This is a genomic window from Agrobacterium sp. CNPSo 3708, from assembly GCF_028674915.1.
Lineage (GTDB): Bacteria > Pseudomonadota > Alphaproteobacteria > Rhizobiales > Rhizobiaceae > Agrobacterium > Agrobacterium cavarae.
This window is the reverse complement of sequence record NZ_JAQZSF010000007.1, coordinates 287654-376163: the sequence shown is the minus strand read 5'-3', so window position 1 is coordinate 376163 and position 88510 is coordinate 287654. Positions and strand designations below refer to the sequence as shown.

Genomic DNA, 88510 nt, shown 5'->3' with positions numbered 1-88510 from the left:
GCGGACTTATAAGAGACACACCCCAAACAAGTCAACAGAGGTTTTTCATAAATCTGTCGTTTTCTCGTAAGTGACAGTAATTATTGGGTTTTTTTGAGGTCACACTTCTGGCAGCATCTCAGACCCTGACATCAAGCGTGTTTTACAGCTCTGCAAATCGCCCATCTCTTCAATGATGCGCTCACCATGCTAAGCTCGACGCATAAGAGAAGAAGGGAAAAGTCGATGCTGGTTCTGAATGAAGACGAAACGCGCAACGCACTGGCGTGGCCACAGCTTATCGAAGCGATCGAAACGATGTTTCGCACCGGTTGCGAGATGCCCGTTCGGCATCATCATGATGTCGCTGTGCCAGGTGAGAGGAATGCCACGCTTCTGATGATGCCCGCCTGGGTGCCTGGCTCCTATATGGGCGTGAAGATCCTTTCCGTCTTCCCGGATAACAGTACACGTGCCCTGCCTGCGATCTTTGGAACCTATCTTCTCTCTTCCGGCAAGACTGGGGAAATGCTGGCGGCAGTCGAAGGCGGCGAGTTAACGGCGCGCCGGACTGCGGCAACCTCCGCTGTCGCAGCAAAATACCTCGCGCGGCCTGATGCGTCGTCCATGCTGATGGTTGGCACCGGGCGCCTGTCGCTCAACCTGATGCAGGCCCATTCTACGGTGCGAAACATTTCCACCTTCCATATATGGGGGCGGAATATGGCTTCCGCGGAGAAGGCAGCCGCTGAAGCCCGGCAGATGGGGCTCAATGCTTTTGCCTGCGCCGATCTGGAAGTCGGCGCACGGGACGCCGATATCATTTCATGCGCCACGCTCTCCAACGAGCCATTGATCCGAGGCGCTTGGCTCAAGCCGGGCGCGCATCTCGATCTCGTTGGCGCCTTCAAGCCTTCCATGCGCGAGAGCGACGATGCGGCCGTGCAGTTGGCAAGCGTTTATGTCGACACCTTCGATGGCGCTCTTAAAGAAGGGGGCGATATCGTGCAGCCGCTTGAGGCCGGTCTGCTTCAGCGAGAGGATATCAAGGCAGAGCTTGCCGATCTCGTTTCAGGGCGTCAAAAGGGCCGAGACAACGATAACGAGATCACGCTGTTCAAATCGGTCGGTGCGGCGCTGGAAGATCTGGCTGGCGCAATCCTTGCCTATGAAAGCGTGACACGACGGACCAACTGACGTCATGACGAGTACGATCAAAACGGCAATCCAGGATTCAAGCAATCTCCCGGTCACGAATGTGCTGGCTGCGTTGGGCCAAGACCTTGCCCGCGCGAAGAAAGCCGTCCTCTGCGCCCCGCCAGGGGCTGGCAAGACGACCCTGGTGCCGCTTTATCTGCTCGACCAGGAGTGGCTGGGGGACGGCAAGATCATTCTTCTGGAGCCTCGACGACTGGCGGCGCGAGCGGCGGCAAGCCGCATGGCGTCACTCCTGAAAGAGGATGTCGGTGGCACCGTGGGTTATCGCATGCGTCTCGACAATCGCGTTTCTGCCAGAACGCGAATCGAAGTTGTGACCGAAGGCGTGTTCGCGCGGATGGTTCTGGATGATCCTGAGCTTCGCGGCGCGTCCGTCGTCATCTTCGACGAGTTTCACGAGCGCTCGCTTGATGGCGACTTTGGCCTCGCATTGGCGCTGGATGTGCAGGCAGGCCTTCGCGATGATCTGCATTTGCTGGTGATGTCCGCCACGCTGGATTCCGAACGGATCAGTGCACTGCTCGATCAGGCGCCTGTCATCACCAGTCTCGGCCGGAGCTTTCCGGTCGATATACGCTACGAAGACAGGGCCGGACAGGAGCGGGTCGAAGACAAGGTGGCGCGGGCGATCATCGAGGCGCATGCCGCAGAGGCCGGATCGATCCTTGCCTTTCTTCCGGGGCAAGCGGAGATCAAGCGCACCGCTGAGAGATTGGAGGGCCGATTCGATCCGAATACGCAGGTGATCCCGCTTTATGGAAACCTCTCGCAGAAAGAACAGGACGCAGCGATCAAGCCACCGGAAAGCGGTCGGCGCAAGATCGTGCTGGCAACCTCGATTGCGGAGACCTCGATCACCATCGACGGTGTGCGGATTGTCATCGATAGCGGGCTCCAACGCCTGCCCGTCTTCGAGCCCTCGACCGGCATCAGCCGGCTTGAGACAGTAAAGGTCTCTCGCGCGTCTGCTGACCAGCGTGCTGGCCGCGCGGGGCGAACGGAGCCGGGTATTGCCATCCGTCTGTGGCACGCGGGACAGACAGCGGCGCTGCCAGCGTTTACGCCGCCGCAGATTCTTTCCAGCGACCTTTCCGGTTTCGCGCTCGATCTCGCCCATTGGGGTGTCAGCGATCCGGCGTCCCTCAAATTTCTCGATCAGCCGCCGGCGTCTACGTTGAAAGAGGCTAATGCGCTGCTGCAAGGGCTTGGCGCTCTCGACCGGTCTGGCGCGATGACCGCACGCGGAAAGCTGATGCGCGAGATGGCCCTGCCGCCGCGCCTCGCAGCCATGGTCCTGGCGGCAGAAGAGCTTGGCTGTGGCCATGAGGCTTCGCTGCTTGCCGTGCTTCTGACAGAACAGGGGCTTGGCGGTAACGATATCGATCTTGAAGAGCGGCTTCGCCGGTTCAAGGGCGAGAAGACGGAGCGCGCAGCCGCTGCCAAAGGACTGGCAAAACGGCTCCTTTCCTCCCTTCCAGGCAAAAGGGACGGATCGGAAGCAGCTCTGACGGCCGGGCAGCTTCTGTTGCATGCCTTTCCGGATCGCATCGCATTCCAGCGTGGTGGGCGCGGTCGATATGTGATGGCGAATGGACGTGGTGGCGAGGTGGAAGAGACGCAGCGACTGGCGGCCGAAAAGATGCTGGTGGTCGCCGACATCGTCGGCCGCGCCGCACGACCGAGGATTCTGGCGGCCGCTTCGATCGCCATGCGGGATGTGGACGCATTTCTGCCAGAGGCGGTCGTCAAGGAAGACCAGCTTTTCTTCGACAAGCAAAGCGGACAGGTCCGGGCAAGACGCGTCTCGCGTATCGGCGCCATTATTCTCGATGAAACGCCACTTGCACGCCCGACGGGAGAGAAGGCGGCGCAAGCGCTTGCCAGCGGCATCCGCGAATATGGGCTTGGCATTGTGCCCTTTTCTAAAGAGGCACAGCAGTTGCGCCATCGCCTCGGCTTTCTTAACCGCAGTGTCGGTGCGCCATGGCCGGATATGAATGACGCGGCGCTGATTGACCGGCTGGACGAGTGGTTTGTGCCCTTTCAGCATGACGCCAAGACGATCCATGAGATCAATAGCGGCAACATCATCGATGGGCTGCGCTCGCTGGTTCCGCACGAGGAACTTCGCCAGCTTGGCAAATTGCTTCCCACCCATTTCGAAGCGCCGACCGGACAAAAGCACTCGATCCACTATGAGGGCGAGGAGCCGACGCTGACCATCCGCGTGCAGGAGCTCTTCGGCTTGAAGGATCACCCGAGTGTGGCAGGCGGCAAATTGCCACTATTGCTGGAATTGACCTCGCCTGCCCACAGGCCGATACAGACCACGCGGGATTTGCCAGGGTTCTGGGCGGGCTCCTGGAAGGACGTGCGCGCGGATATGCGCGGGCGTTATCCACGCCATCCCTGGCCGGAAGATCCGGCATCCGCGCAAGCCACACATCGCGCCAAGCCGCGCGGCACATGAGATGATAACGAGGCACCAATGGCAAAGCCGCCTGTAGAAACGACACGGTTCGGCCGCGCCAGCCGCCAGATCAGGCTGCAGACCATTGTCTGGCTGCGCTGGCTTGCCGTGGCCGGGCAGAGCGCCACGCTTCTGATCGTTGCGTTTGGCCTTGGCTTTCCCCTGCCACTGCTCACCTGCGCGCTTCTTATCGCGGCCCTTGCAACTGCCAACCTCTTTCTATCGGCTCGGTTTCCGGCGACCTATCGTCTGGAGCCGTGGGAGGCGACGCTGCTGCTTGCTTTCGACCTGCTGCAATTGACGGCGCTGATCTATATTACCGGCGGCCTGTCCAATCCGTTCGCGCCCCTAATCTGCGTTCAGGTCATCATTGCCTTTGCCTCGCAGCCGTTGAAACATTCTCTCGTCTTGTTGTTCTTCGCGCTGGCTTGCGCAACAGCGATTGCTTTTTCGCCGTTTCCTGTTCCCTGGTATCCAGGCGAAGAATTGCCGATCCAGCTCATCATCCATATCGGCATCTGGTGCTCGATCGTTGCGATGATGTTGTTTGCCGCCTTCTATGCCTATCGCGTCTCGCATGAAGCCAATCAGCTTGCCGATGCGCTTGCTGCGACCGAACTGGTGCTGGAGCGGGAAAAGCACCTGTCGCAACTGGATGGTCTCGCTGCAGCCGCAGCCCATGAATTGGGCACGCCGCTTGCGACAATCAGCGTGGTCGCCAAGGAGATGCAGCGCGAGCTTGGAAAGGACGAGCGCTTCAGCGAGGATGTCGCGCTTCTACGCAGCCAAAGCGAGCGATGCCGCGATATTCTGCGCCGGCTGACATCGCTTTCTGCCGAAGGCGAAGAACATATTCGCCGGCTTCCGCTCTCCTCTTTGATCGAGGAAGTGATGGCACCGCACCGGGAATTCGGCGTGAAACTCAAGCTGGTGGAAAAGTCCGGACGGGCAGACGAACCGGTCGGGGCGCGCAATGCCGGAATTCTCTACGGGCTTGGGAATCTACTGGAAAACGCCGTCGACTACGCCAAGGATATGGTGACCGTCACCGTGGCGCATGATCAGCAGCAGGTGATGGTGACGATCGAGGATGATGGCGACGGCTATTCGCCGGATATTCTCTCACGCATCGGCGATCCTTATGTGACCAAAAGGCATAATGATGCGACGGCTGGAGGACTCGGACTTGGTCTCTTCATTGCCAAGACGTTGCTGGAACGATCCGGGGCTTCACTGACATTCGAAAATCGTGGACCAAATGCCGCAGGTGCGAGGGTGACCGTCATCTGGCCGCGATCGGTCATGGAAGATAATAAGAGCCGGTGATCTGAAGTCTCTTAGGAAAGCCTCACGCTTGTGGCGCTTGTGGCGCATGAGGGATATGATCGCCGAAAGATAACAGAATGACCGAAGGAAACGACCATGGCTGATGACGGACAGAAGCACGAAGAAGAGGCGATGACGGCTTCGGATGCGATCGGTCCGGACAAGTCACTGCTGGTCGTCGATGATGACGGTCCCTTCCTGCGCCGTCTGGCGCGTGCCATGGAGGCGCGTGGCTTTGTGGTGGACACCGCCGAATCGGTGAGTGAAGGCATCGAGAAATCGAAGAGCGCGCCGCCAAAATATGCGGTGGTGGACCTGCGGCTCGGCGACGGCAATGGATTGGAAGTGATCGAGGCCATTCGCCAGCATCGCGATGACACGCAAATCGTCGTGCTGACCGGCTACGGAAATATTGCGACCGCCGTCACTGCCGTAAAGCTTGGTGCGCTCGACTATCTGGCAAAACCAGCGGATGCCGACGATGTCTTCAACGCACTGACACAGCGTGAAGGCGACCGGATGGAGGTGCCGGAAAACCCGATGTCCGCCGACCGGGTGCGTTGGGAGCACATTCAGCGCGTCTATGAAATGTGCGAGCGAAACGTCTCGGAGACGGCACGGCGGCTGAACATGCACCGCCGCACGCTGCAGCGCATTCTGGCCAAGCGCGCGCCCAAATAAGCAACGGGCTACGGATCAGTCCGAGTAGCTGGTGCCGGTGGACCATTCCGCCATCATCAGGCGGCGCGCCGCCGTCCTGGAGAAATCCAGCATCAGAGATTTGCGTGTGGCCGGCGCCAGCTTATGTTCCGGCGCCTCGCGCACCATATGGGCGCCATATCCATCTGAGAGAAAAAGGCCGCACTCTTCGGGAAAGATCTCGAGCGGGACGCCAGCGTGGGTGGCGAAGAACAGCCGGTCGCAGTGCAGCCTGTAGTCAGGCCATTTGCGGTCCACCCTGAAATCCTCGATCGAGGATTTGATCTCGATGATCCAGATTTCCCCTTTGACCGACAGGCTGATGAGATCCGCACGCCGGCCGCTGGATAGCGCCAGCTCTGGCAGAACGGAGTGCCGCATCTCGTTCAGCAATACCTGCACGCCCCGGCGCACAAGCATGGCTTTCTCAGATTGGCGACCGTCGATTAACGGGTTGTTATTGGTAAAGGAAAGAATAGTCATGGACGGATTCTGGAAAAGGCCCCCGAAATTGTTGCAAAAAGACCATGAAGCAGCATATTCGCACAAGCGGTAATCTTGCTGCGGTGCGATGGCTTGCAAAGCATGGATTAATCGAAAATAACCCGATGATCCAATATCGCTTCATGCACCGCTTATATAAGCGAATTTTCCGCGAGAACACCATGCGCATTCGCACTTCATTGACTGCACTCGGCCTGTCGTCCATCCTTGCGCTGACCGGCTGCGCGTCCACAACGACTGAAACCTCTTCCGCCCGCCCGCTCGCTGCTCCGGTTGTCGTCGAGACCGCCCAGATCTTCGGCGATGAAGTTTACGGCGCGACAACGGACGCTGGTTACGCCCTGCCCGCCATTCCGATCAACCGCGTTGACAAGAAGTTTCATCGCCAGATCGTGAACTATGAAACCGCTGAAAAGCCGGGCACGGTGATCGTCAACACCCGCGAGCGCTTCCTTTATTACATCCTGCCCGGCGGCAAGGCCGTGCGTTACGGCATCGGCGTCGGCAAGCAGGGTTTTGCCTGGGCTGGTGAAGCCTATGTGGCCTGGAAGCAGGAATGGCCAACCTGGCATCCGCCGAAAGAAATGGCGGCACGCAAGCCTGAAGTAGCCAGATATGTCGAAAACGGCATGGGTCCCGGCATCAGCAATCCGCTCGGTGCGCGCGCCATGTATCTCTTTAACGAACAGGGCCAGGATACGCTGTTCCGTATCCACGGTTCGCCTGAATGGGCCTCGATCGGAACCGCCGCCTCTTCCGGCTGCATTCGCATGATCAACCAGGACGTGATCGATCTCTACAGCCGCATCCGTCCAGGCCGCAGCTCTAAGGTTATCGTGATCCAGTAATTTCCGGATCCAGAGTATTCAAAAAGCCGCCGTGGATTCCCGGCGGCTTTTTTTGTTTCCGGTCTGAGATGCTTGCCGATCAGCGTGCATCCCAAACGCGGAGAGGATACTCTCAGGCGCGTTGTTTCGCCTTCAATTCAAGACGGCGACGGTGAAGGACTGGCTCGGTATAGCCGTTCGGCTGCGCCCTGCCCTTCAACACCAGTTCCACCGCCGCCTGGAACGCAACCGAATCGTCGAAGTTGCCAGCCATGGGCGTATAGGCCGCATCGCCGGCATTCTGCTGATCGACGATAGCGGCCATGCGCTTCATGGTCTCGACGATCTGCTCCTCCGAGACCACGCCATGGCGCAGCCAGTTTGCCATGTGCTGGGCGGAGATGCGCAGCGTGGCGCGGTCTTCCATCAGGCCGATATTGTTGATGTCCGGCACCTTGGAGCAACCGACACCCTGATCGACCCAGCGCACGACATAGCCCAGAATACCCTGAGCGTTGTTATCCAGCTCGCGCTGGATTTCCTCAGGCGTCCAGTTGGGGCGAACCGCGACGGGGACAGATAGAATATCGCCGAGCTTGGCACGACCGCGGCTCTTCAACCCTTCCTGCACCTGGGCGACATCGACCTTGTGGTAATGCGTCGCATGCAGCGTTGCGGCCGTTGGCGAGGGCACCCAGGCCGTGTTGGCACCCGCCATGGGGTGGGCGATCTTTTGCTCCAGCATGGCAGCCATCAGGTCGGGCATGGCCCACATGCCCTTGCCGATCTGCGCATGACCGGACAGGCCGCATTCAAGACCGATATCGACATTCCAGTTTTCATACGCCGCAATCCAGGCGGCCTGCTTCATGTCTCCCTTGCGGATCATCGGCCCCGCTTCCATCGAGGTATGGATTTCGTCGCCGGTGCGATCGAGGAAGCCGGTATTGATGAAGACGACGCGGTCCTTCGCAGCGCGAATGCATTCCTTGAGGTTGACGGTCGTGCGGCGCTCCTCATCCATGATGCCCATTTTCATGGTGTTGGGGCGCATGCCGACAAGCTGTTCGACGCGGGTGAAGATCTCAGCTGCGAAGGCGACTTCTTCCGGGCCGTGCATCTTGGGCTTCACGACATACATCGATCCGGCGCGCGAGTTCTGGTGGCGACCGATCGGGCCGACATCGTAAAGTGCAATCAGACCGGTGATGACCGCATCCATGATCCCTTCCGGAACTTCCTGGCCATTGCGGTCGAGGATAGCGGGGTTCGTCATCAGGTGACCGACATTGCGCACCAGCATCAGCGAGCGGCCGGGAAGCGTCAGAGCCGTTCCATTGCGCGCGGTATAATTTCGGTCGGGGTTCAAACGACGGGTAAAGGTTTCCCCGCCCTTGGAGACCTCCTCGGTCAAATCACCGCGCATCAGGCCAAGCCAGTTACGATAGACGACCAGCTTGTCCTCCGCATCCACGGCCGCGACGGAATCCTCGCAGTCCATGATTGTCGTCAGCGCCGATTCGAGGATTACATCGGAGATGCCGGCGCGATCAGCCTTGCCGATGGCAGTGGTGGGATCGACGACGATTTCGATATGGATGCCGTTGGTTTTCAGCAAAACAGCAGATGGTTTCGATGCATCGCCATCGAAGCCGGCGAAATGCGCCTGATCGGCAGGGGTTGTCGAACTGCCGTCCAGGTCAATGACCAAGGCACCGTCAACCACGCGCAAACCGCTGACATCCGCCCATTTGCCGCTGGCAAGCGGTACGGAGCCGTCGAGGAATGATCTTGCCCATGCGATGACTTTTTCGCCCCGACGGGGATTGTAGCCCCGGCCCTTTTCGGCGCCGTCGTCTTCAGCAATCGCATCCGTGCCGTAAAGCGCATCGTAAAGCGAGCCCCAGCGGGCATTGGCGGCGTTCAGCGCGTAGCGCGCATTCATCACCGGTACGACGAGCTGCGGCCCGGCAAGTTCGGCAATCTCCGGATCGACGTTCTGGGTGTTGACCTTGAAGGCCGCGCCTTCCGGAACGATGTAGCCGATCTCGCGCAGATAGGCCTCGTAGGCTGCGAGGTCGGATGGCGCGCCGTTCTGGCGATACCAATCATCGAGCTTTTCCTGGAAGGCGTCGCGCTTGGCGAGAAGCTCTTTGTTCTTCGGCGCAAGATCGTGAACGATCGCGGAGAAACCGTCGAAGAAGGTGTCGGCGTTCAGCCCCGTCTCGGGCAGAACCTCATCCTTCAAAAACTGGTAAAGCGTCTCGTCGAATGACAGTCCGTTATGCTCGATGCGGCTCACAACATATCTCCCTATGATCATTGTCCATAGAGTGGAGGCTGTACCCAGCCTCCGTCAACCGTCGCTGCGCATCAAAGATTTTTTCCGTTCAGGAAATAATCTCAAAAACCTGTTCCAGTTAGAGAAGCTTCTGCAACTCTGGCAGCTTCTCATTGACCAGCCAGCCGTAATAATTCTCTTCCGGCCAGACCCTACCGCCGCTTTGGCGGTTCTTCTGCGCCAGTGCGGCAGCCCGCTGCTGTGAGCCGCCGAGATTGTAGAGCGTTGATGTCAGGCCAGGATTTTTGGAAATATCCATGTCGGCGATCGACTTGTAGTCATCGATGGATTTGCGGATCGCAGCGGCCATATAGGCGAGCGAGTGGTCGGGATCCATGATGGCCGTGTAGACGGCAGAGGCATCGTTCTCGTCCAGCTTCTCATAGCCAGAGGTGCGCTCCACCGTATCCGACAGCATGAGCGCCGTCAGCGGATTGATCTGTCCCAATCCGAATGTCTGGCCGGCATAGAAGGGCTGAAAGAACACGGCGCTGAAGCGGTTATCGGGATAGCTGACGCCATCGACCGTCTTGCCGCGGAAGCTCGCCTCCCAGACATCTTCGCGACAATTCCACAGGCTGTAGGAATCGTTTTTCGACTGGCATTTGGCAAATTGCGAATGCGTCAAAAACTGCGCAATCGTCTCATCCTTATAGCCGAAGCGGAAGCTGTTCCCCGCGTAGGACGCTGCCTTCACATAGTATGACTGGAGGCGATCATAGGCATCGACATTGTAGGTATGTTCGCCAACGATCGCGCCGATCATGTGGATCGGATCGATGCCATAGCGGCTTGCCGTCGATTTGATCTTGGAGATTAGCTGCTTGTCGCTGGAAAGAAGCTCGTAGACCTTCTGGTATTTTCGCTCGTAGGTGGAGTTCGAGCCCTTGGTACGGCGCGCCGAGGCACCCGGAACACCCGGTTGTTCCGCGTTGCGGTTACCAGGCGGCACGAGCGTCGCGGCCTCAGCATAGGACGGGAGAACAGTGCCAATGGCCAGAAGCGTGGCCAATGCCAGGAGAGTTTTGCGCACGAGCGGATGCCTTTTCTCTTGCCGGCTCTCTTGCCGGAATAATCCAGAGGATCGACTTTCGACATTCATTAACGAAAAGCGATGCCACATGTCGAGAGAAGGCCGGTAAAATAAGAGTGCGGCAAGATTTGCCGCACTCCCTCTGATTTTTGAAACTTATTCTCGGGTCTGCCTTAAAGAATGTAGCGCGACAGATCCGTGTCGGCGGCGATATCGCCCACATGTTCCTTGACATAGGCGTCATCGATCTTGACCGACGAGCCACCGCGATCGGGCGCGTTGAAGGAGATTTCATCCAGAACACGCTCCATGACCGTTTGCAGACGGCGCGCACCAATGTTTTCGACCGATGAGTTGAGATGGACCGCCACATCGGCCAATGCATCGATGGCGTCGTCGGTGAAATCCAGATCGAGTTCTTCGGTTGCCATCAGCGCCTTGTACTGGCGGATCAGGCTCGCTTCGGTCTCGGTCAGAATGCGGCGGAAGTCTTCCTTCGTCAGCGGCTTCAGCTCCACGCGGATAGGCAAGCGGCCCTGAAGTTCAGGCAGAAGATCGGAGGGCTTTGCCACATGGAAGGCACCGGACGCGATGAAGAGGATGTGATCCGTCTTTACCGGTCCATACTTTGTCGAGACTGTGGTGCCTTCGACCAGCGGCAGGAGATCGCGCTGCACGCCTTCGCGAGAGACACCGGCACCCATGCCACCATCGCGGGCGGCGATCTTGTCGATTTCGTCAAGGAAGACGATGCCATCATTTTCGACCGATTTGACCGCTTCGCGCTGGATCTGCTCATTGTCCAGAAGCTTGTCGGACTCGTCGCGAATCAGTTCGGCATAGGATTTCTCCACCGAGGTGCGGACCTTTTTGGTGCGCCCGCCCATGGCCTTGCCGAACATTTCAGACAGGTTGAGCACGCCGATATTGGCGCCCGGCATCCCGGGGATCTCGAAGCCGGGCATGCCGGAGCCGGTATCGGCGACCTCGATATCGATTTCCTTCTTGTCGAGCTCGCCATCGCGCAGCTTCTTGCGGAAGCTGTCACGGGTGGCGGGCGACGCGGTCTGCCCGACGAGTGCGTCAAGAACGCGCTCCTCGGCGCTGGCATGGGCCTTGGCCTGGACCTCGGCACGCATCTTTTCGCGCACAAGGCCGATACCGATCTCGACCAGATCGCGGATGATCTGTTCGACATCCCGGCCGACATAGCCGACTTCGGTGAATTTCGTCGCTTCTACCTTGATGAAGGGCGCACCGGCGAGCTTTGCCAGGCGTCTTGAAATTTCGGTCTTGCCGACACCGGTCGGTCCGATCATCAGAATGTTCTTCGGCATCACTTCGTCGCGCAGGCTCTCATCGAGCTGCTGGCGGCGCCAGCGGTTACGAAGCGCAATGGCGACCGCGCGCTTGGCATCGTGCTGACCGATAATGTAGCGGTCTAGTTCCGAGACGATCTCTCGGGGAGAAAAAGTGGTCATTTCGATCCTTTCGGCTTCCTGTTGCGGCCAGCCATGACGGCCCGGCCCGCAGGAACCATGGGTTGGTGATCCGTACGCTTATTCAGCGTCCAACGTTTCAATAACGAGATTGTGGTTGGTGTAGACGCAGATATCAGCGGCGATATCGAGTGCCTGACGGGCGACCTCTTCGGCCGACTTATCCGAATCCATCAAGGCACGTGCCGCGGCAAAGGCGTAGTTGCCGCCGGAGCCGATGGCGATTGCGCCATGTTCGGGTTCCAGGACATCGCCATTGCCGGTGATGGCAAGGGTGATCGACTTGTCGGCGACGAGCATCATGGCTTCGAGATTGCGCAGATATTTGTCTGTGCGCCAATCCTTGGCGAGTTCGACCGCAGCGCGCATCAGCTGGCCTTGATATTGTTCCAGCTTCTTTTCCAGCCGGTCGAGAAGGGTAAAGGCGTCTGCCGTGGCACCGGCAAAACCGGCGATCACTTCGCCCTTGCCGATGCGACGCACCTTGCGGGCGTTGCCCTTCATCACGGTCTGGCCAAGGCTGACCTGTCCGTCGCCGGCCATGACGACCTTGCCGCCCTTTCTCACTGTAATGATTGTTGTCATAAAGCACCTGTCTGCCCATCCGGGCCTTGCATCTGAAGCTTCCGAACCGCTGATCGGCTGCGGTCCTTTTCGCAAATTATGTAAGTCCCGTTTTGCCGATTGCAATCTTGCTTAACCGTAGCACTCAGGCGGCACTGACAAGACGATGGAATGACTGGATATTTGAGGTGCAGGCTGGTAAGGAACGGCCAGATTGTCCAAGGAGCAGCCGCAATGGCAGAGCGCACAGCCGAGATTTCCCGCAAGACCAACGAGACCTCCGTCTCGGTCCGCGTGAATGTCGATGGAACGGGTACGGCGAAAATTTCGACAGGCGTCGGCTTTTTCGATCATATGCTGGACCAGCTGAGCCGCCATTCGCTGATCGACATGGAGATCGACGTGAAGGGCGACCTTCACATTGACGATCACCACACGGTCGAAGACACCGGTATTGCCATCGGCCAGGCGATTGCCAAAGCCTTGGGCGACCGCAAGGGCATCACGCGTTATGCCTCGCTCGACCTTGCCATGGACGAGACGATGACGAAGGCTGCCGTCGATATCTCCGGCCGCCCCTTCCTGGTCTGGAACGTGCAGTTCTCCGCACCGAAGATCGGTACATTCGATACGGAACTGGTGCGCGAATTCTTCCAGGCGCTGGCGCAGAATGCCGGGATCACGCTGCATATTCTCAACCATTACGGCGCCAACAACCATCATATCGCCGAGACGTGCTTCAAGGCGGTTGCGCGCGCATTGCGCAGCGCCACCGAAATCGATCCCAGGCAGGCAGGTCGCATTCCTTCAACGAAGGGCATGCTGGCCTGATCCGGTGAAACATGAAGAGCAACCGACACCGGTGCTGCTCTGAACGTCGTCAGGAACGCCAATGACATCTTATCTGGTTCTGGAAGCACCGGGCGGACCCGACAGGGATCACCGCACCACTCGCTTCATCGCGGACAGATTTTCGTGGCTTGCTCTTTTGTTTCCGTGGCTCTGGTTTGCCATCCATCGCATGTGGTGGATTGCCGTCTCCGTCGTCATTCTGCAGGTCGCCGCCGGTCAGGTGTCGAGGCTCGATGGCCTCGGCGTAGTGGGCCTCCTATTCACCATCACCGCAGGGTTGATAGCCGGCTTCGAAGGTCGCAACCTGCTTCAGCGTCATTTGATTGCCAAGGGCTGGACGCTGAAGGACGTGATCGTGGCACGTGATCTTTCGACGGCGGAACAGATGTATTTTTCGAACCTGCCCGAACAGGACGATGCGCATATGACGGTGTCGCAGCCTGAGTGGAAGACCCGTGATCGGGTGGGCGGCTTCATGACGAACGATCCCGCGGGCTCGTTTCAATTCGATTTGAACGGAAGGCGCTGATATGCGTGTGGCAATTATCGATTATGGCTCCGGCAACCTTCGATCTGCGACCAAGGCGTTCGAGCGCGCGGCGCGGGAAGCCGGCATCGACGCTACAATCGACCTGACCGACAAGCCTGAAAGCGTGGCGTCCGCAGACCGTATCGTGCTGCCAGGTGTCGGCGCATATGCCGATTGCCGCGCCGGATTGGGTGCGGTGACGGGCATGCATGAAGCGCTAATCGATGTGGTGGAGAAGAAGGGTCATCCCTTCCTCGGCGTCTGCGTGGGCATGCAGCTCATGTCCTCTCGCGGCCTTGAAAAGACAGTGACCGAGGGGCTCGGCTGGATCGAAGGCGATGTGGTGGAGATGACGCCATCTGACCCGGCTCTCAAAATTCCGCAGATCGGCTGGAATACGCTGGAGCTGCACCGCCCTCACCCGCTCCTCGATGGCATTAAGACCGGACCTGACGGCTTGCACGCCTATTTCGTCCATTCCTACCATCTGGCAGCGAAGCACCGGAATGACGTGATCGCCACCACCAATTACGGTGGCGCGATGACCGCCTTCGTTGGGCGCGACAACATGGCTGGCGCTCAGTTCCATCCGGAAAAGAGCCAGACACTTGGTCTTGCCCTCATTTCGAATTTCCTCCGCTGGAAGCCCTGACATGATCCTTTTTCCCGCAATCGACCTCAAGGACGGCCAGTGCGTTCGCCTGAAACTCGGCGATATGGAGCAGGCCACCGTTTACAACACCGATCCCGGCGCGCAGGCCAAGGCCTTTGAGGACCAGGGCTTCGAGTGGCTGCATGTGGTGGATTTGAACGGCGCCTTTGCCGGCCAGACCGTCAATGGCGAGGCGGTCGACGCCATTTTGAAATCCACCAGGAACCCGGTGCAGCTCGGCGGCGGTATCCGCACGCTGGAGCATATCGAGGCCTGGCTGAGCCGCGGTCTCGCGCGCGTCATCCTCGGCACCGTTGCGGTGCGTGATCCGGTTCTGGTTCTGGAAGCCTGCAAGCGCTTCCCCGGCCAGGTTGCCGTGGGAATCGATGCCAAGGGCGGCAAGGTTGCGGTGGAAGGCTGGGCGGAAGCCTCCGAACTTGGCGTGATCGAGCTTGCCAAGCGATTTGAAGGGGCAGGCGTTGCCGCGATCATCTACACCGATATCGACCGTGACGGCATTCTGGCCGGGATCAACTGGGCCTCGACACTCGAGCTTGCCAATGCGGTGTCCATTCCGGTGATCGCATCCGGTGGGCTTGCCTCCATCGACGATATCAAGCGCATGCTTGAGCCGGATGCGGCAAAGCTGGAAGGCGCCATTTCCGGGCGCGCGCTCTATGACGGACGTATCGATCCGGCAGAGGCACTGGCGCTGATCAAGGAGGCACGGGCATGACACTCAAAGCACGCATTATCCCCTGCCTTGACGTCAAAGACGGTCGCGTCGTCAAGGGCGTGAACTTCGTCGATCTGATCGATGCCGGCGATCCGGTCGAGGCGGCGAAAGCCTATGATGCGGCCGGTGCCGATGAGCTTTGCTTTCTCGACATCACCGCCTCTTCCGACAATCGCGAAACGATTTTCGATGTGGTGTCACGCACCGCCGATCACTGCTTCATGCCGGTGACAGTGGGGGGCGGCGTTCGTGCCGTGTCGGATATTCGCAAGCTTCTGCTTTGCGGTGCCGACAAAGTGTCGATCAATTCGGCAGCGGTCAAAGACCCGGATTTCGTCGCCCAGGCGGCGGACAAGTTCGGCAATCAGTGCATCGTTGTCTCCATCGATGCCAAGAAGGTGTCGGCCAACGACGAAGCCGATCGCTGGGAAATCTTTACCCATGGCGGACGCCAGCCGACAGGCATCGATGCGGTGGAATTTGCCGTGAAGATGGTCGAGCGTGGCGCCGGCGAATTGCTGATCACCTCCATGGATCGCGACGGCACGAAGAGCGGCTATGACATCGCGCTGACCCGCACCATTGCCGATCAGGTCCGTGTTCCGGTGATCGCTTCCGGCGGTGTCGGAAATCTGGATGATCTGGTGGAGGGCGTGAAGGAAGGCCATGCGACGGCTGTTCTGGCAGCGTCGATCTTCCACTTCGGCACCTATACGATCGGGCAAGCCAAGGCCTATATGGCCGATCATGGCATTGCCATGCGTCTCGACTGATCTTTGAAAGGACAAGCAGCATGAGCGGGTTTTCCCTTTCCGATCTCGAGCGCATCGTTGCCGAACGCGCCAGTGCCTCGTCTGATCAATCCTGGACGGCCAAGCTGTTTGCCGCCGGGCAAGCCAAGGCGGCCAAGAAGCTCGGCGAAGAGGCGGTCGAAACGGTGATCGCGGCGATCTCGCAGGATCGCAAGAACCTGACGGACGAGGCAGCCGATCTGCTTTATCATCTTCTCGTGGTCCTCAAGATCGCCGATATCCCTCTCTCCGATGTCTTTGCGGAGTTGGAGAGACGGACAGGTCAGTCCGGATTGCAGGAAAAGGCATCAAGGCCTCAATCATGACGACGATGGCACGCAGGGGGGAGCAAGGCATGCCAACGACGCTCGATCATTTCAGGCCGGATGAATACTCGCCCTATCACTTCTTCAGTTCGGAGGAGTGGTCGAAGTTTCGCGCCGATACGCCCCTGACGCTGTCTGCCGACGAGGTGAAACGCCTCCGATCGCTTGATGACCCGATCGATCTCGACGAGGTTCGGCGGATCTACCTGTCGCTCTCGCGACTGCTCTCGTCCCATGTGGAAGCGTCGCAACTGCTCTTCGAGCAGCGCAACCGCTTCCTCAACATGGAGCACGTCAACAAGACGCCCTTCGTCATCGGCATTGCGGGCTCTGTGGCGGTCGGAAAATCCACCACGGCGCGTATTCTGAAAGAGCTTCTGGCGCGCTGGCCTTCCAGCCCGAAGGTCGACCTGATCACCACGGACGGGTTTCTCTACCCGAACGAGGTTTTGCGGCGTGAGAACCTTATGGAGCGTAAGGGCTTTCCGGAAAGCTACGACATCGGCGCGCTTCTACGCTTCCTTTCCGCCATCAAGGCGGGCCAGCCGAACGTCCAGGCGCCCCGCTACTCGCACCTGGTCTACGACGTCCTGCCCAGCGAGTTCACCAATGTCGATCGGCCCGACATCCTGATTTTCGAAGGCATCAACGTGCTGCAGGCGCGCAACCTGCCAGCCGGCGGGCGCATCGTGCCGATGGTGTCTGACTTCTTCGATTTTTCGATCTATATCGATGCGGACGAGACGATCATCCACAATTGGTACGTCAACCGTTTCATGAACCTGCGCAAGACGGCCTTCCAAGACCCGACATCCTACTTCAATCGGTATGCGTCGATTTCGGAAACTGCGGCGCTCGCGATCGCAGAAGGACTTTGGGAGAATATCAACCTCAAGAACCTGCGCGAAAATATCGTGCCGACGAGACCGCGTGCCGATCTCATCCTGAGAAAAGGCCAGAACCATCTGATCGATATGGTGGCGCTAAGGAAGCTCTAAGTCTGGAGAATGCACCGAGAGTGTTTCTCGGCCAAAGCTTTTAATCCTGTCCCGGCTTGCCACGCATCTTCTTGATATCCGAGCGGCCTGATTTTGCTTTCAGTCGCCGCTCAACAGAGCCTTTTGTCGGCTTTGTGGCCTTGCGCGGCGGCGGCGGCGGCTCGGCTGCCTTGAGGATCAGTTCCGTCAGACGCTCCCGCGCATCTTCCCGGTTCCGCTCCTGGGTGCGGAACTGGCTTGCCTCGATCATCAACACGCCTTCTTTCGAGACGCGCCGCCCACCAAGCTTGACCAGATTGGTTTTGATCCGATCCGAGAGCGCCGGAGAAGCCGTGATGTTGAAGAAGAGTTGAACTGCGGTGGAGACCTTGTTGACATTCTGTCCGCCCGGCCCGCCAGCCAGCACGAATTGCTCCGTCAGTTCCCATCCGGCAATCGTTATTCTGCTGCTGATGTAAAGGGGGGCGCTTGCCATGTCATTCTCCGGCAGGCGTGATGCCACAGATGCGGTGGAATGAAAACAGTTGAGAACGCATCAAGCGCCGGAATGAACTGATAGAGCGCCGTGCGTCGTTTTAGACGCACAAGGGACGCTCTATCTTCATTAAATCTAGGATCGTGCTTTTTCGAACAAAAAACCCGGCGCGAGGCCGGGTTTCGTATTGTGAAGAGATCGACCGCTTATTCGGCGGCAGCCAGGAGGCCTGGAGCCGCGTCACGGACGGTGCTGTCGACGTGGTCTTCGAACTTGGTGAAGTTCGTGACGAACATGTTGACCAGCTTCTTGGCTTGCGCGTCGTAGGCAGCGCCATCGGCCCAGGTCGAGCGTGGGTCGAGGATGCTGTTGTCGATGCCTTCGAGCGAAGTCGGTACGGCAAAGCCGAAATTCGCGTCGGTGCGGAACTGGGCGTTCTTCAGCTCGCCGGTCAGTGCAGCGGTCAGAAGCGCGCGGGTAGCCTTGATAGGCATGCGCTTGCCAATGCCATAGGCACCGCCGGTCCAGCCGGTGTTGACCAGCCAGCAATCCACACCATGCTGCGCAATCAGATCACGCAGCAGGTTGCCGTATTCCGTCGGATGACGCGGCATGAAGGGAGCTCCGAAGCAGGTCGAGAAGGTGGCTTCCGGCTCGGTCACGCCCTTTTCCGTGCCGGCGACCTTGGCGGTGTAGCCGGAGAGGAAGTGGTACATGGCCTGTTCCGGCGTCAGACGCGCGATCGGCGGCAGCACGCCGAAGGCGTCTGCGGTCAGCATGATGATCGTCTTCGGATGACCGGCAAGGCCGGTCTTCGAGGCGTTGGGAATGAAGTGCAGCGGGTAAGCGCTACGCGTATTTTCCGTCAGCGAATTGTCGTTGAAATCCGGAACGCGGTTTTCATCGAGAACGACGTTTTCCAGAACCGTGCCGAAGCGACGGGTTGCCGCGTAGATTTCAGGCTCAGCTTCCGCCGACAACTTGATCGCCTTGGCGTAGCAGCCGCCTTCGAAATTGAAGATGCCGTCTTCGCCCCAGCCATGCTCATCGTCGCCGATCAGCGTACGGGCCGGATCGGCAGACAGCGTGGTCTTGCCGGTGCCGGACAGGCCGAAGAAGACAGCGGCATCACCATCCGGGCCGACATTGGCCGAGCAGTGCATCGGCATGACGCCCTTGGCAGGCAGCAGGTAGTTGAGAACGGTGAAGACCGACTTCTTGTTCTCGCCGGCATAGGACGTGCCACCGATGAGGACGATACCCTTGGTCAGGTCGCAGGCGATCACCGTTTCGGTGCGCACGCCGTGACGAGCAGGATCAGCCTTGAAGCTTGGCAGGTTGATGATGGTGAGCTTCTGCTTAAATGAAGCAAGCTTCTCGCGCGCCGGGCGGATCAGCAGGTTACGGATGAAGAGGCCGTGCCAGGCGAGCTCGGTCACGACGCGGGTCGGAAGCGCATTTTCTTCATCGGCACCGCCGACGAGGTCCTGAACGTAGAGCGTCTTGCCGGCGGCATGTGCGAGCATATCCTTGTGCAGGATTTCGAAATGCTCAGGCGACAGCGGCTTGTTGTTGTCCCACCAGATCGCATTTTCCGTGTGGGCATCGCGCACCACGAATTTGTCCTTCGGAGAACGGCCGGTGTGCTGACCGGTCACGGCGCGCAGAGCGCCATCAACGGTAATGTCCGCCTCGCCGTTGCGGATCGATTCTTCGTACAACTCACTCTCGATGAGGTTGTAATGTACAACAGCGGCTCCGCCCAGACCGAGTGCAGCCACTCCGTTTTCTGGATTGTGTACTCCGAGTTCTTTCATGGCGCGTTCCCTTTTTCTGAATGCGAGCCGTTCAAATTTTCAGTGAAGCTAACGGCAACAAACAGGATTGGCAAGATGCCGCACGAAAAATATTCAACAATTTCAATATATTAATCGATTTAAAAGATTTTATTCCTTTTTAAATCGGTTTAGCCACGCTGCAAATCCGGACTCTTAGTCTCTGCTGGAATATCCTGCTGCAAAGCTCTCCGATCGTGGGGCTTGGTCTTTGCCACAATTTGTTCCACCTTTATACTCATGAGACGTGTTCGCGGCGCACAACCTAGGCTGGGGTGAATGTCGGGAGCATAGATTGCAAATGACGATGGAGACCAATTTAATGCAGACGATTGCGCTTGTAGACGACGACCGTAATATCCTGACATCGGTGTCGATCGCGCTCGAAGCGGAAGGCTATAAGGTCGAAACGTATACCGACGGCGCCTCCGCCCTTGACGGGCTAATTGCACGCCCGCCGCAGCTGGCGATCTTCGATATCAAGATGCCGCGCATGGACGGCATGGAACTGTTGCGTCGCCTTCGGCAGAAGTCGGACCTTCCCGTCATCTTCCTCACCTCCAAGGATGAGGAAATCGACGAGCTGTTCGGCCTGAAGATGGGCGCCGACGATTTCATCACCAAGCCTTTTTCGCAGCGCCTTCTGGTGGAGCGCGTCAAGGCGATCCTGCGCCGCGCCAGCAGCCGTGAAGCAGCGGCGACCGGCGCAAGCCCCATGAAGATCGCTGCCGATCAGGCCGCCAGAACGCTGGAACGCGGACAGCTTGCCATGGACCAGGAACGCCACACCTGCACCTGGAAGGGCGAGCCGGTGACACTGACCGTCACCGAATTCCTGATCCTGCACTCGCTGGCACAGCGCCCAGGCGTCGTCAAAAGCCGCGATGCGCTGATGGATGCCGCCTATGACGAGCAGGTCTATGTCGACGACCGCACCATCGACAGCCACATCAAGCGCCTGCGCAAGAAGTTCAAGCTGGTCGACAACGACTTCGACATGATTGAAACGCTTTACGGTGTGGGCTATCGCTTCCGCGAAGCGGCGTGAGGCCGAGAAATGACGCCGCGTAAGCGGGGCTGAGGAACGTACGTGCTGAACAAAACGCAGGATAGCGCATCGGACACATCCGATGCCGACGATCGTGAGAGCGGTCGGCGGCACCGGATTCATCCGCTGACGATCGTCCGGCGTATCTTCGGCAATGCCGTCTTTTCCAGCCTGACGCGCCGTATTCTCTTCTTCAACGTCGCGGCGACGGTGGTTCTGGTCGGTGGTATTCTCTACCTCAACCAGTTTCGCGAAGGCCTGATCGATGCGCGCGTCGAAAGCCTGCTGACGCAGGGCGAAATCATCGCCGGTGCGATCTCCGCCTCGGCTTCGGTCGATACCAATTCGATCACCATCAATCCGGAAAAGCTGCTGGAGTTGCAAGCGGGTCAGAGCATCACGCCGGTACCGAATGATGAGGACCTGAGCTTCCCGATCAATCCGGAGCGTGTCGCCCCGGTCCTTCGCCGCCTGATTTCCCCGACCCGCACCCGAGCCCGTCTCTTCGATGCGGATGCGAACCTGCTTCTCGATTCCCGGCATCTCTATTCACGCGGGCAAGTTCTGCGCTACGACCTGCCGCCGGTGACCCCTGAAACCCAGACCTGGGGCGAATGGTTTGCCAGCCTGTTCAACCGCATGCTGCAGCCAAGCAGCCTGCCGCTTTATAAGGAAACGCCGGGCGGCGACGGATCGATCTACCCGGAAGTGATGAATGCGCTGACGGGTGTTCGCGGGGCGGTCGTGCGCGTCACGGAAAAGGGTGAGCTGATCGTTTCGGTGGCCGTTCCGGTGCAACGCTTCCGCGCGGTGCTTGGCGTTCTGCTGCTATCGACACAGGCCGGCGATATCGACAAAATCGTCCATGCGGAACGTCTGGCGATCATGCGCGTCTTCGGCATTGCGACGCTGGTCAATATCGTTCTGTCGCTGCTTCTTTCCTCCACCATTGCCACACCGCTTCGCCGTCTCTCGGCTGCCGCGATCCGCGTGCGCCGTGGCGCCAAGGCGCGTGAGGAAATTCCGGACTTCTCCGCGCGTCAGGACGAGATCGGCAACCTCTCAATTGCACTTCGCGAAATGACCAACGCCCTTTACGACCGGATCGACGCGATCGAGAGCTTTGCGGCCGATGTCAGCCACGAGTTGAAGAACCCGTTGACCTCGCTGCGCAGCGCGGTGGAAACGCTGCCGCGTGCCAAGACGGAAGAATCAAAGCAGCGCCTTACCGAAATCATCTTCCACGATGTTCGCCGTCTCGATCGCCTGATCAGCGACATTTCCGATGCTTCGCGTCTCGACGCGGAACTGGCGCGCGCCGATTCCTCGCCCGTCGATCTTGAGGTCTTGCTGAATGGTCTTGTCGAAATCTCGCGACAGATTTCCAGCAAGAAGAAGACGGTCACGATCGATTATGTGGCCGACCACAAGCCTGGCGTAAAGACCAGCTATGTCGTTAACGGCCACGATCTCCGGCTTGGCCAGATCGTCACCAACCTGATCGAAAACGCCCGCTCCTTCGTTTCGCAGGATGGCGGGCGCATCTTCGTGCACCTGCTGCGGCACAAGGATCGCTGCCTGGTCCGCGTCGAGGACAATGGTCCCGGCATCCAGGCTGAAGATATCGACCGTATTTTTGAGCGCTTCTACACCGACCGCCCGGCCAGCGAAGGTTTCGGCCAGAATTCCGGTCTTGGCCTCTCGATCAGCCGCCAGATTGCCGAGGCGCATGGCGGTACGCTGAAGGCGGAAAACATCATCGACAAATATGGTGTGATCTCCGGCGCCCGCTTCACCCTGTCGCTTCCTGCCGCCCCGACGCATGAGCGCTGACCGCATCAACTACCATGCAACTGCAATCGTCATTGACGAAACGGGCATGTTGTTCGTTGGGCCCTCCGGCAGCGGCAAAAGCGAGCTTGCCTTCAGCTTCCTGACAGAAGCACAGCGTTGCGGCTTGCCGGCGGCGCTCGTGGCGGACGATCAGGTTCTGATGTCGTCTCAAGATGGACGCGTTCTTGTCGAACGGCCGGAGAGCATCGCCGGGCTTCTGGAACTGCGCGGCAGCGGCATCGTCGAACTTCAGAGCATCAAATCGGCAACGATCGACTATGCCGTAACGCCTGTTGCACACCCGCAGTCCCCTCGCCTCCCGCCGAAGAATGAATGGCTGGATTTGCCGACCGGCAACAGGCTACCGCTCATCCGGATTCCGCTTTCCAGCATCACGCCCTATGGAAAATTTGCTGCACTTGCTCAAAATCTGTTCAAAGCCAAGGGAAAGTGAACAAAAATCCCCTGTTTGGGGGCTTGCGCTTCCCATTTTCCTCATCAAGATGTCGTCCCACCGATGGACAGGTTTGCGGCATTGCGATAGGGCGGCACACCAGACGCAAGTCCAGGTGGCAAAGTGCGTGTGTAAGGGAGCATTTCATGATCGGACTAGTGCTTGTCACTCATGGCAAGCTGGCTGAGGAATTTCGTCACGCGGTAGAGCATGTGGTCGGTCCTCAGAAGTTGATCGAGACCGTATCGATTGGTCCCGAGGACGACATGGATCAGCGTCGGCAGGATATCATCGATGCCGTGACACGCGCCAATGACGGCAATGGCGTCATCATCCTCACAGACATGTTTGGCGGAACGCCGTCCAACCTCGCCATCTCGGTGATGAGCAGCGGCACCGTTGAAGTGATTGCCGGCGTCAATCTACCCATGTTGATCAAGCTTGCCGGTATTCGCAGCGAAGACAACATGGACAAGGCTCTGCAGGAGTCTTCCGATGCCGGTCGCAAATATATCAACGTCGCCAGCCGCGTTCTCAGCGGCAAATAAGAAGAACACGCTTCATGTCCTCACTGTCGAAGGAACTGCTGATCGTCAACAAGCGCGGCCTGCACGCGCGCGCCTCTGCAAAATTCGTGCAGATGGTGGAAAAGTTCGACGCAGCCATCAGCGTTTCGAAGGACGGTATGACGGTCGGCGGCACCTCGATCATGGGTCTGATGATGCTGGCGGCAAGCCCCGGATGCACGGTTTTTGTCGAAGCAAGCGGCAATCAGGCGGAAGAAGCGCTTGCAGCACTCGAGGCGCTGGTTGCGGATCGGTTCGGCGAAGAACTTTGATAACCATCATATAAAGACATAAAGACTTCTTTATATGATTATTGCCAGATCGGCGATTGCCTGTTAGAACCGCAGCCTGAATTGCAAGGCAGCGGCACGGGTCCCTGCCATTTTTGAGCAGGAGATCTTTATGAGCGCTGACAAAGACTACATCGTCGCGGATATCAACCTTGCCGACTACGGCCGCAAGGAACTGGACATTGCCGAAACCGAAATGCCGGGCCTGATGGCCTGCCGCAGCGAATTCGGTCAGAGCAAGCCGCTGAAGGGCGCTCGTATCTCCGGTTCGCTCCACATGACGATCCAGACAGCCGTTCTGATCGAAACCCTGAAGGAACTCGGCGCCGACATCCGTTGGGCGTCCTGCAACATCTTCTCGACGCAGGATCACGCTGCTGCAGCCATCGCGGCCGCCGGCATTCCGGTCTTCGCCGTCAAGGGTGAGAGCCTGACCGAATATTGGGAATATACCGACAAGATCTTCCAGTGGACCGATGGTGGTCTCTCCAACATGATCCTGGATGACGGTGGCGACGCCACCATGTACATCCTGCTCGGTGCACGCGCCGAAGCTGGCGAAGACGTTCTGTCGAACCCAGGCTCGGAAGAAGAAGAAATTCTTGTCGCACAGATCAAGAAGCGCCTTCAGGCTTCGCCAGGCTGGTTCACCAAGCAGCGTGACGCGATCAAGGGCGTGACCGAAGAAACCACGACAGGCGTTCATCGTCTCTATGACCTCAGCAAGAAGGGTCTTCTCCCCTTCCCGGCAATCAACGTCAATGACAGCGTCACCAAGTCGAAGTTCGACAACAAGTATGGCTGCAAGGAATCGCTGGTTGACGGTATCCGTCGCGCCACCGACGTGATGATGGCCGGCAAGGTTGCCGTCGTCTGCGGCTACGGCGATGTCGGCAAGGGTTCTGCTGCTTCGCTTCAGGGCGCTGGCGCCCGCGTCAAGGTCACCGAAATCGATCCGATCTGCGCGCTTCAGGCCGCCATGGACGGTTTCGAAGTCGTTCGCCTCGAAGACGTCGTGTCTTCGGCAGACATCTTCATCACCACCACCGGCAACAAGGACGTCATCCGCATCGAGCATATGCGCGAGATGAAGGACATGGCGATCGTCGGCAATATCGGTCACTTCGACAACGAAATTCAGGTCGCTTCGCTGAAGAACCTGAAGTGGACCAACATCAAGCCGCAGGTCGACATGATCGAGTTCGCCAAGGGCAACCGCATGATCCTTCTGTCGGAAGGCCGCCTGCTGAACCTCGGCAATGCGACCGGTCACCCTTCCTTCGTCATGTCGGCCTCGTTCACCAACCAGGTGCTCGGCCAGATTGAACTCTTCACCAAGCAGGGCGAGTACAAGAACGACGTTTACGTGCTGCCGAAGCACCTCGATGAAAAGGTCGCGCGCCTTCACCTTGAGAAGCTCGGCGTAAAGCTGACCGAACTTTCCGACACGCAGGCAGATTATATCGGCGTCTCGAAGACGGGTCCGTTCAAGGCAGAACACTACAGATATTGATTTCATAGTTAATATCAACATCAAATACACCACATCTAGGCATCGCGGACTTGACAAAGTCCGCGATTTCTTTTTAGGCGCCGCCCTTCCCGGAAATTTGCTGAGACGGTATTGTCTGAAGACTTGATTCGTGTGGGCGGATGCCCGTGCGAAAATGGGATGTCTTGTCGAAGATGCGGCACATAGGACGGAGACAGACCGGGGATGTCGGTAAAAAAAGCGAACTCGCGCCAGCGGGCGAAAAAGAACGTGGAGACGGGCAGCGACGAGGCGCCCGTTCTTGAACGATTGCGCGGCTCTCTGACCACCATGGCAGGCGCCCTGCGCCGAAAGTTCTGCGCGGTCTCCGCGTTGATGGCTGGAACGACACTCAGCGGCTTTGCCACCGTTGCCGAGGCTCAGGATGGTGCGCTCCTCCAACGAAGTGCACGCCTGTTCTCGTCCAGCGAGACCATCGCCTATTCGATCTTCATCGGCGTCGTCTCCGCGACCCTGTTTTCCATCGTCTGGCTGGTGCGCCAGCGCGGGAACATCGAAGCCGAGGTCAATGAATACCGCACGGCGCTGTCCGAAGCGCAGAACAAGATTTCCAAATACGAGGCGCTGATTTCCGACAAGTCGCGCCGGATCGTCATCTGGGAAGATACCGGCGAACGTCCTGAATTCGTCGGACAGTTGCCGCCCGAAACCGGCGTGCCGGCTGCCGATTCCGACTTTCTGGCCTTTGGCCGCTGGCTGCGCCCTACGTCGGCAGCACCGCTGGAGAAGGCAATCGAGCTGCTGCGCAGCCGGGCGCAGAGTTTCGATCTGACGATCGAAACGCAGCGCGGAGAAGTCATCGAGGTTCAGGGACGCGTGTCCGGCGGTAAGGCATTCGCCCGTTTCATTGCCTTGAACAATATGCGTGCCGAATTGGCGGAGTTGAGAGTGGAGCGCGAGCGCCTGCTTTCCTCCATGTCCACCTTCCAGGAGCTTCTCGATTCGATCGAGCAGCCAGCCTGGCGCCGAAACAACGAAGGCGCGCTCATCTGGGTGAATCATGCCTATGCGATTGCCGTCGATGCGACGACGCCGCAGCAGGCCGTCAACGAACAGCGCGAATTGCTGAACACGGTGACACGGCAGAAGATCCGGGCCACGGCCACGCCGGAATCGCCCTATCATGACCGGATCTCCACAGTGGTTTCCGGCAACCGCACCTTCTTCGATGTGGTCGATATCAAGACGCCAAATGGCTCTGCCGGCATCGCGATCGACGCGTCCGATGCTGAAACCATCCGTGAAGAGTTGAAACGCACGCTCAAAAGCCACGCGGAGACGCTCGATCATCTGGGAACGCCCGTCGCCATCTTCGACGGCGAGCAGCGCCTGCAGTTCTACAATCAGGCCTTCGCCCGCCTATGGGGCCTCGACCTTGTCTTCCTGGAATCGAAGCCCGGCAATTCCGAGCTTCTCGATCGTCTGCGCAGTGCCGGAAAGCTGCCGGAGCAACTCAGTTGGAAGAGCTGGAAAGAGACGGCACTCTCCGTCTATCGCGCGCTGGATACCAAGACCGATCTCTGGCACCTGCCGAACGGGCAGACGCTGCGTGTGATTGCCACCGCGCATCCGCAAGGCGGCGCGACCTGGGTGTTCGAGAACCTGACCGAACAGGTCGATCTTCAGATGCGTTACAACACGCTGGTCAAGGTTCAGGGCGAGACCATCGATCACCTGGCAGAAGGCGTTGCCGTGTTCGGCGCCGACGGTCGTATTCGCTTGTCGAACCCGGCGTTCCGCGCGCTCTGGGCGATCACGGCGGAAGAGGCCGAAGCCGGCAAGCACATTCGCTCCATCGAAGCGGTCTGCGCGCAATCCTACGAGAAGCCGGATGGCTGGCGTGCTTTTGCGCAATTCATCACCAGTTTCGACGACGAGCGTCCTTCCAAGCAAGGAACGCTGGAACTTCTTTCCGGTCTCGTGCTCGATTATGCCGTCATCCCACTGCCCGACGCGCAGACCATGCTGACCTTCGTCAACATGACCGACAGTGTGCGCGCCGAACGGGCGCTCAAGGAAAAGAACGAGGCGCTGCGCAAGGCAGACGAACTGAAGAACGACTTCGTCCAGCACGTGTCTTACGAACTGCGTTCGCCGCTCACCAATATCATCGGCTTTACCGATCTTCTGAAGACGCCCGGTATGGGCGAACTGAACGATCGTCAGGCCGAGTATCTCGACCATATTTCGACCTCGTCGTCGGTGCTGCTGACGATCGTCAACGACATTCTCGATCTGGCAACCGTCGATGCCGGCATCATGCATCTGAATTACGCCGAGAACGATCTGAATGAGCTTCTCGACGATGTGGCGGTGCAGATCACCGATCGTCTGCAGGAAAGCGGCGTTTCGCTCGAGATCGTTGCGCCTGCGCATCTTGGTTCCATCGTTGCCGATCACCAGCGGCTGAAGCAGATCCTGCTGAAGCTTCTGACCAATGCGGTCAACTTCTCGCCGGAAGGTTCGGCGATCCGCCTGACCTGCCAGAGAAGCGAAGGCGATTTCGTCTTTTCGGTTGCAGATCAAGGCCCCGGCATTCCCGAAGACATGCTGAAGACGGTCTTCGACCGCTTCTCCACACGCGGCCAGGGCGGTCGACGCACGGGCGCTGGCCTCGGCCTCTCCATCGTTGAGAGCTTCGTCAGCCTGCATCAGGGCACCGTTACGCTCGACAGCCGCCCCGGTGAAGGCACGGTAGTGACCTGCCGCATTCCTTCGCATGACCAGCCGCAGTCCATTGCTGCCGAATGAGTGACGAGACGCTTTCCCTCTCGCTCTTCCTTGCAAATGAGGCCGAGACGATCCGGCTTGGCGAGGAGTTGGCACTTGCCGTCAAGCCGGGCGATGCCATTGCGCTGGTGGGCGATCTTGGGGCTGGGAAATCGACCCTGGCGCGGGCTTTGATCCGGGCAATCGCCGACGATGCCGAGCTCGAAGTACCGAGCCCGACATTTACCATCGTCCAATCCTACGCGCTTCGCTTTCCCGTCGCGCATCTCGATCTTTATCGTCTCTCCGACGTGTCGGAGCTGGATGAACTCGGGATCGACGAGATGCTGTCCGACGGCGTGTGCCTGATCGAGTGGCCGGAGATGGCAAGCGAGGTGCTGCCTAAAGCATCGACCATCCTGTTGCGCCTCACACAAGAGGGAGACGGTCGGCGTGCTGTGATCGAGGCATCCCGGCGTCACCTAGAGCGGCTTGAACGGGTTTTCGCCATTCGCCGCTTTCTGGAGCGGAATGGTAAGACAGGCGCGATTCGGCGCTATTTCAGTGGTGATGCTGCCTATCGCACCTATGAGCTGGTGCGCGATGACGACAGCCAATATCTGTTGATGGACTGGCAGCCACAGCCGCCCGGCCCCGCTCTTCACAATGGCAAATCCTATTCGGAGATCGTGCACCTTGCACGTACCGTCGAGCCGTTCGTTGCTCTTGATCTCCATCTCCGAAGCGAAGGCTTTGCGCTGCCGGAAATCCTGGCGCGCGACATGGATGAAGGCATCCTACTTTTGAGCGATATGGGACGCGCAGGCGTTCTGGATGCCAATAGGGCGCCCATTGAGGAGCGCTATATCGAGAGTGCTGCCTGTCTGGCGGCGCTGCACGAAAAGCCGATGCCCGCAACGATCGGCCTGCCGGATGGTGGGCGCTATGAGATTCCGCGCTTCGATGCCGATGCAATGAAGGTCGAGACCTCGTTGCTGCTGGACTGGTATCTGCCGCACATGCATGACGGCAAGCCGACCGACGACGCCAAGCGGCAGGATTTTTTCGCCGTCTGGGATCAGTTGATCGCCAAGCTTGCCGATGTGGAAACCGGGCTTGTCTTGCGCGACTTCCACTCGCCGAACATCATCTGGCAGCAGGACAAACCAGCGCCGCAGCAGGTGGGCATCATCGACTTCCAGGATGCGATGATCGGCCCAACGGCCTATGATCTGGCGTCTTTGGTGCAGGATGCGCGGGTGACAATCCCGCCTGAACTGCAGGCGCGAATGATGGAGCGGTATTTCGATATCCGCCGAAAGAACCCTGCCTTCGATGAAGAGGTATTTCTCAAAGCCTTCGCCATCATGGCGGCACAACGCAATTGCAAGCTGGTCGGCGCCTGGGTTCGCCTTTTGAAGCGCGATGGCAAGCCGGGCTATATGAAGCATATGCCGCGCACCTTCACCTATATGCGCGCTGCGCTGGAACATCCCGACCTTGCGCCGCTGCGGGACTGGTTTGCGCGGGCGGGCATAGACCTCAACTCTCAGTAAAGCGTTTCCCATGACGATCAGACAAGCGATGGTTCTGGCAGCAGGTCTCGGCACTCGAATGCGCCCGATCACCGACACGATCCCCAAGCCGCTGGTCAAAATCGCTGGCAAGCCGATGATCGATTATGTGCTCGATCTTCTGGTGGCGGCGGGCGTCGAAACCGTGTCGATCAACGTCCATCATCATGCGGATCAGATGATCGCGCATCTTGAAGGCCGCAAGGATCTTGAGGTCCTGATTTCCGATGAGCGGGCCGAGCTCTTGAATTCCGGTGGCGGTCTCGCCAAGGGTTTGAAGCTGCTGGCGCCAGGACCTGTGCTGGTGATGAATGCCGATCTGTTCTGGGTCGGGGAAACATCCGGCCGTCCCACCAATCTGCAGAAACTCGCGGAGGGTTTCGATCCTGCGCGCATGGATATGGCGATGCTTTGCGTCGATATGGACCGCACCACCGGACATAACGGCAAAAAGGATTTCAATTTTGCAGAGGATGGGCGCCTGACCCGGTATCAGGAGGGCGAGCCACGTCCGGTGGTTTACGCTGGCGCGATCGCCATGGATTCGCGCCTGCTTGAGGATGCACCGGCTGATGCCTTCAATCTCAACATCTATTTCGACCGCGCCATTGCGAAAAAACGGCTTTATGGCGTGATGCTCGACGGTCAATGGATTACCGTCGGCACACCGGATGCTATAGAGGATGCGGAGCGAACCATTGCTTCCGTTTAGAGCGCTGTGCGTCCCTCAGGACGCACAAAGGACGTTCTAACGCTTTGAATCGACGCATCGTGCTTTCCGAAAATCGATCCGGTTTTCGGGCGGATGTTGTCATCCTTGAGAAGGTCGAACCATTGGCGCATGCCAAACGCATCCTGACCATTGCGCCGGGAACACCCTTTCTAAAGACACTGGCGCAAAGCCTCTGTGCCGGGACGCTCGCGAGCGGCTTCTCGTACGACCCTGCCGATCCGCTATCGCTTGCGCGCGTGACGATCTACGTGCCGACGCGCCGTTCGGCCCGCGTGCTGCGTTCCGAATTTGTCGACCTTCTGGGTGGGCGGTCCGCCATTCTCCCGGTTATCCGCCCCCTTGGCGAAACGGATGACGATAGCGGCTATTTCGATATAGAGACGCCGGCCACCATCGATCTTGCACCACCGATTTCCAGCACGGCGCGGCTGGTGGAACTCGCGCGGCTGATCCTTGCCTGGCGAAACAGCTTGCCGGACGCAATCCGCGCCATCCATTCCGATTCACCCCTTGTCGCACCTGCCAGCCCGGCGGATGCGATCTGGCTTGCACGTGCCCTCTCCGAAGTCATCGATGCGATGGATACGGAAGACAAGGATTGGGAGGCGCTCTCCGAGCTGGATACGGCCGATCATGCGCAGTGGTGGCAGCTGACCGCGAAGTTTCTGGAGATCGCCAGTATTTATTGGCCCGCCCGCCTTGCCGAACTCAACCGGTCTTCCGCCGGCCGCCACCGCAACGCTATCCTTCGCGCAGAGGCGGACCGGCTGACGAAGATCGCGAGCACGGATCCGATCATCGTTGCAGGCTCCACCGGCTCCATTCCGGCTGCCGCCGATCTGATTGCTGCTGTCGCCTCTTTGCCGCACGGCACCGTCGTGCTTCCCGGTCTTGACCTCGATATGCCGGAAGATCAGTGGCAGGCGATCAATGAGGCACCGGATGACGCGGCAAGCCGCACCCATTCGCAATACGGGCTGTTCACCCTGTTGCAGAAGCTCGGCGTCTTGCGTCACGATGTAGAGCGGATCGGTGACCTTGATCGCGATCTGCAGGACCGGGCCGCCGTTTTTTCCACCGCACTTGCGCCTGTTCGGGCGACCGCGGAATGGAACGAGTGGCGCGCGGACAAGTCGCCGGCCTTCTTCGAAAGCGCCTTTTCCGCCGCCTCGATGATAGAGGCGGCCAATGAGCGCGAGGAGGCAACCGCAATTGCCATCGCGCTCAGGCTGGCGCTTGAAAAGCCCGGTCAGAATGGCCCATCGCAGGCAGCCCTCATCACGCCGGATCGCGGACTTGGCCGAAGGGTGGCAACCGAGCTTGCCCGCTTCGGCATCGAGGCGGACGATTCCGCAGGTACGCCGCTGTCTGCGACGCCGCAGGCAGGTCTTTTACAGCTGGCTATGGAAGCGATCCTGCGCCCAGGTGATCCGGTCGCGGTGATCTCCTTGTTGAAGCATCCGCTTTGCCGCTTTGGCTTGAGCGAACTACAGATGAAGAAGGCTGTTGCAGCGCTTGAGCTTCTGGCGTTGCGCGGCGGGCGCGAGGAAACGACACTTGGCAACCTCGATGCGCTTCTGGCGCATCAGATGACACTTCATGCGGGCGACCGCCATCCGCCACATTGGCGCACGGCGCTTTCCGATGATGCACCGCTCGCGGCCGAAGATCTGGCGAGACGGATTACAGCGGCGATCGAACCGCTGGAGCAGGCTTTCGTTCACCGCGATCCACTCCGCGGTCGCCTCACCTCCCGCCTGACGCTGGCGGAGTGGGCGGAGCGTTCCGGCCGCGTTATCGAAGCGATGTGTCTGGATGATGCGGGCGATCTGGCGAGCCTTTGGTCCGGCGAGGCGGGAGAAAAGCTGTCCAGTCTTTTTGCCGAACTGATGGAATGCGGCAGCGCGCTAGAGGCGGATGGTCCACAATGGATCGATATCGTCGCGGCCTTCATCGCGGGCGAATCGATCAAGCCACGGGCCATGCGCCACCCACGCGTCTTCATTTTCGGCGCTTTGGAAGCACGTCTGCAGAGCGTCGATACCGTCATTATCGGTGGTTTGAACGAAGGGGTGTGGCCGGGACAAACGGCCAACAACCCCTTCCTGTCGCGCAGCATGAAGACATCGATCGGGCTTGAGCCGCCGGAACGCCGCATCGGGCAGTTGGCGCATGATTTCGAGATGGCGAACGGCACGCGTCACATCATCTACAGCCGCGCACTGCGCCAGGGTTCGACGCCTGCCGTGGCTTCGCGCTGGCTGCAAAGACTGCTGGCACTGGGCGGGGAAGATTTTGCCGAGGAGCTGAAGCGACGTGGCGAATCCTACCGCCATTGGGCAATGATGCTGGATGACAGCGAGACGCAGGATCCAGCACGACGCCCTGCCCCAACCCCGCCTGCCGATCTCCAGCCGAAGAGCTATTCCTTCAGCGAAGTCGGACGGCTGCGCCGTGATCCCTATGCCATCTATGCGCGGCGCATTCTGAAGCTCGATCCGCTGGACGAGTTCAACCGCGATCCAGGCGCTGCCGACCGAGGGACGCTCTATCACCGCATCATCGAACTCTACTCCCGTGAGGAGCACGTTCCCGGCACGCCGGCGTCCGAAGACGCGATGATGCGTGTATTGAACGCATGTTTTGACGAAGAAAATCTGCCAGCACATATCGATATCGTCTGGCGACCGCGCTTCGTTGCGGTGGCGCGCGAGTTTCTCGCCTGGGAGAAAGATCGCCGTCCCGTGGTGCGCCGCTCTTATGTGGAGGCCCGCGCCGGACAGGAGATTCCAGAGGCGGGTATCCGGCTGACGGGCGTGGCCGACAGGATCGACATCAAGACCAATGGCAAGGCGGATATCGTCGATTACAAGACGGGGCTCTCCCCGACTGTGAAACAGGCCCGCTCCCTGCTCGATCCGCAACTGGCGCTGGAAGCGGCCGCCCTGATGCGTGGCGCGTTCCGAGACGCCGGGACGCCAACACCGGAGGATCTGATCTATGTGCGCCTGCGACCAGGAGAAAGGTTCACTGGGAGCGATATCGTCAACAACGAGAACGCAAAGGCCACGGCCAAGACCGTGCCTAAGAGCGCTGTAGAACTTGCGAACGATTCCATCGACCAATTGACGAAATTCATCAAGGCGCTGCGCGAGGGCAAGAACGGCTTCGTGTCGCGGCTGATCCCGGAAGAACAGCAATCCTATGGCGGCGAGTACGATCATCTGGCGCGCGTTTCCGAATGGTCCACCGCAGAACCGGGAGATGGCGATGGCGAATGATCTTTTCGAATACGCCGCCGAGCAGGCTCAAGATCACGGCCCGGAGCGCGACGAGCCAGGCGCCTGGATCGACTGGACAACACGCCAGCAGACCCGCGCCTCCGATCCGACTAGCTCGGCATGGGTGTCGGCCAATGCGGGTTCGGGCAAGACGCATGTCTTGACGCAGCGGGTGATCCGTCTGCTGCTGGCCGGTTGCCGTCCCTCGGCCATTCTGTGCCTGACCTATACAAAGGCGGCGGCCTCAGAAATGTCGAGCCGCGTCTTCGATCGCCTCGCGGATTGGGCCACTCTCTCCGACACCGCCTTGAAAGACCGTATCGCGACAATTGAAGGGCGTGTCCCGGACGCGATCAAGCTGAAGGAGGCACGCCGTCTGTTCGCCAAGGCGCTGGAAACGCCGGGCGGGCTGAAAATCCAGACGATCCATGCCTTCTGCGAAGCACTGCTGCACCAGTTTCCGCTGGAAGCAAATGTCGCCGGCCACTTCTCGGTTCTCGATGATCGTGCCGCCAGCAGTCTCCTGGCGGAAGCACGCCGCAGCCTGCTGACCGCCGTTTCGCTCGAGCAGGACACGCCGCTGGCTCAGGCGCTCGCCTATGTGCTCGATCTCGCGGACGAGACCGGGCTGGAAGCGCTGCTGAGCGCCATCGTTGCCAACCGCAATCCTCTGCGCGGCTTTCTCGAAGACGCCTCCCGCACCGGTGGAATCGACGCGGCGCTTCGACGCCACGCTCGCATCAGCGCCAATGAAACACTTGAGACGGCAGCGGCCGCCTATTGGCCACTCCCGGGTCTCTCCGGCCTGTCGCTCGACACCTATCTGACGCTGTCCGATGAGGTCGGGGGCGCACGGACGCACGAAGTGTCCTACGCGTTGCGGGAAGCGGCGCGAGAAAGCGATCCGTACAAGCGAATCGCCTTTCTCGAAAGCGCGTTGCTGACCCAGAAGGGCGAGCGGAAGTCCGATGCCTACGTCATCAACAAGGCGATGCAGACGGCAGCACCCAGTCTCCTAGACGATCTGACGCTGGCGCGCACCCACGTGGTTGCCTGCCGCGACCGGTATCGGACGCTGCGCATGCTGGAGGCGACCAGACATGCCTTGACCCTGGCAGACCGGCTGATCGGCGACTTCGAGGATTTGAAGAAGCAGCGCAGCCAGCTCGATTTCGAGGACCTGATCGAGCGCGCGGCCACGCTTCTCAACCGCGATACGGCGGGCGCCTGGGTGCATTACAAGCTGGACCAGGGTATCGACCATATTCTCGTCGATGAGGCGCAGGATACCAGCCCGGTGCAGTGGTCGATCATCCAGTCGCTGGCAGCAGATTTCTTCCATGGCGAGACCGCGCGCGCTGGTCAACGCACGCTGTTTGCCGTGGGTGACGAGAAGCAGTCGATCTATTCCTTTCAGGGAGCAAGGCCGGAGCGGTTTTCGCAGGAGCGTGAGGAAACGGCGCGGCGGGTGACTGCCGTCCAGCAGATCTTTCATCCCGTTCGTCTGCCGCTTTCCTTCCGTTCCACGGCGGATGTGCTGGCTGCAGTGGATCAGGTCTTCTCTTTGCCCGAGAATGCCGCAGGCCTCAGCGCCGACAACGAACCCGTCGAGCATCGCTCCAACCGCCTTAGTCAAGCTGGGACGGTAGAGGTATGGGACATGATCGCCGCTGAGCCGGTCGACGATGAAGAAGACTGGACGGCACCCTTCGATGCGTTGCGTGAAAGCGCCCCGCCCGCCATCGTCGCACGCCGGATCGCGGCGCGCATCGCAGCGATGATCGGCACGGAAACGGTGATCGAGAAAGGCGTCGAACGTTTTATCGAGGCTGGCGATATTCTGGTATTGGTGCGCAAGCGCCACGCCTTTGTCAACGCGCTGACGCGCGAGTTGAAGCAGCGAAAGAACATTCCCGTTGCCGGTGCCGACCGCTTGCGGCTGACCGACCACATCGCCATTCAGGATCTGCTGGCACTTGGCCGCTTCGTGCTTTTGCCGCAGGACGATCTGTCGCTTTCGGCATTGCTCAAAAGCCCGCTCTTCAATCATGATGAAGACGATATTTTCGACCTTGCAGCCAAGCGTCCGGAGAAGACAAGCGTCTGGGACTATCTCCAGCAGCGCGCGCAAGAAGATGGAAGCCGCTTTGCCGAGACGCTTGAAACCCTCTCGTCCCTGATTGCGCTCTCCCGTAGCGCGACGATTCACGATTTCTACGCGGCGGTGATGACCATCTATCAAGGTCGCAAGCGCTTTCTTGCACGCCTTGGCAACGAAGCGAGCGACGTTCTGGATGAGTTTTTGTCCTTCGCGCTCGATCACGAAAAGACCGGCCTTCCCGGCCTGCAATCCTTCATCTCCGTGCTGGAAACGGACGCCCCGGAGATCAAGCGCGAGCAGGACAAGGAGCGCGGCGAAGTCCGTATCATGACGGTTCACGCCTCCAAGGGTCTTGAGGCACCCGTGGTGTTTCTCGTCGATGGCGGCTCCAAGGCCTTCATTCCAAGCCATGTGCCGCGGTTGCGCTTTGTCGAAACCAAGGATGCCGCATTCCCCGTGTGGCTACCGGGAAAGAACTTCGATAACGCATTGATCGACCAGGACGATGGCCGCTTGAAGGACGCCGCAGAGCAGGAATATCGCCGTCTCCTCTATGTGGCCATGACGCGGGCTGCCGACCATCTGATCGTGTGTGGCTACCGCGGGCCGAAGGAAAATCCGGATTGCTGGCACCAGATGATCAAGCGGGCGCTGGTCGCGGATGAAGCGCGATGCGTTACTCATCAGTTCCAAGCAGGCGGCGAAGCCTGGGACGGTCTGTTGTGGCGGATGAATGCTCATGAGCCAAAAGCGATACCCCAGAGCGAGACCTCGTCGAGTGCTGCGCCAGAAGCATTTCCCGCCTCGCTGATGCAACCACTGCCACCGGTACCTGCCCTTCCCCGGCCGCTCAGCCCGTCCGGCGCGGGAACGATCATCGATGATGGTGCAGATGACCTGGTCGTGTCCTCCCCGCTCTTTACCAAACCGGAGATAGCTTCCGGCCTTGCACTGCAACGCGGACGTCTTGTGCACCGGATGCTGCAGACGCTGCCGGACTATCCCGAGGATCAGCGGGAAGATGCCGCTCGTCGCTATGCGGAGCGTGCTGCGCGCTACTGGTCGGAATTGGAACGCGAGAGATTGATCAGCACCACGCTCGCCGTTCTTTCCGAACCGGCCATCCAGCCCGCTTTCTCCGCCAATAGCCGGGCGGAGGTTTCGATCATGGGAACGTTGTGCGTGGGCAGGCAGGATTTTGCCGTTGCCGGCCGGATCGACCGCTTGGCGGTGAACGGGGAACGCGTCATTCTGGTGGATTACAAGACGAACCGGATACCTCCGGCCAATGAGAACACCATTCCCTTCGCCCATATCGCACAGCTTGCGATCTATCGCGAGATTCTGAAGCCGCTCTACCCGGACAAGGCTTTCACCTGCGCGCTCGTCTATACGGAGAACGCGTCCTTCGTGACGCTCACGGACGAAGCGCTGTTACAAGCCCTTGCCGCAATCTCGACAAAGTGAGATACCGGACATTGAAAATGCCCATCCCCCGCATCACATGAATGCCGAACAGATTCACTGAAAGGAGAGCCAATTATGGCTACCGTGAAAGTCGATACCTCCAACTTCCAGTCTGAAGTTCTCGAATCCGCTGAGCCAGTCGTCGTAGACTTCTGGGCCGAGTGGTGCGGCCCGTGCAAGATGATTGCCCCGAGCCTCGAAGAGATCGCTACGGAACTTTCTGGCAAGGTGAAGGTCGCAAAGCTGAACATCGACGAAAACCCTGAGCTTGCCGCTCAGTTCGGCGTTCGCTCCATCCCGACGCTCGCCATGTTCAAGGGCGGCGAAGTGGCCGATATCAAGGTCGGTGCTGCTCCCAAGACCGCACTCTCCGCGTGGATTTCCAGCGCCGCCTGATCGTTTGCGAATGCAAGATTAAAAGAAAGCCCGGTTCTGCCGGGCTTTTTTCTTGGTCGTCGGTTGCGTGATGCCTTCGCGATTATTGTGGCGGTGTGCCATTCAGCGCCAGCGCATTCCCGGCGAGATAGAGCGATCCGCCGATCAGGATGCGTGGTGCGGGCTTCGCCGGGTCGAGGCGCTTTGCCAATTCCTCCAAAGCCTCTTCGATCGAGGCTGTCGGCGCTGCCGTCAGGCCAGCGTCGAAGACAGCATGGGCCAGAACAACAGGGTCGATCGCTGCATCCGACCCGTGGATCGGTACGGTGAAGACATATTCGGCGATACCGGCGAAGGCCTTGAAGTAGCCGACCTGATCCTTGGTGTTGATCATGCCCGCAATCAGCACCAGCGGCCGAGCGCTCTTCTCCTCGAAACCGGCCATGGCTTCAGCAATAACCTCGCCAGCACCTGGATTATGACCGCCATCGATCCAGATTTCGCTGCCCATTGGCGCGAGATCGAAGATGCGACCCCGGGTGACGCGTTGGAGGCGGCCCGGCCACTCGACCGAGGTCATGGCCTTTTCGATCATGCGATCGGTGACGCTGAAACCGGCAGCCTTGACGGCGCGAATGGCAGCCGCCGCATTGCCCAGCTGATGGCGGCCAGGAAGGCGCGGCAGTGGCGCATCGACCAGGCTGAACTCGTCCTGATAGACCATGCGGCCATGTTCTTCATGGGCGGAGAAATCCTGACCATAGATGGCAGTCGGGCATTTCAGACGCTCAGCGGTGGCGATCAGCACATCGAGTGCTGCGTCGTATTCCTGGTAGCCAATCACGACCGGCGAACCGGTCTTCATGATGCCTGCCTTTTCCGCCGCGATCAGTTCGACACGATCGCCGAGATATGCCTGATGGTCGAGCGAGATCGGCATGATGACCGAGACGGCCGGATTGGAGATGACATTGGTCGCGTCGAAGCGACCGCCAAGACCCACTTCCAGAACGACCACATCGGCAGGCTGTTCGGCAAAGAGCACGAAGGTGACGGCGGTCAGGATTTCGAAAACGGTGATATACTGGCCGTCATTGGCGGCCTCCACTCGGGCCAAGGCATCGGCAAGCATGGCATCGTCCACGAGTCGACCGGGAGCGCCGGCAACGCCGATACGGTAGCGCTCATTCCAGTTTACCAGATGGGGCGAGGTGTGGACGTGAACGGCCAGGCCTGCGGCTTCCAGAAGCGCACGGCTGAAGGCCGTGACAGAGCCCTTGCCATTGGTGCCTGCCACATGGATGACGGGCGGCAGGCGCTTATGCGGATTGCCAAGCTTTTCGAGGAGGCGGGTGATCCTGTCCAGCGACAGATCGAAGCCCTTGGGATGAAGCTGCATCAATCTTTCGATGATGCGTTCCGCCTCGCTCATGTCAGGCTTCGTCATATCCGTCATCCACCCCTCCGGAGCGTGTTTGAATGCGTCAGGCCGTGGCAGCGATAGGCAGAATATCCTTGGAGGTGCTGGCCGGTGCCTTCGTCATGATCTTCAGGAGGTTGGCAAGTTTATCCGGGATAGCGTGGCGATCGATAACCATGTCCACCATGCCGTGATCCAGGAGATATTCCGATGTCTGGAATCCCTCGGGAAGCTTTTCGCGGATCGTCTGTTCGATGACGCGCTTGCCGGCGAAGCAGATTTCAGCGCCGGGCTCGGCAATATGGACATCACCCAGCATGGCGTAGGATGCCGTGACACCGCCCGTCGTCGGGTTGGTGAGAACCACGATATAGGGCATGCCTGCTTCTTTCAGCATGTTGACGGCAACCGTGGTGCGCGGAAGCTGCATCAGCGACAGGATGCCTTCCTGCATGCGCGCGCCGCCAGAGGCCGGGAACATGACGAGCGGGCAGCGCTCGGAAATGGCGCGCTCGAAAGCCTTGACGATCGCCTCGCCGGCGGCAATGCCAAGCGAGCCGCCCATGAACTGGAACTCATGCACGACGGCGACGATCTTCAGGCCCTGAAGCTTGCCGACGCCGGCCAGGATCGTGTCTTCCTGTTCGGTCTTGGCGCGGCTGTCGCGCAGACGATCGGAGTACTTTTTGGAATCGCGGAACTTCAGAGGATCCTGCGCCACTTTCGGCTGCGGCAGAGCCTCATAGGCACCGTCGTCGAACAGGTCGGCAAGGCGTGCCTTTGCGGGCATTTTCATATGGAAGCCGGACGCGGGAATGACCCACTTGTTTTCTTCGAGATCCTTGTGGAAGACCATTTCGCCGGTTTCCGGGCACTTGATCCAGAGATTTTCCGGGGTATCCCGGCGGCCCAGCATGGAATTGATCCGCGGGCGTACGTAATTGGTAATCCAGTTCACGTTCTTTACTCCTGACTGTCCGCGCTGAACCGACGATCCTTCGGCAGCAGTTGAGCGGAATGGCGACGCATCGCTGCGGTTTCAACCAAATTCCGCTCGTCTTCCTTTACATTCAAAATCAGCATGGCGATTTCAAGTCGGTCACGACCTGAGATCGCCTCGATGTCATGCGCGCGACGCACGCACGCCTGTCGAGAGGCCCTTTACCAGCGTTGTCACCGCCGGCACAGTGTCATTCGTCGCCTTGCCATCCTTGGTGAGGCTGAGAGCGATCTGGTTGACGATGGCCGAACCGACCACGACACCATCGGCAACCGCACCGATTGCGTTTGCGTGATCGGCCGTCTTGACGCCGAAGCCAACGCAGACGGGCAAATCGGTATGCGCCTTGATCCGCTCGACTGCACCGGAAATCGTCGACGGATCGGGCAAAGCCGAACCGGTGATCCCGTTCATCGAGACGTAATAGACGAAGCCGGACGTGTTTCGCAGAACGGTCGGGAGACGCTTTTCATCGGTTGTGGGCGTCGCCAGACGGATGAAGTTGATGTCCTTCTGAACAGCCGGGATGCACAATTCGTCATCCATTTCCGGCGGCAGATCGACCACGATCAGTCCGTCGATGCCGGCTGAGAGCGCGTCGTCCAGGAACTTGTCGACGCCGTAAATGTAGATCGGATTGTAGTAACCCATCAACACGATCGGCGTTTCATCATCCTGCTTGCGGAATTCGCGTGCGAGATCGAGCGTGGTCGCCAGCGTCTGACCACCTTTCAGCGCCCGCTGTCCTGCCATCTGGATTGCCGGGCCGTCGGCCATCGGATCGGAGAACGGCATGCCAAGCTCGATGACATCGGCACCGGCGTCCGGCAATGCCTTCATGATGCCGAGCGAGGTTTCGAAATCAGGATCGCCGCCCATGAAATAGGTTACGAGGGCCGGACGATTTTGCGCACGCAGATCGGCAAAGCGCTTGTCCATACGTGCAGTCATATCAGAGTCCCATTCCCAGAATTTTACCGACCGTGAAAATATCCTTGTCGCCGCGACCGCAGAGATTCATCAGGATGATCTCGTCCTTGCTCATCTTCGGCGCGCGCTTGATGACTTCGGCCAGCGCATGGCTCGGCTCAAGCGCCGGAATGATGCCTTCGGTGCGCGTCAGCATCTGGAAGGCGTCGAGCGCTTCGTTGTCCATGATCGGCACATATTCGACGCGACCGGCATCCTTCAGCCAGGAGTGCTCAGGGCCAATTCCCGGATAATCGAGACCGGCGGAGATGGAATGACCTTCCTTGATCTGGCCGTCACTATCTTGAAGGAGGTAGGTGCGGTTGCCATGCAGGACGCCCGGCGAACCGGCTGTCAGCGAGGCGCAGTGCTCTTCGCCATCAAGACCCTTGCCGCCCGCCTCGACGCCAACGATCTTGACGCTGGCATCATCCAGGAACGGATGGAACAGGCCGATGGCGTTGGAGCCACCGCCTACGGCTGCGACCAGCATATCCGGCAAACGGCCTTCGAGTGCCAGCAATTGCTCGCGCGCTTCCTTGCCGATAACCGACTGGAACTCGCGCACCATTTCCGGATAGGGGTGGGGGCCAGCCGCAGTGCCGATCATGTAGTAGGTGTCGTCCACATTGGTGACCCAGTCACGCAGTGCCTCGTTCATCGCGTCCTTCAGCGTGCCGTGGCCAGCTGTCACCGGCTTTACTTCGGCACCAAGGAGCTTCATGCGGAACACGTTGGGGGCCTGACGCTCCACATCGGTCGCGCCCATGTAGACCACGCAAGGAATGCCAAAGCGTGCGGCAACCGTCGCGGATGCAACACCGTGCTGACCGGCACCGGTTTCGGCAATGATGCGGGTCTTGCCCATGCGCTTGGCGAGAAGGATCTGGCCAAGGCAGTTGTTGATCTTGTGCGAACCGGTGTGGTTCAACTCATCACGCTTAAAATAGATCTTCGCGCCGCCGAGTTCAGCCGTCAGGCGCTCGGCGAAATAGATCGGGCTTGGACGGCCGGTATAGTGAGTGTTGAGGTGTTCGAGCTCCGCCTTGAACTCCGGATCGTCCTTGGCCTTTTCCCACTCGGCCTGCAGGTCGAGGATCAAAGGCATCAGCGTCTCGGCAACGAAGCGGCCTCCGTAGATACCGAAGCGTCCGTCCTCATCGGGACCGGCGCGAAACGAGTTGGGTTTCAGCGTTTCGTTCACTTTCAAACTCCCTAAAGCCTTGCCGATCGAACCGCATCGAAGAATGCGTCGATCCTGGCCAAATCCTTTACACCCGGCGCGCTTTCCACACCCGAGGATACATCCAGTCCACCTGCCCCGGTTTTTGCCAGAGCCTCAGCGACGTTATCGGCGTTCAGCCCCCCGGAAAGCATGTAATTTACGCCTTCGTCAAGAGAATGCAGAACGCTCCAGTCAAAGGAGACGCCATTGCCTCCAGGCAGTTCAGATCCCGCCGGTGCCTTGGCATCGAAAAGAAAACTGTCCGCGATCCCGATATAGGGATCGATCTTGGCGAGATCATCAGCGTCACGAATAGAAAAAGCCTTCATCACCGGCAGGCCATAGAGTGCCTTGACGCTCAGCACGCGCTCCGGGCTCTCGCTGCCATGGAGCTGGAGGATATCGGGTTTCAGCAGATCGATGATCTCGTCCAGCTCGTCATTATCGGCATTGACGGTGACGGCAACGATCTTGACGCTGCCGCGAACCGCGTCTGCCAGCTTGCCGGCAATATCCGGTTCGATGTTGCGCGGGCTCTTCTCGAAGAAGATGAAACCGATATGCGTTGCCCCGCGCCGAACCGCACGTTCGACGGCTTCCGGCGTTTTCAGCCCGCAAATCTTGATGTCCGGAGTCCTGGCGCTTTTCATGACTGGGACGTGACATGAAATGGCGTGTGAGTCGAGCCAAAATGCGGGCAAAGAGGGTCGGCTAAAACATGTTTCACGTGAATCCAAACCTGCAATCCCGGCTTACTCGAAGTCGATGGCATGCAGTTGAGAGCCATTCTGCTTCAGCCAGGCCTTGGCCTTGTCCATCTCCGGGCAGAGCTTCTTGCAGAGCGCCCAGAATTTCGGCCCGTGGTTCATTTCTTTCAGATGTGCCACTTCGTGCGCCGCAAGATAATCGATCACGCTTTCCGGCGCCATGACAATGCGCCAGGAGAAACTTAAGTTGCCCTCATGTGAACAGGAGCCCCAGCGGCTACGCGTATCCTTCATCGAGATCGAGCGCACTGGCCTTCCGACTGTCTTGGAATGGATTGCCACCAGTCGCTCAAGATCGGCGCGGGCTTCCTTTTTCAGAAAGGTCGCGACGCGACGGCCCGTATGTTCAGGTAATCCGCTGACCTTCAGCACAGGCTGACCGTCCTCGTCCCGGGCGATCTGAGTTACGCCGCGCATCGAGCCCGTGTGCCAGATCGTATGGAGCGTGCCACGGATGGAAATGGACGCACCGTCGCTCATTCCCGTCGGCGCAGAAAACTTGGCAAACTTGGTTTCAAGCCATCCCTGATGACGATCGAGAAACATATCGACCTGCGCATGGTGGAGGCCATAGGGGATCGTCAGCTTCAACGCCTTGCCACCCGGTTCGATGCGCAGCGTGATGCGTGTCGCCCGCTGGTTCTCCTTGATGGTGATCGGCACATGCCGACCGCCGACCTCTACCGTGCGCTGGGTGAGCGCCGGTTTGCGGGACGAGGTCGATTTCGGGGACTTTCGAAGCAGCGAAAACATGACGCCGTCATAGCGCTTTCCGCCTTCAAAAGCCATCCGCTCGTTTATTGCTGGCGTTGATGCTCCTGGAAGAACGCCACCATTTGGGGAACGATCTCGTTGCGGAAGCGTGAGCCGTTGAAGACGCCATAATGGCCGACATCCGGCTGCATGTAATGGCGCCGTTTTTCCTCTGGCAGGTTCAGGCAAAGATGATGCGCCGCCTTGGTTTGGCCGACCCCGGAAATGTCGTCATTCTCCCCTTCCACGGTGAAGAGCGCGACATTGCGGATGGCAGCCGGATCGACCGCCCTGCCCCTGTGCATCATCGTGCCCTTCGGAAGAGCGTGCTCGATGAAGACGGTCTCGACCGTCTGGAGGTAGAATTCGGCGGTCAGGTCCATGACGGCGAGATATTCGTCGTAGAATTCCCGATGCTTTTCAGCCGAATCGCCGTCGTTCTTCACGAGGTTCAGATAGAAATCCTTATGCGCGGTCATGTGCCGATCGAGGTTCATGGACATGAAGCCGGAAAGTTGCAGGAAGCCCGGATAGACGGAACGCCCGAAGCCGGGCTGCGGCCACGGAACCGGCATAACAACACTGTCGCGGAACCAGTCTATCGGTTTGGCTTTTGCCAGTTCGTTGACGCCGGTTGGGTTGATCCGCGTATCGATCGGTCCACCCATCAGCGTCATGGAAGCAGGCGCGAAGCGGTCTTGATCCGCCTCCATCAAGGCAACGGCCGCCAGAACCGGAACCGATGGCTGGCAGACGGCGACCACATGGGTCCCCTCTCCCAGATGATGCAGCATCTCGATGACGTAAGAGATGTAGTCATCCAGATCGAAGCGGCCTTCGGTCAGCGCAACGGTGCGGGCATCGATCCAGTCGGTGATGTAGATATCCGCGTGGGGCAGAAGCGCTCCCACCGTACCGCGCAGAAGCGTGGCATAATGACCGGACATGGGTGCCACCAGCACGATCTTCGGATCAGTTGGTCGTTCTTCCGGAAGCGATCGGTTGAAGTGGATCAGGCGGCAGAACGGTTTCGTCCAGACAACCTCTTCCACGACATCGACAGCCTTGCCATCGACGTCTGCGCTGGAGATGCCAAACTCAGGCTTGCCGTAGCGACGCGTCAAACGCTCGAAGACCTCGAAGCCCGCATCGAGGCTGCGGCCGAATGCCGTGTTGGACAAGGGGTTGAGAGGATTGTTGCACGCCTGGCGCATCAGGTCGGCACCGGCCCGCAAGGGTGCCATGGCCGCATGGTTCATTTCGTAAAGATGGTAGAACACGAATAAACGCCTCCCGTCGTCATCGTCGTCTTTTGTGACAGTCTAGCATCTTTTCGCAGTTGCACAAAATAACGTGCAAACATCAATCGTGGCCAAGGTTTGTGGCTCAGCTTTGTGGGTTATCCCTGCCCTCACCCAAGAGGACAGGGATAAACGTATTCGGATTTAAATGTCAGCGACGAAGTTCTGCTTCTGGGAGCCAAGACCTTCAATGCCAAGCTCGACCACATCGCCGGCTTTCAGGAAGCGCTGTGGCTTCATGCCGAGACCGACACCCGGAGGCGTGCCGGTGGAGATGACATCGCCTGGATGCAGAGACATGAATTGGCTGAGATAGGACACGACATTGGCAACACCATAGACCATGGTCTTGCTGGAGCCGTTCTGCATGGTCTCACCATTGACCTTCAACCACATGCCGAGGTTCTGCGGATCGGTGATCTCATCCTTCGTGACGAGCCATGGGCCGATCGGGCCGAAGGTGTCGCAGGATTTGCCTTTTGTCCATTGGCCCTGGCGCTCCGTCTGGAAGGCGCGCTCGGACACGTCGTGCGAGACGCAGTAGCCCGCGACATAGTCCAGCGCGTCGGCTTCCGAAACATATTTTGCGGTCTTGCCGATGACGACGCCAAGTTCGACTTCCCAGTCGGTCTTTTCGGAGCCGCGTGGAATGAGGACATTGTCGTTAGGGCCAACGATGGCCGACGTTGCCTTCATGAAGATGACGGGCTCGGACGGTACGGCGGCACCCGTTTCTGCGGCGTGGTCCGAGAAGTTGAGACCGATGCAGATGAACTTGCCCGTTCCGGCAACGCAAGCGCCAATACGGTCTTCGGTCAGAACCGGAAGCGTGGAAAGATCCAGCGCCGCGATCTTCTTTAGGCCCTCCGGCGAAATCGCTTCGCCGCCAATGTCCTTCACATGTGCAGAGAGATCGCGGATTTTACCTTCCGCGTCGAGAATGGCGGGCTTTTCGTGGCCGGGTTGACCGACGCGCATCAGTTTCATGGATCTCTCCCAGTTGTCAGACAAGATGATGCATATATGAACGAACTATTTATCCTTGTCACCCCTTGACCATGAAGAGGCCAAAAAAATACGATCACGTCAGCCTTTCTCCTCTGTTGATAAGGACAGATCATGACGACCAGCAATTCTCGTGACACAGATCATCCCGTCGATCCTCTTTTTCTGGATCGCTGGTCGCCTCGCGCCTATGACGGAAACCCAATGCCGAAGGGCGATGTGTTGACGATCCTGGATGCTGCGCGTTGGGCACCATCGGCTTCCAACCAGCAGCCCTGGCGCTTCGTCTATGGGCTGAATGGATCTCCGGAGTGGGACGAATTTGTCGGCCTGCTGATGGAAGGAAATCAGCGCTGGGCCAAGAATGCGTCTGCCCTGATCGTTATCCTGTCGCGCACCTACAATCTCCGCGACGGTGAAAAGAAACCTGCGACGACACACTCGTTCGACGCAGGCGCTGCTTGGTTTGCTCTCGCCATGCAGGCACATAAACTCGGCTACCACGCCCATGGTATGGCCGGCATCTTCAAGGACAAGATCGTCGAGCAACTGGATGTCCCGGAAGGCTTTGTCGTGGAAGCCGTGGTCGCGATCGGCAAGATCGCCCATAAGAGCACGCTCCCTGAGGACCTCGCAGAACGCGAAGTCCCGAGCAAGAGGCTCCCACTGTCGGAGATCGCGTTCGAAGGCAAGTTCACGGGTAAGTCGGACTGACGCCTTGTGAACACATGCGGGAGTTAGCCGGATTCTCGCGCGCTCCCCTGCGTCATTCTCAAACCTGAAGCGCCATACGTTCAACAGGACGCACGGCGCTTCGGTCTTTTGGATCTGCGCATCGTGCTTTCCGATGTCGAGGCCTGTTTCCCGGGCCGATGCTTTAGCGAGGGCGTTGATTGGCTTTCCCATCGCAACAAAAAACCCGGCATCAAAGCCGGGTTTCTTAACAAACTGTTTCACGTGAATCGTGCGGCAACACGATCCACAGCAAAATCAGATATCGAGGTTCGCGACGCTCAGCGCGTTTTCCTGAATGAAATCGCGTCGTGGCTCCACTTCGTCGCCCATCAACCGGGAAAACAGTCCGTCTGCATCGGTCGCATCAGGGACCTTGACCTGAAGCAACGAGCGGACATTGGCGTCCAGCGTCGTTTCCCACAACTGCTCGGCGTTCATTTCACCGAGGCCCTTGTAGCGCTGCATGGATAGGCCCTTGCGTCCTGCGGCAAAGATAGCCTCAAGAAGCGCGCGCGGGCCGGAGATTTGAAGGCTTCCTTCCTTGCGTTGCAGAACGGGGACGGTCGCATAAACGTCGCGGCTGCGTGCCGCCAACTGATCGATATGGCGGGCATCTGCAGAACCGAGAAGGCCCATGTCGATTGTGGAGAGTTCCTTGACGCCTCGGACCATGCGCTGGAAACGCAGGCCGCCGTCGGCCAGGACCTCGCCGGACCAACCACGCTCGGTTTCTTCTGCAATCATGTCCAGGCGACGGGAGACTTCCGCGACCGTAGCTTCCGCCTGGCTCGCGTCTGCTGACAATTCCGGATTGAGCGCACCGGCAATCGCCGCCTGTTCCACGACCGAACGATTGTAACGGGAGTGCAGGCCGTCGATCAGCGAGCGCATGCGAACGGCGTCCGCAATGACTTCCCGCAAATCTTCGCCGACGCGCACTTCGCCCGAGCCGAGGGTCAGCGACGCCTCCTCTATACCCATGGAAATGAGGTAATCTTCCAGCGCCTTTTCGTCCTTCAGATACTGGACCGACTTGCCGCGCGTCACCTTATAGAGCGGCGGCTGAGCGATATAGAGATGGCCGCGTTCGATCAGTTCCGGCATCTGGCGGAAGAAGAAGGTCAGAAGCAGGGTGCGAATATGGGCGCCGTCCACGTCAGCATCTGTCATGATGATGATCTTGTGGTAGCGCAGCTTGTCCGCGTTGAATTCGTCCTTGCCGATCGAGGTGCCCAGCGCTGTGATCAGCGTGCCGATTTCCTGGCTGGAGAGCATCTTGTCGAAACGGGCACGTTCCACGTTGAGGATCTTACCACGCAGCGGCAGGATGGCCTGCGTTTCACGCGAGCGTCCCTGTTTGGCAGAACCACCAGCGGAGTCACCCTCGACGAGGAAAAGCTCGGATTTGGCCGGATCGCGCTCGGAACAATCCGCAAGCTTGCCAGGCAGCGAAGCGATATCGAGTGCACCCTTGCGGCGTGTCAGTTCACGTGCCTTACGAGCGGCTTCACGGGCAACGGCGGCTTCCACCACCTTGCCGACGAGGATCTTCGCTTCTGTCGGATGCTCTTCAAACCAGGTGCTGAGCGCTTCGTTGACGAGGTTTTCGACGACCGGGCGGACTTCCGACGAAACAAGCTTGTCCTTGGTCTGCGAGGAGAATTTCGGGTCCGGCACCTTGACCGACAGAACGGCAGTCAGGCCTTCACGGCAGTCTTCGCCCTGCAGCGAGACCTTTTCCCTTTTGGTGATGCCGGAGCTGTCGGCATAGGAAGTGACCTGACGCGTCAGCGCGCCACGGAAGCCCGCCATATGCGTGCCGCCATCGCGCTGAGGAATGTTGTTGGTAAAGCAGAGCACATTTTCGTGGTAGCTGTCGTTCCACCACATGGCGACTTCCACCGTGATGCCGTCCTTCTCGCCGCGAATGGCGACAGGTTTGTCCACCAGCGGCTTCTTGGCGCGGTCGAGATAGCGGACGAAGGCTTCGAGACCGCCATCATAGACCATCTCTTCCTGCTTGATGTCGGAGTGGCGCTTGTCGGTCAGCAGAATGCGCACGCCGGAATTGAGGAAGGCGAGTTCGCGCAGGCGATGTTCGAGCGTGGCGTAATTATACTCGGTCATCGTGAAGGTGTCGGTGCTTGCCAGGAAGGTGACTTCCGTGCCGGAGCGGCCTTCATACTCGCCGATGACTTCCAGCGGCTTATCCGCGACGCCATGGGTGAAGGTGATTTCATGCACCCTGCCGTTGCGGCGGATGCGAAGCTTCAGCCAGACAGACAGAGCGTTGACGACCGAGACGCCCACACCATGCAGACCGCCAGATACCTTGTAGGAATTCTGGTCGAACTTGCCGCCGGCATGGAGCTGCGTCATGATCACTTCGGCAGCGGAGACGCCTTCGCCGGTATGAATGTCGGTCGGGATGCCGCGGCCATTATCCGTCACAGTGACGGAGCCATCGGCGTTCAATGTGACGGTGACGAGGTCGGCATGACCCGCCAAAGCTTCATCGATGGCGTTGTCGACCACTTCGTAGACCATGTGGTGAAGGCCGGATCCGTCGTCAGTATCCCCGATATACATGCCGGGGCGTTTGCGCACAGCATCAAGGCCCTTGAGAACCTTGATCGAATCGGCTCCATATTCCGTATTCACGCTGGTTTCGCTCGACGGTGTTTCAGTCATAAGCATTCTTTCCAATGGGCGCTGCCAAAGCGTACCTCTTTTCGGGCGCGCAATCGCAGCGAATCACTTTCAATCCGGTTGACCGACTATAGGAATTCCGCCCCGATATCCAAAGTCTGCGCCCCTCAAACCCTCGATAAAGCAGGGGATAGCGCGACTTTCAGTCACAAGAACGGCCTTTTTGCAGCACGGCTGACAATTCGTTTATCACAGTCGGAGCCAGCTTGCGAATATCGCGCGCAAGAGTGTTGGCAAAAGCCGTATATTCCGGGGGAAGACCAACAGTATCGATGATGACGCGCGGTGCGGACGTACCGGCCAGGCGGAACAATTCGTCGGCATCATCCCAGATGATATTGAAGTAGCCGGAAATCCGCTGCAACAGATCGAAGCTGGGCGTTCCCCTCTTCCCGTGTTCCAGGGCAGAGAGATAGGCAGGCGAAACGCCGATTGCGCGCGCCATCTCCTTCTGGGTCACACCCTTCTGCTCTCGCAGCCGCCGGACCGCCTCGGCAAAAGGTGTCACGTCTTGTCTCCGCGTCTGCGCGACAGCCGCACATAGAGCGCGCCGTCCCCGCCATGGTTCATGGACGCATCCTCATAGGAGGAGATGAGGTGGCGGTATTCAGGCTTCGAGAACCACATTGGCACCGCACGCTTCAGTGCACCATCACTTCCCATCGACCGACCCTTGCCGGTGATCACCAGAACATGGCGCAGGCCCCGCTCATGGGCCCGAACGAGAAAGTCCAGCAAGACGGCATGCGCTTCGCTTTGGAACATGCCGTGAAGATCGATCCGTGCCTCCAGGGCCACGCGACCGCGGGTCAGCTTGCGCTTGACCGGTTTTTCCAACGGATGATGAACCCTGTCTTTTTTCGCAGTGGGCGCGGAAAGATCGGGTACCGGCTCGACGATCATTTGCGGAAATGGTGGTATGGGCTTGGCGGCGGGAACGGGAGGCAGCGCAACCGGCTCCCCTTCGACATCCTCTAAGGTCAGCAGTTCTTCCATACGGCCGGAAATGGGTCGCGCCGTCCGGGCAACCTTTCCCCAGAGAACACGCTCCTCCTTGCCGAGTTTGCGCCCACCCTTCATCACGAATACCTTTCCGCAGCCTCTTTCGGAATGAGTATAGTGAAATCTGCCGGGTTGCGCACGGTGCCTGCAAGTTCGCCTGCCTCGTCGCCCGAGCCGGTGAAGATGTCGCCACGCGCAGGACCGACGATGGCAGAGCCCGTATCCAGCGCCAACATCAAGCGTGCAAAGGGTTTTCCGTCATCGAGATGGGTGAGGCTCTGCGACTGAATGAAAAAGGGAAAGCCGAAGGTATGGATCAGCCGATCGACGGCCAGAGATCGTCCTGCCACCAATGGCACCTTGGCCGCGGCGATCGGGCCAAGATCCAGCCCCTCCACCGCTGCCTCGCGGAAGAAAATGTAGGAGCGGTTGTGCCAGAGCACCTCGTCCACCTGGTCGGGATGATCCTGAAGCCATTGGCGAATGGTCTGCATCGAGATGGTAGCGGGATCGAGCTCTCCGCGATCCAGCAACAGGCGCCCAATCGGGGAGAAGCGATGTCCCGCCTTGGCAGAATAGGTGATGCGCTTCAACGACCCATCGATAAAGCGCAGCCTTGCGGCACCTTGGACATGAACGAAGAACAGATCGACCTTGGATTTTGCGTAAGCAATTTCGAAACCTCGTCCCTCGAGATAGCCTTGATCGATAGCGCGGCGATCCGGATATTCGGAGATCGCGCCGTCTTTTTCCAACGCAAACGCGTAGTAAGGATCGATGTGTGATGGGCGGTTGTCGTCGTCGAGATCTATCAGGTCGTCCGGCCGATTGTAGATCGGGTATTTCCAGACGTCATCGCGAACAGCGGAGACCTCAAGTTCAGGCTCGTAAAAAGCCGTGACGAAGCCGCGCTTGTCATCCGGCAACGTAATTCTGAAGGGGACGCAATTTTTCTCGAAAAAGCGCCGCGCTTGCTCCGGCTCGCTGACCGTTACGCCCTTCGCCTTTTCCAGCAGCGCTGCCAGATCCTCCGCGGTGAGGCCGAGGCTTGCGGTGCGATAGGGCTTGCCCTTGTTGAGATGGGCCGCAATATCGCCCATTGCTGCAAAAAGGGCTGAGGGGTCATCCTGCCCCCAGCCCTCCAGCTCGTTATACGCCACCTGTTTCAGGTGAAAATCAGCGCCCGTGGTCATGCTTCGGATTCGGTTGCGATCAGCTTCCAGTTCGGATCGCGCGAGCGGATATCGCGGGAGAAGGTCCAGATGTCATCGACCTCCGAGACGTTTTCGGCGTCGCCATCCACCAGTTTGCCGTCCTTGTCATAGGTCGCGGAAATCAACTGGCTGATGATGCGAAGCGTGATCTGCTCTTCCGAGTCCCGCACAGCTGCCTGGGTCATCTCGATTCTCTCGATGCCGACAAAGGTGGATTTCACCACTTCGCCGCGCTTTTCACGCTCGGTAATCGCAGCATCGAAACCGTCATAGACGTCCTTGGAGAGAAGGTTCTTCAAGGTGTCCCGGTCGCCATCGGCAAAAGCCATGACGATCATCTCGTAAGCCATCCGGGCGCCGTTGAGGAATTCCTTCGGCTGGAAGGATGGGTCGGTTTCGACAAGCTGGCGAAGCGAGTCATTGAGCGCCGTGCCCGGTGCTGCAACCGCGTCCACCGCAGCGAACCGATTTTCTTCCGTCTCGCCGCGCTTCGGCAAGGTAACGACCTTGTTATCGTCAATGGGCGCTTTTGCGGCCTCGCGTGCGCTAAACGGATCGAAAGGTGGCTTTTCGTTGCCGGTGCGGCGGCCGAGGACACTGCGCAGTTGGAGAAAGATCAGCACCGCTGCCACAAGGAAAAACAATGTTATGAAGTCACTTGAGCCCATCTTTTACCGAAACCACCATTTAAATCCAATGTTGAACCATCATATAGTCTGCATCCGATCAATCTTCAAATAAGCAGATTCAATCGGCGGTTCCCTAAGATTGGTTTTCTGCCAACGATATAACACGCAAGGCTTGATAAAATGCGTTTCTCACTGCTGCCGGTCATCGTCCTTCTGATGCCGATTCTGGAAATTGCTGGCTTCATCGTGGTCGGAAAGGCAATCGGTCTGTGGCCAACCCTTGCACTGATCATCCTGACCTCGATGCTGGGCTTGATCATTCTGCGCAATGGCGGTCTTGGCATGGTGCGCAATCTGCAAAATGCCGGCCGCACGGGTGAGCAGCCAGCCGAGGCCCTTGTCAATGGCGGCATGCGCGTCATTGCGGGCATCCTGCTTTTCGTTCCAGGCTTCATCACCGATATCATCGGGCTCCTGCTGCTCATACCGGCGGTCCGCAGTTTCTTCTGGAAGATCTTCAGACCGAACATCATCGTTGCGGATTTTGCCAGCACCGGCTTTCGCAGCAATCCGCGGGGTCCGGCATCATCCAAGGTCGTCGATCTCGACGAAGAGGATTTTCACCGCGACGGGCCAAACAACTCCCCCTGGTCGCCGGATCGCAACGACCGCAATCTACCAAGACCCTAAGCCGGCAAGCCGGGTCCTGAGGGTTGTAAGCCTCCGGTCCAGATGATAGACGGCTTTCACGGCATTCACTTTGCGAGGCATATCATGACCACTGAAAATGGTGCACAGAACGGCGCAGCGCCGTCTCTCAATATTCTGACCCAGTACACAAAGGATCTTTCGTTCGAAAATCCGGGTGCACCGCGTTCGCTTCAGGCTCGTGATGGCGCGCCTGCTATCAACATCAACGTTAACGTCAATGCGAACCCGATTTCCGGTTCCGACTTCGACGTGGTGCTGACGCTGAATGCAGAAGCCAAGGACGGCGACAAGGTTCTCTTTGTTGCCGAACTGACCTATGGCGGCGTTTTCCGCATCACCGGCTTCCCGCAGGAACACATGCTGCCGGTTCTCTTCATCGAGTGCCCGCGCCTTCTCTTCCCCTTCGCGCGCCAGATCATTGCGGATGTAACCCGCAACGGCGGCTTCCCGCCGCTGATGATCGACCCGATCGATTTCGCGCAGATGTTCACGCAGCGCGTTGCCGAAGAACAGGCCCGCTCTCAGGTTCAAGCCGTTCCTAACTGATCGGATCGTAGCCAGCCATTAAAAAAACCCGGGTTCAGCAGACCCGGGTTTTTTATTGTCTCGAGAAACGGCAAGCGGTGCTGTCACTGCGACTGCCGATACTTGTTCCAGATCGCCTTGTCGCCCATCGACTGGACAAGCTTTTCATGCGCGGCCAAGGCCTGGACATCGAGCCGCGGCGGCAAGGATCGCTCGCGCTGCATCGGCGCCATGGGCTGATCGTCCACCTGCATCGAGGCCTGCGTCTTCGACGCGGAGCCGAAACCGAGCGCCGTCTGACGGCCGCCGATCATCTCGATATAAACTTCCGCCAGAAGTTCGGAGTCGAGGAGCGCGCCGTGCTTATCGCGACGGGAATTGTCGACACCGTAGCGGCGGCAAAGCGCGTCGAGAGAATTGGGGCCCATCGGATGCTTCCGGCGCGCCAGCGCCAGCGTATCCGTCACCCATTCCGGCGATACCGACTCGATCCCGAGGCGCGCAAATTCCGCATTGATGAAGCCCATGTCGAATGTGGCGTTGTGCGCCACCCAGCGGGCGCCTTCGAAGAATGCGCGGATCTCGTCGACCACCTCCGCAAATTTCGGTTTATCCTGAAGAAACTCATCGGTGATGCCATGCACCGCAAGCGCGTCCGGATGCACCTTGCGATCTTCCGGATTGATGTAGATGTGGATGCTTCTTCCCGTCGGGAAGTGATTCATCAGTTCGATGCCGCCAATTTCGATGATGCGGTCGAACTTGGATTCTAGACCTGTGGTTTCCGTATCGAAAATGATTTCGCGCATCGAAATGATACCCTTCTGATCTGAATGTGAAAGCGTCCAGCACTGAGGTGTCTTCGGCTTTATCAGCTTTTTCGTTTTTGCAACGCGTCAAGCACAGCGCGAACCTGGGTCCGTGCGTCTTCGATACCACGTCCGGTATCGATGAGGAAATCGGCTTTCTTGCGCTTCTCCCCGTCCGGCATCTGCCGTGCAAGGATCATCTGGAATTTCTCTTCCGTCATACCCGGGCGAGATAAAACCCGTTGCCGTTGTATCTCGGCCGCGCAACTGACGACCACGACGGCATCGACGCGGGCCTCCGCTTTCGTCTCGAAAAGCAGAGGAATATCGAGGAGCGCAAATCTCTCGCCGTTGCGCCTTTGCGCTTCTACGAAAGCGTCTTGCTTTGCGCGTACCAGCGGATGAACGGTTTTCTCCAATGCCTGGAACTGAGCCGGATTCTCGCGTAGGATCGTACTGAGGCGGTTGCGGTCCACAGTACCATCCTTGACCGCGTCCGGAAAAATATTGGCGATCGGGCCGACCGCTTCGTTTTGATAAAGGTCGTGCACCACCGCATCGGAATCGCAGACCGGCACGCCCTCCTCTGCGAAGAGTTTTGCAGTGGTGGTCTTTCCCATCCCGATAGATCCGGTGAGACCGATGACGATCATGCCTGGTGCTCCATATCGGCAATAATCAAGGAGCGGAGGTCTTCAGTCACCTCTGGCTTTCTGCCAAACCACGTCTCGAAGCCAGGGCGTGCCTGGTGAAGCAACATGCCGAGCCCATCGACCGTCGCAAAACCCTGCTTCTCTGCCATCTCCAGGATTGGGGTTTTGAGCGGCACGTAGACAATGTCCGTGACAACGGCGTTGGCGTTGAGAGGTGAAAAGTCGATGAAGGGTGCCTCTGTGCCATCCATGCCAAGCGACGTGGTGTTGACGAAAAGTCCGCAGCCAGTTGAGACTTCAAGAAGCGCGTCCATGGAGTGCGCATGGACAGTTTGGCCAAATCGGTCGGCAAGCTCTTGCGCTCGTTCAACAGTGCGATTGACGACATGGATTTCGGCGATGCCTCGATTGCGAAGGGCCTGGATTACGGCGCGGCTCGCGCCGCCTGCCCCGAGAACCACAGCCTTGTTCGTGTTGTCCCAGCCCCTATGCCGATCGTCGAGGTTGGACACAAAACCGAAGCCATCGGTGTTGGTCGCATGGATCAGTCCATCCTCGACCCAAATCGTGTTGGCAGCACCTAACTCATCGGCCAGCTCATCCGGCCTGTCGGCCAATCGGTAGGCGGATTCCTTATGAGGAATAGTGACGTTGCCCCCCACATAGGTCCTCTCCGACAGCCTCAACGATTCCAGAAAGGACGGAAAATTTTGCGGCGATTGCTCTACGGCCTCATAGAGCCCATCGATCTGAAATTGCTTGATCCAGAAGCTATGGATCAGGGGTGAACGCGAGTGCTTGACCGGGAAACCGGTCACAAACGCTTTTTTGGTTAATGTTTCACGTGAATCAGCCATCGATCAGTTTCAGCTCCCTCAATTGCGCCAGCAGTGGAAGAAGCGGCAGTCCCAATACCGTGAAGTAGTCGCCTTCTATGGAATTAAATAGCTGGATTCCTTCCCCCTCCAGCTGGTAGGCGCCGACGCTGGAAAGCACCTGCGATCCTACCTTCTCCAAGTAGCGCGACACGTAATCAGCCGAGAGGTCTCGTACCGTCATCTTCGTGATACTGACGGCAGACCACAAAATCTCATTGTTCTTTGCAATCGCAATTCCGCAGTTCAGTCTGTGCGTCTTTCCCGAAAGCGAGAGAAGATTGGAATGCGCTTCGGCCATGTCTTTAGCCTTGTGGTATATCCTGGCACCAAGCGACATCGTCTGATCGGAGCCGATCACGAAAGCGTCCGGGTGTAAGCGGCTCACAGCGATCGCTTTGGCTTTTGCCAGTTCAAAAGCGATTGTCTCAGGTGTCGCACCCTCAGCTTCCAATTTGTTATCGATGGCGCGCTCATCAATCTCTGCAGGAACACTGGAAAAAATTAGACCGGCATTGCGCATCAGCATCTGGCGCGAGGCGCTGGCGGAGGCAAGGATCAGTTCGGACGTCATGGCTGTCTCCGAGGAATAGCGAAAATCGGATTACAGCATCGGCTCGGAAATCGGAATCGATTTTCGGAAAAGCACGATGCGTTGATTCAAAATGTGAGACGCGTCCTATAGCGGCCTAATCGACGCACGGCGGCCTATCGTGTCTTTTGGCGCAGAGCAAGGATCGCTGCTGCCGTCTCTTCAATCGAGCGCCGCGTCACGTCGATGAGGGGCCAGTTGTTGCGGGCACAGAGCGCGCGCGCATATTTCAGCTCCTCCATGATCGTCGCCCGGTCGATATATTGTCCCCTGTCGAAACCACCGGTCGCACCAAGCTCCCGGTTTTCACGAATCTGCGATATCCGATCGGACGTCGCCACCAGCCCGACAATCAAAGGCTTCGTGGCCTTATAGATGCTATCGGGCAAAGGCACGTTCGGAACGACGGGAATATTGGCGGTCTTGATGCCGCGGTTCGCCAGGTAAATGCTCGTCGGTGTCTTGGATGTCCGGCTGATCCCAATGATGACGATATCCGCTTCGTCATAATGTTCTGGCATCTGACCATCATCATGATCCATGGCGAAGTTCAACGCCTCGATGCGCGCAAAATAATCGGCATTCAAGGCATGCTGCGCCCCGACCCTCCTCCGCGAGGTGGCGCCAAGATAGGTCTGAAAGATGCCGATGATCGGCTCGAGCACGTTGACGCACGGGACACCAAGCGCGTGGCACTGGATTTCGAGAAACGAGGAAAGCTGCTGATCGACGATGGTGTAGAGCACGATTCCCGGCTGGCGATCGATCTCCTCTACCACGGCCTGCAACTGCTTTTGATTGCGGATCATCGGATAAACATGCTCGATCGGCATGGAGGCATGAAACTGTGCCGAGACAGCCCGACCGGCCGACATCAGAGTCTCTCCGGTTGAGTCCGATATCAGGTGCAGATGGAAGAAGTTTTTTTTATTCTCCACGCTGTTTTCTTCTCCCTGTTGATAAAGCTGGACAGATCCGGGACGGCGTTGGCGGCGAGCCCGGCCTGGCGGAAAACTGCCGACTTATCCACACTTGCCGGTTTTGTGTAGCAAGCTGAAGGGCCTCTGTGAATTGCTGGGAGAAGGGAAAAATGCTCTTCCGTCATTCCTGCCTTATACACAGGATCGGCACTCCAATCGCGACATTCAAACCCTTGAAATTACTTCGATAAATCGAATTTTTCAGAATTAGCTCGAAAAAGCGTTCTGTTTGATCCACATCGGATGGGGTGATGGGTGAGCTGCGGCATATCAGCTTAAGAGTTTTTAATCCTTGCTACTCACCGACTCTAAGAAATAGAAAATCTTTTAAATCTCTTTGTTTTTATTTTTAGAAAGTTGGGCGAGATGATCGACCGCAGTGTCATGAGGGTTTTGAACGGCGAGACGTTGAACCCTCCTCCGATTTGGCTTATGAGACAGGCTGGTCGATACCTTCCGGAGTACAGAGAAACGCGCAAGGTCGCAGGAAGTTTCTTGGATCTCTGTTACAATCCGGATCTTGCAACCGAAGTCACGCTTCAGCCAATCCGTCGTTTCGGTCTGGATGCCGCAATCCTCTTTTCCGATATCCTGGTCATCCCGGATGCTTTGAAACGGAATGTCTTCTTCTCCGAAGGCAAGGGACCGCAGATGGACCCGATCAATGCCTCCGAGATTGACGCCCTTGATCCGTCGAATGTCATCGACCACCTCGATCCTGTGTTCCAAACCGTGAGGAAGCTTCGCGCCGAATTGCCGCAACAGACGACGCTGCTCGGTTTTTGTGGAGCGCCATGGACGGTTGCGACCTACATGATTGCTGGCCACGGCACACCGGACCAGGCCCCTGCACGCCTCTTCGGCTACCAGCACCCGCAGGCGATGGAAAAGCTCTTGTCGTTCCTGGCGGAGGTCTCTGCGGATTATCTCGTCGCGCAGCTGGATGCCGGCGCGAACGCCGTGCAGATTTTCGATTCCTGGGCTGGGGTTCTAGGCGAGAAAGAGTTCGAAGAATACGCGGTGAAGCCAGTGGCTCGCATCATCCAGTCCGTGCGGGCGCGCCGTCCCGATGCCCGCATCATCGCGTTTGCCAAGGGCGCCGGCATTTTGCTGAAGGATTACCGCCACAAAACCGGTGCCGATGCGATTGGTCTCGACTGGAGTGTGCCGCTCTCCTTCGCCCGCGATCTGCAGAAGGAAGGCCCGGTCCAGGGGAATCTCGACCCGACGCTGATGATTGCCGGCGGCAAACCCCTGGTGGACGGCATCGACGCGATCCTACAGTCTCTTGGGAACGGCCCTTTAATTTTCAATCTCGGCCATGGCATCACGCCGCAGGCCGATCCTGAGAATGTCACGCGGCTGGTGGCACATGTGCGCTCTCATGGAGCTGCAAGATGAGCGAAGAGAGGCAGACGTCAACCACAGCCGGCCGCAAAACCTACGTTCGCGCAGGCGTGGCGCTCGCCGTCTTCGTCGGCTTCATCGCGCTGGTCCTGCACGTCGATCCTGCGGATGCCTATCTCTGGATCAAGGCGCTGCACATCATCGCGGTCATTTCCTGGATGGCGGGTCTGCTCTATCTGCCGCGGCTGTTCATCTACCACACGGATGCGCCGGTCGGCTCCGTACAGTCGGAAACCTTCAAGGTCATGGAGCAGCGGCTCATACGCTTGATCATGAACCCGGCAATGATGATCACTTGGGTGCTGGGGCTTTACCTTGCCTGGTCCGTTTACGGTTTCAGTGGCGGCTGGCTGCATGCCAAGATCGCGCTGGTCATTGCGCTGACTGTGACCCATGTCTATTTCAGCCGCAGCGCAAGAGCCTTCGGTCGCGACGAGAACAGGCGCCCTGCCCGTCACTGGCGGTTGATGAATGAGGTGCCCACGGTATTGATGATCGTAATAGTCATACTTGTGGTTGTGAAACCGTTCGGATAACTTATGATCACGATAAATTTCCCGGAATTGGTGCTTTGCTCTTGCGGCGGCGGGCATGAAACGCTATTTTCAGCCCACTCATCTCTCGGCATGTGAATTATTCAGATGGCTGCGGTTGCACCTCAGAAGCTGATTCGCGAACACGCCACTCCCCCACATATTGTTAAAGACGGTCTTTCTCTTCATGGCTGAAATGAAGCTACAGGAACTCAAAAGCAAATCTCCGACCGATTTGCTGACGTTTGCCGAATCCTTGGAAGTTGAAAATGCGAGCACCATGCGTAAGCAGGAGCTCATGTTCGCTATTCTCAAGATGCTGGCAAGCCAGGATGTCGAGATCATCGGGGAAGGCGTTGTCGAAGTTCTTCAGGATGGCTTCGGTTTTCTGCGCTCTGCAAACGCAAACTACCTGCCAGGCCCGGATGATATCTACATCTCACCCTCCCAGATCCGCCGTTTCTCGCTGAAGACTGGCGACACGGTCGAGGGGCCCATTCGCGGACCGAAGGAAGGCGAGCGCTATTTCGCTCTGCTGAAGGTCAACACGATCAATTTCGACGATCCTGAAAAGATCCGACATAAGGTTCACTTCGATAACCTGACGCCGCTCTATCCGAATGAGCGCTTCAAGATGGAACTTGATGTTCCAACATCGAAGGACCTCTCCGCGCGCGTCATCGATCTCGTCGCTCCGCTCGGCAAGGGCCAGCGCGGATTGATCGTTGCGCCGCCGAGAACCGGTAAGACAGTTCTTCTGCAGAACATTGCTCATTCGATCACGGCGAACCATCCGGAATGCTACCTCATCGTTCTCCTGATCGATGAGCGTCCAGAAGAAGTGACCGACATGCAGCGCTCGGTGAAGGGCGAAGTCGTGTCCTCGACCTTCGACGAGCCGGCAGTTCGCCACGTTCAGGTGGCCGAAATGGTCATCGAAAAGGCCAAGCGCCTGGTCGAGCATGGTCGTGACGTCGTCATTCTGCTCGACTCGATTACGCGCCTTGGCCGCGCCTACAACACGGTCGTCCCCTCCTCCGGTAAGGTTTTGACCGGTGGTGTCGACGCCAACGCTCTGCAGCGCCCCAAGCGCTTCTTCGGTGCCGCCCGTAACATCGAAGAAGGTGGTTCGCTGACGATCATCGCAACGGCTCTGATCGATACCGGCAGCCGCATGGATGAAGTCATCTTCGAAGAGTTCAAGGGCACCGGTAACTCGGAAATTGTGCTTGACCGCAAGGTTGCCGATAAGCGCATCTTCCCTGCCATGGATATCCTCAAGTCTGGTACGCGTAAGGAAGACTTGCTGGTTCCGCGTCAGGATCTCCAGAAGATTTTCGTGCTGCGACGCATCCTGGCACCGATGGGAACCACCGATGCCATCGAGTTCCTCATTGACAAGCTCAAGCAGACGAAGACCAATGGCGACTTCTTCGAGTCGATGAATACATAATCCGTTTAGCCGGATTCCGACTTGAAGCATTTTACAAGGTTTCCAATCCGCTCATACGCGTCAGGTTCTTGCGTTATCGGAAAACCGCTGCACAGTTTTCTGCGGACCATGCTTTCGACCTTCGGCTGCGCTCCTTAAACAGAGCGCGGCCATTTTCATTAGAGCGGGTTCGATCACCTCGATTGCCGCCTCGCTTCAGCCCTTCGTTTGTAGCGTGCGTCCTTAAAACCGCTAAACAGGTCGCATGACGAGCTTTGGAAAAGTTTCATGCCGCAGTCCAGCGATACGATCTATGCCCTCTCCAGTGGCTCTCTACCGGCCGGCGTCGCCGTTATCCGGATCAGCGGACCCAACGCGATTGAGGCGCTTCGAAGTCTCATAGGCGATCACGTTCCAGCACCCCGTAACGCAGCTCTCAAAACGATTCGTGACCGAAACAGCGACATCATTGATCAGGCCCTCGTGCTCCAATTTCCAGCGCCGAACTCTTTCACGGGCGAAGATTGCGTCGAACTCCAGGTCCATGGAAGTCGAGCGGTGGTGTCGGCGATCTTCAATCTCCTTGACCAACGGCAGGGTGTGCGTCAGGCAGAAGCAGGAGAATTCTCCCGCCGGGCATTCGACAATGGCAAGATGGATCTCGTGGAAGCTGAAGGCCTTGCGGACCTTTTGCAGGCTGAGACAGAAATGCAGCGGCGCTTGGCCGTGGAGCAGAGCAGCGGTCATCTCTCCGGCCTCTATGACGGCTGGGCGTCGCAGCTCACCCGCTGCCGGGCATTGATCGAAGCGGAACTCGATTTCGCCGATGAGGACGATGTGCCGGATTCGGTAGCCGTTCAGGTGTGGGCTAAGGTTGGGGAGCTCGAGAAAGACCTCGCAAGCCACTTGGCGCATGGATCAGGCTCTGAAATCATCCGAGATGGTTTTAAAGTTGCCTTGGTGGGTGCGCCGAATGTCGGCAAGTCCAGTCTGATGAATGCGCTGAGCGGGCGTGATGTGGCGATTGTCACCGATGTCGCGGGTACCACACGAGACGTTCTCAGCGTTGATCTCGATATCAATGGGTATCTTGTGACGCTCTTTGACACGGCGGGGCTGCGTGATGCGACGGATGTGGTCGAGAGGGAAGGTATTCGACGGGCACAGATGACGGCGCAGTCCGTTGATTTGGTTCTACACCTCCACGATATCGATTCGCCCCCGCAACAATTGGAGATACAGAATAACTTCGAGGCAATTTCGGTGATCACGAAGGCGGACCTTCTTCCGCAATCGGCCAACATAGAAGACGGGATTCTCATCTCTGCAAAGACGGGCTACGGCCTGGAGTCGCTAAAGGCCGCCATCAGCGACCGGATCAAGCAGCGAGTTGGAGCCGCTACCACCCTCATACCCGCACGCTCGCGACACAAAAAACGACTTGAAGAGACGCTGGAGTATGTTAGGGAAGCGCTGAAATCAGAAGGTATGGAATTGGCGATCCGTTCCGAATATCTTCGTCTTGCCGCTACGTCGCTAGGACGGATCACCGGCAGGGTTGACGTCGAAGATTTGCTTGGCGTCATATTTTCCGAATTTTGCATCGGTAAATGATTCACGTGAAACAATGGGTGTGACACACTCGGTTCAAGGCTGGAAGTTCGATGGTTTATGATGTCGTTGTCATCGGTGGTGGCCATGCAGGCAGCGAAGCAGCGGCGTCAGCTGCGCGTTACGGCGCACGCACCGCGCTCCTTACCCATAAGCGTGAGACGATCGGCGTCATGTCCTGTAATCCTGCAATCGGCGGGTTGGGCAAAGGCCATCTCGTGCGAGAGATCGACGCACTTGATGGTCTGATGGGCCGCGTGGCCGACGCTGGCGGCATCCAGTTCCGGATGCTGAACCGCAAGAAAGGGCCTGCTGTCCGTGGGCCAAGAACGCAAGCCGATCGCCGCCTTTACCGCGAAGCGATGCAAAGAGAAATTTCCGACATCGTAAACCTCGACATTATCGAGGGAGACGCTTTCGATATCGATATCATAAATGGTGAGATCACAGCGGTTGTTCTAGCAGACGGTCGTCATGTCGCTTGCCGTGCCGTCGTCCTTACAACCGGTACATTCCTTCGCGGTCTCATTCATATCGGTTCCGAAAAGATTCCAGCGGGCCGTGTTGGTGAAAACCCCTCGATGGGACTTTCTGAAACCCTTCTACGCGCGGGTCTTACGCTCGGACGGCTCAAGACGGGTACCCCTGCCCGGCTCGACGGTCGAACGATCGATTGGGCTGGCCTGGACAAGCAAGGTCCGGACGAGGATCCCGTCCCCTTTTCGTTCATGACGGATCGCATCACCAATCCTCAGATTGATTGTGGCGTAACGCGCACGACGCCTGAGAGCCATAAGATCATTCATGATAATATTCACCTCTCAGCTATGTATTCCGGTCAGATCGAGGGTGTGGGTCCGCGATATTGTCCGTCGATTGAGGATAAGATCGTTCGCTTCGGAGAGCGCGATGGACATCAAATCTTCTTGGAGCCGGAAGGTCTTGACGATCACACCGTCTACCCGAATGGCATATCCACGTCGCTGCCGGCGCATGTGCAGGAGGCTTTCATTCATTCCATTCCGGGGCTTGAGACCGTAAATATTCTCCAGCCTGGCTACGCGATAGAATATGATTATGTCGACCCAAGAGAACTCAAGCCCTCTCTCGAGTGCCGGAAGATTCCTGGCCTGTTTCTAGCCGGTCAGATCAACGGAACGACAGGCTACGAGGAAGCCGGCGCTCAGGGGCTAGTTGCCGGTCTTAACGCGGCGCGCCTGGCTGCTGGAGTCAATGCGCATATTTTTAGTCGGACCGATTCCTATATCGGGGTCATGATCGATGACCTGACGTCCAAGGGCGTGACCGAGCCCTACCGCATGTTCACCTCGCGCGCTGAGTATCGACTCTCGCTGCGTGTCGATAATGCCGATCTCAGATTGACGCCTCTCGGGCTGAAAACGGGGATCGTCGGATCGGAGCGCGGGAGGAAGTTCTCTGAGTATCTCGATGCGCTCGATCATGGCAGGTCGTTGCTTAAGGACCTTGCGATCACCCCAACTCAAGCAGCAAAGCAAGGGCTTAAGCTCAATCAGGATGGCCAGCGTCGCAGTGCTTACGAGTTGCTTGCGTACCCCGACATGTCGCTTGAAGCCTTGAAACCAATTTGGCCAGTTCTGGGTGAACTTGCTCCGCGCGTTGCCGAAGTTCTGGAGATTGAGGCAAGTTACGCGGTTTATATGCAGCGCCAAAGCGCTGATATTATCGACATCAAGCGCGACGAAGACCGACAGATACCAGAAGATTTCGATTTCGGCAGCTTGTCCGGCCTTTCCAACGAACTGAAGCAGAAGCTTCTCGCAGCGAAGCCAATCAACATCGCCCAGGCCGGGCGAGTCGATGGAATGACGCCTGCGGCGATCTCACTGATCCTTGCTTTGGTGAAAAAAGGGACTTATACGCGAACAGAGAAAACCCGCATACATCCCTGACGAGTCCCATTATGACGTTAAACGGCCAAAGTGTTTCACGTGAAACACAGGAGCGGCTCGAACATTTCGTTGAGCTTTTCAAGAAGTGGAACGCGACGACTAATCTCGTTGCTCCTTCAACGTTGAAAGACCTGTGGTCTCGGCACGTTGCTGATAGTGCCCAAATCTTCCAATTGGCGCCTAAGCCTCAAACCTGGGTCGATCTTGGCAGCGGCGGTGGATTTCCAGGTGTGATCACCGCAATTTTTCTTGCGGAGCATCAAGATGGCTGGGTGCATCTTGTCGAAAGCAATCACAAGAAGGCTGCCTTTCTGCGTGTCGCTTTGTCTGAAACGGGTGCTCGCGGGACAGTTCACCCCCTCCGGATTGAATCAGCACCGGAGGACATTGGTCTATGTGATGCCGTATCGGCACGCGCTCTCGCAGACTTGGACCTTCTCCTTTCTTATATCCATCCTTGGGCTCAGAAAAACGATCTTCTAAAAGCCTATCTCAATAAAGGCCGGGATTATGAGGCCGAGGTGACGAAAGCCCGTGGTCGATGGTCGTTTGATCTGCTAAAACATCGAAGTGCAGTCGATGAAGACTCGGTCGTTCTCGAGATTCACAACTTGTCGACAAAGCGCTGATTTTTGAAAGCCAGGTGCTTCACCATGTCTGATAAGAACCGGATCATTACGATAGCAAACCAGAAGGGTGGTGTGGGTAAGACCACCACCGCGATCAATCTGGCAACCGCACTTGCCGCCATTGGCGAGCGTGTTCTGGTGGTGGATCTCGATCCGCAGGGCAATGCCAGCACCGGTCTTGGTATTGATCGCAGAGAGAGAAAGCTATCGTCCTACGACCTGCTCGTCGGTGCAAACAGCGTCGCTGAAGTGGCCGTGCGAACCGCCGTTCCAAACCTCGATATTATTCCGTCGACGATGGATCTTCTTGGCTTCGAAATGGAAGTTGCGAATGCGGCGAACCGCGTTTTCCTGCTTCGTAATGCGTTGCGTAGCCCGGACGCGATGGCTTATTCCTACATTTTGCTGGACTGCCCCCCGTCTTTCAATCTGCTGACTATGAACGCCATGGCGACCGCCCATTCGGTGCTAGTGCCGCTGCAATGCGAGTTTTTTGCACTCGAAGGCCTTAGCCAGCTGCTCGACACGGTCAACCAGATTCGCGGTACTGTGAACCCTGGTCTCGATATCCAAGGTATCGTGCTGACGATGTTCGATGCGCGCAACAATCTTGCGCAGCAGGTCGTCAACGACGTTCGCACTCATCTCGGTGACAAGGTTTACCATACGCTCATTCCGCGAAATGTTCGTGTGTCGGAAGCGCCATCCTATGGTAAGCCAGCCATCCTGTATGATTTGAAGTGCGCCGGCAGCCAGGCCTATTTGCAGCTCGCCTCAGAGGTTATTCAGAGAGAACGGCTGCGCAGGGCTGCCTGAGGCGCTACTGAACTGCAAGATTGATATGGAGTATAGTATGAGTGATGATCTCTCCAAGCGCCGCCTTGGTCGCGGTCTTGCAGCCTTGATCGGCGAGATGGATCAGCCCTTGCCTGTGGGCGAGCCTCAGCGGGCAATCAGTGCCGACCGAACGGTGCCGATCGAGTTTATCGCTCGCAGCCCACGCAATCCGCGTCGTCATTTTGATGAAAGCGAACTCCAGGATCTCGCAGCCTCCATTCGGCAGCACGGGATCGTGCAGCCTGTCGTGGTGCGCACAGTCGAGCAGAACCGCTTTGAAATTATTGCCGGCGAACGTCGTTGGCGCGCAGCGCAGCTCGCCGGCTTTACCGAAGTTCCGGTTATCGTCCGTGATGTCGATGATCGCACTGCGCTCGAACTCGCGATTGTCGAGAACGTTCAGCGTTCCGATCTCAATCCACTCGAAGAAGCGCTGGGCTATGAGCAGCTGATTGCCGAGCATGGTTATACGCAAAACGATCTTGGCGAGATTATCGGCAAAAGCCGTAGCCATGTAGCCAACAGCCTGCGCCTGTTAAAGCTGCCTGATCCTGTCCGCGACATGCTGTCGGAAGGCTCTCTTTCGGCCGGCCACGCAAGGGCTCTCGTATCCACGTCTGATCCGACAACGCTGGCAAAGACGATCGTGTCAAAAGGCCTTTCGGTGCGCGATGCCGAGCGCATTGCCCAGAATGATATCCGATCCCAGCTCGATCCCGTGCATGCGCGCAAGCCGGAGAAAGATTCCGACACGGTCGCGCTGGAGCGGACGCTGTCGGACGCCCTTGGCCTCGACGTAGCGATCAGCCACAAGGGCAATGGTGGACAGGTGCGGATCAACTACAAGACGCTTGAGCAGCTCGAAGCCGTTTGCCGTCTTCTGGAGCAGCGTGGTTAACGACGTAGCGCTACTCCCTAAGCTATTGATATTTATTATTTTTCTATAGGTCGCCTTCATTGGGCGACTTACTTATACGCCAATGAGGGGTGGCTGAGTGTATCAGCACGCCAGATCCTACCTCCAGGCCAGTGATGAGCGTCAATGCCGGTCCTCCCCGGTCCCATTGAACCGATATGACTCGGCTTAAACGCCTTGGCTCGAGGAACTCCCTCGTACAGCGATATGCGTCGGGCCCTCTCTTGTGCGTTTCCAAACAGCGAATGCAAGGGGCCCTGTGCCCAAAGAAAGGGCGACGCATTAGCCTGAAACAGTGTAGCGCAGGCTACGCTTCGATATCGCACATCCGTATCGGTCAACGAATGCTATGCCGTGTCTGCTGTTACGGCGGTATCTGACGAGAGGCGGCTCTTTCGAAAACAACGTCTCAGAAATCGATCGCGCGGCCATTGATCTCGTAATCGCCAAAGCGGACCGGTTCGGCGCCGCCGCGGCCACCGGTCTCAGGTGGAAGCTTGAGCTGCTCTGCGTTGCGGCGCCGTTCTTCCGCTTCCTTCAATGCGCGTTGGGCTGCAGGCGAGAGGACTTTGCTGTTCGTGTTCGCATTATCGTTATCGGCGTTCTGCATGGGCTGCACCCTCGTCACGGCATATTGAAAAGCAATTCCTCATAACCAGATTATAGAAAACTGTCCGCTTTGATAAGTCTTTGCGGGTCTTTTCATCGCTTTTGACGGAGATGCTGGATGAATCTGATGCGTACGGCCATGCTATTGGCCTTCATGACGGCCCTGTTCATGGGCGTCGGATTTTTGATCGGCGGCAAGGGCGGCATGATGATCGCCCTGGTGATTGCGGCGGGGATGAACCTGTTCTCCTATTGGAACTCTGACAAGATGGTGCTCTCCGCCTATCGCGCCCAGGAAGTGGATGAGCGCAATGCGCCGGAGCTCTTTCACATGATCCGGGATTTGTCCCAGAATGCCGGACTGCCAATGCCGAGGGTCTATGTCTATGACAACCCCCAGCCGAATGCATTTGCGACGGGTCGCAATCCGGAGAATGCAGCGGTGGCTGCGTCCACCGGGCTTATGGAAATGCTGACGCCGCAGGAAGTCGCCGGCGTCATGGCGCATGAGCTGGCGCATATCCAGAACCGCGATACGTTGACGATGACGATCACCGCAACGCTTGCCGGTGCCATCTCCATGCTGGGCAACTTTGCCTTCTTCTTCGGCGGCAATCGGGAGAACAACCATCCGCTCGGCTTCATCGGCGTTCTGCTTGCGATGATCGTTGCGCCTCTCGCCGCCATGCTGGTGCAAATGGCGATCAGCCGCACGCGAGAATACTCTGCCGACCGTCGTGGCGCGGAGATCTGCGACAATCCGCTGTGGCTTGCCTCCGCCCTGCAGAAGATTGCCGGTGCTGCTCAGCACATCCATAACAATGATGCAGAGCGCAATCCGGCGACGGCGCACATGTTCATCATCAATCCCTTGTCTGGGGAGCGGATGGACAATCTGTTCTCCACGCACCCCAATACGGAAAACCGTATCGCGGCGCTTCATGAGATGTCGCAAGGCTTCGGCCAACCATCGACGTATGAGCCAACAAGTGCTAAGGCCGTGCGCAAATCACGCTCTGTCCCGACGACTGGTCCCGGGCGTGGCACTGACACGTCTCACAAAGGTCCCTGGTCTTGACATCACCCAACGCCCCTGCCCGGCCAAAATTCAAAAAGACAAAGCCAGCGTCTTCGGATGCTGGCGGGCCAGGCGGGGAATGGAAACCGGGCCTTTCCGCCCGCATGGCGGCGGCTAAGATCATCTCCGCCGTTATCGACAAGAAGACGTCACTCGATGGAATGATGGATGCCGAGCACGGAAACCCGGCCTATCGTTCTCTCAATCTCGCCGATCGGGCACTGGTGCGAGCCATCGTCAACAGTGCGCTCCGTCACCTGCCAAGGATTGAAACCGCCATCTCGATGATGTTGGACGGACCGCTGCCACAAGGCGCGCGATCCCTGCATCATGTTCTGGTCGTTGCGGTCGCGCAGATGCTCTATCTTGACGTCCCTGATCACTCCGCCGTCGATCTGGCCGTGGAACAGGCGCACCGCGATCCACGCAACAAGCGCTTCGTCAAGTTGGTGAATGCTGTCTTGCGCCGGCTCGGTCGCGAAAAGGGTGCGGTCACGGCTGCTATCGAGGCCGTGCCGGTTCTTCCGGACTGGTTCTACAACAGGCTGGTGAAATCCTACGGTGAGGAGGCCGCCTCGCGCATCGCCGCCTCGCAGCTTCTTCCCTCATCGATCGACGTGACGGTGAAGTCTGATCCGGACCATTGGGCCAAGGAACTGAATGGAACCGTGTTGCCCAATGGCAGTGTGCGTCTGGGTTCTTTCGAAGGACAGGTTTCAGCGCTTCCCGGTTTCGCCGAAGGGGAATGGTGGGTTCAGGACTTTTCGGCCAGCATGCCCGTGCGCCTTATGGGAGATTTGAAGGGTAAGCGCGTTGCCGATCTCTGCGCGGCACCCGGCGGCAAGACCGCCCAGCTTGTCTTGGCTGGCGCCAAGGTGACGGCACTCGATCAGTCCAGCAACCGCCTGAAGCGACTGCGCTCAAACCTCGAGCGACTTGGATTCGAAGCCGAAACGATCGAAGCCAACATGCTCAAATATCAACCGGACGAACTGTTCGATACCGTCCTTCTCGATGCGCCGTGTTCCTCCACCGGCACGATGCGCAAGCATCCCGATGTCAGCTGGACGAAGGACGAGAAGGACATCGCCAAACTGGCCACTCTCCAAGAGCAGATGCTGCGTCAGGCGCTGACCCTCGTCAAAGATGGCGGGATGATCGTCTTCTCCAACTGCTCCCTCGATCCTTCAGAGGGAGAGGAGATGGTGGCGCGTGTCTTGGCATCCGACAGCAACCTCGAACGTGTTCCCGTCGACGCGAAAGATCTGCCGGGTATGGAGATTGCCATCAACGCCAACGGCGATCTGCGCACGACGCCTGACATGTTCGGCGGTGTTGATGGCTTCTACGCGACGGTTCTGCGTAAACGTTCGCCCGCCTGAGGCACTAACGCATGTCGCGCAAAGTGCGCGGAGGTCTGGCTATAACGACAGGCGACAAGGCCCTAAAGCCCAAGAGCGAGTCTGAAAGATCGCGACGGGCTTTCGAAGCGTCTCATCAGCCCCCTCTGATGTTTTTTCCAGCCTCCTGATGAAGGAATGGGCGTGCGATCTGCGCTTCGAGCTCCATTCGTTTACAAAATATGAAGTTTTTTGTGAAATTTTATCGCTCTTCTTCAATAACGCTTTATATGCGTCGTCCCTAAAGCTAACTCCGCGAGGCAGGATTACAGACGTTTGGCGAGCTCCCTGAACAATCGCGTCAGCCTTGCGGGTTACTTCCTCCGCACGGTCAAGCGCCACGTCATGATTGCGGTCGCACCCTTGCGACTACAATTGTGGCGGCTCTCCAGCAGAGCTCCAAGCGCGCTTGTGGCAGCGCCAACGGATCTGCGCGCGGTCGATCCTTATGTCGCGCAGGAGCTTGTGCAGGGGCGGCTGTTCCTGGCGGGAAAGATCTTGGAAACCGGGGGCGTTTCCCCCTTTTTGCTGGACCCACCCTCTTCTGCATTTGAAGAGCGGCTGCATGCATTCGGCTGGCTGCGCCATGTCCGCGCCAGCAGATCGGAAGAGGCTGGAAACCGCGCCCGCCTGCATGTTGCCGAATGGATGAGCCTGCATGGGCGAACGATCCGTGGCACAGCATGGTCACCTGAACTTTCAGCACAGAGATTAACCTCCTGGCTATCCCACTCGCCGGTCATCCTGCAGAAGGCGGATGCCAATTTCTACCGGCGTTTTCTAAGATGCATCGGCCTGCATGTCGGCTATCTCGGTCTCATTGCCAAATATGTGCCGGATGGTGAAGTTCGTCTGAAAGTCCGTATCGCGCTTGCCATGGCGTCCATCTCCATGCCGAACAGCGCGTCAAAGATCGCCCGGCAGGGAAGAAAGCTCGACCAGGAGATGGAGCGGCAAATCCTGCCCGATGGTGGGCATGTCTCGCGCAATCCGCGCGTCATGCTGGAGCTGTTGCTGGATCTCCTGCCGCTTCGTCAAAGTTACATCAATCTCGGTCATGACGTGCCGGCGGGGCTTGTGCCTGCCATCGACCGCATGTTCCCTGCGATCCGCTTCTTCCGTCACCAGGATGGCGATCTGGCCTTGTTCAACGGCACCACGGCAACGCTTGCCAACGAGCTTGCATCCGTTCTGCGCTATGATGAGACGTCCGGACGTCCGTCGCGCTCGCTCCCTGATATTTCCTATCATCGGCTCGCCGTCGGCGATACGATCCTCATCGTCGATACGGGCAAGCCTGCCTCCATCGAATTGTCGCGCAGCGCCCATTGTGGCTGCTTGTCCTTTGAGCTCTCTTCGGGCCGTTACCGCTTCATCGTCAATTCCGGCTTTCCGCAATATGCCTCAGCCGCCTTCAAGCGGGTAAGCCGCACCACCGCCGCCCATTCCACGCTCACCATCGCCGATCGCTCATCGGCCCGGATTTCGCATTCCCGTTTCCTCGGCCCCGTTATCGTCTCCGGCATCAGCGAGACGGAGGTAGACCGCCGGATTGATGAGAAGCGCGCGGATATCCTGACCGCTTCTCATGATGGTTATGGAAGCCTCGGTTACGTGCACCAGCGCGAGTTGGAGTTGAACGAAGCGGGAACCAAGATCAGGGGCCGAGACTGGATCAAGGTCGATGAGAAGCGTCAACCGGAGCCAGCCGAGGCCGTTTGCCGTTTTCATGTTCATCCGTTGATCGAGCTGTCGCAGGAAGACGAGGAAACGGTGCTTATGCAGGCACCGGATGGCACCGCTTGGGCCTTTTCAGCGCCCGCACGCCAAGTCACGATTGCCGAAGACGTGTTCATGGCAGATGTATCCGGCATCCGGCCGTCGCTGCAGATCGAAGTCGCCTTTGAGCTTCCGGCAACCACGGAAATCCGCTGGCTTCTCGAACAGAGAAGCTGATCGCTCTTTGAAGGTTGTGCTGCCGATAAAGCGGCACGCTCTGTTTATTAATCTGCCAAGCTGTGCTAACGCGGCGACAACCGCCGGGGTGCGCTTTCTCCGGCTCATCCTCCACCGTTTACGGAGTTACCACGATGGCCGTCGTTTCCAAGAAAATCCCTGCACCCGACAAAGTTCGTATCCGCACCGCGCTTCTGTCCGTCTCCGACAAGACTGACATTATCGAGCTTGCGGGTGCGCTGGTGAAGCTCGGCGTAAAACTTCTGTCGACCGGCGGCACATCGAAGGCGATTGCCGACGCGGGACTTCCGGTGACGGACGTCTCCGACATCACCAAGTTTCCGGAAATCATGGATGGCCGGGTTAAAACCCTGCACCCCAATGTTCATGGCGGGCTTCTTGCCATTCGTGACGATGCCGAACACCAAGAGGCGATGCGCGCTCACGGCATCGAAGCCATCGATCTTTCGGTCATCAATCTTTACCCGTTCGAAGAGGTTCGCGCCAAGGGCGGTGACTATCCGACGACGGTTGAGAACATCGATATTGGCGGTCCGGCGATGATCCGCGCTTCGGCCAAGAACCATGCCTATGTGACCGTGGTCACCGATCCGACTGACTACCCGGAACTGCTGGAAGCGTTGCAGGCCGATGACGGACAGACATCCTACGCTCTGCGCCAGCGCTTTGCCGCGAAGGCCTATGCACGTACCGCGGCCTACGACGCCGTCATCTCCAACTGGTTCGCAGAAGCTCTCGCAATAGAGACGCCGCATTACCGCGCCATCGGCGGCACGCTGAAGGAAAAGATGCGCTATGGCGAAAACCCGCACCAGAGCGCTGGCTTCTATCTGACAGGCGAGAAGCGCCCGGGCGTTGCGACAGCCACGCTGCTGCAGGGCAAGCAGCTTTCCTACAACAACATCAACGACACGGATGCGGCCTATGAACTGGTCGCCGAGTTCCTGCCTGAGAATGCGCCGGCCGTTGCCATCATCAAGCATGCCAACCCGTGCGGTGTCGCAACGGGTGCCACATTGCTGGAGGCTTACAAGCGCGCCCTTGCCTGCGATCCCGTCTCTGCCTTTGGCGGTGTCATCGCCCTGAACCAGACGCTGGACGCGGAAACGGCAGAAGAGATCATCCAGCTTTTCACCGAAGTCATCATCGCGCCGGACGTTACGGAAGAGGCAAAGGCGATCGTTGCGCGCAAGCCCAACCTCCGTCTTCTCTCCGCCGGTGGTCTGCCTGACCCACGCGCGGCTGGCATCACTGCCAAGACGGTGTCGGGTGGCCTACTGGTCCAGAGCCGTGACAATGGCATGGTGGAAGACCTCGATCTGAAGGTCGTCACCAAGCGTGCACCGACGGCGCAGGAACTCGAAGACATGAAGTTTGCCTTCAAGATTGCCAAGCACGTGAAGTCGAATGCCGTGATCTATGCCAAGGACGGACAGACGGCCGGTATCGGCGCTGGTCAGATGAGCCGCGTGGACTCCGCTCGCATCGCTGCGCAGAAGGCAGAAGATGCTGCCAAGGCCATGGGCGTAGTAGAGCCTCTCACCAAGGGCTCGGCCGTTGCGTCGGAAGCCTTTTATCCCTTTGCCGATGGCCTTCTGGCCGCTATTGCCGCTGGTGCAACGGCTGTTATCCAGCCTGGTGGCTCCATGCGCGACCAAGAAGTAATCGACGCAGCCGATGCCCATAATGTGACGATGGTCTTCACCGGCATGCGCCACTTCCGCCACTAAAAAATATCGCGAAAAAAGCAGAAGGCCCGGAGAGCGATCCCCGGGCCTAATTTTATGTCCGATGTTTCATGTGAAACGTCAGGTCACGGCACCGACCTGCCATGGCACGAATTCGTTGTCGCCGTAGTCGTAGATTTCACTGACGGTCTGCTCGCCCGAGGCCACTGCAATGATGTGATCGAAGATGCGCTGTCCGGCTTCCTCAATGGTCTCTTTGCCGGTGACGATATCGCCGCAGTTGATATCCATGTCCTCCTTCATGTGTTCGTACATTTCGGAGTTGGTGGCGATCTTGATGCAGGGTGATGGCTTGAAGCCGGACACCGAGCCGCGTCCGGTGGTAAAACAGATGACATTGCAGCCGCCTGCTACTTGGCCCGTGACCGCAACGGGGTCATAGCCGGGGGTATCCATGAAGACGAAGCCGGGTTCGGTGACCGTTTCGGCAAACTCGTAGACGGCCTTCAGCGGCATGGAGCCGCCCTTGGCAACGGCGCCGAGTGATTTCTCCAGAATGGTGGTCAGGCCACCCAGCTTGTTGCCGTGGGACGGGTTGTTGTTCAGCTCGTCGCCATTGCGGGCGGTGTAATCCCGCCACCAGTCGATGCGCTGCAGCAGCTTCTCGGCGACCGCCGGCGTGACGGCGCGGCGGGTCAGGAGGTGTTCTGCACCGTAGATTTCCGGTGTTTCAGCCAGAACAGTGGTGCCGCCGTTCCGAACGATGAGGTCCGAAGCGTAGCCGAGAGCCGGGTTCGCCGAAATCCCCGAATAGCCATCCGAACCACCGCATTCGAGCGCCAGCTTCAGTTTCGACAGCGGCTGTTCGGTGCGCTTTGCCGCGTTGACGATGGGCAGCATCTCCTTGATGTTGGCGATGGCTGCTTCGATCGTCTTGCGCGTGCCGCCATGCTGCTGGATCGTCATGGTCCGCAGGCGGTCGCCCTCTTCCATCTTGTAGTGTTCGAGGATCGGCGCGATCTGGTTCGTCTCACAGCCAAGGCCGATCAGCAGGATGCCGCCGAAATTCGGATGTCGGGCGTAGCCCTGGATGGTGCGGATCAGCAGGCGGTAGCCTTCGGACTTGGTGTTGAGCGCGCAGCCCGTTCCATGGGTCAGCGCCACGACGCCATCGACATTGTCAAAACCGACAAGGCCGCCTTCTTTGTTGAAATAGTCGGCTATGTAACGCGACACGGTCGCCGAACAGTTCACCGAGGCAATGACGCCGATATAGTTGCGCGTGCCGGCACCGCCCGTTCCACGATCGTACCCCATGAAGGTCCGGCGTTCAGCTTCTGGCAGCATGCCCTTTTCTTCGATGTCGACGCTGAACTGGTGTGAATGCTCCGATGGGACCATGGCAAGGTTGTGCAGGTGGACGTGGCGCCCTGCCTCGATGTCCTGCGTGGCGACGCCAATCACCTGACCATATTTGATTACTTCTTCGCCGGACTTGATCGGCTTCAGGGCCACCTTGTGCCCGCGCCCGATCAGATCAAGTGCCTTCAGGTCTCCGCGCCCGATATCCGTGTCTTTGGGAATGGGCCGACGGGCAACTGCAACATTGTCCTTGGTGTTCAGCAGAATTGTAGCTTCGGTATTCTCAGTCACTCTTTTCCTCCTCCCGACAGATTGTCTGCCGAGGCATGTCTTGAATTACGTATCGATCCAGCGCCGTCGTGAGCTTTCCAAGTGAATGCGCATGGCAGCCTGTGCCAGCAGCGGATCGCGGCTTTCCAGCGCGGCCAGAATGGCCTCGTGTTCCTGCAGCGCATAGGTCCACGTGCCGCGGTCCTCGAACCTCACCCGCAACTGGGTCGAGATCGGGCTGTGCCTGTCATCGAAGAGATCTCCGACCAAGCGCGCGAGGACCGTGTTTCCTGATTGTTCGGCGATGGTCGCGTGAAACTTTCTATCCTGATCGAGAGGTTTGCGACCTGCTTCGATCTCCTTCCTCATCTCATCGAGCGTTCCTCGCAGCGTCACGAGAGCGGCTTCGTCGATGCGGCTCGCCGCCAGAACGATGGTCGCACCTTCCAGTGTCGAGCGCGCCTGCATGAGTTCAGAAGGGCTATCGCCAAGAGACCGAGTGCTTGCCTGTCGGGCCGCTGTCTCCGTAGACACATAAACGCCGGAGCCCATGCGGATTTCGACGCTTCCGTCGATTTCGAGCGCAATCAGCGCTTCACGCAGGGACGGGCGGGAGACACCGAGCTTCTGGGCCAGATCCCGCTCGGAAGGCAGTCGTGTTCCAGGCTGAAACTCTCCACCGTCGATCAGGTCGCGGATCTGATCGGCGACTTGCTGGTAAAGGCGTCTCGGCTCCAGGATTTTGGCCTGACCATTCATCTGCGGTCCACGGGTGTTCTGAGAAAGGTTGAGATTTGGCCTTACCGTATCCCTTACGGGGGGCATTGGCAAAGATATATTTTATCTCGTTGAAAATATTAAATATTATTTGAATCCAGGAGTTTCCGTTTCTCCGAGATTGCTATACGTGCGAACAAAAAATCACAAATTGGCTTGACCACCAAAAAAATGCGGCCTAACCATTGCCGCCATTGAAGCGCTCTGCGGGAGAACGGAGCGGCTATTGGGAGGTAGCGGATGTCGCAAGGCGCATCGTCCATTTCGAGCCATGATGACACACGGCATGACGCACTTCAGGCGTCCGGTGCGCTTTTGCGCCTCGATGACATCTGCAAGGAATTCCCTGGCGTCAAGGCTCTGAGCGATGTGCGTTTCGACCTGCGCTCCGGCGAAGTTCACGCCGTCTGCGGCGAGAACGGCGCTGGCAAGTCTACGCTGATGAAGATCATCAGCGGCGTCTATCAGCCGACCAGCGGCACGATCCTGCATAAGGGCCAGAAGGTCCAGTACGCCTCGCCGCTCGAATCGGAAGCCGCCGGCATCGCCATCATCCACCAGGAACTCAATCTCGTTCCGCATTTGAGCGTTGCCGAAAACATCTATCTTGCGCGCGAACCGAGAAAAGGTTTCCTAGTCGATCGCAAGAAACTGCGTGCCGACGCCAAACGCTGTCTCGATCGCCTCGGCGTCGATATTCATCCGGATACGCTGGTGCGCGGACTTTCCGTGGCGCAGTGCCAGATGGTGGAAATCGCCAAGGCGCTTTCGCTCGATGCCGAAGTGCTGATCATGGATGAGCCGACTTCGTCGCTGACCGAGCAGGAAACGCGCCTGCTGTTCAAGGTCATCCGCGACCTGAAGGCATCCGGTGTCGGCATCGTCTACATTTCCCACCGTCTGGATGAGATGGCCGAGATCGTCGACCGCGTCACCGTGCTTCGCGATGGACGCTATATCTCGACAGACGATTTCAAGTCGATCACGGTCGATGACATCGTGACCCGCATGGTGGGCCGCTCGCTGGAGGAAAAGTTCCCCGAGCGCACGTCGAAGCCAACGAATGAGGTCATCTTCTCCGTCAAGGGCCTGACGCGCGCCGGCGTTTTCAACGATGTCAATTTCGAATTGCGCCGTGGCGAAATCCTTGGATTTGCCGGCCTGATGGGGGCCGGTCGTACCGAAGTGGCCCGCGCGATTTTCGGAGCGGATGCCTTCGATGCGGGTAGCATCACGTTCGAAGGCCGCGATCTGACGATCAAGTCGCCGCAGGATGCCATCGAACAGGGGCTTGCCTACCTTTCCGAAGACCGCAAGAGCGACGGCCTGGCGGTCAAGATGTCGGTTGCTGCCAATACCTCGCTTGCCAATATGGACGAGGTCTCCAACCGCTTCGGTCTGATCGACTTCAAGAAGCACGACGAGGTCGCAAAGCATTATGTCGATCTCTTGAATGTTCGCACGCCCTCGATCAAGCAGACGGTTCGCCTTCTGTCCGGCGGCAACCAGCAGAAGATCATCATCGGCAAGTGGCTGTTCCGCCAGTCGCGCATCCTGTTCTTCGATGAGCCAACGCGTGGCATCGATGTCGGTGCGAAATTCGCCATCTACAAGATCATGGATGAACTCGCAGCACGCGGCATTGGCGTCATCCTCATCAGCTCGGAACTGCCCGAAGTGTTGGGGCTGACGGATCGTATCGCGGTGTTCCACGAGGGAACTATTACCGGCGTGCTGGAAACGGCCAAGACCAATCAAGAAGAAATCATGCGCTATGCCTCCGGCTATAGCCGCAAGGCGCAATGAGGTAAGACATGTCGAAATCACCAGAACCCGTTAAGACCCCCTCGCTCAGCGACAGACAGAAGGACATCATCCAGAAGTTTGCCGCACTCGGCAGCCTCGTGGTGCTGGCCATTGTGTTTTCGGCCACCAGCAGCGCCTTCTTCAGCGTTAACAACGCCATGACGATCGCTCTGCAGGTCACGTCGATCGCGCTTTTGGGTATTGGTGCAACCTGCGTCATCATCACCGGCGGCATCGACTTGTCCGTTGGTTCGGTTCTGGCATTGGCAGGCGTTGTCGCAGCACTGGCGGTGAAGGAACTCGGCATGCCGGTTCCGGTCGGCATGTTCCTCGGCATTCTGACGGGTTCGCTCTGCGGTCTGATCAACGGCTTCCTTGTCACACGCTTCAAGCTGCCGCCTTTCATCGCAACGCTTGGCATGATGTTGATTGCCCGTGGCGTGGCGCTGCAGATCACCGGTGCTCGTGCTGTCTCTGGTCTCGGCGAATCCTTTGGCGAACTTGGCAACGGCGCCCTCTTCCGCATCGTCAATATCGGTGACGATGGGTTCCCGAATGTGGTCTTCCCGGGCATTCCCTACCCCGTCATCCTGATGGTCGTCATTGCTCTTGCTGTGGCCTTCATGCTGAACCGCTCGGTTCTCGGACGCCACATCTATGCGGTCGGCTCCAATGCCGAAGCGGCTCGCCTCTCCGGCGTCAATGTCGCCCGCGTCACCAATTTCACCTACGTTCTTTCCGGCACGCTTGCTGGTCTGACGGGCTGCGTACTGATGTCGCGCCTTGTCACCGCACAGCCGAACGAAGGTGTCATGTACGAACTTGATGCCATCGCCAGCGCCGTCATCGGCGGTACCTCGCTGATCGGCGGCGTCGGAACGATTTCAGGGACAGCAATCGGTGCGTTCGTCATCGGTATCCTGCGCAACGGTCTCAACATGAACGGGGTCTCTGCCTTTACGCAGCAGATCATCATCGGCCTCGTCATCTTGATGACAGTCTGGATCGACCAGTTGCGCAATCGCCGCTGATTGCACTGCTAAGCGTCTGAAAAGGGTGCGGACCCTATCCGCGGGACAGCCGGTGTCGAGAAGAGGAGCTCTCCCTTCGCCGGTACAATGGAGGAAGACATGAAGAAACTGACCACTGTTCTTTTGACATCCGTGATTGCGCTTTGGAGCGTCTCCGCGGTTCAGGCCGGCGAAATCGCCGTCATCGTCAAGACCGTCAACTCGACATTCTGGCAGAACGTCCAGAAGGGCGCCGACGCTGCGATGAAGAACGCCAAGGGTGAAACGATGACCTTCCAGGGTCCGGCGTCCGAATCCGCCATTGCCGACCAGGTGAACATGGTTGAAAACGCGGTCAACCGTAAGGTGGACGGCATCGTGCTTGCACCTTCCGATCCGGACGCTCTTCTGCCAGCCGTCAAGAAGGCATGGGAAGCGCGCATTCCGGTCGTTCTGATCGACTCGCAGCTGGCCAAGGGTGGCGAGCAGTACTACCAGTCGTTCCTGGCGACCGACAACAAGAAGGCCGGTGAGCTTGCCGCCGAAGAAATGATCAAGAAAGTCGGCAAGGAAGGCAAGATCGCCGTCATGTCGTACGTTGCCGGTGCTGGTTCTGAAATCGGTCGCGTCGGTGGCTTCGTCGACTACATCAAGGCGAATTCCAAGCTCCAGATCGTTGGCCCTTACTACTCTCAGTCCCAGATGGCGACCGCTCTGAACCAGACCACCGATGTTCTGGCCGCCAACCCTGATCTGAAGGGCATCTTTGGCGCCAACGAGCCGACCGCAATCGGTGTTGGCCGCGCGCTTGCTCAGTCCGGCAAGGCTGGCAAGGTCGTTGCCATCGGCTTCGACGGTAACGAAGATCTCCAGAACTTCGTCAAGGACGGCACGCTGTCTGCGATCGTCGTACAGGGTTCCTACCAGATGGGCGAAAAGGGCGTTGAAACCGTCGAAAAGCTCATCAAGAAGGAAAAGGTCGAGAAGTTCGTCGATACCGGTGTCGTCGTCGTCACCAAGGAAAACATCGACAAGCCGGAAGCCAAGAACGTTCTGTACTAACAACGTCTTCTGCCACGCCTGAGCTGGTCTTGGGCGTGACAGGAACTTCCTTTGAGAAGACCAAAGCAGATGGTTGCATCGTGTGCGGCCATCTCCACCAAACGATAAATGTGAAAGTGCCCGCCATGAAGGTCTCCGATAAACGCAAACTGCCCCATAGAGATGTCGAAGTGACCATCATGGGCCTCGGCTGTGCGCAGATGGGCAACCTCTATCGCCTCACGCCTTATGAGGAATCCAAGGGCGCTTTCGACAAGGCCTGGGACAGCGGCATGCGTTATTTCGATACCGCGCCCTTCTACGGCTATACCCGCTCCGAGCGTCGTCTCGGCACGATGGTGACGGAGCATGACCGCAGTGAATATACGCTCAGCACCAAGGTCGGCCGTGTCATGGTGCCGGATGAAACCGTCGGACCGGAAGAAGATACCTATGTCGCACCGCTCCCTTTCCGGCCGGTCTACGACTATTCCTACGACGCCATAATGCGCTCCTTCGAGGCGAGCCAGCAGCGTCTCGGCGTCCTCAAGCCCGACATTCTCTATATCCACGACATCGGCCCTTACACCCACGGCGACAAGCACCAGCATTATTGGGATCAGTTGACGACGGGCGGTGGATTCAAGGCTCTTGGCAAGCTGCGCGACGAAGGCTCGACGAAAGCCGTCGGTCTTGGCGTCAACGAGTGGGAAGTGGTTCGCGATGCCATGGAGGTGTTCGACATCGACGCCGCCATGCTCGCCGGTCGTTATACGCTGCTCGAGCAGCAGAGCCTGAGCTTCATGAATGCCTGCGCCGAAAAGGGTGTCGGCATTGTCATTGCTGGTGCCTTCAATTCCGGCATTCTGGCCGGTAATCGCAAGTTCAATTACAAGGACGCACCGGCCGAGCTTCTGGCACGGGTTGATGCACTGCATGATGTCTGCGAGGAGATGGGTGTATCGCTTCAGGCGGCCGCACTGCAGTTCCCGCTCGCTCATCCCGCCTCGGTGACCGTCGTCTCCGGCGCGCGCAATGCTGAGCAGTTGACCTCCAACATCGCCTGGTTCGAGCAGGACATTCCGGATGCGTTCTGGGCCGAGTTGCACCGCCGCGGTCTGATCGCCGAAGGTTCACCCGTCCCAGGGGCAAAGGGCTGACGCCATGCTCATCGATGCACATCAGCATTTCTGGCTGCTGAAAGACCGGCAGGGCCAGTGGCCGCCAGCGTCGCTTGAGGCGATCTACCGGGACTTCCTGCCCGCAGATCTCCAGCCCTTGCTGGAGAAGGCGGGTGTGTCCGGTACGGTGCTGGTGCAGACGATGGAAAGCGCTGCCGACACGGATTTCATGCTAACGCTTGCCGATGACAACAGCTTCATCAAGGGTGTTGTCGGTTGGGTGGATATGAAGGCTGCGGATGCGCCGCAGGACATCGCCCGACTTGCCTCTCACCGCGCGCTGAAAGGCGTGCGTCCGATGTTGCAGGATATTGCCGACGTTCAGTGGATCGACGATCCGGCACTTGACCCTGCTGTCGAAGCGCTGGTCGAGAAGGGCCTTGTTTTCGATGCGCTCGTTCTTCCGCCGCATCTGACCCATCTGCTACGTTTTGCCAGCCGTCACCCGGCATTGAAAATCGTCATCGATCATGGCGCGAAGCCCAAGATCGCGACAGGCCATTATGTCGAATGGCGCAGAGACATGGACGTTCTTGCCGCCCTGCCCAACGTTTACTGCAAACTCTCCGGTCTTCTGGTGGAGCGCGGCGATCAGAAGCCAGAAGCGGTTCGGCCCTATGCTGAAACGATCCTCGAGCTGTTTGGCCCTGAGCGGGTGATTTTTGGCAGCGACTGGCCGGTGATCCGGCTGGCTGGCGATTATCAGGGCTGGCTGGATTTTTGCCGCGATGTGGTTCCGCAAGAGCACCACGCCAAGGTTTTCGGCGGAAACGCCATCGATTTTTATTCTCTTTCGGACAGGTGATTCATGCTGGCGATCTTTTGCGACAAACCCGGTCTCCTCGTTTCCAAGGAACTGCCGAAGCCGCCGCGTGCGGAGAATGAAGTTCTTGTCCGGATTCGTCGTATCGGCGTGTGCGGCACGGATCTGCACATCTTCACCGGTAACCAGCCCTACCTCTCCTATCCGCGTATCATGGGCCATGAACTGTCCGGTACGGTCGAGGAAGCGCCTGAGGGAAGCAGCCTTTCGACCGGCGATATCGTCACCATCATACCCTACATGTCCTGCGGCCATTGCAGTGCCTGCCTGAAGGGCAAGAGCAATTGCTGCCGTAACATCGGCGTGCTCGGCGTGCATCGCGATGGCGGCATGGTGGAGTATCTGAGCGTGCCGCAGCAATTCGTGCTGAAGGCGGAAGGTCTCTCCCTCGATCAGGCCGCCATGACGGAGTTCCTGGCAATCGGCGCGCATGCGGTGCGTCGCGGTGCGGTCGAAAAGGACCAGCATGTGCTGATCGTCGGCGCCGGTCCGATCGGCATGGCCGTTGCCGTCTTTGCCGTGATGAATGGTGCGACGGTGACGATGATCGACAGCCGCGAAGACCGGCTATCCTTCTGCCGCGATCATCTCGGCGTCTCCAATATCGTGCAGCTCGGCGAAGGCGACAAGGATCGTCTGAGCGAGATCACCGAAGGCAATTTCTTCGATGTCGTCTTCGACGCCACGGGCAATCCGAAGGCCATGGAGCACGGCTTTTCCTTTGTCGGCCATGGCGGGGCCTATGTCCTCGTCTCCATCGTCGCCAGCGATATCAGCTTCAATGACCCGGAATTCCACAAGCGCGAGACGACATTGCTTGGTAGCCGCAATGCCACGCCGGAAGATTTCGAGCGGGTGCTGCAAGCCCTGCGTGACGGTCGCGTGCCGGACGCTCTCATCACCCACCGCATGACGCTCGCCGAAGTGCCAGCCAACTTCGCCGGCTTGACCGACCCACGCGCCGGCGTCATCAAAGGCATGGTGGAAGTGGCCTGAACGACCGACGAGCCTCTCATATTCAATGACCCCTGACCGCGAGTAAACGGCCATGACCAAGATTACCGACCTGCGCGTTTTCGATCTGCGCTTCCCCACCTCACAGAGCCTTGACGGCTCGGATGCGATGAATCCGGATCCGGATTACTCCGCGGCCTACGTCATTCTCGATACGGATGAGCCTTCGCTGAAGGGGCACGGACTGACCTTCACCATTGGTCGCGGTAACGACATCTGCTGCATGGCGATCAAGGCGATGCGTCATCTGGTTGTTGGAACCGATCTCGCCACCGTCATCGAGAACCCCGGCAAATATTGGCGCCACCTGACGAGCGACAGCCAGCTGCGCTGGATCGGTCCAGACAAGGGCGCCATGCATCTGGCCACCGGTGCAGTCGTCAACGCCGTCTGGGATCTGCTTGCGAAGCAGGCTGGCAAGCCGGTGTGGCAGTTCGTTGCCGATATGAGCGCCGAAGAGATCGCCGATATCGTCGACTATCGCTATCTGACCGATGTTCTGACGCGCGATGATGCGCTCGCCATCCTGAAGAAGGCGGAAGCCGGAAAGAAGGAGCGCGTCGATATCCTGAAAGCCGAGGGTTACGCCTGCTATACCACTTCGGCCGGTTGGCTCGGTTACAGCGACGAGAAGCTGCGTCGCCTTTGCCATGAGGCGATCGATGCCGGCTTCAACCACGTAAAGATGAAGGTCGGCCGTGATCTGGAGGACGATATTCGTCGCCTCACCATTGCCCGTGAGGTCATCGGTCCTGATCGCTATCTGATGATCGATGCCAACCAGGTCTGGGAAGTCGATCAGGCCATCGAGTGGGTCAACAAGCTTGCCTTCTGCAAGCCCTTCTTCATCGAAGAGCCGACAAGCCCGGACGATATTGCCGGTCACCGCAAGATCCGCCAGGCCATCGGCTCTGTGAAGGTCGCGACCGGCGAAATGTGCCAGAACCGCATCATGTTCAAGCAGTTCATCGCCGAAGGCGCGATCGACGTCGTGCAGATCGACAGCTGCCGCATGGGTGGTCTGAACGAAGTTCTGGCCGTTCTGCTGATCGCCGCGAAATACAATCTGCCCGTCTGGCCGCACGCCGGTGGCGTGGGTCTGTGCGAATATGTGCAGCACCTGTCGATGATCGACTATCTGGTCGTCTCCGGTACCAAGGAAGGGCGCGTGATCGAGTATGTTGATCACCTGCACGAGCACTTCTTTGAGCCATGCGATATCCAGAACGCCGCTTACATGCCGCCAAAGATGGCTGGCTTCTCTATCGAGATGAAGCCGGAGTCGATTGAGGCTTATACCTTCAAAGGCTGAGGTTCCGATTTCTCCTCCCGGACCCCATTATGCTCGGGCTCGTCCCGAGCATTTTTTTAACCAGAGACAGGAGCGATTCAAAGCTCTGAAAGAGCAGCTTGGAGCCTGTCCCACTCCGCTTCCTTACCGGGAAGACCAAAGCGCATATCGTTCGGACGCTCATCGAAGATGCGGACGAGAATGCCTTTATTGGCAAGCTGGGCGAACAGGGCGGCTGCCCGTGCATCACGCACGAGACGAAAAAGGCTGGTGCCGCCCACAACGGTCAGACCTGCGCTCGTCAATATTGCATCGAGGCGCGTGACTTCTTTCCTTAGCCGGAGTCGCATGGCGTCACGCCAGCCATTGTCCGCCAGCGCTTCCGCCGCCACATGCAGCGCCGGGCCTGAGACGGCCCACGGCCCCAGGCGCTGCTCCAGCCGTGCGGCAATCTCCGGATGTGCAACGGCAAAGCCGAGGCGTAACCCCGCCATTCCGTAGAATTTTCCAAAGGATCGCAGGACGATCAGCCCATCGATCCCCGTGGCGTCGGCCAAGCTTGCACCATAGCCGGTTTCGATAAAGGCCTCATCGATCACCAGCAGGCCGCTTTTGCGGCTCATCTCGGAGGCAAGAGCTGAGAGCTCGCTCCGCCCCACGACCCGACCATCCGGGTTGTTCGGATTGATGACGACGGCGTAGTCGAAGTCTGAGAGGTCTGAGAAATTGGACACCTCCGCAACGTCGAGGTCCGCCATTCGCGCCGTTCTGGCATGTTCCGCGTAAGCGGGTGTGAGAACCGCTGCTCGTTTTGCACCTCGTTGCAGGGCGAGTTCTGCCAGCAACGGCATCAGCATCTGCGTTCCAGGTGCAGCGACAATATGCGCCGCAGAGGGCGCGCCGAAGGCTGCGGCGGCAACTTCCTTCAAGCGGTTCAATGCGGAAGGTTCGGGCAGGCGGGCAAAGGCGCTGGCAGGAATGGCAGAATGCGGATAGGAATGCGGATTGATCCCCGTGGAAAGGTCGATCCAGGGTTCCGGCGCCAGCGGAAAAGACGCCCGCGCCCGCCCCAGATCGCCACCATGACGGATCGCAGCCTGCATAGTCACCGGTCCCGTATCGCCCATGTTCTTTGCTCTCGCTTTCCTGTCGCTTCTGATCGAACGCCTTGTCGGCTATCCCGACTGGCTGTTTCGCCGCATCGGTCATCCGGTCACATGGATTGGTTCGCTTATCGCGCTGCTTGACAGAAAATGGAACCGGGAACAGGGATCATTTTCCAATCGTGAAGCCAAAGGCGTGCTGGCGCTTGTGGTCTTTCTCGGCGTCACCGTCTCCATCGCGCTCGCTTTGCAGAATGTCCTTCTGGTTCTTCCGCTGGGCTTGTTGCTGGTCGCCGTCGTCGGTGCTTCGCTTCCAGCACAAAAAAGCCTGGAGCAACATGTCGAGGCGGTCGCCACTGCGCTGGAAAGCGAAGGTCTCGAAGGCGGCAGGAGAGCCGTGTCGATGATCGTTGGCCGCGATCCTGATCAGCTGGATGAGGCGGCGGTGTGCCGGGCGGCCATCGAAAGCCTGGCGGAGAATTTTTCCGATGGCATTGTGGCACCATCCTTCTGGCTCGGTCTGCTCGGGCTGCCGGGCGGTGCTGGCTACAAGGCCATCAATACGGCTGACAGCATGATCGGCCACCGCACGCCGCGCCATGAGGCCTTCGGCTGGGCTTCAGCGCGGCTGGACGATTTGGTGAACCTTCCCGCCTCGCGCCTGACGGCTTGTTTGTTCATCCTCGCTGCCGTCTTCGTCAAGGGCGCCTCACCGCAAGGTGCCCTGCGTGCAGTCGCGCGCGATGCGAAGCACCATCGTTCGCCCAATGCCGGCTGGCCGGAATCGGCGCTGGCGGGTGCGCTTGGTTTTGCGCTTGCCGGGCCGCGTTCCTATGGCGGACAGATGATGCAGGCGCGCTTCATGGGCGAAGGGGGACGACGGAATTTGACCGCTGCCGATATTCGCCAGGCGCTGAAACTTGCGCGGGTCGCCGATGCGCTGTTGATCGGGCTCTTCGGCTTTTTGGCGTTGGTTACCGTGCTATAGACAGCAGCGCGTCGAGATCGAGGTGGCGCTCCATATGGTCCGCCAACCGATCCAGAACGGCATCCACCTGCGCTTCGTAATTCAGGGAAGATGATTGCCCGCCAAGCCTTTGCAGCCAGGCGCTGCGCTGTCCGTCATCGGCAAACAGACCATGGACGTAGGTGCCGAAAACGCGACCGTCCGCTGAGATTGCACCATCGACGTGATTGCCGATCGTGGCAAAGGGACGATTGCAGTCATCGCCCTTCGTCACACCCACATGCATCTCATAGCCGGAAAATGCCTGACCATCGAAGCTGCGCCCTTCGACCGAGACCAGCCTCTTGTCTCCCGTCAGCACCGTTTCGACATTCAGCAAGCCAAGCCCATCAACGGTAGAAGGCGGACCTTCCATGCCGTCCGGGTCCGATAAGACACGTCCAAGCATCTGATAGCCGCCGCAAAGACCAAGCACGGCACCACCACGGCGAAGATGCGCGTGGATGTCGATATCGAAACCGGCCTGCTTCAGGACAGAGAGATCGGCAATCGTCGATTTCGATCCGCAGAGCAGGATGAGGGCGCAATCGCCGGGAATGGCTGTCCCGGGACGCACGCGCACCAGTTCGACATCCGGCTCCATATCGAGTGGATCGAGATCGTCGAAGTTCGAGATATGTGGGAGGATCGGCACGGCGATGCGGATTTTCGCATCGGGCTTCGATTGGCCGTTGCCGGTCAAACCCAGCGCATCTTCGGCAGGCAGACGGGCCGCCTCGGCAAAATGTGGCAGGAGGCCGATGGAGCTCCAGCCAGTATGCTGGGCAATAATGCGCATGCCTTCATCGAACAGCGAAGGATCGCCGCGAAAACGGTTGACGATGAAGCCCTCGATCATCGAGGCGTCGTCCGCATCCACCACCGTCTTCGTGCCGACGAGGCTGGCAATAACCCCTCCCCGGTCGATATCGCCGATCAGGATCACGGGAACATCGGCTGCGCGGGCAAATCCCATATTGGCAATGTCGTTGGCGCGCAGATTGACTTCCGATGCGCTGCCGGCGCCTTCGACCAGCACCAGATCAGCGTGGGTCTTCAGGTGCTCGAAGCTTTCCAGCACCCGGGGCATCAGCCCGGCCTTCATCTGTTGATAGTCGGCTGCTTTCGCATTGCCGAGAATTTTCCCCTGAACCACGACCTGCGCACCTGTTTCGCTCTGAGGCTTCAAGAGAACCGGGTTCATGTGCACTGACAGCGGCACGCCAGCGGCGCGCGCTTGCAGAGCTTGCGCCCTTCCAATCTCACCGCCATCGGCTGTGACCGCCGCGTTATTTGACATGTTCTGCGGCTTGAAGGGCAAGACCGAAAGTCCGCGCCGGGTAAAGGCGCGCGCCAGACCCGCCACCATCAGCGACTTGCCGACATCCGAGCCGGTTCCCTGAAACATGATGGATCTGGCGGCCATGGATCAGTACTCGATGCCGGATTGGGCTTTGACGCCCGCCTTGAAGTGATGCTTCACCAGCGTCATCTCCGTCACCATGTCGGCCGCTTCGATCATGAGAGGCTTGGCATTGCGGCCGGTAACGATGACGTGGAGATCGGGGCGGCGGCTCTGCAAGGTGGCGACGACCTCTGTCAGATCGAGATAGTCATAGCGCAGCGCAATGTTCAGCTCGTCCAGCACCAGAAGACCAATCGTGTCGTCGGCCATCAGCATTTTGGCTTCGTCCCAGGCTTTGGTAGCCGCGGCGACGTCGCGCTTCAGATCCTGCGTGTCCCACGTGAAACCTTCGCCCATGGTGCGCCATTCCACCCGGTCGCCGAAAATCGTCAGCGCCTGCTGCTCGCCGGTCGACCACGCACCCTTGATGAACTGAACGATGCCAACCCGTCTGCCCGTGCCGAGCATCCGAAGCGCAAGGCCGAAGGCGGCCGTCGACTTGCCCTTGCCGGGACCGGTATTGACCATCAGCAGACCCTTCTCGATGGTCTTTTCGGCCACTTCCGCATCCTGCACGCTCTTGCGGTTCACCATCTTTTCGCGGTGGCGGGCGGCCTCGCTGTCGCTGATCTCGCGTGTCATGATGTCCCACGTCCTTCCGAGCCGTTTTTTTAAAGCGGCGACTATAGTCAAAACGCCCTCCTCCGCAATGGAGCCTATGAGAGGCGTGACAATGCTTGCATTGACCAAGGCGCGGCTTGCCCGTAAAGGTAAGGCACTGACGGTCTTTTTCCGGCAACGGGAAAAGCTAAGAGGGAACACGGTTCCGCCCGCTCTTTGGGTCAATCCGTGGCTGCCCCCG

General features: G+C 58.5%; 78 protein-coding genes and 1 riboswitch (1 of these 79 only partly in view). Of the genes, 47 read left to right on the top strand and 31 right to left on the bottom strand.

Going from position 1 to position 88510, the window contains the following annotated elements:
- Window positions 1-225 precede the first annotated feature (225 nt).
- The 4 genes from PVA19_RS17225 (at window position 226) to PVA19_RS17210 (ending at window position 5674) form a co-directional block, all read left to right on the top strand.
- Window positions 226-1176: an ornithine cyclodeaminase family protein gene (locus tag PVA19_RS17225; RefSeq protein ID WP_274103605.1), complete on the top strand. Its 951-nt coding sequence runs from the start codon at window positions 226-228 to the stop codon at window positions 1174-1176.
- Window positions 1177-1180: 4 nt separating this feature from the next.
- Window positions 1181-3667, top strand: a complete 2487-nt coding sequence (gene hrpB, locus PVA19_RS17220; protein WP_274103604.1) for an ATP-dependent helicase HrpB — start codon at window positions 1181-1183, stop codon at window positions 3665-3667.
- A gap of 18 nt (window positions 3668-3685) precedes the next feature.
- Window positions 3686-4993 carry an ActS/PrrB/RegB family redox-sensitive histidine kinase gene (locus PVA19_RS17215; RefSeq protein WP_274103603.1) on the top strand — a complete coding sequence of 436 codons (1308 nt, stop codon included), beginning with the start codon at window positions 3686-3688 and terminating at the stop codon, window positions 4991-4993.
- Window positions 4994-5089: 96 nt separating this feature from the next.
- The gene (locus PVA19_RS17210; RefSeq protein WP_062444645.1) at window positions 5090-5674 is read left to right on the top strand and encodes an ActR/PrrA/RegA family redox response regulator transcription factor; all 585 of its coding nucleotides are present in this window, start codon (window positions 5090-5092) and stop codon (window positions 5672-5674) included.
- A gap of 15 nt (window positions 5675-5689) precedes the next feature.
- Here the strand turns inward: PVA19_RS17210 and PVA19_RS17205 are convergent, their stop codons facing one another.
- Complete coding sequence (locus tag PVA19_RS17205; RefSeq protein WP_112359117.1) at window positions 5690-6175, bottom strand: MmcB family DNA repair protein; 486 nt, start codon at window positions 6173-6175, stop codon at window positions 5690-5692.
- Window positions 6176-6357: 182 nt separating this feature from the next.
- On the opposite strand from PVA19_RS17205, the gene PVA19_RS17200 reads away from it, so the two are divergent.
- A complete protein-coding gene (locus tag PVA19_RS17200) occupies window positions 6358-7044 on the top strand; it encodes a L,D-transpeptidase (RefSeq protein WP_062424793.1) in 687 nt (228 codons plus the stop codon).
- A gap of 112 nt (window positions 7045-7156) precedes the next feature.
- Here PVA19_RS17200 and PVA19_RS17195 read toward each other — a convergent pair whose 3' ends face one another.
- From PVA19_RS17195 to hslV, 4 genes are all read right to left on the bottom strand, one after another.
- Entirely contained in the window at window positions 7157-9325 is a 2169-nt protein-coding gene (locus PVA19_RS17195; protein WP_274103601.1) for a malate synthase G, read from the bottom strand.
- A 118-nt stretch (window positions 9326-9443) separates the two neighbouring features.
- Window positions 9444-10397 carry a DUF1402 family protein gene (locus PVA19_RS17190; RefSeq protein WP_274103600.1) on the bottom strand — a complete coding sequence of 318 codons (954 nt, stop codon included), beginning with the start codon at window positions 10395-10397 and terminating at the stop codon, window positions 9444-9446.
- Window positions 10398-10570: 173 nt separating this feature from the next.
- Window positions 10571-11878, bottom strand: coding sequence for an ATP-dependent protease ATPase subunit HslU (gene hslU / locus PVA19_RS17185; protein ID WP_062444636.1), 1308 nt, complete (start codon window positions 11876-11878; stop codon window positions 10571-10573).
- A 78-nt stretch (window positions 11879-11956) separates the two neighbouring features.
- Window positions 11957-12481, bottom strand: coding sequence for an ATP-dependent protease subunit HslV (gene hslV / locus PVA19_RS17180; protein ID WP_062444634.1), 525 nt, complete (start codon window positions 12479-12481; stop codon window positions 11957-11959).
- Between the two features lie 213 nt (window positions 12482-12694).
- Between hslV and hisB the strand changes: the two genes are divergently transcribed.
- From hisB to coaA, 7 genes are all read left to right on the top strand, one after another.
- On the top strand, window positions 12695-13291 hold the full coding sequence (gene hisB, locus PVA19_RS17175) for an imidazoleglycerol-phosphate dehydratase HisB (RefSeq protein WP_274103597.1): 597 nt from the start codon (window positions 12695-12697) through the stop codon (window positions 13289-13291).
- A gap of 61 nt (window positions 13292-13352) precedes the next feature.
- Entirely contained in the window at window positions 13353-13841 is a 489-nt protein-coding gene (locus tag PVA19_RS17170) for a DUF2628 domain-containing protein (protein WP_111848748.1), read from the top strand.
- Between the two features lies 1 nt (window position 13842).
- Window positions 13843-14493: an imidazole glycerol phosphate synthase subunit HisH gene (gene hisH / locus PVA19_RS17165; RefSeq protein WP_274103593.1), complete on the top strand. Its 651-nt coding sequence runs from the start codon at window positions 13843-13845 to the stop codon at window positions 14491-14493.
- 1 nt (window position 14494) lies between these two features.
- Window positions 14495-15229 (top strand): 1-(5-phosphoribosyl)-5-[(5-phosphoribosylamino)methylideneamino]imidazole-4-carboxamide isomerase, encoded by a 735-nt coding sequence (gene hisA, locus PVA19_RS17160; protein WP_062424659.1) that lies wholly within the window; start codon window positions 14495-14497, stop codon window positions 15227-15229.
- Window positions 15226-16002: an imidazole glycerol phosphate synthase subunit HisF gene (gene hisF, locus PVA19_RS17155; protein WP_274103591.1), complete on the top strand. Its 777-nt coding sequence runs from the start codon at window positions 15226-15228 to the stop codon at window positions 16000-16002. The genes hisA and hisF overlap by 4 nt, the downstream gene beginning before the upstream one ends.
- A gap of 20 nt (window positions 16003-16022) precedes the next feature.
- The gene (locus tag PVA19_RS17150) at window positions 16023-16346 is read left to right on the top strand and encodes a phosphoribosyl-ATP diphosphatase (protein WP_274103590.1); all 324 of its coding nucleotides are present in this window, start codon (window positions 16023-16025) and stop codon (window positions 16344-16346) included.
- A gap of 5 nt (window positions 16347-16351) precedes the next feature.
- A complete protein-coding gene (gene coaA, locus PVA19_RS17145) occupies window positions 16352-17344 on the top strand; it encodes a type I pantothenate kinase (RefSeq protein ID WP_274103631.1) in 993 nt (330 codons plus the stop codon).
- Window positions 17345-17384: 40 nt separating this feature from the next.
- On the opposite strand, the gene arfB is transcribed toward coaA, so the two are convergent.
- Window positions 17385-17819 (bottom strand): alternative ribosome rescue aminoacyl-tRNA hydrolase ArfB, encoded by a 435-nt coding sequence (arfB, locus tag PVA19_RS17140; protein WP_274103589.1) that lies wholly within the window; start codon window positions 17817-17819, stop codon window positions 17385-17387.
- Between the two features lie 206 nt (window positions 17820-18025).
- Entirely contained in the window at window positions 18026-19636 is a 1611-nt protein-coding gene (locus PVA19_RS17135) for a phosphoenolpyruvate carboxykinase (RefSeq protein WP_062444623.1), read from the bottom strand.
- A 340-nt stretch (window positions 19637-19976) separates the two neighbouring features.
- Here PVA19_RS17135 and chvI point away from each other — a divergent pair, with 340 nt between their 5' ends.
- The 12 genes from chvI to trxA all read left to right on the top strand — a co-directional run bounded on the left by chvI (window position 19977) and on the right by trxA (window position 37658).
- Window positions 19977-20702, top strand: coding sequence for a two-component system response regulator ChvI (chvI, locus tag PVA19_RS17130; protein ID WP_062444621.1), 726 nt, complete (start codon window positions 19977-19979; stop codon window positions 20700-20702).
- Between the two features lie 42 nt (window positions 20703-20744).
- Complete coding sequence (locus PVA19_RS17125; protein WP_062444619.1) at window positions 20745-22535, top strand: sensor histidine kinase; 1791 nt, start codon at window positions 20745-20747, stop codon at window positions 22533-22535.
- Window positions 22525-22989, top strand: coding sequence for an HPr kinase/phosphorylase (locus PVA19_RS17120; protein ID WP_274103579.1), 465 nt, complete (start codon window positions 22525-22527; stop codon window positions 22987-22989). The genes PVA19_RS17125 and PVA19_RS17120 overlap by 11 nt, the downstream gene beginning before the upstream one ends.
- A gap of 146 nt (window positions 22990-23135) precedes the next feature.
- Window positions 23136-23537: a PTS sugar transporter subunit IIA gene (locus tag PVA19_RS17115; protein ID WP_062424667.1), complete on the top strand. Its 402-nt coding sequence runs from the start codon at window positions 23136-23138 to the stop codon at window positions 23535-23537.
- Between the two features lie 14 nt (window positions 23538-23551).
- Entirely contained in the window at window positions 23552-23827 is a 276-nt protein-coding gene (locus PVA19_RS17110) for an HPr family phosphocarrier protein (RefSeq protein ID WP_062424668.1), read from the top strand.
- 130 nt (window positions 23828-23957) lie between these two features.
- Window positions 23958-25358: an adenosylhomocysteinase gene (gene ahcY, locus PVA19_RS17105; protein WP_112519304.1), complete on the top strand. Its 1401-nt coding sequence runs from the start codon at window positions 23958-23960 to the stop codon at window positions 25356-25358.
- A 309-nt stretch (window positions 25359-25667) separates the two neighbouring features.
- Entirely contained in the window at window positions 25668-28148 is a 2481-nt protein-coding gene (locus tag PVA19_RS17100) for a sensor histidine kinase (RefSeq protein ID WP_274103630.1), read from the top strand.
- Window positions 28145-29662: a tRNA (adenosine(37)-N6)-threonylcarbamoyltransferase complex ATPase subunit type 1 TsaE gene (gene tsaE, locus PVA19_RS17095; protein WP_274103575.1), complete on the top strand. Its 1518-nt coding sequence runs from the start codon at window positions 28145-28147 to the stop codon at window positions 29660-29662. The genes PVA19_RS17100 and tsaE overlap by 4 nt, the downstream gene beginning before the upstream one ends.
- Before the next feature lie 10 nt (window positions 29663-29672).
- Window positions 29673-30392: a nucleotidyltransferase family protein gene (locus PVA19_RS17090; RefSeq protein WP_274103573.1), complete on the top strand. Its 720-nt coding sequence runs from the start codon at window positions 29673-29675 to the stop codon at window positions 30390-30392.
- Window positions 30393-30514: 122 nt separating this feature from the next.
- A complete protein-coding gene (addB, locus tag PVA19_RS17085) occupies window positions 30515-33694 on the top strand; it encodes a double-strand break repair protein AddB (RefSeq protein WP_274103628.1) in 3180 nt (1059 codons plus the stop codon).
- The gene (addA, locus tag PVA19_RS17080; protein ID WP_274103571.1) at window positions 33684-37262 is read left to right on the top strand and encodes a double-strand break repair helicase AddA; all 3579 of its coding nucleotides are present in this window, start codon (window positions 33684-33686) and stop codon (window positions 37260-37262) included. The genes addB and addA overlap by 11 nt, the downstream gene beginning before the upstream one ends.
- A gap of 75 nt (window positions 37263-37337) precedes the next feature.
- On the top strand, window positions 37338-37658 hold the full coding sequence (gene trxA / locus PVA19_RS17075; RefSeq protein ID WP_062424674.1) for a thioredoxin: 321 nt from the start codon (window positions 37338-37340) through the stop codon (window positions 37656-37658).
- 82 nt (window positions 37659-37740) lie between these two features.
- On the opposite strand, the gene PVA19_RS17070 is transcribed toward trxA, so the two are convergent.
- From PVA19_RS17070 to PVA19_RS17035, 8 genes are all read right to left on the bottom strand, one after another.
- The gene (locus PVA19_RS17070) at window positions 37741-39084 is read right to left on the bottom strand and encodes a bifunctional folylpolyglutamate synthase/dihydrofolate synthase (RefSeq protein WP_274103626.1); all 1344 of its coding nucleotides are present in this window, start codon (window positions 39082-39084) and stop codon (window positions 37741-37743) included.
- A 37-nt stretch (window positions 39085-39121) separates the two neighbouring features.
- Window positions 39122-40015, bottom strand: a complete 894-nt coding sequence (gene accD / locus PVA19_RS17065; protein WP_274103568.1) for an acetyl-CoA carboxylase, carboxyltransferase subunit beta — start codon at window positions 40013-40015, stop codon at window positions 39122-39124.
- 165 nt (window positions 40016-40180) lie between these two features.
- Window positions 40181-41008, bottom strand: a complete 828-nt coding sequence (gene trpA, locus PVA19_RS17060; RefSeq protein WP_274103566.1) for a tryptophan synthase subunit alpha — start codon at window positions 41006-41008, stop codon at window positions 40181-40183.
- A gap of 1 nt (window position 41009) precedes the next feature.
- Window positions 41010-42230: a tryptophan synthase subunit beta gene (gene trpB / locus PVA19_RS17055; protein ID WP_130978436.1), complete on the bottom strand. Its 1221-nt coding sequence runs from the start codon at window positions 42228-42230 to the stop codon at window positions 41010-41012.
- An 11-nt stretch (window positions 42231-42241) separates the two neighbouring features.
- Window positions 42242-42901, bottom strand: coding sequence for a phosphoribosylanthranilate isomerase (locus PVA19_RS17050; protein ID WP_113178235.1), 660 nt, complete (start codon window positions 42899-42901; stop codon window positions 42242-42244).
- A gap of 102 nt (window positions 42902-43003) precedes the next feature.
- Window positions 43004-43771 (bottom strand): M48 family metallopeptidase, encoded by a 768-nt coding sequence (locus tag PVA19_RS17045; protein WP_274103624.1) that lies wholly within the window; start codon window positions 43769-43771, stop codon window positions 43004-43006.
- Between the two features lie 44 nt (window positions 43772-43815).
- Window positions 43816-45051 carry a polyhydroxyalkanoate depolymerase gene (locus tag PVA19_RS17040; protein WP_274103564.1) on the bottom strand — a complete coding sequence of 412 codons (1236 nt, stop codon included), beginning with the start codon at window positions 45049-45051 and terminating at the stop codon, window positions 43816-43818.
- A 165-nt stretch (window positions 45052-45216) separates the two neighbouring features.
- Window positions 45217-46059, bottom strand: a complete 843-nt coding sequence (locus tag PVA19_RS17035; RefSeq protein ID WP_274103562.1) for a fumarylacetoacetate hydrolase family protein — start codon at window positions 46057-46059, stop codon at window positions 45217-45219.
- A gap of 132 nt (window positions 46060-46191) precedes the next feature.
- Here PVA19_RS17035 and PVA19_RS17030 point away from each other — a divergent pair, with 132 nt between their 5' ends.
- Window positions 46192-46791: a nitroreductase family protein gene (locus tag PVA19_RS17030; RefSeq protein ID WP_274103560.1), complete on the top strand. Its 600-nt coding sequence runs from the start codon at window positions 46192-46194 to the stop codon at window positions 46789-46791.
- 276 nt (window positions 46792-47067) lie between these two features.
- On the opposite strand, the gene gyrB is transcribed toward PVA19_RS17030, so the two are convergent.
- The 5 genes from gyrB to PVA19_RS17005 form a co-directional block, all read right to left on the bottom strand.
- Entirely contained in the window at window positions 47068-49503 is a 2436-nt protein-coding gene (gene gyrB / locus PVA19_RS17025) for a DNA topoisomerase (ATP-hydrolyzing) subunit B (RefSeq protein ID WP_062597485.1), read from the bottom strand.
- A 160-nt stretch (window positions 49504-49663) separates the two neighbouring features.
- A complete protein-coding gene (locus PVA19_RS17020) occupies window positions 49664-50029 on the bottom strand; it encodes a helix-turn-helix domain-containing protein (RefSeq protein WP_274103557.1) in 366 nt (121 codons plus the stop codon).
- Complete coding sequence (locus PVA19_RS17015; RefSeq protein WP_274103623.1) at window positions 50026-50601, bottom strand: Smr/MutS family protein; 576 nt, start codon at window positions 50599-50601, stop codon at window positions 50026-50028. The genes PVA19_RS17020 and PVA19_RS17015 overlap by 4 nt, the downstream gene beginning before the upstream one ends.
- On the bottom strand, window positions 50601-51716 hold the full coding sequence (gene mltA, locus PVA19_RS17010; protein ID WP_274103555.1) for a murein transglycosylase A: 1116 nt from the start codon (window positions 51714-51716) through the stop codon (window positions 50601-50603). The genes PVA19_RS17015 and mltA overlap by 1 nt, the downstream gene beginning before the upstream one ends.
- Window positions 51713-52405, bottom strand: coding sequence for a Tim44/TimA family putative adaptor protein (locus PVA19_RS17005; RefSeq protein WP_062597482.1), 693 nt, complete (start codon window positions 52403-52405; stop codon window positions 51713-51715). The genes mltA and PVA19_RS17005 overlap by 4 nt, the downstream gene beginning before the upstream one ends.
- Before the next feature lie 141 nt (window positions 52406-52546).
- Between PVA19_RS17005 and PVA19_RS17000 the strand changes: the two genes are divergently transcribed.
- Together PVA19_RS17000 and secB are read left to right on the top strand one after the other, a co-directional pair.
- Complete coding sequence (locus PVA19_RS17000; RefSeq protein ID WP_274103553.1) at window positions 52547-53056, top strand: FxsA family protein; 510 nt, start codon at window positions 52547-52549, stop codon at window positions 53054-53056.
- 84 nt (window positions 53057-53140) lie between these two features.
- Window positions 53141-53623, top strand: coding sequence for a protein-export chaperone SecB (gene secB, locus PVA19_RS16995; RefSeq protein ID WP_062424798.1), 483 nt, complete (start codon window positions 53141-53143; stop codon window positions 53621-53623).
- An 83-nt stretch (window positions 53624-53706) separates the two neighbouring features.
- Here the strand turns inward: secB and dnaQ are convergent, their stop codons facing one another.
- The 5 genes from dnaQ to PVA19_RS16970 form a co-directional block, all read right to left on the bottom strand.
- Entirely contained in the window at window positions 53707-54411 is a 705-nt protein-coding gene (gene dnaQ, locus PVA19_RS16990; protein ID WP_062424688.1) for a DNA polymerase III subunit epsilon, read from the bottom strand.
- 62 nt (window positions 54412-54473) lie between these two features.
- Complete coding sequence (gene coaE, locus PVA19_RS16985) at window positions 54474-55064, bottom strand: dephospho-CoA kinase (protein ID WP_274103552.1); 591 nt, start codon at window positions 55062-55064, stop codon at window positions 54474-54476.
- Window positions 55061-55921 carry a shikimate dehydrogenase gene (locus PVA19_RS16980; RefSeq protein WP_274103551.1) on the bottom strand — a complete coding sequence of 287 codons (861 nt, stop codon included), beginning with the start codon at window positions 55919-55921 and terminating at the stop codon, window positions 55061-55063. The genes coaE and PVA19_RS16980 overlap by 4 nt, the downstream gene beginning before the upstream one ends.
- On the bottom strand, window positions 55914-56513 hold the full coding sequence (locus PVA19_RS16975; protein ID WP_274103549.1) for a Maf-like protein: 600 nt from the start codon (window positions 56511-56513) through the stop codon (window positions 55914-55916). Before PVA19_RS16975 ends, PVA19_RS16980 begins: the two co-directional genes overlap by 8 nt.
- 134 nt (window positions 56514-56647) lie before the next feature.
- Window positions 56648-57469 (bottom strand): pyruvate, water dikinase regulatory protein, encoded by an 822-nt coding sequence (locus tag PVA19_RS16970; protein WP_062424692.1) that lies wholly within the window; start codon window positions 57467-57469, stop codon window positions 56648-56650.
- 408 nt (window positions 57470-57877) lie between these two features.
- Here PVA19_RS16970 and hemE point away from each other — a divergent pair, with 408 nt between their 5' ends.
- The 8 genes from hemE (at window position 57878) to PVA19_RS16930 (ending at window position 66789) form a co-directional block, all read left to right on the top strand.
- A complete protein-coding gene (gene hemE, locus PVA19_RS16965) occupies window positions 57878-58912 on the top strand; it encodes a uroporphyrinogen decarboxylase (RefSeq protein WP_274103546.1) in 1035 nt (344 codons plus the stop codon).
- Window positions 58909-59454: a protoporphyrinogen oxidase HemJ gene (gene hemJ / locus PVA19_RS16960; RefSeq protein WP_274103545.1), complete on the top strand. Its 546-nt coding sequence runs from the start codon at window positions 58909-58911 to the stop codon at window positions 59452-59454. Before hemE ends, hemJ begins: the two co-directional genes overlap by 4 nt.
- A gap of 184 nt (window positions 59455-59638) precedes the next feature.
- Window positions 59639-60904 (top strand): transcription termination factor Rho, encoded by a 1266-nt coding sequence (gene rho / locus PVA19_RS16955; RefSeq protein ID WP_111848702.1) that lies wholly within the window; start codon window positions 59639-59641, stop codon window positions 60902-60904.
- A gap of 267 nt (window positions 60905-61171) precedes the next feature.
- Window positions 61172-62497 carry a tRNA uridine-5-carboxymethylaminomethyl(34) synthesis GTPase MnmE gene (gene mnmE, locus PVA19_RS16950; protein WP_274103544.1) on the top strand — a complete coding sequence of 442 codons (1326 nt, stop codon included), beginning with the start codon at window positions 61172-61174 and terminating at the stop codon, window positions 62495-62497.
- A 50-nt stretch (window positions 62498-62547) separates the two neighbouring features.
- The gene (mnmG, locus tag PVA19_RS16945) at window positions 62548-64425 is read left to right on the top strand and encodes a tRNA uridine-5-carboxymethylaminomethyl(34) synthesis enzyme MnmG (RefSeq protein ID WP_274103543.1); all 1878 of its coding nucleotides are present in this window, start codon (window positions 62548-62550) and stop codon (window positions 64423-64425) included.
- An 11-nt stretch (window positions 64426-64436) separates the two neighbouring features.
- Complete coding sequence (rsmG, locus tag PVA19_RS16940) at window positions 64437-65054, top strand: 16S rRNA (guanine(527)-N(7))-methyltransferase RsmG (RefSeq protein WP_274103542.1); 618 nt, start codon at window positions 64437-64439, stop codon at window positions 65052-65054.
- 24 nt (window positions 65055-65078) lie between these two features.
- Window positions 65079-65870, top strand: a complete 792-nt coding sequence (locus PVA19_RS16935) for a ParA family protein (RefSeq protein WP_274103541.1) — start codon at window positions 65079-65081, stop codon at window positions 65868-65870.
- A 37-nt stretch (window positions 65871-65907) separates the two neighbouring features.
- Window positions 65908-66789: a ParB/RepB/Spo0J family partition protein gene (locus tag PVA19_RS16930; RefSeq protein WP_062424700.1), complete on the top strand. Its 882-nt coding sequence runs from the start codon at window positions 65908-65910 to the stop codon at window positions 66787-66789.
- Between the two features lie 427 nt (window positions 66790-67216).
- Here the strand turns inward: PVA19_RS16930 and PVA19_RS16925 are convergent, their stop codons facing one another.
- Window positions 67217-67417 (bottom strand): DUF1674 domain-containing protein, encoded by a 201-nt coding sequence (locus tag PVA19_RS16925; protein ID WP_112519321.1) that lies wholly within the window; start codon window positions 67415-67417, stop codon window positions 67217-67219.
- A 117-nt stretch (window positions 67418-67534) separates the two neighbouring features.
- On the opposite strand from PVA19_RS16925, the gene htpX reads away from it, so the two are divergent.
- From htpX to purH, 4 genes are all read left to right on the top strand, one after another.
- Window positions 67535-68494 (top strand): zinc metalloprotease HtpX, encoded by a 960-nt coding sequence (gene htpX / locus PVA19_RS16920; RefSeq protein ID WP_274103540.1) that lies wholly within the window; start codon window positions 67535-67537, stop codon window positions 68492-68494.
- Window positions 68491-69876 carry an RsmB/NOP family class I SAM-dependent RNA methyltransferase gene (locus tag PVA19_RS16915; RefSeq protein WP_274103539.1) on the top strand — a complete coding sequence of 462 codons (1386 nt, stop codon included), beginning with the start codon at window positions 68491-68493 and terminating at the stop codon, window positions 69874-69876. Before htpX ends, PVA19_RS16915 begins: the two co-directional genes overlap by 4 nt.
- 294 nt (window positions 69877-70170) lie before the next feature.
- Window positions 70171-71850 carry a heparinase II/III family protein gene (locus tag PVA19_RS16910; RefSeq protein WP_440599357.1) on the top strand — a complete coding sequence of 560 codons (1680 nt, stop codon included), beginning with the start codon at window positions 70171-70173 and terminating at the stop codon, window positions 71848-71850.
- 134 nt (window positions 71851-71984) lie between these two features.
- Window positions 71985-73601 carry a bifunctional phosphoribosylaminoimidazolecarboxamide formyltransferase/IMP cyclohydrolase gene (purH, locus tag PVA19_RS16905; RefSeq protein WP_274103538.1) on the top strand — a complete coding sequence of 539 codons (1617 nt, stop codon included), beginning with the start codon at window positions 71985-71987 and terminating at the stop codon, window positions 73599-73601.
- A gap of 78 nt (window positions 73602-73679) precedes the next feature.
- Here purH and PVA19_RS16900 read toward each other — a convergent pair whose 3' ends face one another.
- Window positions 73680-75212, bottom strand: coding sequence for a UxaA family hydrolase (locus tag PVA19_RS16900; protein ID WP_274103536.1), 1533 nt, complete (start codon window positions 75210-75212; stop codon window positions 73680-73682).
- Window positions 75213-75257: 45 nt separating this feature from the next.
- Complete coding sequence (locus tag PVA19_RS16895; RefSeq protein WP_062597465.1) at window positions 75258-75950, bottom strand: FadR/GntR family transcriptional regulator; 693 nt, start codon at window positions 75948-75950, stop codon at window positions 75258-75260.
- Between the two features lie 258 nt (window positions 75951-76208).
- Between PVA19_RS16895 and PVA19_RS16890 the strand changes: the two genes are divergently transcribed.
- The 7 genes from PVA19_RS16890 to PVA19_RS16860 all read left to right on the top strand — a co-directional run bounded on the left by PVA19_RS16890 (window position 76209) and on the right by PVA19_RS16860 (window position 84155).
- Window positions 76209-77774: a sugar ABC transporter ATP-binding protein gene (locus PVA19_RS16890; RefSeq protein ID WP_274103534.1), complete on the top strand. Its 1566-nt coding sequence runs from the start codon at window positions 76209-76211 to the stop codon at window positions 77772-77774.
- Between the two features lie 8 nt (window positions 77775-77782).
- The gene (locus PVA19_RS16885; RefSeq protein WP_062424708.1) at window positions 77783-78805 is read left to right on the top strand and encodes an ABC transporter permease; all 1023 of its coding nucleotides are present in this window, start codon (window positions 77783-77785) and stop codon (window positions 78803-78805) included.
- A 99-nt stretch (window positions 78806-78904) separates the two neighbouring features.
- Window positions 78905-79846, top strand: a complete 942-nt coding sequence (locus tag PVA19_RS16880) for an ABC transporter substrate-binding protein (RefSeq protein ID WP_062424800.1) — start codon at window positions 78905-78907, stop codon at window positions 79844-79846.
- Between the two features lie 125 nt (window positions 79847-79971).
- Window positions 79972-80985, top strand: coding sequence for an aldo/keto reductase (locus tag PVA19_RS16875; RefSeq protein ID WP_274103533.1), 1014 nt, complete (start codon window positions 79972-79974; stop codon window positions 80983-80985).
- Between the two features lie 4 nt (window positions 80986-80989).
- Window positions 80990-81811, top strand: a complete 822-nt coding sequence (locus tag PVA19_RS16870; RefSeq protein WP_274103532.1) for an amidohydrolase family protein — start codon at window positions 80990-80992, stop codon at window positions 81809-81811.
- Between the two features lie 3 nt (window positions 81812-81814).
- On the top strand, window positions 81815-82825 hold the full coding sequence (locus PVA19_RS16865) for a zinc-binding alcohol dehydrogenase family protein (protein ID WP_274103531.1): 1011 nt from the start codon (window positions 81815-81817) through the stop codon (window positions 82823-82825).
- Between the two features lie 52 nt (window positions 82826-82877).
- A complete protein-coding gene (locus PVA19_RS16860; RefSeq protein WP_274103530.1) occupies window positions 82878-84155 on the top strand; it encodes an L-fuconate dehydratase in 1278 nt (425 codons plus the stop codon).
- 77 nt (window positions 84156-84232) lie between these two features.
- Here PVA19_RS16860 and cobD read toward each other — a convergent pair whose 3' ends face one another.
- Window positions 84233-85261, bottom strand: a complete 1029-nt coding sequence (gene cobD, locus PVA19_RS16855) for a threonine-phosphate decarboxylase CobD (RefSeq protein WP_274103529.1) — start codon at window positions 85259-85261, stop codon at window positions 84233-84235.
- Here cobD and cbiB point away from each other — a divergent pair.
- Entirely contained in the window at window positions 85260-86225 is a 966-nt protein-coding gene (gene cbiB / locus PVA19_RS16850) for an adenosylcobinamide-phosphate synthase CbiB (protein ID WP_274103528.1), read from the top strand. The genes cobD and cbiB overlap by 2 nt on opposite strands.
- Here the strand turns inward: cbiB and PVA19_RS16845 are convergent.
- Both PVA19_RS16845 and cobO read right to left on the bottom strand, forming a co-directional pair.
- Window positions 86212-87669 (bottom strand): cobyric acid synthase, encoded by a 1458-nt coding sequence (locus PVA19_RS16845; RefSeq protein WP_274103526.1) that lies wholly within the window; start codon window positions 87667-87669, stop codon window positions 86212-86214. The genes cbiB and PVA19_RS16845 overlap by 14 nt on opposite strands.
- A 3-nt stretch (window positions 87670-87672) precedes the next feature.
- Entirely contained in the window at window positions 87673-88290 is a 618-nt protein-coding gene (gene cobO, locus PVA19_RS16840; RefSeq protein ID WP_274103525.1) for a cob(I)yrinic acid a,c-diamide adenosyltransferase, read from the bottom strand.
- Window positions 88291-88413: 123 nt separating this feature from the next.
- Window positions 88414-88510: riboswitch (cobalamin riboswitch) on the top strand; it runs 116 nt beyond the window's last position.

Excerpts from the sequence above, each read along its gene's own strand:
- PVA19_RS17225 (WP_274103605.1), top strand. The coding sequence starts at position 226 with ATGCTGGTTCTGAATGAAGACGAAACGCGCAACGCACTGGCGTGGCCA.
- hrpB (WP_274103604.1), top strand. The coding sequence starts at position 1,181 with ATGACGAGTACGATCAAAACGGCAATCCAGGATTCAAGCAATCTCCCG.
- PVA19_RS17215 (WP_274103603.1), top strand. The coding sequence starts at position 3,686 with ATGGCAAAGCCGCCTGTAGAAACGACACGGTTCGGCCGCGCCAGCCGC.
- PVA19_RS17210 (WP_062444645.1), top strand. The coding sequence starts at position 5,090 with ATGGCTGATGACGGACAGAAGCACGAAGAAGAGGCGATGACGGCTTCG.
- PVA19_RS17205 (WP_112359117.1), bottom strand. The coding sequence starts at position 6,175 with ATGACTATTCTTTCCTTTACCAATAACAACCCGTTAATCGACGGTCGC.
- PVA19_RS17200 (WP_062424793.1), top strand. The coding sequence starts at position 6,358 with ATGCGCATTCGCACTTCATTGACTGCACTCGGCCTGTCGTCCATCCTT.
- hslU (WP_062444636.1), bottom strand. The coding sequence starts at position 11,878 with ATGACCACTTTTTCTCCCCGAGAGATCGTCTCGGAACTAGACCGCTAC.
- hslV (WP_062444634.1), bottom strand. The coding sequence starts at position 12,481 with ATGACAACAATCATTACAGTGAGAAAGGGCGGCAAGGTCGTCATGGCC.
- hisB (WP_274103597.1), top strand. The coding sequence starts at position 12,695 with ATGGCAGAGCGCACAGCCGAGATTTCCCGCAAGACCAACGAGACCTCC.
- PVA19_RS17170 (WP_111848748.1), top strand. The coding sequence starts at position 13,353 with ATGACATCTTATCTGGTTCTGGAAGCACCGGGCGGACCCGACAGGGAT.
- hisH (WP_274103593.1), top strand. The coding sequence starts at position 13,843 with ATGCGTGTGGCAATTATCGATTATGGCTCCGGCAACCTTCGATCTGCG.
- hisA (WP_062424659.1), top strand. The coding sequence starts at position 14,495 with ATGATCCTTTTTCCCGCAATCGACCTCAAGGACGGCCAGTGCGTTCGC.
- hisF (WP_274103591.1), top strand. The coding sequence starts at position 15,226 with ATGACACTCAAAGCACGCATTATCCCCTGCCTTGACGTCAAAGACGGT.
- PVA19_RS17150 (WP_274103590.1), top strand. The coding sequence starts at position 16,023 with ATGAGCGGGTTTTCCCTTTCCGATCTCGAGCGCATCGTTGCCGAACGC.
- coaA (WP_274103631.1), top strand. The coding sequence starts at position 16,352 with ATGGCACGCAGGGGGGAGCAAGGCATGCCAACGACGCTCGATCATTTC.
- arfB (WP_274103589.1), bottom strand. The coding sequence starts at position 17,819 with ATGGCAAGCGCCCCCCTTTACATCAGCAGCAGAATAACGATTGCCGGA.
- PVA19_RS17135 (WP_062444623.1), bottom strand. The coding sequence starts at position 19,636 with ATGAAAGAACTCGGAGTACACAATCCAGAAAACGGAGTGGCTGCACTC.
- chvI (WP_062444621.1), top strand. The coding sequence starts at position 19,977 with ATGCAGACGATTGCGCTTGTAGACGACGACCGTAATATCCTGACATCG.
- PVA19_RS17120 (WP_274103579.1), top strand. The coding sequence starts at position 22,525 with ATGAGCGCTGACCGCATCAACTACCATGCAACTGCAATCGTCATTGAC.
- PVA19_RS17115 (WP_062424667.1), top strand. The coding sequence starts at position 23,136 with ATGATCGGACTAGTGCTTGTCACTCATGGCAAGCTGGCTGAGGAATTT.
- PVA19_RS17110 (WP_062424668.1), top strand. The coding sequence starts at position 23,552 with ATGTCCTCACTGTCGAAGGAACTGCTGATCGTCAACAAGCGCGGCCTG.
- ahcY (WP_112519304.1), top strand. The coding sequence starts at position 23,958 with ATGAGCGCTGACAAAGACTACATCGTCGCGGATATCAACCTTGCCGAC.
- PVA19_RS17100 (WP_274103630.1), top strand. The coding sequence starts at position 25,668 with ATGGCAGGCGCCCTGCGCCGAAAGTTCTGCGCGGTCTCCGCGTTGATG.
- tsaE (WP_274103575.1), top strand. The coding sequence starts at position 28,145 with ATGAGTGACGAGACGCTTTCCCTCTCGCTCTTCCTTGCAAATGAGGCC.
- PVA19_RS17090 (WP_274103573.1), top strand. The coding sequence starts at position 29,673 with ATGACGATCAGACAAGCGATGGTTCTGGCAGCAGGTCTCGGCACTCGA.
- addA (WP_274103571.1), top strand. The coding sequence starts at position 33,684 with ATGGCGAATGATCTTTTCGAATACGCCGCCGAGCAGGCTCAAGATCAC.
- trxA (WP_062424674.1), top strand. The coding sequence starts at position 37,338 with ATGGCTACCGTGAAAGTCGATACCTCCAACTTCCAGTCTGAAGTTCTC.
- PVA19_RS17070 (WP_274103626.1), bottom strand. The coding sequence starts at position 39,084 with ATGACGAAGCCTGACATGAGCGAGGCGGAACGCATCATCGAAAGATTG.
- trpA (WP_274103566.1), bottom strand. The coding sequence starts at position 41,008 with ATGACTGCACGTATGGACAAGCGCTTTGCCGATCTGCGTGCGCAAAAT.
- PVA19_RS17050 (WP_113178235.1), bottom strand. The coding sequence starts at position 42,901 with ATGAAAAGCGCCAGGACTCCGGACATCAAGATTTGCGGGCTGAAAACG.
- PVA19_RS17045 (WP_274103624.1), bottom strand. The coding sequence starts at position 43,771 with ATGTTTTCGCTGCTTCGAAAGTCCCCGAAATCGACCTCGTCCCGCAAA.
- PVA19_RS17035 (WP_274103562.1), bottom strand. The coding sequence starts at position 46,059 with ATGAAACTGATGCGCGTCGGTCAACCCGGCCACGAAAAGCCCGCCATT.
- PVA19_RS17030 (WP_274103560.1), top strand. The coding sequence starts at position 46,192 with ATGACGACCAGCAATTCTCGTGACACAGATCATCCCGTCGATCCTCTT.
- gyrB (WP_062597485.1), bottom strand. The coding sequence starts at position 49,503 with ATGACTGAAACACCGTCGAGCGAAACCAGCGTGAATACGGAATATGGA.
- PVA19_RS17015 (WP_274103623.1), bottom strand. The coding sequence starts at position 50,601 with ATGAAGGGTGGGCGCAAACTCGGCAAGGAGGAGCGTGTTCTCTGGGGA.
- mltA (WP_274103555.1), bottom strand. The coding sequence starts at position 51,716 with ATGACCACGGGCGCTGATTTTCACCTGAAACAGGTGGCGTATAACGAG.
- PVA19_RS17005 (WP_062597482.1), bottom strand. The coding sequence starts at position 52,405 with ATGGGCTCAAGTGACTTCATAACATTGTTTTTCCTTGTGGCAGCGGTG.
- PVA19_RS17000 (WP_274103553.1), top strand. The coding sequence starts at position 52,547 with ATGCGTTTCTCACTGCTGCCGGTCATCGTCCTTCTGATGCCGATTCTG.
- secB (WP_062424798.1), top strand. The coding sequence starts at position 53,141 with ATGACCACTGAAAATGGTGCACAGAACGGCGCAGCGCCGTCTCTCAAT.
- dnaQ (WP_062424688.1), bottom strand. The coding sequence starts at position 54,411 with ATGCGCGAAATCATTTTCGATACGGAAACCACAGGTCTAGAATCCAAG.
- coaE (WP_274103552.1), bottom strand. The coding sequence starts at position 55,064 with ATGATCGTCATCGGTCTCACCGGATCTATCGGGATGGGAAAGACCACC.
- PVA19_RS16980 (WP_274103551.1), bottom strand. The coding sequence starts at position 55,921 with ATGGCTGATTCACGTGAAACATTAACCAAAAAAGCGTTTGTGACCGGT.
- PVA19_RS16975 (WP_274103549.1), bottom strand. The coding sequence starts at position 56,513 with ATGACGTCCGAACTGATCCTTGCCTCCGCCAGCGCCTCGCGCCAGATG.
- hemE (WP_274103546.1), top strand. The coding sequence starts at position 57,878 with ATGATCGACCGCAGTGTCATGAGGGTTTTGAACGGCGAGACGTTGAAC.
- hemJ (WP_274103545.1), top strand. The coding sequence starts at position 58,909 with ATGAGCGAAGAGAGGCAGACGTCAACCACAGCCGGCCGCAAAACCTAC.
- rho (WP_111848702.1), top strand. The coding sequence starts at position 59,639 with ATGGCTGAAATGAAGCTACAGGAACTCAAAAGCAAATCTCCGACCGAT.
- mnmE (WP_274103544.1), top strand. The coding sequence starts at position 61,172 with ATGCCGCAGTCCAGCGATACGATCTATGCCCTCTCCAGTGGCTCTCTA.
- mnmG (WP_274103543.1), top strand. The coding sequence starts at position 62,548 with ATGGTTTATGATGTCGTTGTCATCGGTGGTGGCCATGCAGGCAGCGAA.
- rsmG (WP_274103542.1), top strand. The coding sequence starts at position 64,437 with ATGACGTTAAACGGCCAAAGTGTTTCACGTGAAACACAGGAGCGGCTC.
- PVA19_RS16935 (WP_274103541.1), top strand. The coding sequence starts at position 65,079 with ATGTCTGATAAGAACCGGATCATTACGATAGCAAACCAGAAGGGTGGT.
- PVA19_RS16930 (WP_062424700.1), top strand. The coding sequence starts at position 65,908 with ATGAGTGATGATCTCTCCAAGCGCCGCCTTGGTCGCGGTCTTGCAGCC.
- PVA19_RS16925 (WP_112519321.1), bottom strand. The coding sequence starts at position 67,417 with ATGCAGAACGCCGATAACGATAATGCGAACACGAACAGCAAAGTCCTC.
- htpX (WP_274103540.1), top strand. The coding sequence starts at position 67,535 with ATGAATCTGATGCGTACGGCCATGCTATTGGCCTTCATGACGGCCCTG.
- purH (WP_274103538.1), top strand. The coding sequence starts at position 71,985 with ATGGCCGTCGTTTCCAAGAAAATCCCTGCACCCGACAAAGTTCGTATC.
- PVA19_RS16895 (WP_062597465.1), bottom strand. The coding sequence starts at position 75,950 with ATGAATGGTCAGGCCAAAATCCTGGAGCCGAGACGCCTTTACCAGCAA.
- PVA19_RS16890 (WP_274103534.1), top strand. The coding sequence starts at position 76,209 with ATGTCGCAAGGCGCATCGTCCATTTCGAGCCATGATGACACACGGCAT.
- PVA19_RS16885 (WP_062424708.1), top strand. The coding sequence starts at position 77,783 with ATGTCGAAATCACCAGAACCCGTTAAGACCCCCTCGCTCAGCGACAGA.
- PVA19_RS16880 (WP_062424800.1), top strand. The coding sequence starts at position 78,905 with ATGAAGAAACTGACCACTGTTCTTTTGACATCCGTGATTGCGCTTTGG.
- PVA19_RS16875 (WP_274103533.1), top strand. The coding sequence starts at position 79,972 with ATGAAGGTCTCCGATAAACGCAAACTGCCCCATAGAGATGTCGAAGTG.
- PVA19_RS16870 (WP_274103532.1), top strand. The coding sequence starts at position 80,990 with ATGCTCATCGATGCACATCAGCATTTCTGGCTGCTGAAAGACCGGCAG.
- PVA19_RS16865 (WP_274103531.1), top strand. The coding sequence starts at position 81,815 with ATGCTGGCGATCTTTTGCGACAAACCCGGTCTCCTCGTTTCCAAGGAA.
- PVA19_RS16860 (WP_274103530.1), top strand. The coding sequence starts at position 82,878 with ATGACCAAGATTACCGACCTGCGCGTTTTCGATCTGCGCTTCCCCACC.
- cbiB (WP_274103528.1), top strand. The coding sequence starts at position 85,260 with ATGTTCTTTGCTCTCGCTTTCCTGTCGCTTCTGATCGAACGCCTTGTC.
- cobD (WP_274103529.1), bottom strand. The coding sequence starts at position 85,261 with ATGGGCGATACGGGACCGGTGACTATGCAGGCTGCGATCCGTCATGGT.
- PVA19_RS16845 (WP_274103526.1), bottom strand. The coding sequence starts at position 87,669 with ATGGCCGCCAGATCCATCATGTTTCAGGGAACCGGCTCGGATGTCGGC.
- cobO (WP_274103525.1), bottom strand. The coding sequence starts at position 88,290 with ATGACACGCGAGATCAGCGACAGCGAGGCCGCCCGCCACCGCGAAAAG.